Origin of the sequence: Halorubrum laminariae, from assembly GCF_024494655.1 — an archaeon.
Classification (GTDB): Archaea; Halobacteriota; Halobacteria; order Halobacteriales; family Haloferacaceae; genus Halorubrum; species Halorubrum laminariae.
This window is the reverse complement of the sequence record NZ_JANHDL010000013.1, coordinates 1-90634: the sequence shown is the minus strand read 5'-3', so window position 1 is coordinate 90634 and position 90634 is coordinate 1. Positions and strand designations below refer to the sequence as shown.

The 90634-nt window shown below is 66.7% G+C and carries 96 protein-coding genes and 2 tRNA genes; 56 read left to right on the top strand and 42 right to left on the bottom strand.

Annotated features, from left to right (window positions below):
- A partial coding sequence (sod, locus tag NO887_RS16110) for a superoxide dismutase [Mn] (RefSeq protein ID WP_256419229.1) occupies window positions 1-453 on the bottom strand: 453 nt, incomplete at its 3' end.
- A gap of 293 nt (window positions 454-746) precedes the next feature.
- Between sod and NO887_RS16105 the strand changes: the two genes are divergently transcribed.
- Window positions 747-1976, top strand: a complete 1230-nt coding sequence (locus NO887_RS16105) for a type I restriction enzyme HsdR N-terminal domain-containing protein (RefSeq protein ID WP_256419228.1) — start codon at window positions 747-749, stop codon at window positions 1974-1976.
- 39 nt (window positions 1977-2015) lie between these two features.
- Here NO887_RS16105 and NO887_RS16100 read toward each other — a convergent pair.
- A tRNA-Ser gene (locus tag NO887_RS16100) sits at window positions 2016-2099 on the bottom strand.
- A gap of 309 nt (window positions 2100-2408) precedes the next feature.
- Between NO887_RS16100 and NO887_RS16095 the strand changes: the two genes are divergently transcribed.
- On the top strand, window positions 2409-3362 hold the full coding sequence (locus tag NO887_RS16095) for a D-2-hydroxyacid dehydrogenase (protein WP_256419227.1): 954 nt from the start codon (window positions 2409-2411) through the stop codon (window positions 3360-3362).
- A 98-nt stretch (window positions 3363-3460) separates the two neighbouring features.
- Here the strand turns inward: NO887_RS16095 and katG are convergent, their stop codons facing one another.
- The gene (katG, locus tag NO887_RS16090) at window positions 3461-5605 is read right to left on the bottom strand and encodes a catalase/peroxidase HPI (RefSeq protein WP_256419226.1); all 2145 of its coding nucleotides are present in this window, start codon (window positions 5603-5605) and stop codon (window positions 3461-3463) included.
- A 261-nt stretch (window positions 5606-5866) separates the two neighbouring features.
- On the bottom strand, window positions 5867-6253 hold the full coding sequence (locus NO887_RS16085) for a cupin domain-containing protein (RefSeq protein ID WP_256419233.1): 387 nt from the start codon (window positions 6251-6253) through the stop codon (window positions 5867-5869).
- 166 nt (window positions 6254-6419) lie between these two features.
- Here NO887_RS16085 and NO887_RS16080 point away from each other — a divergent pair, with 166 nt between their 5' ends.
- The 3 genes from NO887_RS16080 (at window position 6420) to NO887_RS16070 (ending at window position 8752) form a co-directional block, all read left to right on the top strand.
- The gene (locus NO887_RS16080) at window positions 6420-6653 is read left to right on the top strand and encodes a DUF2249 domain-containing protein (protein WP_256419225.1); all 234 of its coding nucleotides are present in this window, start codon (window positions 6420-6422) and stop codon (window positions 6651-6653) included.
- 76 nt (window positions 6654-6729) lie between these two features.
- Window positions 6730-8049, top strand: coding sequence for a phosphoribosylamine--glycine ligase (locus NO887_RS16075; protein ID WP_256419224.1), 1320 nt, complete (start codon window positions 6730-6732; stop codon window positions 8047-8049).
- A 142-nt stretch (window positions 8050-8191) separates the two neighbouring features.
- Window positions 8192-8752 (top strand): helix-turn-helix domain-containing protein, encoded by a 561-nt coding sequence (locus tag NO887_RS16070; RefSeq protein WP_256419223.1) that lies wholly within the window; start codon window positions 8192-8194, stop codon window positions 8750-8752.
- Window positions 8753-8900: 148 nt separating this feature from the next.
- Here the strand turns inward: NO887_RS16070 and NO887_RS16065 are convergent, their stop codons facing one another.
- Complete coding sequence (locus NO887_RS16065; protein ID WP_256419222.1) at window positions 8901-9305, bottom strand: universal stress protein; 405 nt, start codon at window positions 9303-9305, stop codon at window positions 8901-8903.
- Between the two features lie 105 nt (window positions 9306-9410).
- On the opposite strand from NO887_RS16065, the gene NO887_RS16060 reads away from it, so the two are divergent.
- Both NO887_RS16060 and NO887_RS16055 read left to right on the top strand, forming a co-directional pair.
- Window positions 9411-10703 carry an HD domain-containing protein gene (locus NO887_RS16060; protein WP_256419221.1) on the top strand — a complete coding sequence of 431 codons (1293 nt, stop codon included), beginning with the start codon at window positions 9411-9413 and terminating at the stop codon, window positions 10701-10703.
- Window positions 10704-10782: 79 nt separating this feature from the next.
- Window positions 10783-11847: an amidohydrolase family protein gene (locus tag NO887_RS16055; RefSeq protein WP_256419220.1), complete on the top strand. Its 1065-nt coding sequence runs from the start codon at window positions 10783-10785 to the stop codon at window positions 11845-11847.
- 27 nt (window positions 11848-11874) lie between these two features.
- Here the strand turns inward: NO887_RS16055 and NO887_RS16050 are convergent, their stop codons facing one another.
- Entirely contained in the window at window positions 11875-13068 is a 1194-nt protein-coding gene (locus NO887_RS16050) for a PAS domain-containing response regulator (protein WP_256419219.1), read from the bottom strand.
- Between the two features lie 104 nt (window positions 13069-13172).
- On the opposite strand from NO887_RS16050, the gene NO887_RS16045 reads away from it, so the two are divergent.
- From NO887_RS16045 to NO887_RS16005, 9 genes are all read left to right on the top strand, one after another.
- Window positions 13173-14276 (top strand): pyridoxal phosphate-dependent aminotransferase, encoded by a 1104-nt coding sequence (locus NO887_RS16045; protein WP_256419218.1) that lies wholly within the window; start codon window positions 13173-13175, stop codon window positions 14274-14276.
- Between the two features lie 315 nt (window positions 14277-14591).
- Window positions 14592-15776: a LeuA family protein gene (locus NO887_RS16040; protein ID WP_425601550.1), complete on the top strand. Its 1185-nt coding sequence runs from the start codon at window positions 14592-14594 to the stop codon at window positions 15774-15776.
- Window positions 15777-16143: 367 nt separating this feature from the next.
- The gene (gene ilvB, locus NO887_RS16035) at window positions 16144-17949 is read left to right on the top strand and encodes a biosynthetic-type acetolactate synthase large subunit (protein ID WP_256419217.1); all 1806 of its coding nucleotides are present in this window, start codon (window positions 16144-16146) and stop codon (window positions 17947-17949) included.
- Window positions 17946-18638 carry an acetolactate synthase small subunit gene (gene ilvN / locus NO887_RS16030; RefSeq protein ID WP_256419216.1) on the top strand — a complete coding sequence of 231 codons (693 nt, stop codon included), beginning with the start codon at window positions 17946-17948 and terminating at the stop codon, window positions 18636-18638. The genes ilvB and ilvN overlap by 4 nt, the downstream gene beginning before the upstream one ends.
- Before the next feature lie 23 nt (window positions 18639-18661).
- Window positions 18662-19717: a ketol-acid reductoisomerase gene (gene ilvC / locus NO887_RS16025; protein WP_256419215.1), complete on the top strand. Its 1056-nt coding sequence runs from the start codon at window positions 18662-18664 to the stop codon at window positions 19715-19717.
- Window positions 19718-19778: 61 nt separating this feature from the next.
- The gene (gene leuC, locus NO887_RS16020; RefSeq protein WP_256419214.1) at window positions 19779-21245 is read left to right on the top strand and encodes a 3-isopropylmalate dehydratase large subunit; all 1467 of its coding nucleotides are present in this window, start codon (window positions 19779-19781) and stop codon (window positions 21243-21245) included.
- Entirely contained in the window at window positions 21242-21907 is a 666-nt protein-coding gene (gene leuD, locus NO887_RS16015; protein ID WP_256419213.1) for a 3-isopropylmalate dehydratase small subunit, read from the top strand. The genes leuC and leuD overlap by 4 nt, the downstream gene beginning before the upstream one ends.
- On the top strand, window positions 21904-22902 hold the full coding sequence (locus tag NO887_RS16010; protein WP_256419212.1) for an isocitrate/isopropylmalate family dehydrogenase: 999 nt from the start codon (window positions 21904-21906) through the stop codon (window positions 22900-22902). The genes leuD and NO887_RS16010 overlap by 4 nt, the downstream gene beginning before the upstream one ends.
- 62 nt (window positions 22903-22964) lie before the next feature.
- Complete coding sequence (locus NO887_RS16005) at window positions 22965-23336, top strand: DUF555 domain-containing protein (RefSeq protein WP_256419211.1); 372 nt, start codon at window positions 22965-22967, stop codon at window positions 23334-23336.
- An 84-nt stretch (window positions 23337-23420) separates the two neighbouring features.
- On the opposite strand, the gene NO887_RS16000 is transcribed toward NO887_RS16005, so the two are convergent.
- A complete protein-coding gene (locus tag NO887_RS16000) occupies window positions 23421-25346 on the bottom strand; it encodes a beta-CASP ribonuclease aCPSF1 (protein ID WP_256419210.1) in 1926 nt (641 codons plus the stop codon).
- Window positions 25347-25567: 221 nt separating this feature from the next.
- Between NO887_RS16000 and NO887_RS15995 the strand changes: the two genes are divergently transcribed.
- On the top strand, window positions 25568-26125 hold the full coding sequence (locus tag NO887_RS15995) for a DUF7984 family protein (RefSeq protein ID WP_256419209.1): 558 nt from the start codon (window positions 25568-25570) through the stop codon (window positions 26123-26125).
- A gap of 27 nt (window positions 26126-26152) precedes the next feature.
- On the opposite strand, the gene NO887_RS15990 is transcribed toward NO887_RS15995, so the two are convergent.
- From NO887_RS15990 to NO887_RS15970, 5 genes are all read right to left on the bottom strand, one after another.
- Complete coding sequence (locus NO887_RS15990; protein WP_256419208.1) at window positions 26153-27061, bottom strand: SDR family oxidoreductase; 909 nt, start codon at window positions 27059-27061, stop codon at window positions 26153-26155.
- A 68-nt stretch (window positions 27062-27129) separates the two neighbouring features.
- Window positions 27130-27942, bottom strand: a complete 813-nt coding sequence (psmA, locus tag NO887_RS15985) for an archaeal proteasome endopeptidase complex subunit alpha (RefSeq protein WP_256419207.1) — start codon at window positions 27940-27942, stop codon at window positions 27130-27132.
- Window positions 27943-27946: 4 nt separating this feature from the next.
- Window positions 27947-28426 (bottom strand): Rpp14/Pop5 family protein, encoded by a 480-nt coding sequence (locus tag NO887_RS15980; RefSeq protein ID WP_256419206.1) that lies wholly within the window; start codon window positions 28424-28426, stop codon window positions 27947-27949.
- Complete coding sequence (locus tag NO887_RS15975; protein ID WP_256419205.1) at window positions 28423-29181, bottom strand: RNase P subunit p30 family protein; 759 nt, start codon at window positions 29179-29181, stop codon at window positions 28423-28425. Before NO887_RS15975 ends, NO887_RS15980 begins: the two co-directional genes overlap by 4 nt.
- Window positions 29182-29288: 107 nt before the next feature.
- Window positions 29289-30173: a DUF6498-containing protein gene (locus NO887_RS15970; RefSeq protein ID WP_256419204.1), complete on the bottom strand. Its 885-nt coding sequence runs from the start codon at window positions 30171-30173 to the stop codon at window positions 29289-29291.
- A 116-nt stretch (window positions 30174-30289) separates the two neighbouring features.
- Between NO887_RS15970 and NO887_RS15965 the strand changes: the two genes are divergently transcribed.
- Window positions 30290-30574 carry a DUF357 domain-containing protein gene (locus NO887_RS15965; RefSeq protein WP_256419203.1) on the top strand — a complete coding sequence of 95 codons (285 nt, stop codon included), beginning with the start codon at window positions 30290-30292 and terminating at the stop codon, window positions 30572-30574.
- Window positions 30575-30650: 76 nt separating this feature from the next.
- On the opposite strand, the gene NO887_RS15960 is transcribed toward NO887_RS15965, so the two are convergent.
- The 5 genes from NO887_RS15960 to glpK all read right to left on the bottom strand — a co-directional run bounded on the left by NO887_RS15960 (window position 30651) and on the right by glpK (window position 36211).
- A complete protein-coding gene (locus tag NO887_RS15960; RefSeq protein WP_256419202.1) occupies window positions 30651-31160 on the bottom strand; it encodes an MOSC domain-containing protein in 510 nt (169 codons plus the stop codon).
- A gap of 175 nt (window positions 31161-31335) precedes the next feature.
- Entirely contained in the window at window positions 31336-32019 is a 684-nt protein-coding gene (locus NO887_RS15955; RefSeq protein ID WP_256419201.1) for an HAD hydrolase family protein, read from the bottom strand.
- Between the two features lie 104 nt (window positions 32020-32123).
- Window positions 32124-33287: a Cdc6/Cdc18 family protein gene (locus NO887_RS15950; RefSeq protein ID WP_256419200.1), complete on the bottom strand. Its 1164-nt coding sequence runs from the start codon at window positions 33285-33287 to the stop codon at window positions 32124-32126.
- 302 nt (window positions 33288-33589) lie between these two features.
- On the bottom strand, window positions 33590-34678 hold the full coding sequence (locus tag NO887_RS15945) for a DUF7973 family transport facilitator (protein WP_256419199.1): 1089 nt from the start codon (window positions 34676-34678) through the stop codon (window positions 33590-33592).
- Window positions 34679-34681: 3 nt separating this feature from the next.
- Window positions 34682-36211, bottom strand: coding sequence for a glycerol kinase GlpK (glpK, locus tag NO887_RS15940; protein ID WP_256419198.1), 1530 nt, complete (start codon window positions 36209-36211; stop codon window positions 34682-34684).
- Between the two features lie 419 nt (window positions 36212-36630).
- On the opposite strand from glpK, the gene glpA reads away from it, so the two are divergent.
- The 6 genes from glpA to NO887_RS15910 all read left to right on the top strand — a co-directional run bounded on the left by glpA (window position 36631) and on the right by NO887_RS15910 (window position 45523).
- Window positions 36631-38463 (top strand): anaerobic glycerol-3-phosphate dehydrogenase subunit GlpA, encoded by a 1833-nt coding sequence (gene glpA, locus NO887_RS15935; protein WP_256419197.1) that lies wholly within the window; start codon window positions 36631-36633, stop codon window positions 38461-38463.
- Window positions 38450-39829: a glycerol-3-phosphate dehydrogenase subunit GlpB gene (glpB, locus tag NO887_RS15930; RefSeq protein ID WP_256419196.1), complete on the top strand. Its 1380-nt coding sequence runs from the start codon at window positions 38450-38452 to the stop codon at window positions 39827-39829. Before glpA ends, glpB begins: the two co-directional genes overlap by 14 nt.
- On the top strand, window positions 39826-41328 hold the full coding sequence (locus tag NO887_RS15925; RefSeq protein WP_256419195.1) for an anaerobic glycerol-3-phosphate dehydrogenase subunit C: 1503 nt from the start codon (window positions 39826-39828) through the stop codon (window positions 41326-41328). The genes glpB and NO887_RS15925 overlap by 4 nt, the downstream gene beginning before the upstream one ends.
- 187 nt (window positions 41329-41515) lie before the next feature.
- Window positions 41516-42553 carry a hypothetical protein gene (locus NO887_RS15920; RefSeq protein ID WP_256419194.1) on the top strand — a complete coding sequence of 346 codons (1038 nt, stop codon included), beginning with the start codon at window positions 41516-41518 and terminating at the stop codon, window positions 42551-42553.
- A gap of 117 nt (window positions 42554-42670) precedes the next feature.
- Window positions 42671-44131, top strand: coding sequence for a CRTAC1 family protein (locus NO887_RS15915; RefSeq protein ID WP_256419193.1), 1461 nt, complete (start codon window positions 42671-42673; stop codon window positions 44129-44131).
- Between the two features lie 72 nt (window positions 44132-44203).
- The gene (locus NO887_RS15910; RefSeq protein ID WP_256419192.1) at window positions 44204-45523 is read left to right on the top strand and encodes an NAD(P)/FAD-dependent oxidoreductase; all 1320 of its coding nucleotides are present in this window, start codon (window positions 44204-44206) and stop codon (window positions 45521-45523) included.
- A 245-nt stretch (window positions 45524-45768) separates the two neighbouring features.
- Here the strand turns inward: NO887_RS15910 and NO887_RS15905 are convergent, their stop codons facing one another.
- Window positions 45769-46965: a thiamine pyrophosphate-dependent dehydrogenase E1 component subunit alpha gene (locus NO887_RS15905; protein ID WP_256419191.1), complete on the bottom strand. Its 1197-nt coding sequence runs from the start codon at window positions 46963-46965 to the stop codon at window positions 45769-45771.
- 113 nt (window positions 46966-47078) lie between these two features.
- Between NO887_RS15905 and dcd the strand changes: the two genes are divergently transcribed.
- The 3 genes from dcd (at window position 47079) to metG (ending at window position 50918) form a co-directional block, all read left to right on the top strand.
- Window positions 47079-47708: a dCTP deaminase gene (dcd, locus tag NO887_RS15900; protein WP_256419190.1), complete on the top strand. Its 630-nt coding sequence runs from the start codon at window positions 47079-47081 to the stop codon at window positions 47706-47708.
- Window positions 47705-48622: a thiamine-phosphate synthase family protein gene (locus NO887_RS15895; protein ID WP_256419189.1), complete on the top strand. Its 918-nt coding sequence runs from the start codon at window positions 47705-47707 to the stop codon at window positions 48620-48622. Before dcd ends, NO887_RS15895 begins: the two co-directional genes overlap by 4 nt.
- 124 nt (window positions 48623-48746) lie before the next feature.
- Window positions 48747-50918, top strand: a complete 2172-nt coding sequence (gene metG / locus NO887_RS15890; RefSeq protein WP_256419188.1) for a methionine--tRNA ligase — start codon at window positions 48747-48749, stop codon at window positions 50916-50918.
- A gap of 31 nt (window positions 50919-50949) precedes the next feature.
- Here metG and NO887_RS15885 read toward each other — a convergent pair whose 3' ends face one another.
- The 3 genes from NO887_RS15885 to NO887_RS15875 all read right to left on the bottom strand — a co-directional run bounded on the left by NO887_RS15885 (window position 50950) and on the right by NO887_RS15875 (window position 52346).
- A complete protein-coding gene (locus NO887_RS15885; protein WP_256419187.1) occupies window positions 50950-51387 on the bottom strand; it encodes a VOC family protein in 438 nt (145 codons plus the stop codon).
- Between the two features lie 44 nt (window positions 51388-51431).
- Window positions 51432-51710, bottom strand: coding sequence for a DUF7111 family protein (locus tag NO887_RS15880; RefSeq protein ID WP_256419231.1), 279 nt, complete (start codon window positions 51708-51710; stop codon window positions 51432-51434).
- 93 nt (window positions 51711-51803) lie between these two features.
- Window positions 51804-52346 (bottom strand): carboxymuconolactone decarboxylase family protein, encoded by a 543-nt coding sequence (locus NO887_RS15875; RefSeq protein ID WP_256419186.1) that lies wholly within the window; start codon window positions 52344-52346, stop codon window positions 51804-51806.
- 136 nt (window positions 52347-52482) lie between these two features.
- Here NO887_RS15875 and NO887_RS15870 point away from each other — a divergent pair, with 136 nt between their 5' ends.
- The 3 genes from NO887_RS15870 (at window position 52483) to NO887_RS15860 (ending at window position 55089) form a co-directional block, all read left to right on the top strand.
- Window positions 52483-53412 carry a 1,4-dihydroxy-2-naphthoate polyprenyltransferase gene (locus NO887_RS15870; RefSeq protein WP_256419185.1) on the top strand — a complete coding sequence of 310 codons (930 nt, stop codon included), beginning with the start codon at window positions 52483-52485 and terminating at the stop codon, window positions 53410-53412.
- Complete coding sequence (locus NO887_RS15865) at window positions 53409-54548, top strand: mandelate racemase/muconate lactonizing enzyme family protein (RefSeq protein ID WP_256419184.1); 1140 nt, start codon at window positions 53409-53411, stop codon at window positions 54546-54548. The genes NO887_RS15870 and NO887_RS15865 overlap by 4 nt, the downstream gene beginning before the upstream one ends.
- Before the next feature lie 85 nt (window positions 54549-54633).
- Complete coding sequence (locus tag NO887_RS15860) at window positions 54634-55089, top strand: DUF5799 family protein (RefSeq protein WP_256419183.1); 456 nt, start codon at window positions 54634-54636, stop codon at window positions 55087-55089.
- A 46-nt stretch (window positions 55090-55135) separates the two neighbouring features.
- On the opposite strand, the gene NO887_RS15855 is transcribed toward NO887_RS15860, so the two are convergent.
- Window positions 55136-55414, bottom strand: coding sequence for a ribonuclease P protein component 4 (locus NO887_RS15855; RefSeq protein WP_256419182.1), 279 nt, complete (start codon window positions 55412-55414; stop codon window positions 55136-55138).
- Window positions 55415-55542: 128 nt separating this feature from the next.
- Between NO887_RS15855 and NO887_RS15850 the strand changes: the two genes are divergently transcribed.
- The 5 genes from NO887_RS15850 to NO887_RS15830 all read left to right on the top strand — a co-directional run bounded on the left by NO887_RS15850 (window position 55543) and on the right by NO887_RS15830 (window position 58735).
- A complete protein-coding gene (locus tag NO887_RS15850) occupies window positions 55543-55737 on the top strand; it encodes a methytransferase partner Trm112 (RefSeq protein WP_256419181.1) in 195 nt (64 codons plus the stop codon).
- A gap of 85 nt (window positions 55738-55822) precedes the next feature.
- Window positions 55823-56410, top strand: coding sequence for a DUF7524 family protein (locus NO887_RS15845; RefSeq protein ID WP_256419180.1), 588 nt, complete (start codon window positions 55823-55825; stop codon window positions 56408-56410).
- 105 nt (window positions 56411-56515) lie between these two features.
- Complete coding sequence (locus tag NO887_RS15840) at window positions 56516-56704, top strand: DUF1918 domain-containing protein (RefSeq protein ID WP_256419179.1); 189 nt, start codon at window positions 56516-56518, stop codon at window positions 56702-56704.
- A gap of 21 nt (window positions 56705-56725) precedes the next feature.
- Window positions 56726-57226 (top strand): RNA-binding protein, encoded by a 501-nt coding sequence (locus tag NO887_RS15835; protein ID WP_256419178.1) that lies wholly within the window; start codon window positions 56726-56728, stop codon window positions 57224-57226.
- 60 nt (window positions 57227-57286) lie between these two features.
- Entirely contained in the window at window positions 57287-58735 is a 1449-nt protein-coding gene (locus NO887_RS15830) for an FAD-dependent oxidoreductase (protein WP_256419177.1), read from the top strand.
- Here NO887_RS15830 and NO887_RS15825 read toward each other — a convergent pair.
- From NO887_RS15825 to nth, 6 genes are all read right to left on the bottom strand, one after another.
- Window positions 58713-59207, bottom strand: coding sequence for a hypothetical protein (locus tag NO887_RS15825; RefSeq protein ID WP_256419176.1), 495 nt, complete (start codon window positions 59205-59207; stop codon window positions 58713-58715). The genes NO887_RS15830 and NO887_RS15825 overlap by 23 nt on opposite strands.
- The gene (locus NO887_RS15820; RefSeq protein WP_256419175.1) at window positions 59204-59698 is read right to left on the bottom strand and encodes a phosphopantetheine adenylyltransferase; all 495 of its coding nucleotides are present in this window, start codon (window positions 59696-59698) and stop codon (window positions 59204-59206) included. The genes NO887_RS15825 and NO887_RS15820 overlap by 4 nt, the downstream gene beginning before the upstream one ends.
- Window positions 59699-59747: 49 nt before the next feature.
- Window positions 59748-60362, bottom strand: a complete 615-nt coding sequence (locus NO887_RS15815; RefSeq protein WP_256419174.1) for a winged helix-turn-helix domain-containing protein — start codon at window positions 60360-60362, stop codon at window positions 59748-59750.
- Between the two features lie 81 nt (window positions 60363-60443).
- Entirely contained in the window at window positions 60444-61526 is a 1083-nt protein-coding gene (locus NO887_RS15810) for a glutamate--cysteine ligase (RefSeq protein WP_256419173.1), read from the bottom strand.
- A 95-nt stretch (window positions 61527-61621) separates the two neighbouring features.
- Window positions 61622-62176, bottom strand: coding sequence for a DoxX family protein (locus NO887_RS15805; RefSeq protein WP_256419172.1), 555 nt, complete (start codon window positions 62174-62176; stop codon window positions 61622-61624).
- 199 nt (window positions 62177-62375) lie between these two features.
- Entirely contained in the window at window positions 62376-63059 is a 684-nt protein-coding gene (gene nth, locus NO887_RS15800; RefSeq protein ID WP_256419171.1) for an endonuclease III, read from the bottom strand.
- 197 nt (window positions 63060-63256) lie between these two features.
- On the opposite strand from nth, the gene NO887_RS15795 reads away from it, so the two are divergent.
- The gene (locus tag NO887_RS15795; protein WP_256419170.1) at window positions 63257-63550 is read left to right on the top strand and encodes a transcriptional regulator; all 294 of its coding nucleotides are present in this window, start codon (window positions 63257-63259) and stop codon (window positions 63548-63550) included.
- A gap of 74 nt (window positions 63551-63624) precedes the next feature.
- Here NO887_RS15795 and NO887_RS15790 read toward each other — a convergent pair whose 3' ends face one another.
- The 3 genes from NO887_RS15790 to NO887_RS15780 form a co-directional block, all read right to left on the bottom strand.
- Window positions 63625-64302 carry a type 1 glutamine amidotransferase domain-containing protein gene (locus NO887_RS15790; RefSeq protein ID WP_256419169.1) on the bottom strand — a complete coding sequence of 226 codons (678 nt, stop codon included), beginning with the start codon at window positions 64300-64302 and terminating at the stop codon, window positions 63625-63627.
- Window positions 64303-64423: 121 nt separating this feature from the next.
- Window positions 64424-64777 carry a helix-turn-helix transcriptional regulator gene (locus NO887_RS15785; RefSeq protein ID WP_256419168.1) on the bottom strand — a complete coding sequence of 118 codons (354 nt, stop codon included), beginning with the start codon at window positions 64775-64777 and terminating at the stop codon, window positions 64424-64426.
- A gap of 25 nt (window positions 64778-64802) precedes the next feature.
- Window positions 64803-65780: an NRDE family protein gene (locus NO887_RS15780; RefSeq protein ID WP_256419167.1), complete on the bottom strand. Its 978-nt coding sequence runs from the start codon at window positions 65778-65780 to the stop codon at window positions 64803-64805.
- Between the two features lie 105 nt (window positions 65781-65885).
- Here NO887_RS15780 and NO887_RS15775 point away from each other — a divergent pair, with 105 nt between their 5' ends.
- The 4 genes from NO887_RS15775 to NO887_RS15760 all read left to right on the top strand — a co-directional run bounded on the left by NO887_RS15775 (window position 65886) and on the right by NO887_RS15760 (window position 68821).
- Window positions 65886-66956 carry a glucose 1-dehydrogenase gene (locus NO887_RS15775; protein WP_256419166.1) on the top strand — a complete coding sequence of 357 codons (1071 nt, stop codon included), beginning with the start codon at window positions 65886-65888 and terminating at the stop codon, window positions 66954-66956.
- Window positions 66943-67575, top strand: coding sequence for a transcriptional regulator GfcR (gfcR, locus tag NO887_RS15770; RefSeq protein WP_256419165.1), 633 nt, complete (start codon window positions 66943-66945; stop codon window positions 67573-67575). Before NO887_RS15775 ends, gfcR begins: the two co-directional genes overlap by 14 nt.
- A gap of 122 nt (window positions 67576-67697) precedes the next feature.
- On the top strand, window positions 67698-68042 hold the full coding sequence (locus tag NO887_RS15765) for a glutaredoxin family protein (RefSeq protein ID WP_256419164.1): 345 nt from the start codon (window positions 67698-67700) through the stop codon (window positions 68040-68042).
- A gap of 209 nt (window positions 68043-68251) precedes the next feature.
- Window positions 68252-68821, top strand: a complete 570-nt coding sequence (locus tag NO887_RS15760) for a DUF7110 family protein (protein ID WP_256419163.1) — start codon at window positions 68252-68254, stop codon at window positions 68819-68821.
- Window positions 68822-68913: 92 nt separating this feature from the next.
- On the opposite strand, the gene tbsP is transcribed toward NO887_RS15760, so the two are convergent.
- Window positions 68914-69726 carry a transcriptional regulator TbsP gene (gene tbsP, locus NO887_RS15755; protein ID WP_256419162.1) on the bottom strand — a complete coding sequence of 271 codons (813 nt, stop codon included), beginning with the start codon at window positions 69724-69726 and terminating at the stop codon, window positions 68914-68916.
- 266 nt (window positions 69727-69992) lie between these two features.
- On the opposite strand from tbsP, the gene glyA reads away from it, so the two are divergent.
- The 4 genes from glyA (at window position 69993) to NO887_RS15735 (ending at window position 73336) form a co-directional block, all read left to right on the top strand.
- On the top strand, window positions 69993-71240 hold the full coding sequence (gene glyA, locus NO887_RS15750) for a serine hydroxymethyltransferase (RefSeq protein WP_256419161.1): 1248 nt from the start codon (window positions 69993-69995) through the stop codon (window positions 71238-71240).
- A gap of 137 nt (window positions 71241-71377) precedes the next feature.
- Complete coding sequence (locus NO887_RS15745; RefSeq protein ID WP_256419160.1) at window positions 71378-71788, top strand: DUF3054 domain-containing protein; 411 nt, start codon at window positions 71378-71380, stop codon at window positions 71786-71788.
- A gap of 180 nt (window positions 71789-71968) precedes the next feature.
- Window positions 71969-72247, top strand: coding sequence for a DUF8015 family protein (locus tag NO887_RS15740; protein ID WP_256419159.1), 279 nt, complete (start codon window positions 71969-71971; stop codon window positions 72245-72247).
- A 90-nt stretch (window positions 72248-72337) separates the two neighbouring features.
- Window positions 72338-73336, top strand: coding sequence for an ornithine cyclodeaminase family protein (locus tag NO887_RS15735; RefSeq protein WP_256419158.1), 999 nt, complete (start codon window positions 72338-72340; stop codon window positions 73334-73336).
- A 135-nt stretch (window positions 73337-73471) separates the two neighbouring features.
- Here NO887_RS15735 and NO887_RS15730 read toward each other — a convergent pair whose 3' ends face one another.
- On the bottom strand, window positions 73472-73789 hold the full coding sequence (locus NO887_RS15730) for an RPA12/RPB9/RPC11 RNA polymerase family protein (RefSeq protein WP_256419157.1): 318 nt from the start codon (window positions 73787-73789) through the stop codon (window positions 73472-73474).
- 134 nt (window positions 73790-73923) lie between these two features.
- Between NO887_RS15730 and NO887_RS15725 the strand changes: the two genes are divergently transcribed.
- Complete coding sequence (locus NO887_RS15725) at window positions 73924-74427, top strand: DUF367 family protein (RefSeq protein WP_256419156.1); 504 nt, start codon at window positions 73924-73926, stop codon at window positions 74425-74427.
- 105 nt (window positions 74428-74532) lie between these two features.
- Window positions 74533-75006 (top strand): redoxin domain-containing protein, encoded by a 474-nt coding sequence (locus NO887_RS15720; protein ID WP_256419155.1) that lies wholly within the window; start codon window positions 74533-74535, stop codon window positions 75004-75006.
- Between the two features lie 144 nt (window positions 75007-75150).
- Here NO887_RS15720 and NO887_RS15715 read toward each other — a convergent pair.
- Both NO887_RS15715 and NO887_RS15710 read right to left on the bottom strand, forming a co-directional pair.
- Window positions 75151-75221, bottom strand: a tRNA-Gly gene (locus NO887_RS15715).
- Between the two features lie 114 nt (window positions 75222-75335).
- Window positions 75336-76280 (bottom strand): NAD+ synthase, encoded by a 945-nt coding sequence (locus NO887_RS15710; protein ID WP_256419154.1) that lies wholly within the window; start codon window positions 76278-76280, stop codon window positions 75336-75338.
- Window positions 76281-76623: 343 nt separating this feature from the next.
- Between NO887_RS15710 and NO887_RS15705 the strand changes: the two genes are divergently transcribed.
- The 3 genes from NO887_RS15705 to NO887_RS15695 all read left to right on the top strand — a co-directional run bounded on the left by NO887_RS15705 (window position 76624) and on the right by NO887_RS15695 (window position 80420).
- The gene (locus tag NO887_RS15705; protein ID WP_256419153.1) at window positions 76624-77916 is read left to right on the top strand and encodes an MFS transporter; all 1293 of its coding nucleotides are present in this window, start codon (window positions 76624-76626) and stop codon (window positions 77914-77916) included.
- A 189-nt stretch (window positions 77917-78105) separates the two neighbouring features.
- Window positions 78106-78879, top strand: coding sequence for an NAD(P)-binding domain-containing protein (locus tag NO887_RS15700; RefSeq protein WP_256419152.1), 774 nt, complete (start codon window positions 78106-78108; stop codon window positions 78877-78879).
- A gap of 83 nt (window positions 78880-78962) precedes the next feature.
- Window positions 78963-80420, top strand: coding sequence for a small ribosomal subunit Rsm22 family protein (locus tag NO887_RS15695; RefSeq protein WP_256419151.1), 1458 nt, complete (start codon window positions 78963-78965; stop codon window positions 80418-80420).
- A gap of 52 nt (window positions 80421-80472) precedes the next feature.
- On the opposite strand, the gene NO887_RS15690 is transcribed toward NO887_RS15695, so the two are convergent.
- Window positions 80473-80718, bottom strand: a complete 246-nt coding sequence (locus NO887_RS15690; RefSeq protein WP_256419150.1) for a hypothetical protein — start codon at window positions 80716-80718, stop codon at window positions 80473-80475.
- A gap of 39 nt (window positions 80719-80757) precedes the next feature.
- On the bottom strand, window positions 80758-81510 hold the full coding sequence (locus NO887_RS15685; RefSeq protein WP_256419149.1) for an SOS response-associated peptidase: 753 nt from the start codon (window positions 81508-81510) through the stop codon (window positions 80758-80760).
- Between the two features lie 295 nt (window positions 81511-81805).
- Here NO887_RS15685 and NO887_RS15680 point away from each other — a divergent pair, with 295 nt between their 5' ends.
- The gene (locus tag NO887_RS15680) at window positions 81806-82570 is read left to right on the top strand and encodes a ribonuclease H-like domain-containing protein (RefSeq protein ID WP_256419148.1); all 765 of its coding nucleotides are present in this window, start codon (window positions 81806-81808) and stop codon (window positions 82568-82570) included.
- A gap of 30 nt (window positions 82571-82600) precedes the next feature.
- Here NO887_RS15680 and NO887_RS15675 read toward each other — a convergent pair whose 3' ends face one another.
- The 3 genes from NO887_RS15675 to NO887_RS15665 all read right to left on the bottom strand — a co-directional run bounded on the left by NO887_RS15675 (window position 82601) and on the right by NO887_RS15665 (window position 85063).
- Window positions 82601-82912, bottom strand: coding sequence for a DUF6360 family protein (locus NO887_RS15675; RefSeq protein ID WP_256419147.1), 312 nt, complete (start codon window positions 82910-82912; stop codon window positions 82601-82603).
- A gap of 2 nt (window positions 82913-82914) precedes the next feature.
- Window positions 82915-84663: a nitrite/sulfite reductase gene (locus tag NO887_RS15670; protein ID WP_256419146.1), complete on the bottom strand. Its 1749-nt coding sequence runs from the start codon at window positions 84661-84663 to the stop codon at window positions 82915-82917.
- Between the two features lie 82 nt (window positions 84664-84745).
- Window positions 84746-85063, bottom strand: a complete 318-nt coding sequence (locus NO887_RS15665; RefSeq protein WP_256419145.1) for a DUF8134 family protein — start codon at window positions 85061-85063, stop codon at window positions 84746-84748.
- Between the two features lie 341 nt (window positions 85064-85404).
- Between NO887_RS15665 and NO887_RS15660 the strand changes: the two genes are divergently transcribed.
- Window positions 85405-85551 (top strand): hypothetical protein, encoded by a 147-nt coding sequence (locus NO887_RS15660; RefSeq protein ID WP_256419144.1) that lies wholly within the window; start codon window positions 85405-85407, stop codon window positions 85549-85551.
- A 78-nt stretch (window positions 85552-85629) separates the two neighbouring features.
- On the opposite strand, the gene NO887_RS15655 is transcribed toward NO887_RS15660, so the two are convergent.
- On the bottom strand, window positions 85630-86169 hold the full coding sequence (locus NO887_RS15655; protein ID WP_256419143.1) for a CBS domain-containing protein: 540 nt from the start codon (window positions 86167-86169) through the stop codon (window positions 85630-85632).
- Window positions 86170-86313: 144 nt separating this feature from the next.
- Here NO887_RS15655 and NO887_RS15650 point away from each other — a divergent pair, with 144 nt between their 5' ends.
- The 5 genes from NO887_RS15650 to NO887_RS15630 all read left to right on the top strand — a co-directional run bounded on the left by NO887_RS15650 (window position 86314) and on the right by NO887_RS15630 (window position 89827).
- On the top strand, window positions 86314-87360 hold the full coding sequence (locus NO887_RS15650) for a thiamine pyrophosphate-dependent dehydrogenase E1 component subunit alpha (RefSeq protein ID WP_256419142.1): 1047 nt from the start codon (window positions 86314-86316) through the stop codon (window positions 87358-87360).
- Window positions 87353-88381, top strand: coding sequence for an alpha-ketoacid dehydrogenase subunit beta (locus tag NO887_RS15645; RefSeq protein ID WP_256419141.1), 1029 nt, complete (start codon window positions 87353-87355; stop codon window positions 88379-88381). Before NO887_RS15650 ends, NO887_RS15645 begins: the two co-directional genes overlap by 8 nt.
- Entirely contained in the window at window positions 88378-88662 is a 285-nt protein-coding gene (locus tag NO887_RS15640) for a lipoyl domain-containing protein (RefSeq protein ID WP_256419140.1), read from the top strand. The genes NO887_RS15645 and NO887_RS15640 overlap by 4 nt, the downstream gene beginning before the upstream one ends.
- Window positions 88663-88765: 103 nt before the next feature.
- Window positions 88766-89137 (top strand): methylglyoxal synthase, encoded by a 372-nt coding sequence (locus tag NO887_RS15635; RefSeq protein WP_256419139.1) that lies wholly within the window; start codon window positions 88766-88768, stop codon window positions 89135-89137.
- A gap of 90 nt (window positions 89138-89227) precedes the next feature.
- On the top strand, window positions 89228-89827 hold the full coding sequence (locus NO887_RS15630) for a DUF7332 family protein (RefSeq protein WP_256419138.1): 600 nt from the start codon (window positions 89228-89230) through the stop codon (window positions 89825-89827).
- Window positions 89828-89867: 40 nt separating this feature from the next.
- Here the strand turns inward: NO887_RS15630 and NO887_RS15625 are convergent, their stop codons facing one another.
- Window positions 89868-90443 carry a DUF6517 family protein gene (locus tag NO887_RS15625; protein ID WP_256419230.1) on the bottom strand — a complete coding sequence of 192 codons (576 nt, stop codon included), beginning with the start codon at window positions 90441-90443 and terminating at the stop codon, window positions 89868-89870.
- Between the last annotated feature and the right edge of the window lie 191 nt (window positions 90444-90634).

Sequence of the window (90634 nt, the reverse complement as noted above, 5' to 3'; positions counted from 1 at the left end):
GTGGCCGCCCCAGATCGCGCCCTGGTCGTGTTTGTCCACCACGACGTTGCGCAGTTGGTTCGAGAACGTGTCGTACACGAGCAGCGCCCAGCCGCCCGCGCCGGAGGCCGCGGCCTCAAACTCGCCTTTCCACGCCTCGTACGAGCCGAAATCCTCGGCGATGCGGTCGGCCAGCGCGCCCGAGGGTTCGTCGCCGCCCTCGGGACTCATGTTCTGCCAGAACAGGTCGTGCAGAATGTGGCCCGACGAGTTGTGCGTCACGTTCCGAATCGCGCCCGCGGACGACGAGAAATCGCCCGCCTCACGGTTTTCTTCGAGCGTCTCCTCGGCCGCGTTCCACCCGTTTACGTACCCCTGATGATGGGTGTCGTGATGCCATTCTAGCACCTGCTCGGAAATATGCGGCTCCAACGCGTCGTACTCGTACGGTAACGGATCGAGTTCGTAGCTCATCGTTGTATCACCTGTTAGGGACATGCGCCGGAAACCTGTTAAAGATAATGCGGCACGTGATACCACACGTCACTGGACGTGGGTTCTCTCAAATATTTCGGGGGAGGAGTGATGTACTCGCGGTTCGAGGAGACTGATTCGCGCTGAATAGTAACTGATCTCAGTTATTTCTCTTGGTAAATCAGCGGTGTATCGATGCTACCAAATTTCACGTCGAAGTTTTTCGACTCGACAGACGAAAGCGTATCTGCTTGGCCGATCGTTTAAAATGATTCGACGTAGACCTCTCGATAATGGATCAAGAGGAGATCAGCAAGTACGTCGATAGGTGTCGGGGATTGATCGAAGCCTCACCACAGATGGACGAGGAAAACACGAAGGTGAAACTCATTCAGCCGTTCCTCGAACTTCTCGGGTGGGATCTGTACTCCACTGAGGTCGCGCTGGAGTACGAAATTCCGATGGCATCGGGGAGCACGTACGTTGACTACGCCTTGCTCGTCGGTGATTCTCCGGTCGTCTTCGTCGAGGCAAAACCGGCTCGATCGACGCTCTCAGACGCTGAAGTACGCCAACTTCGGAGCTACATGCGACAGGAGTTGGATGTCGACTGGGGAATTTTAACGAACGGAAAGTCATTCGAAGTCCTCACGAAAGACCGCAGCCAAAATGGTGGGGAGGAGATGTCCGTCGTGCAGTTCGATCTTGATGATCTCTCCGAACGACCCGGCGTGCTCCAACTCTTAACCAAAGAGTCGATACGGTCAGGTAAATCGGCAGAGATAGCCGAACAGGTCGCAGAGACAAACCGAGCGATCCGCTATTTATCTGAACACGAAACGTCGATCAGCGCTTCGATCGCGAATGCAGTTACAGACGAAGTGGGTGAGCTTCCGATCGATATCGACGCCCAAACGCGAGAGTTCGTGCAGAATCTCGTGACGATACTTCGCGAACAGCGGCAATTTGTCGGAGAGACAGCTGACACTGATACTGAGAGCGATCCTTCAGAGAGCTATGTCGAAAGCATCGGCGATTCGGAAGTGATCGAATCTGCCGATGGACCCGATAATCCTGACGAGCTTGAACCGCTCCGGAATCAGATCGCGGGGACGATCCGGCGTGAAAATATCGTAGGGGATCCAGACTCGACGGTTGCCGTATTTCCGACACGAGAATCTGGGCTCCCGTTCTTGAAAGAGAACAACGCGTGGGGGTTTGTTCGGGTCGGTCGAAAGTTTGATTACGTCGCGATGTACGTCACTGGCGACGTTCGAGAGGTGAAATACATTGCCGAGGTAGATGATGTGGTTGCGCCGGATCAAGCAGAACTCGTTCGGGAGCCTCTGGAGTATAAGGACCGCGCAAAAATAGCGAGCAACAAACGGGTGATAACATTCAAGCCCGGATCGCTGTACGAGCTTGAAGACCCTGTTCCCTTTGAGACGCGCTACCCCCAAGGGCTCCGTTATACGACTTTAGGAGCGCTCCGTACTGCCGACACGACTGACGATATGATCTGAATTGAGTATATGTATCACAAAGGTACGCTGCACGCGCTACGGTGGGACTGGGATTTGAACCCAGGAAGCCGTGAGGCTACCTGCTTTCAAGGCAGGCGCAATGGGCCGCTCTGCCATCCCACCGCGATGCGGTAGTTCACCCCTTCCTTCAGCGATTTCGTCACCAGCTCCGGAGCCGAAACGACCGATGAAATTTCAGCCATTCCACGCACGATTGAACCGTGCCGGAATCACCGAAACCCACCGTCGTGGGGTGTGTCTCGATGACTACTCCCGACAAAGTTGAAGCTATCGCTATGAGTGTACCCGCGTGCGGTTCGACGACTGCGGCGGATCCCGTCAACGGATCCGCTCGGGCCATCGAGACGCCAGAAAACCGGCACCCCTCGCCGAACGGACACGCTTTTTATACACTGCGGCGAGTCCACAGCCATGAGCGAGAGCGACCCAGATGTCGTCGTGTTGCGACAGACGATCCACGGTTCGGACGCGCGCGACCTGACCGAGGCGGTCCGCGAGCGACTCCCGAACAAGACGGTCGCGATAGCGCGGACGCCGGACGAAGAGCGCGAGCTACTCAAGACGGCTCGGATAGCTGTCGGCCTCCACATCGACGAGTCCCAGCTGTCGGTCGCCGAGAACCTCGAACTGTTCGCCTGCGTGTTCGCGGGGACGGGTCATCTCCCGCAGGACGCCCTCGCGAACCACGGCGTCGCCGTGACGAACGCCTCTGGCGTCCACGGCCCGAACATCTCCGAGTACGTCATCGGCGCGATGGTGACCCACGCCCGGCAGTGGCAGCGGGCGCACCGCCAACAGGCCCGCCGCGAGTGGCGGAATTACGAGACGACAGAGGTGTACGGCTCCACCGTGGCCGTTGTCGGGCTCGGTGCGATCGGTCGCACCGTCGTCGACAGGCTCGACGCCTTCGACACCGAGACGATCGGGGTCCGCTACTCTCCCGAAAAGGGCGGTCCGACCGACGAGGTGTACGGCTTCGACGAGTTCCACGACGCGATAGCCGACGCCGAGTACGTCGTGCTCGCGTGTCCGCTCACGGAGGCGACCCGCGGGCTCGTCGACGCCGATGCGCTCCGCACGATGCGCTCCGACGCGGTGCTCATCAACATCGCACGCGGCCCGGTCGTGGACACCGACGCGCTCGTCTCCGACCTCCGGAACAGCCGGATCCGCGGAGCGGCCCTCGACGTCACCGACCCCGAGCCGCTGCCGGAGGACCACCCGCTGTGGGGCCTGAGTAACGTTACGATCACGCCGCACAACGCCGGACACACCCCTCATTACTATGGCCGCGTCGCGGAGATTCTCGCGGAGAACGTCGGCCGGCTTGACGCCGGCGACGACCTCAAAAATCGGGTCGTGTGATCGGGCGGTCGCAGGCACTTCGGCCGCTGTGAACACAGACCGAGATCGGTGAGAAAAGATAGTACTGCAGCCGAAAAAAACCGCACTGTCTCGACCGTCTAGAGGTCGAAGCGGTCGAGCGTCATGACCTTGCTCCACGCCTCGGCGAAGTCCTGAACGAACTTCTCTTCGCCGTCTGCAGCGCCGTAGACCTCGGAAACGGCGCGGAGACGGGAGTTCGAACCGAAGATCAGGTCGAAGCGGGTCGCCGTCGAGTCGACCTCGCCGGTCTCGCGGTCCCGGAGTTCGAAGACCTCCTCGTCGTCGTCGACAGGCTCCCAGTCGCGGTCGAAGTCGAGCAGGTTGACGAAGAAGTCGTTCGTCAGCGTCTCCGGCTCGTCGGTGAAGACGCCGTGCTCTGAGTCATCGCAGTTCGCGTCGAGGACGCGCATACCGCCGACGAGCACCGTCATCTCGGGGACGGACAGCCGCAGCAGTTCGGCCTTGTCGACCATCTCGTGTTCCGGCTCGTGCGGGAGGTCTTCACCGAGGTAGTTGCGGAAGGGGTCGACATCCGGTTCGAGCACCTCGAAGGACTCCTCGTCGGTCTGCTCCTGCGTCGCGTCGACGCGCCCCGGCTCGAACGGCACGTCGATGTCGTGGCCGGCGGCCGCGGCGGCCTCCTCGACAGCGAGGTTGCCGCCGAGGACGATGAGGTCGGCGAGCGACACCCGCGTGTCGTCGTCGCGCGACTCGTTGAACTCGGCCTGAATCTCCTCGTAGGTCTCCAGGACAGATTCGAGCTGGTCGGGATCGTTGACCTCCCAGCTCCGCTGGGGTTCGAGGCGAATTCGCGCGCCGTTCGCGCCGCCGCGCTTGTCGCTGTGGCGGAACGTCGACGCCGACGCCCATGCAGTCTTGACGCGCTCGGAGATCGAGAGGTCCGAGTCGGCGATGAGCTCTTCGAGCTCGGCGACCTCCGCGTCGCCGACGACCTCGTAGTCGGCCTCGGGGAGCGGGTCCTGCCAGATCATCGTCTCCTCGGGGACCTCGGGGCCGAGGAACCGCTCCGGCGGACCCATATCGCGATGGATGAGCTTGTACCACGCCTTCGCGAACGTCTCTTGGAACTCGTCGGGGTCGTCGCGGAACTCCTCTAAGACCGCCCGGAAGTCGTCGTCGTGTTTCAGCGCCACGTCCGTCGTGAGCATCATCACGTCCTCCTTGTCCGAGGGGTCCTGCACGCCGGGAGCGGCGTCGTCGAGTTCGTCGTTCTTCGTGGTCCACTGCCACGCGCCGCCGGGGCCCTTCTCCGGCTCCCACTCGTAGCTGAGCAGGTTGTTGACGTAGCTCATGTCCCAGACGGTCGGCGTGGCGTTCCACGGCCCTTCGATCCCGCTGGTGATCGTGTCGGGGCCCTTCCCCTCGCCGAACTCGTTGTCCCATCCGAGACCCTGCAGGTCGATCGGGGCGTCCTCGGGCTCCGGGCCGAGGTTGTCGCCGGAGTCGGCTCCGTGAACCTTTCCGAAGGTGTGCCCGCCGGCGATGAGCGCGACCGTCTCCTTGTCGTCCATCGCCATGTGGCTGAAGGTGTCACGGATGTTGTCTGCCGACCCTTCCAGATCCGGCTCGCCGTTCGGCCCTTCCGGGTTCACGTAGATGAGGCCCATGACAGTGTTCCCGAGGGCCTCTTCGAGGCGTCCGTCCTCGTCGAAGCGCTCCGCCGAGGTCGACTCCCACTCGTCTTCGGGTCCCCAGTCGACGGAGTCGTCGGGCTTGAAGTCGTCCTCGCGGCCGCCGGCGAAGCCGAACGTCTCGAAGCCCATTGATTCGAGAGCGACGTTGCCGGTCAAGACGATGAGATCGCCCCACGAGAGCTTGCGGCCGTACTTCTGTTTGACCGGCCACAGCAGCCGTCGCGCCTTGTCGAGGTTGACGTTGTCCGGCCAGCTGTTGAGCGGCGGGAGCCGCTGTCGACCGCCGGACGCGCCGCCGCGGCCGTCGTGCGTCCGGTAGGTACCGGCACTGTGCCACGCCATCCGGATGAAGAGCGGCCCGTAGTGGCCGTAGTCCGCCGGCCACCAGTCTTGAGACGACGTCATTACCTCCTCGATGTCAGCTTTCACCTCGTCGAGATCGAGTTCTTCGAACGCTTCGGCGTAATCGAACTCCTCCTCAAGCGGGCCGGGATTGCCGGCGTGCTCGTCGAGGAGATCTAGGTTCAACTGGTTCGGCCACCAGTCTTGAGTCGTTTTCTGAGACATCTAGGTTCGTCATGAGTTTCCGTCACCTCGAATAAAAAGGTGACTACTTCGGAGCCAAAGAACAAGCAATAACAACCATCATTTTCATAGTATAAACTTATATTTCTAAACTGCGAAATCCGTGTGTATTCATCACGTGTGCTGGCCTCAGAGCGGATGGCTCGACGATGACAGCGATGAGGAAGATCGGTAGCGATGACCGCGGAAACGGTGACGAGTCCTCGATCTCCGGTCGCGGATCGGCCGGGCGAGCCGAAACCCTCATTCCGATCTGTTCTGCGAGTCGAACTCGCCGCGCCGAATTCCCTCTCGGACCGGTTCGTGTTCCGCGTCGGTCGGCGGCGGGGCGGTGACGAGCGTCGCCTCCAGTCGCTCTCCGTCGCTCGCCTTCACGCCGCGTGCGGTTCCGGCGGACACGACGACGACGTCGCCGGGTCCCACCCGTCGATCCGTCTCGCCCTCTCGGACGACGCCGGACCCGGAGCGAACCGTGATCACTACGTCGCTGTCGGGGGCGTGAACAGGGATGAACTGCCCCGGTTCGAAGTAGCCGAAGACGACTTTCATCCGGTCGCTTTGAAACACCTCGCTGGTCGAGAACCGCTCGTCGTCGAAGCTCCGCTCGGCGTCAAAGTCGGTCGCCGGCACGTCACTCACCCCTCCCAGACGACGTGCGGTAGTCTCTCTCGATGCCGGTCGGCGGCGCGGCAGTGATCTCTGTCACGATTGGGGGTTCGGGACCCGCCAGCGAGTGTGTGACCCCGAACAAGTTCGGCTCAACACGGAATCGGTCGGGACCCGAGACTCCGATCGCATGCCCAGACTCGACGTTCGCGAGATTACGCCGGTGAACCGTCACGACACGATCCACGAGGAGTTCGACAGGATGGGCCCGGGAGAAACGCTCACCATCGTCAACGACCACGAGCCGACGCCGCTATACTACGAGATGGCGGCCGAAGTCCCCGCGTTCGACGAGGGAGCGTACGAGGTGCGACAGACCGCGTCCGACGAGTTCGTCGCGGAGTTCCCGAAGACCGAGCAGTGAGTCCTCGGTGAGACGACGATTTTCTACCTGCCGGACCGACACACACACTCAAGTTATCGCCGCGAGACGTGTCGCTATGGACACCGAACGGTTTCTGTTCGTCTCTGCGGACGCTGCGCTGATCACGGACCTCGCGTGGCAGGTCCACCGCGAAGGCCACGACGTGAAGTACTACATCGAGGCCGAAAGCGATCGGGAGATCGGTGACGGGTTCGTCCCGAAGACCGACGACTGGCGCGCAGACGTCGAGTGGGCGGATGTCATCATTTTCGACGATATCTGGGTCGGCTCCGATATCGGGACTGGCGCGCTCGCAGAGAAACTCCGTGAGGATGGGAAAGCCGTCGTCGGCGGGACACCAAACACCGATCACCTCGAAGAAGACCGAGGCTATGCTATGGAAATCCTCGAAGACCACGGTGTGAATACCGTCGAACACCACATCTTCGACGACTTCGATGCCGGTATCCAGCACGTCCAGGAGAATCCAGCCCCGTACGTGATCAAACCACTCGGCGAAGTTCAGAACGTCAAGCGACTCCTCTACGTCGGGAACGAGGACGACGGGAGCGACGTCGTCGATGTCCTCCGGGCGTACAAGAAAGCGTGGGGCCACCGGATGAAGGGGTTTCAACTCCAGCGGAAAGTCGAAGGTGTTGAAGTCGCTATCTGCGGGTTCTTCAACGGCAACGAGTTCATTGACCAAGTCAACTTTAATTTTGAGCATAAGAAATTATTCCCAGGAAACATCGGTCCACAGACCGGTGAGATGGGGACATCCATGTTCTGGGCAGGCCAGAACAAACTGTTCAAAGAGACCTTCGGGAAACTCGAAGACTGGCTCGCCAATGAGGGCTATGTTGGAAGTATCGACATCAACTGCATCGTGAACGAGAACGGTATCTACCCACTAGAGTTCACGCCGCGGTTTGGATACCCGACGATTGCGCTGCAGGAAGAGTCAATCGAGTCGTCCACTGGTGAGTTCTTCTATGATCTCGCTCACGGAAACGATCCTGAACTGGAGGTGCACAACGGCTATCAAATCGGTGTTCGGATTGTCCTGCCGCCGTTCCCGTTCGACGATGAGAAGACGTACGATGAGAATTCTCGAAACGCTGCTGTCGTCTTCCAAACCGAGAGCCGCGAAGGGATCCACTTGGAGGACGCGAAGAAGGTCGATGGACAGTGGCGGTCCGCGGGCGAGAACGGGATGCCCGTCGTCGTGACGGGCAAGGGCGAGACGATGGGTGCCGCCCGCGAGCAGGCGTACGACCGCATCGACGACATCGTGGTGCCCAACATGTACTACCGCGACGATATCGGCGAGCGCTGGATCGACGGCGACGGCGACCGGCTGCAGGCGTGGGGGTATCTCGGCCCCGCAGACGCCTGACCGGTCGAGGAAGGACACAACGAGCGGCCGAGGGGGGCGCGTCAACGAGCGGTCGAGGAGGGCACGTGGTTGTCATGCGGGCAGCCGTGACCGCCACGCGACCTCCACGACTTTTTAACGGTCGGGGACTACTACTCGCGGTATGGCGAAGTACTCGACGGGCAGCGGCGGCGGCGGCGACGACGGAGACGCCTGTGAGCTCTGCGGGCGCGAGACCACCGGCCTCGAGCGGGCGACGGTCGCCGGCGCGAAGCTGCTCGTGTGTTCCGACTGCCGCCCCCACGACGATGCCGGGAATGCGCCGGCCGGCCGCGGCGGCGGGTCAGCGGATAACGGGGGCGCGGGCGGAAGCTCCGGCGGCGCGAGTGACGGGGCGGGCGGGACTGAGAGCCGGACGAAGAAGCTGGCCCGCAAGCAGGCGAAGATGTACGACTCCGCGACGGGCGACTCCAAACACTGGGAGGAGGGTGGCACCAACTACGAGTCGGACCGCCTCCCGTACCTCGTCTCCGGATACGGTGACTTGGTGGCGACGGCCCGCCAAGACGCCGGTCTGACGGTCGAGGAACTCGCGGCGGAACTCGAAGTTGACGAAGACGATATCTTCGCCGTCGAGGACGGTCGCGCCGCGACCGCCGGCGTCGGCGGCTCCGTGGTCCGCGCGCTCGAAGACCGCCTCGGCGTCGAAATCGTCGACGAGTGATCCTTGGCATCGAGATCGTCGACGAGTGAACTCCGATGCCACAAGGCAAGGACTGACGCCGACCGCGGACCGCTGGCGGCGGTGAACAGTGTTACAGACGCGACTCGATCACAGGTATGACCGATCACAGACGGCGACTACGGCCCGCTCAGGAGTCGTTCGGTGCTGGAACCGTGAGGACGGGCACGTCGGCCCCGAGTATCACGTCTTGGGCCACGCTCCCGAAGACGGCCTTCCCCGAGGGGCGGCGCTTTCGCCCGGAGACACAGATCGCGTCCGCATCGATGTCGGTGGCCGCCGCGAGCAGTTCGTCTGCGGGGTCCCCGCTCGCCTCGTAGTAGACGCAGTCGACGCCGGCGTCGGCCAGCGTTTCGCGCGTCCGGCGGACGGCACCGATTTGATGCACCGAGCCTCCCTCCGGATTGTCTCGAAACACGTGGCAGAGGTGCGCGGTCACCTCGTCTGTCCGCGTCGGGAGTGTGGCGATGGCGTCTCCCTGTGCGACTGCGCGACCATCGTCGGCGTTATCGATCCCGACGAGTACGTCGTACATACGCGGCTGTTCGGCAGGCGGACTGATAAATGGTACCGGCTGTCTGACGCGTCTAGCGACTGAACACTCCGGCGGTTTTTATCCCGTGCCGCCGAAGCTGGATCCATGGTCACGGTCAAAGACACCGTCCACGATCACATCGAGATCGACGGTGTCGCCGCCGATCTCTTGGATACGCCTGCAGTCCAGCGACTTCGGCACGTCAAACAGCTCGGGACGGTCCAGCTCGTGTATCCGTCCGCGAACCACACGCGGTTCGAGCACAGCCTCGGCGTCTGTCACCTCGCAAGCCGGGCGCTCGATCATCTCGGCATCGACGGCGTACAGGCGGACCGGATCGAGGCGGCAGCGATGCTCCACGACGTGGGCCACGGCCCGTTCAGTCATAACCTCGAATCCCTCACGCACCGTCTGACGGGGAAGTACCACGACGATGTCGACGAACTCCTCGCGAGCGGAGCGGTCGGATCGGTTCTCCGCGATCACGACCTCGACCCTCAGCGGATCGCCGGCCTCGTCGCCGGCGACGGGACGTACGGGCAGCTCGTCTCGGGCGAACTCGACGTGGACCGCATGGATTACCTCGTCCGCGACGCCTACCACACGGGCGTTCCGTACGGCACCATCGACACCGAGCGGTTCGTTCGCGAACTGACGTTCACGACGCTCGCGGACGGAGCGGCAGGCGAAGCCAGCGAGGCCGCACCTAGTGCCGGCTTCGACGACCGGATCGAGGCGGGCCCGACGCTCGTGTTGGACGAGGGGAACGTCCAGACTGCGGAGAGCCTGCTCCTCGCTCGCGCGCTGATGAATCCGGTGGTGTATACCCATCCCGTCGCGCGCATCTCGAAGGCGATGTTGCGCCGCGCCGCGAGCGACCTGCTCGCCGCGACGGCGACGACAGCGTCCGAGCTTCGGCGGATGGACGACCACGACTTCCTCGCCGCGATCCGGGACTGCCCGGCCACCGCGGACCTCTCCCGGCGCTACGACGAGCGCGACCTGTACAAGCGCGCGGTGTGGGCCGAGTACGGTGACGTTCCCGATCGGGTACACGACGCCAACCACGAGGAACGCGTCGCGCTCGAACGCGAGATCGCCGCGGCCGCCGGCGTCGACCGCGAGCACGTGATCCTCGACGTGCCGGCCGAGCCGACGATGCGCGAGTCGACGGCGCGCGTCACGGTCAACGGGCAGGTCAGGCGGCTGGAGCGGCAGTCACCGCTCGTCTCGGCGCTCCGGACCGCCCAGCGCAACCAGTGGCGGCTCGGCGTGTATGCACCCGAGCCCGCCACGGACCGCGTCGGACGCGCCGCGGCTGACGTGCTCGGGCTCGACCCCGACGCGCTCGTGACCGAGGTCCGAAGGGCGATGCCGACGACGCTCGACGAGTTCTGACGCCGGCCGTCGCGGCGATCTCGCGTTCGGTCGCGGTCCGTCCCGTGACGTTTTAATCCCGCGCTGGCGACGCTCGGGTATGCACCTCGAAGGGACGATCCTCCGCGGTCCCGACTTCGAGCCCGTCGAGGGACGGGTCGTCGTCGCCGACGGTGAGATCGTCCGGATCGACACGACGCCGGTCGACTCAGACGACGTGATCCTCCCGACGTTCGTCAACGCCCACACGCACATCGGCGATTCCATCGCGAAGGAGGCGGGCGAGGGGCTCTCCCTCGACGAACTCGTCGCGCCGCCGGACGGGCTGAAACACCGCCTACTGCGCTCCGCGACCCACGACGAGAAGGTCGCCGCGATGGCCCGCACCCTCCGATACATGGAGTCGACGGGGACCGGCACCTTCCTCGAATTCCGCGAGGGTGGCGTCGCGGGCGTCGCCGCCCTCCGAGACGCGCTCGCTGGCGACGGCGTCGCGTTCGACGAGCGCGCGATCGACCCTGTCGTCTTCGGGCGCGACGATCCGGACGTGCTTGACGCGGCCGACGGCTACGGCGCGTCCGGTGCCCGCGACGCCGACTTCGACGCCGTCCGATCGGAGACGCGGGAAGCGGACAAACTGTTCGGCATCCACGCGGGCGAGCGCGACGCGGACGACATCAACCCGGCGATGGACTTGGACCCCGACTTCCTCGTGCACATGGTTCACGCGGAGCCGATCCACCTCGATCGGCTCACCGACCGCGACACGCCAGTCGCCGTCTGTCCGCGGTCGAACCTCGTAACGAACGTCGGCGTCCCGCCGATCCGCGACCTCGTCGACCGGACGACCGTCGCCCTCGGGACCGACAACGTCATGTTGGACTCGCCGTCGATGTTCCGGGAGATGGAGTTCGCGGCCAAGTTGGCGGATCTTCCCGCCCGCGAGGTGCTCCGGATGGCGACCGTCAACGGCGCGGAGATTGCGGGGCTGAATCGCGGCGTGATAGCAGAGGGGAAAGACGCCGACTTGCTCGTGCTCGACGGCGACTCGGACAACCTCGCGGGCGCACACGACCTCGTTCGGGCGATCGTCCGGCGGGCGGGCGAGGCTGACGTCTCCCGGGTTGTGATCGGCGGCGAGGAGATCGTTCCGCGAGGCGACTGACCAGAGGGTGCGGTTCGGTCGGGCGTCTCACTGATCGCGCTGGTCGGTCACGTCCCGATACGCCCACAGGTGCCCCTGCCCGTCCGGCAGGTCTATCGGTCTGTAGGTCCGACCGAGCGTCCGGCCGTCGGCCAGATCGATCGGTTCGCCCTCGACCGGTTCGCGGTCAGCGAGGATCGCGTCGACCCGCTCGACGAAGCCGTCGGGATCGGCGCAGAGATCACTTATTTCGACTGCGAACCGCTCGCAGTCGCGCCCGCTGGCGTCGCTCGGGTCGCCCGGAAGTCCGAAGATGTCGTAGAGCCGCTCGTTCACGCGGATGACTCGCCTGTCTGCGTCTTCGACGAGCATTCCGACTGGAAGGGTGTCGAGAACTGTCGAAAGCACCGCGTTCGTCCGCTCTATCTCCCGTTTTCGCTCCGTTTTCTCCGTCACGTCTTCGAACTGCGAGAACACTCTGATCACGTCGCCGTCGTCGTCGGTCACCACTTGATTGTGCCACACACAGCGGATGCGTTCGCCGTGGCGTCTGACGTTCTCGTTGACGCTGCTGTAGCCGCCCTTGTCGGAGAGCAGGTCGCGTTCGAGCGCCGCGACGTGGCGGTGAAGCTCTCGCGGGACGAACGGGAGCCACGTCCCACCGACGAGTTCCTCCGCGTCGTATCCGAGTATCTCCTCGGTGGCGGGGTTCACGCGCTCGATTCGGAACGTCTCGTCGTACTCGATCGTGCCGAGCGGCGACTGCTCGATGTACCGCGAGAGCCGCTCTTGGCTCGCGGCGAGCGCGCGCCTCGCCCGGTGTTGGTCCACCGCGTTCCGGATTCGATTGGCGAGGACGGCGTACTGATCGCTTCCCGTCTGTTTCTGAATGTAGTCGGTCGCGCCCGCCGAGATGGCCTCGCTCGCGATCTCCTCCGAGCCCTTCCCGGTGAACAGCACGAACGGTACGTCCGAGCCGGCCTCGCGGACGCGTTTGAGGAACCCCAGCCCGTCGCCCCCCGGCATCTCGTAGTCGCTAACGACGCAGTCGATCCGCTCCGCGTCGTTTGTGAGGATTCCGAGGGCCGTCTCCACGTCGGTCTCGGAGCGAACGCTGAACGCCTCGTCGAGCCGTTCGAGATACGTTGCGGCGAGGTCGAGGAATCTCGGCTCGTCGTCGACGTGAAGGACACGAATACCCGCTTCGCGACCGCCGTCTGGTCGGCTGGGCGTCCCCGTCATTGTCACACAGTATCACAACACCAGACATATACGTTCGGGTCGGAGGGTGTTCCGGGACGACCGCCGGTCGAAAGAGCCACGGACCTCGCCGTCGAGGCGTCGGCATGGAGTACGAGGAGCCGAAGTTCTTCCACGTGATGCAGTACGCGGCCGCCGCCGACGGCGACGTCATCGACATGGTGAGCGGCAATCCCGACTGGGAGCCACCGGCCGCGCTCAGGGAGGCGCTCCGCGACTACGCCGATCTCTCGCCAGACGCCTTCCAGTATCCGCCGAGTGAGGGGCTCAGGGAACTCCGCGAGGCGATCGCAACGCGCCGCGGAGTCGATCTCGACAGCGTCATCGTCACGAACGGCACGGGCGAGGCGAACTACCTCGCGATGGCGCGGGCGTTCGATCGCGACGCCGGCGACGAGGCGCTGCTCACGGACCCCGTCTACCCGTACTACCCCGGCAAGGTGTCTATGCTCGGCGGGACCTCGACGTTGGTCCCGACCGAGCGCGACGGCGGCCTCGACGTGGACGCGATCGCGGCGGCCGCGAGCGACGAGACAGCGCTGATCGCGCTCAACACGCCGAACAACCCGACCGGTGCCGTGTACGACCTAGACGCGATCCGGGCAGTCGTCTCGGTCGCGGAGCGCGTCGACGCGCTCGTGCTCGTCGACGAGGTGTACGACCACTTCGATCTGTCCGGGGAGTTCGAGTCCGCACTGACGCTGGATTCAGATCGGGTGATCGTCACGAGCGGCTTCTCGAAGTCGATGGCTATCACCGGTTTCCGCGTCGGCTACGGGGTGTTTCCGGACGGTCACGTCTCGGCGGCGAAGACCCGACACATGCTCGTGAACGTCGCCGGTGCGCGGCCCTCGCAGTACGCCGTGACCCACGCGCTCGCGGAGACCGATCCCGAGTACTACGCGGACGCACGGGACCTCCTCGCCGATCGGGTCGACGCGTTCACCGACGCGCTCGACGCCGCCGGGGCCGAGTACAGCCGTCCCGAGGGGGCGTTCTACGTGCTCGCGCGCTTCGACGACTTCCCCGGGACGATGGCGAACGTGAAGCGACTGATCGACGAGGTTGGCGTCGCGGGGATGCCCGGCGAGGCGTTCGGGCACGCACGTGGCGACTGGATTCGGTTCGCGCTGGTGACGCCGCGCGCCACCGAGGCCGCGGAGCGACTCGCCGACCACTTCGGTGGGTGACTCGCGTGTTGGGCGTAGCGGCGCTTCGGGGGCGACACCGTTTCTCTGCGGGCGAGACCGCGGAAAGCGCACATTCGTCGAACTCGCATATGAACCCTGTTGTGAATCAACACCGTGCCGTCCGCCGGAGAGGTATACAGTGCCTGTGGTTCTCTCACACAGCACCGCTTGCTATCGATTTCGTCCGGGAGACGATGCGAGCCGACGCCGACCGTGTCGGGTCGAATTTGCGATCGCCACAAACGTTAAGTTCCTGACCCTCCTGTCGTCAGTCGATGACAGACATCACGGAGGCTTCGTCGGACACCCCGGCGGATCGAGTTCTTCCAGGGCACGATAGCTTCTAACGTCGAAATCGGTCCTGTCAGGATCTTCGACACGACCCTGCGAGACGGAGAACAGTCACCACGTACTTCGTTCAGCTACGACGAGAAACGCCGCATAGCGGCGACGCTGGACGACATGAACACCCACGTCATCGAGGCGGGGTTCCCGGTAAACTCGGACGCGGAGTTCGAGGCCGTGAGCGATATCGCCGCCGCGACGGACACCACCGTCTGCGGGCTGGCTCGGGTCGTCGACGGTGACATCGACGCCGCCATCGATGCGGGCGTCGAGATGGTCCACGTGTTCGTGTCCACCAGCGACGTGCAGCTGGAGGACTCGATGCACGCGACCCGAGAAGAGGCGAAAGAGCGCGCCGTCGACGCCGTCGAGCACGTGAAAGACGCCGGCGTCGAGTGCATGTTCTCGCCGATGGACGCAACCCGGACGGACCCGGACTACCTGATCGACATCGTCGAGGCGGTCTCCGACGCGGGCACCGACTGGATCAACATCCCCGACACCTGCGGCGTCGGGATGCCCACGAGCTTCGGCGAGACGGTGAAGGCTGTCGTCGAGGCGACTGACGCACGCGTCGATGTCCACACCCACGACGACTTCGGGATGGCGGCGGCGAACGCGATCATGGGCTTCGAGAACGGCGCGCATCAGGCGCAGGTGTCGGTCAACGGTATCGGTGAACGCGCCGGAAACGCGGCGTACGAGGAGGTCGTGATGGCCGTCGAGTCGGTGTACGGCGTCGATACCGGAATCGACACGACGCAGATCACGAAGCTGGCCCGGATCGTCGAGGACGCCTCGGACATCCCGGTCCCGGCGAACAAGCCCGTCACGGGGCGGAACGCGTTCGCTCACGAGTCCGGCATCCACGCGGCGGGCGTCATCGAGAACGCCGACACCTTCGAGACCGGCGTGATGACCCCCGAGATGGTCGGGGCCGAACGCGAGTTCGTGCTGGGTAAACACACCGGTACCCACAGCGTGCGCAAGCACATGGTGGAGGCCGGATTCGACCCGACGGACAGCGAGGTCCGGCACGTCACGAAGCGCGTCAAGGAGTACGGCGCGGGCAAGCGGCAGGTCACCGCCGGCGACGTCGAGCGCTTCGCCGAGGAGGCCAACGTCGACCGCACGGAAGAGGAGGTCAGGATCTGATGCCCGCGTCCCTGGCGGGCGCGTCCGTCGAGCGGCGGCGGACCGACCGACGGCGGCCCGATAGTCTGCGGATCGTCGGCGGATATCCGGTCCGATCCGCAGGTCACCGTTCCACCCGACAGGGATTTATACTACAAACGCGTTGGTGCGAGCGAGATGCGACGGAACACCGACGCCCCGACGATAGCCGCCGTCGAGGGAGCCGTCGCCCCGCGTATCGTAGGGGTCTGACCCCCTACACTACCCCTTTTCCACCGACGCGAGGAACCGACGAACGCCAGCGGGCGGGCCGCCGTGCTCGTACCGTTCCGGCGTTCGGACCGACCGAATCTCACACGCGCGAGATGTTACATCGAACACCAAGACAATGAGCGATACAGCAGCACAGCCACGAGAGGACGACCCGGACGGGTCAGAGGAACCGACCGATCGGGGGTCCGCCGACGCCACCGACGCCGACGACGCCGTCAAGACGGTGTCGACCGGTGCCGACTCGGTGGTCGCCGCGCTGGAGGCGGCCGGAGCCGAGACCGCGTTCGGCGTCCAGGGCGGAGCGATCATGCCCGTCTACGACGCGCTGTATACGTCGTCTATCACGCACGTGACGATGGCCCACGAGCAGGGCGCGGCCCACGCGGCCGACGCCTACGGTGTCGTCACCGGCGATCCCGGGCTCTGCTTGGCAACCTCGGGGCCGGGTGCGACGAATCTCGTCACGGGGATCGCCGACGCCGACATGGACTCCGACGCGGTGCTCGCGTTGACCGGACAGGTGACGACGGAGTTCGTTGGCAACGACGCGTTCCAAGAGACGGACACGATCGGCGTCACTCGTCCGATCACGAAGCACAACTACTTCGCCGGCGGGGCCGACACCGTCGGTGACACCGTCGGTGAGGCGTTCGAGCTGTCGCAGTCGGGTCGTCCCGGACCGACGCTCGTCGACCTCCCGAAAGATGTCACGCAAGGCGAAACCAATCGGACACCCGGGACGGCGACACCGCCGCCGGGGAGCGCCCCGGAACCGAACGCCGATCCCGACGCGGTCGAGGAGGCCGCACGCGCCATCGAGAACGCGGAGCGCCCGTTGTGTCTCTTTGGTGGCGGCGTGATCAAGGCCGACGCGAGCGACGCTGCGCGCACGTTCGCACGGACGTACGAGATTCCGGTGACGACGACGATGCCGGGAATCGGGTCGTTCCCCGAAGACGAGGACCTCTGTCTCTCGTGGGCGGGGATGCACGGCACCGGCTACGCCAACATGGCGATCACGCACACGGACTGTCTGATCGCGGTCGGCACCCGCTTCGACGACCGGCTGACGGGTGGGATAGACACGTTCGCACCGGAGGCCGAGGTCGTCCACGTCGACATCGATCCGGCCGAGATATCGAAGAACGTCCACGCCGATTACCCGCTCATCGGCGACGCCGGACACGTCCTCGATCAACTGACTGCAACAGTCCGCGACGCACCCGACGCGGCGGCGTGGCGAGAACAGTGTGAGGAGTGGAAAGAGACGTATCCGCTCACGTACTCGACGCCCGAAGACGAGCCGCTGAAACCGCAGTTCGTCGTCGAGGCGTTCGACGAGGCGACCGACGACGATACCATCGTGACAACGGGGGTCGGCCAACACCAGATGTGGGCCTCGCAGTTCTGGACGTACTCGGAGCCCCGGACGTGGGTCTCCTCGCACGGACTGGGGACGATGGGGTACGGCGTCCCCGCCGCCGTCGGCGCGCGCGTCGCGGCCGACGCGATGGGCGAACCGGACCGCGACGTGGTCTGTTTCGACGGCGACGGCTCCTTTTTGATGACGATGCAGGAGCTGTCCGTCGCCGTCCGCGAGGAGCTCGACATCGCCATCGCCGTGCTCAACAACGAGTACATCGGGATGGTCCGGCAGTGGCAGGACGCCTTCTACGAGGGGCGACACATGGCGTCCGACTACACGTGGATGCCCGAGTTCGACAAGCTCGCCGAGGCGTTCGGCGCGCTCGGACTCCGCGTCGACGACTACGACGAGGTCGCGCCCGCGGTCGAAGAGGCGCTCGAATACGACGGTCCCGCCGTGATCGACTTCCACGTCGATCCGGAGGAGAACGTCCTGCCGATGGTGCCGAGCGGCGGCGCGAACGGCCAGTTCGCCACCGCGGAGGACCAGCTATGAGCGGTGACTCCGCAGCGTCCGAGTCTGAGGCACGCCCCGACGTGGACGCGAGACCGACACCCGACGAACAGCCCGCCCCCGAGGAGCGACCGCATCCCGAAGGACGGCGAAACCTCGAAGGAATCCGGATCGACCCGGTCGTCGAGGCCGAACACGAGTCTCGTCGGGCGGTCATCTCGACGCTCGTGGAGGACGAGCCCGGCGTGCTCGCGCGGGTCTCCGGACTCGTTTCACGCCGACAGTTCAACATCGAGAGCCTCACGGTCGGGCCGACGACCGTTGACGGGCACTCGCGGATCACGATGGTTGTCGAGGAGACGGACCCTGGTATCGACCAGATCGAAAAGCAGATAGCGAAGCTGAAACCGGTTATCTCCGTCGGCGAGGTGGCCGGGAACGCCGTCACCGCCGAACTGGTCCTGTTGAAGGTTCAGGCCGACGATCCGGCCGCGGTCCACGCGGTCACGGAGATGTACGACGGCCGGACGCTGGACGCGGGACCGCGAACGATCACCGTCCAGCTCACCGGCAACGAGGGACGGATCGACGACGCGCTCGACGCGTTCAAGCAGTTTGGCATCATCGAGATCGCCCGGACAGGACAGACCGCGCTCGCGCGCGGTGACACCCCGACGGCACCAGGAGAGAAACCCGGAACGGCCGGCGAACCGACCACACACGACGACTGACACAGTCAACACATACCATACACATGAGCGACAACGACATGCAGACGGTCGAATCCAACGTATATTACGACGAAGACGCGGACGGCGAAGCGATCGCCCAGAAGACCGTGGCCGTCCTCGGCTACGGTTCGCAGGGACACGCCCACGCCCAGAACCTCCAAGACAGCGGGATCGACGTCGTCGTCGGTCTCCGCGAGGGCAGTTCCTCGCGGGCAGTCGCCGAGAGCGACGGGCTCGACGTGGCGACTCCGGCAGAGGCGGCCGCAGAGGCAGACATCGTGAGCATCCTGCTGCCCGACACGGTGCAGGCGGACGTCTACGAGAACGCCATCGAGCCGAACCTAGAGGCCGGCGACACCCTCCAGTTCGCGCACGGGTTCAACATCCACTACAATCAGATCCAGCCGCCGGAAGACGTTGACGTGACGATGATCGCGCCGAAATCTCCCGGTCACATCGTCCGCCGGAACTACGAGGAGGATCAGGGGACGCCGGGGCTGCTCGCGGTGTATCAGAACGCCACGGGTGAGGCCCACGACGAGGCGCTCGCGTACGCGGCTGCGATCGGCTGTACCCGAGCTGGCGTCGTCGAGACGACGTTCCGAGAGGAGACCGAGACCGACCTGTTCGGCGAGCAGGCCGTCCTCTGTGGTGGTATCGCCTCGCTGATCAAGCAGGGCTACGAGACGCTCGTCGAGGCGGGTTACTCCCCCGAGATGGCGTACTTCGAGTGCATGAACGAGATGAAGCTCATCGTCGACCTGATGTACGAGGACGGACTCGGTGCGATGTGGGACTCGGTCTCACACACAGCGGAGTACGGCGGTCTCACGCGCGGCGATGAGATCATCGACGACCAAGTCCGAGCGAACATGGAGGAAGTCTTGGAGGGCGTGCAGGACGGCACCTTCGCTCGCGAGTGGATCTCGGAGAATCAGGCGGGACGGCCGTCGTACACGCAGCTCCGCAACGCGGAGAAGAACCACGAGATCGAAGCCGTCGGCGAGGAGCTTCGCGGCCTGTTCGCGTGGCAAGAAGACGAAGAGGAGAGCGAAGAGTCGGCAGAGGTGACCGCGTGATGGGCGTAGGCGGATTCATGGATCGAACGCACGAGGGTTCGACCGTCGCGGGTGATTCCCGATGAGCGAGGGGACGCTGTACGACAAGGTCTGGGACCAACACAAGGTGACGCAGCTACCGACCGGACAGGACCAGCTGTTCGTCGGTCTCCACCTCGTCCACGAGGTCACGAGTCCGCAGGCGTTCGGCATGCTGAAAGAGCGCGATCAGGAGGTCGCGTTCCCCGAGCGGACGCACGCGACGGTCGACCACATCGTCCCGACCGGAAACCGCGACCGCCCGTACCGCGACGAGGCCGCAGAGAATATGATGGCCGAGTTGGAGGCGAACGTCCGCGGCTCCGGCATCGAGTTTTCGGACCCCGACTCCGGGAACCAAGGAATCGTCCACGTCATCGGTCCGGAGCAGGGACTCACCCAGCCGGGTATGACCATCGTCTGCGGCGATTCACACACCTCGACGCACGGCGCGTTCGGCGCGCTGGCGTTCGGGATCGGCACCTCGCAGATCCGGGACGTGCTCGCGACAGGCTGTGTCGCCATGGAGAAACAGAAGGTCCGCAAGATCGAAGTCACCGGTGAACTCGGTGACGGCGTCACCGCGAAGGACATCATCCTGACGATCATCGGAAAGCTCGGAACCGACGGCGGCGTCGGCTACGTCTACGAGTACGCCGGCGAGGCCATCGAGAAACTGGGGATGGAGGGACGGATGTCCATCTGTAACATGTCCATCGAGGGCGGCGCTCGCGCGGGGTACGTCAACCCCGACGAGACCACCTACGAGTGGCTGAAAGAGACGGACGCGTTCGAGGACAGCGAGGCGCAAAGCGCCTCTGGCAGCCGGACGGAGTCCGGCGACGACCCCGAAAAGTTCGAGCGGCTGAAGCCGTACTGGGAGTCGATCGCCACGGACGACGACGCGGAGTACGACGACGTGGTCACCATCGACGGCTCGGCGATCGAGCCGACCGTGACGTGGGGGACGACGCCCGGACAGACCGCGGGCATCACCGAACCGATCCCGGATCCCGACGATCTGTCGGAGGAGGACCGCGACACCGCTCGTCGCGCGCAGAAACACATGCGCGTCGAGCCGGGCGACACGATGGAGGGCTACGACATCGACGTGGCCTTCCTCGGATCGTGTACGAACGCGCGACTGAAGGACCTCCGCGAGGCCGCGGCGTTCGTCGAGGGCCGGGAGGTCGCGGACGACGTGCGAGCGATGGTCGTCCCGGGAAGCCAGCGCGTCCGCGACGCCGCCGAGGCCGAAGGACTCGACGAAATATTCAAAACGGCCGGCTTCGACTGGCGCGAGCCGGGCTGCTCGATGTGTCTTGGAATGAACGACGACCAGTTGGAGGGCGACGAGGCGAGCGCCTCGTCTTCGAACCGGAACTTCGTTGGGCGACAGGGCTCGAAGGACGGGCGGACCGTGCTGATGAGTCCGATCATGGTCGCGGCCGCAGCGGTGACCGGCAAGGTCACTGATGTCCGCGAGATGGAGGAGGTGGCGACCGTATGAGTTCCCCCGAGTTCAGCGACGGTGAGGCACCGGCCGAGAAGGTGACAGAGGTCACCGGCACCGGTATCCCGGTCCGAGGGAACGACATCGACACCGACCAAGTCATCCCCGCGCGCTTCATGAAGGTCGTGACCTTCGACGGCCTAGGCCAGTTCGCGTTCTTCGACCAGCGGTTCGACGACGAGGACAACGAGAAGGATCACCCGTTCAACGAGGAACAGTATCGGGGGGCGAACATTTTGGTCGTCAACGCCAACTTCGGCTGCGGCTCCTCCCGCGAGCACGCGCCGCAGGCGTTGATGCGGTGGGGGATCGACGCGGTCGTCGGTGAGTCCTTCGCGGAGATTTTCGCGGGCAACTGCCTCGCGCTCGGCGTCCCTACGGTCACGGCTGATCAGGAGAGCATCGAGGCGCTACAGGACTACGTCGAGGCGAACCCGGACGCCGAGGTCGACATCGACGTGGCCGCGGAGACGATCACCTACGACGACATCGTCGTCGACGCGACGGTCCACGACGCCCAGCGGAAGGCGCTCGTCGAGGGCGTCTGGGACACGACGGCGCTGATGGGTGCGAACGCGGACGCCGTCCGTGAGACCGCGCGCTCGCTGCCGTACGTTCCGGACGAACACGTTGAACCCGCTGCGGGGGACGGCGCGTGAGTTACGAGATAGCCGTCATCGAGGGCGACGGTATCGGCCACGAGGTCGTGCCCGCCGCCATCGACGTGCTCGACGCGCTCGACGTGGCGTTCGAGTTCGTCGAGGCGGAGGCGGGCGACGCGACGAAAGAAGAGACGGGCGAGGCGCTGCCGCGAGCGACCTACAACCTTGCCGCTGACGCCGACGCGACGCTGTTCGGCGCGGCCGGCGAGACCGCGGCCGACGTCATCCTCCCGCTGCGGGAGGCCGTCGGCTCGTTCGTCAACGTCCGCCCGGCGAAGGCGTATCCGGGCGTCGACGCGGTTCGCCCGGAAACGGACGTGGTCTTCCTCCGCGAGAATACCGAGGGTGTGTACGCGGGCCACGAGGACCGGCTGAGCGACGACCTCTCGACGCTGACGCGCGTGGTCACCTCCTCCGCATCGCGCGAACTCGCCGAATTCGCCTGCGAGTTCGTCGAGGACGGTCGCGGCCCGACCGACGACGCCGAGGAGGGGTTCACGGTCGCGCACAAGGCGAACGTGATGCGCGAGACGGACGGGCGGTTCCGCGAGGAGATGTTCGCGGTCGCCGAGGAGCGCGGCGTCGACGCCGACGAGGAACTGATGGACGCGTTCGCGACGAAACTCCCGCTCGATCCGACGCAGTACGGCGTCGTCGTCTGTCCGAACCTCGCCGGCGACGTGCTCTCGGATCTGGCTGCCGGACTCGTCGGCGGTCTCGGTCTGCTACCCTCCGCGAACATCGGTCACGACAACGCGCTGTTCGAACCGGTTCACGGGACCGCACCGGACATCGCAGGCGAGGGTGTCGCGAACCCGACCGCAGCGATCCTCTCCGCCGCCATGTTGGTGGAGTTCCTCGGTCACGTCGAGGAGGGTAAACAGGTTCGCGACGCGGTAGAGAGCGTGCTTTCTGATGGCCCGCGAACCGGAGATCTGGGCGGAGACGCGACCACCGACGAGGTTACCGCGGCCGTCGTCGATCGCCTGTAAGCGCCCGATCTTCCCCGCTTCGAACCACAAGACAGGAAACCCTGGGGCCCGTCAGGTTGGGTATGAGCAACTACGAAGTCGCGATGGAAGCAGCCTGGTTGGTTCGTGACGTCGAGGAGACCGACGACGCCATCGGCGTCGCGGTCAGCGAAGCCGGCAAGCGACTCAACGAGACGGACAAGCAGTACGTCGAGGTCGAACCCGGCGTCACCGGCTGTCCCGCCTGCGGCGAGCCGTTCGACGCCGCTTTTCTCGCCGCGAACACGGCCTTGGTCGGACTCCTCTTGGAGATCGACATCTTCAACGCTGACAGCGAAGAGCACGCGGAACGGATCGCGAAAAGCGAAGTCGGCGGCGCACTGCGCGACGTGCCCCTAAAAGTCATCGAGATCGTCGAAACGGAGGCGGACGAAGACGGCGACGCGGACGAATAATCAGATCAACGCGTACTCCAGAAACCGACGCGCGGTCTAGAACTGACACACGGTCGGTCTCCGTGCAGTCTGTCTACAGGCCGTTCACTTGAACCGGAACGTTTCCAGGTTTTTCGGCGCGAACGTCCGCATATTGTAGTCGTGATACAGCGCCGACGAGAGGTCCTGAACGGACTGCTCGTCTCCGTGGACGCAGAGCACCTTCTCTGGGCGAGGGTTCATCGTCTTCACGAAGTTCTCTAGGCCCTGTCTGTCCGCGTGGCCGGAGAAGCCGTCGACGACTTCGGTACCCATTTCGAGGGTGAGCGTGTCACCGCGACCGCCGCCGCCCCAGCCGTCAACCGGAATCTCGTCCCAGCCGTTCTGGATCCGGCGACCGAGCGTCCCCTGTGCCTGGTAGCCGACGAACACGAGGTTCGAGTCCGGATCGGGACCGATGTGGCGGAGCCACGACATGATCGGTCCGCCCTCGATCATCCCCGAGGTGGAGATGATGATACACTGGTCGCCGTCGGTGACCTCTTGGCGCTCGTCCTCGCCGGCGTCGATGTGGTTGAACTGGTCGGCGAGGAACGGGTTCTCGTCTTCATGGAAGATGCGGTCGCGAAGGTCGTCGCGGAGGTACTCGGGGTAGGTCGTGTGGATCGCCGTTGCCTCCCAGATCATCCCGTCGAGATGGACAGGCATCTCCGGAATCTCTCCCTCGCGCATCGCCTCCTCTAAGACGAGCATGATCTCTTGGGAGCGGCCCACCGCGAACGCCGGAATGACGACCTTTCCGCCTTGGTCGTACGTCTCGTTGATGACCTCTTTGAGTGCCTCTTCGGAGTCGGCTTGGTCGGTCTGGTAATCGTTGCGGCCGCCGTAGGTGGACTCCAAGACGAGCGTCTCGACGCGCGGGAAGTCGTTGACCGCGCCGTTGAACAGGCGGGTGTCCTCGTAGTGGATGTCGCCGGAGAACGCGACGTTGTAGAGGCCGTCGCCGATGTGGAAGTGGGTGACTGCGCTACCGAGGATGTGGCCCGCGTTGTGGAACGTGAGCTTCACGTCGGGTGCGATGTCGGTGACATCACCGTACTCCAGCGGGATGGTGTGTTTGATCGCCTCGCGGACCTGCGCGGACTCGTACGGCGGCGTCCGACCGTCCTTGGCGGCGACGTCGAGGTAGTCGAGCGTGAGTAGCCCCATGAGGTCTCGGGTCGGTTCCGTGGTGTAAATGGGGCCGTCGTAGCCGTACTTGAACAACAGCGGGAGCAGCGCCGAGTGGTCGAGGTGGGCGTGCGTCAGGACGACGGCGTCGAGGGTTGCCGCGCCCGCACCGAGCGCCTCTGGCACCTGCAAGTACGGGACCTCACCTTCAGCGCCGGGCTTGTCGCCGCAGTCGATGAGGATTCGCGTCTCGGGCGTCGAGAGGATGAACGCGGCGCGGCCGACCTCGCGACAACAGCCGAGCGTCGTGATCCGGACCCACTCGTCGTCAGACATTTCCTCGCGGTGGATCTGGCGGCCGACGCGTTCAAGGATGTCGCGGCGCTCTTCGCGCTCGTTTTTTAGGAATCCGCGCACGTTCGAGACGGTGGACGACTCGATGGGCGGAGTTCGCACGACTTCGGGGGTCCAGCCAACCTCTTGGGTGATCTCGCGGAGCGTCGAGCCGCGTCGGCCGATCACCACGCCCGGTTTCTCGGCTTCGATAACGACCTCACCGGTGTCTTCGTGGAAGTCGAGGGACGTGACGCCGGCCTCTTCGGGGATCACCTCGCGGACTTCCTCTTCGGCGCGCCGCGGGGGCGACAACGAACTCGGGTCCGGCCGGATCGTGATCCGCTTGCGGAGCTTAGACGCGAGCCGCCGGATTAGGTCGCCGTCGCCGGCGAACCGCTTCGGGTCGCGCGTGTACACGACCAGTTCCGGCCCCTCGTATTTGACGTCGGTGACCGTGATGTCGTTCGGAATTTCCTGTTCGATCTCTGATTTCAGTGTATCGAGTTGCTTATCGACTTGACTCATATCTTACCGCGGGTCGTCTGTGTCACCGCCGCCATCGAGCCGCACGTTGGTACGGTGCTCGTCGCGAACGGTCGACCGTGACGGGGTAGGCATAATGGGAGTACTGTCCGTAGGTGGTACCGTGCGGGAACAGCCAGTGAAAACCCGCTTGGCTCAAAGTTACCCTGCCCGTTATAAAACCCTTCGCAAATGGCAAGCCGTCGGCGCACGAACCGAGTCGCATGCGTGTCACTCCCGAGACGGTCCGCGCCGAGCGCGAGTGGGTCCGTGACCGCGCACCGGTCGTCGTCCCGCTCGTCAACGACGCCCGCGATCGATTGGGTCGACTCTTCGAGACGGACGTGGACTCGATCACGGGCGAGACGTACCGCAGGGAGGTCGATGCCGTGTTCGCCGACGGTGAGGCCGCGGTCAACGTCGCTGGCCTCGTGGGACTCCTCCGCGAGCTCGACGTCGACGACGACTATCCCGGGTTCGTCGTCGACGAGGTGCTCGGCCGGGAGCTGGCGGCGACGATCGCCGGCGGGAGACCGCTCTCGCTGCTCGCACAGGCGACGTTTCACTTCGTGGACGTACACGTCGACGGCGACGCGCATGTCGACGGCGACGCCCCGAATCCCGGGGATGACCGTGACGGTGAGCGCGGCGTCGACGCCCGCGATCCGGGCCCCGCCGGCGCAGACGATCTCGACGCCGCGCTCGCGGCCGGCTTCCAGACGCGACTTCCGGGATGGAACTGGCGAGAGGGAGAGAGTCCGTTCGGGGTCGACCCCGACTGATCTGAGCGTCTCGGTCGCCTGCGGCGGTCAGGAGACGAGCTTCCGGACGAAGTCGTATCCGGCGTCGAGAATCGCGTCGGGGAGGAATCGAGCGAGGACGCCGACGCGGGCGGCGGTTCCGGGTTGGACGCGCGCAGGCGGCTGCGTCGCGCTCGCGGCGTTCACGATGGCGTCTGCGACCAGTTCGGGCTCGACCGAACCCGGCCCGTCACCTCCAACGAGCTTCGCGTCCTCGAACAGCGCGTACACGTCCTCGTACGCGCCGGTTCGGTCGTTTTCGGTGTCGTTCGAGCCGCGATCGGTCGTGTCGCTCTCGGCGTCTCCCGCGCTCCGGTCGCCCGCCTCCCGTTCGGCGCGGGCCGCGAAGTTGGTCCGCACCGGCCCGGGCTCGACGACCACCACGTCGATCCCGTGGTCTGCGACCTCGTTCCGGAGGGCGTCGGACATCGCCTCGACCGCGAACTTCGAGCCGCTGTAGACGCCGCCGCCGGGGAACGACACGCGACCGGCGACCGACGAGACGGTGAGTATCGTCCCGTCGCGCTCGCGGCGCATGCTTGGCAACACGGCCCTGATAAGTCGATGCGGACCGTACACGTTCACGTCGAACTGCTCGTGGACCTTCTCGGTCGGCACGTCTTCGATCGGTCCGAACTGCCCGTAGCCGGCGTTGTTGACCAGCGCGTCTATCGCCCCCGCCTCGTCGAGGACGCGGTCGACGACGCGGTCGACATCGGACTGGTCAGTCACGTCGAGGGTCGCGATCTCACAGCCCGCCTCGCCGAGCGTCTGAATGTCCGCCGGGTTCCGCGCGGTCGCGTACACGGTCCACCCCTCGTCGGCGAATGCGTGCGCCGCGGCGCGGCCGATACCCGATGAACAGCCGGTGATGAGTGCCGTCTTCTGCACGCCTCGGTGGTCGGTCTCCGGTGGCATAACTCTCCCGACCGGCGACGATAGAAGAACCAGCAAAAACGGCGGTGACGAGGTGCGGCCGACCGGAGTTACGACTCGTCGTCGGACTCGTCCGTGTCGTCGCCCGCGTCCGCATCCTCACCGGTGTCTGCGTCGTCGCCCTCGTCGCCCTCGGTCGCGAGTAGGTCGTGGTCGTCGAGGATCGATTCAATTTCGTCGTTCGACCGCTCGGTGTACCCCTCCTCGGCCGTGATCGTCGCGACGCCGACACCCTCCGGCGACAGCTCGCCGTCATTCGACTGCGCGAGCGTGTCGAGCGCGAGTCCGAGCGCTTCATCTGTGGAGATACCCTCTTCATACTCCGCTTCGAGGTAGTCGCGGAGGTCGCTGCGGTCGGAGCCGATCGAGAGCGCCTGCCACTCGTAGGGCGTCCCCGAGGGGTCGGTCTCGAACAGGCGCGGCTCGCCGTTCTCGATCCCGCCGACGATCAGCGCGACGCCGAAGGGACGCGCACCGCCGACCTGCGTGTACTGCTGGATGTGGTCGGTGATGTTCTTCGTCAGCGTCTCGATTCCGACGGCCTCGCCATAGCGGAGGCGGTTCACCTGCGCCTGCCGGCGCGCGAAGTCGATGAGTTGGCGGGCGTCGGCGACGTGGCCCGCGCTGGCGACGCCGACGTGGTCATCGGCCTTGTGGAGCTTCTCGATGCTCGCCGGTTCCATCAACCGAGAGCGGGCGCGCTTGTCCGCCGCGAGGACGACGCCGTCCTCAGCGCGGACGCCGACGCTCGCGGTCCCGCGTTTCACCGCCTCCCGGGCGTACTCGACCTGATAGAGTCTGCCGTCGGGAGAGAAGATGGTAATGCCTCGGTCGTACGCCTGCTGTTGGGATTGTCCCTGCATGATATCACTCGGTGTCGAACGTCGTCGCGCCGACGTACCCCGATTCGGTCCGCACGTCGACCGCGTCTCCGCGCACGACGGCGGTTCGCTCGGCGTCCTCGAACGCGACGTCTCGCTGTGTCGAAGGTCCGCCCGCGCGACCCATATATCTTTCCTCACAGGCACGTACCGTCCCCGAGATACCGCGGACGCGAACTCCGACCCGGTCGCCGTCGACCTTGCTCACGCACGCAATCGACGCCCGCGCCTCGTCGACGTGACCGTGTCGGACGCGGACGACCGCCTCGCCGCGACCGTTCGCGTACGCGAACGAGAGCAGCGAGAGGTCAGCGTCGGCGCTGCCGGCGTCGCCGACGAGGTTGCCGGCGGCGTACCACAGCGCGCGCTGGAACGCCCGCCGCTCGATGTCGCCGTCCGGCCACGCCTCGATACCGACGGCGACGTACCGCCACCGCGGCCTGAGGTGTTTCGGGAGGTGTTTCATTCGGGATTCACTCCGTCCTCCTCATACCGTCCACGTTGGACCCCGGGCGCTATGAAGGCCTCGGAGCGACGCTCCCGGGTCCGGGCCGCGATCTCGTCCCACGCGTCGAGCCCGTCACGGACCCACTCGGGGTCGAACCCGACCGCCTCCGCGGCGGCGACGACCTCCCGCGGAGCCCGCAGTTCGAGGTGGGAGGTGGCGTTCGCGCTCACGACGTGTGGGGCGTCGTAGTTGGTCACGATCTCTCGGAGCTTCCGGAGGTCGGCGAGCGCGCGAACGCGCTTGCCACCGGTCTCTCGGAACAGCGGACCGAGGTCGAACTCCACGTGGACTCCGTTGTCGCGGGCGGCCTTCGCAAGCACGTGATTGAACTCTCCCGAGCCCGCCATCGGCCGGACGAGCACGTCGACTCGGGGTTCCTCGACGGCGAACCGATTCAGCGCGTCGTCGCCGCCGACGAGGCAGACGACCGTGCGCTCCGGCCGGTAGTTTCCGACCGACCCGGACGCGCTCGTGGGGTCGTCGGCGTCGATCTCGACCGCGTCGACGACGTCGATCCCGTACTCCTCGCCGAGCGCGACCGGGTCGCTGGCGGGGGCGTCGGCCGAGGCCGACAAGCCGTCAGCCGCGGTCGCCACGTCGAGCGCCTCCCGGGTTCGGACGACGATCCCGTCGTAGCCGTACCGCGCGGCGGTGGCGGCGTGGCGCGCGACGGTCGCGTCGCCGTCGGGGTGGGCGTGGACGGCCTCGTACATGGCCGTCCCTTTCGGCCCCGCCGGTATCGTCGTTGCGCTTTCCGAGCGGTGTTGTCGGTTCGCTTTCCACTGCCATCGAGACGCGTCTCCGGTGGCGATCCGCGGCCTCACCGCGCTGGGTCGCGCTCCCGCTGCCACTCTGGCCGCGGGTCCTCCGGTGCGAACCAGCCGGCGAGCCCGCTCGGGGTGGCCTCGTCGAACGCGATCCGCCGCGATCGGTCGGCCGCGGCCTTCGCGAGCGCGAACGGGACCACGTACGCGAGCGCGAACGGATCGAGCCCCTCGGCCGGCGCGAGCGGCCCGAGCGCGGCGGGGTCGACGGCGAGTGACCGGAAGAGGCCGGCGACGACGACGAGCCCGAGGAACGATATCGGCACCGCCACCATTCCGATACAGAGGTAGAAGACGACGACGCGCTGGGCGGCCTCCAATATCATGTACGCCGACCACTCCTCGTAACGGGGCGTGACGGCGAACTCTCGCCGAATCTCGGCCGCCTGTGAGACGCAGACCGCGAGCGACGCGGCCAGAACCGTCGGCGACGCGGCCGCGGCGACCGGATCGGTGACGACCGTCTCGGCGAGCACCAGCGCGCCGAACGCCAGGAAGCCGGCGACCCCGAGTGACCGAACGACGACTGGGACGTTGCGCCGGTAGATCGGTGGGACGTGGGCCGCGAGCGTCGCCGGGAGGACGCGGGAGACGATCCCGACCGGCTCGGGGTCGTCGCTCCAGCGGTCGGCGTCGAGCTCGGAACTCTCGGAGAAGCCGACGATGTAGAACTCCCGGTCGTCGAGATCGATCGGTCGCTCCGCGAACAGCGCGGCGACGCTGTACGCGGCGACCATCACGACCACTTCGATCCAGTAGACGACGAGGATCTGGGCCGCGCGCCAGCCGAGGAAGACGACCCCGGCCACCGGCAGGAGGTTGGCGGCGAGCACGACCGCGAGCCCTCCGCGGTCGCCCGCGGCGGAATGGAGGGCGGTCATCACCAGACGAGGCGGGCGCGGCGAACATAAATCCCGGAGAGACTACGGCGATTACGGAGCAGTTCCGACGCCCGTCCGGTCGCGTCCTTTTTATTTGACCCCCGTGATTCCGCCGCATGGCCGCCGATCTAGAAGAGAAGACGGACCGCTACGAGCGGATGCTCGCAGACGCGCTCGCGGTCGCGGATCCCCGCCCGCCGGCCGACACGCCGCTCGGTGCGGTCGCGAACGACGTGACCGAGATGGCCGAGTCCTACCTTGAAGACGGTCGCCACTTCCGCGAGGCCGGCGACCCGGTCAACGCACTCGCGTCGTACTCGTACGGCTACGGCTGGCTCGACGCCGGCGTTCGGATGGGCCTGTTCGCGGTTCCGGACGACACCGAGCTGTTCACGACGTAGCTCGCGCGTCGATCCTGCGACGGCTTCGCGACGACTACGCGTCGGTCACCCCCGGTCACGCGTCGGTCACCCCCGGTCACGCGTCGTCGAGCCGCGCCCGAGCCGCGTCCGGCGCGTCTCCTTCGATCGAGATCGACGCCCCCGTCTCGATGGTTCCGTCCGAGACGATCCGCGCGCGCAGTCCGCCACGGTGGACGAGCGCGTCTCGAACTCCCTCGCGTTCGAGGTGACGTTCAAGGTACGAGCATGGCTCACACAGTTCGACGCCCTCACAGACCGCCTCGCCGACGCGAAATCGCACGCCGACGAGACGGTTGAGCCCGATGCCGGCGGTCGTGAGATTCCGCCGGTGTTCGTTCGCGCCGACGGAGATTCCGTAGTCGCGCTCGACGGCCTCCAGCGTCTCTCGTTCGATCAGCGAGAGTTCGCGACTCACGTCGCGGGCCGACTGCGAGTAGGTCCCGCGGTCCAGAAAGTACCGATCACCGCGTACTCCCCTGCCCGAGACCGCTTCGACCCGGTCTCGCGCCTCCATCGGCTCGCCCGAGTCGGGCGCGACGTGGATCGCCTCGATCCGCCCGGTCATAATCCGATCACGAACTGACTCACGATAACGGGAAACAAAGCGGTTACGCCGGAATTCGTCTGCGTCTCCATGTCTACTTGCCCCCCGATAGCGTCTCGTCCGCACGCCTATCGACTAGCCGCCCGGCCGTGGGCCCGTACGCGCCGCGGAGACCGACCGCCCGGCCGTGTCTGTCTCACTCACTCCGCTCACGGAGGGTTTCCAACAGGCCGGCCGTCGCGTCCATGTACGACTCGTCGAGAACGGTGTCTGCGGCGTCGCGGGCGAACGCGTCCGCGTTGGCGACGGCGTACGACTCACCGGCGACGGCGAATGTGGAGGCGTCGTTCTCGCTGTCGCCGACGGCGACGAAGTCGGCTGGGACGAGTCCGAGCGCGCTCGCGACGCGACGGAGCGCCCGGCCCTTGCTCACGTCCGGCGACTTGACGTGGTACGCGTAGCCGGTGTCGACGATTTCGACCTCGCCACCGGCCTCGGCTGTGACCTCTCGTAACAGGGTCTCGTCGGCGTCGAGAGACAGCGCGACCTCTGACTCGCGCCAGCGGTTCACGGTGTCGCCGTCGCCCCAGCCGACCTCGCCGCCGCGCGCCTCGAACGCCTCGACGACGGCGCGGGGCGCGGCCGGATCGCCGAGAACGGAAGTTTTGCCGTCGACGTACGCCACCCCGCCGTTCTCGGCGATCACGGTCTCCGCACGCCCGAGGAAGTGCGCCAGCGCAACCGGGTACGGAAACGCCTTGCCCGTCGCGAACACGACCGGCGCGTCCCAGTCGGGCAGCAGCTCGAAGACGCGCGAGTCGATCCGACCGCTCGCCGTCGTCAACGTCCCGTCGATGTCCAGTGCGAGGGGCGGAACCATACCTCGGATCGGGACGACCGAGGCAACTGTCTTGCGTTCGTCGGCAGCTAGGTGAGTGCCATCGTGGATGGCGGCGAGAACGCCATCGTGGGCGGCCGAGAGCGCTACCGTGGGCGGTCGAACAGTTCGCGGAAGACGAGCGTGGGGAACCGCGGAACGAGCCGACTCGGTGGGCGTCCCTTCCCGTCGCTGTGCGCGACCGTTACCCGATCGAGGAGGCCGGCGTCCGCCAGCTCGTAGAGGACGCGTCGCACCGTCGAGGCCGACAGATCGACCGCCGGCCGCGAGGCGATCGTCTCCGTCGCGGCGCTCACCGACGCCCGGTCCGACTCGGGGAGGCTCACGAGTTCGTAGAGGAGACGCTGTCGGCTCTCCGACAGCGAGAGGACGCGCCCGAGCGCGACACCGGGCTTCGTGATCCCCTCGATGCCCGCGTCGAGGTCGCGCGGTCGCACCGTCGACGCCCCCTCGCGCTCGGCGGTGACTGCCGCCCCCGTGATCGCCGCGAGCGCGTCGTGCGCGTCGCCCTCCGCCCACTCGCTGATCTCTCGGATCTGATCGTGGCTGACCGCGTCGCGGCCGAGCCCGGTCGAACACCGACTGGTCAGCAGTTCGACGAGGACGTGTCGGCGGTACGGCTCGAATCCGACCTCCTCCGCGGGCTCCCACTCAAGCTCGTCGGGCGAGTGTCGACCCAGACACACCGGGATGATGCCGCCGTCGACGTTGTCCAGCCACTCGACGACCGTCGTCGCGGCGGGAGTCTCCGGTTCGTTGACGTGGTCGATCGCGACGACGAGATCCGGTCCGGATCGCATCGCGCTGCTGAGCGTCTCGGCGAGTTCGTCCGTGCTGACTCCGTGTTCCGGGACCGAGTCGTCGCTCACCGCGTCAAGCGCGGCGTGATACAGCCGAAACCGCGTGGTGGCCCGACGCGCGTCCACGTAGACGAACCCGGGGAGCGTCGGCTCGACCGCGCGCGTGGAGGTCTGGATCGCACGCCGCGGACCGCTGTGGGCTGCAAGCCGCGCGAACAGCGCCGAGACGATCGCCGACTTCCCGCTGCCCTTCGGGCCGTGAACGTATGTGCTCGGCGGGAGCCTCCCGGAGAAGGCCGGCTCAAAGACGTCGAGCAGCCGCTCGAAGGCCGGTCCGCGGCCGACCGGTGAGTCAACGTGTGAGACCGGCGAAACGGCGTCGAGGTCGACGAGCACGCCCGCCCCGATGTCATATCCGAGCCGACGCTCGATCCGGTCGTCGATGTTCACGGGTCACCGTCCACCGGCCGAGAATAAAACCGGACCGGAGCGCTGTTGGCGTCTGCCGAGGCGTCACCTGCGACTCTCGCTGCCGTCTCGGCGGGTGATTCTCGCTGTCGGCGTGTCGGTAGATCCTGTGACGTAATCATGTGTGTCTCATTGGATGCGAGCGGTTCGCGGCGTGACACCCGCGAGACGCGACGAACGGTCGCGGTCGCGGGCGCAGGCCCGTGACACTCCTGCGGGCGCAGGCCCGTGACACTCGCCGCGGCGGTCTCGCTTTCGGCCGCGGTACATTCTCTCAATCGTCCTCAGATGTAGCCCGCGTTGGGCAGGATTCCAAGGAGTGAGAGGATCGCCACGGCGACCATCGCGATGGCGATTGCCATCGCGGGCGGGTCGACGTGTGTGCCGGAGTGCGAGTAGAACACCCGTTGGGTGACCTCGCCGAGGAGACCACTCACGGCACCGAACGCGCCGGCCGCGAGCAGCGCGACGACGCTCCCAGCGATGGGATCGACCACGACCGCACCGACGGCCCCGATCAGGGTGATGTGATGGGTCACCGGGAAGTTCTCGACACCGAGCTGCAAGAACAGCAGGCTCATCGCCGAGATGGCGTAACCGAGGAAGATACTTCCCGTCTGAATCCAGATGTAGCCGCCGAGCAGGCCTCCCACGATTCCGATGACGGCGACGTTCAGCCACTTGTACTGCTGGGGAAGCCACGGCTCGGTCGCGAGCCGTCCCGCGTGCTCTTCGGCTCCGCTATCGGCCTGCGGGTGCATCTCCTCGTTCTCGAACGGAGACATGTCAAGGTAGCCGGAGCCGGACGGTTTCCCGACGATCGGGTAGCCGAAGGCAGCCCGAGCGATGAACGCGCTCAACACGACCGTGAGTGCGATGGAGTCCGTGATACCGGTACCGCTCACGACGAGCAGGCTCGCCGAGAGTTGATTGATGACGACGCCGAGCACGCCGAATATCGCGCCGACGGCGAGGATGTCGGGCTTCGTGCCGAACGCGTACAGGATGTTCTTCCCGAAGTGGTAGTCCCAGCCGGCGGGCTCCATTTCGGGGTACTTCTTGCCCGCGTACGCCGACGCTGCCACGCCGCCCGCGAACGCGATATGCGGGCCGGTGATCGCGCCGAATCCGAGGACACCGGTGATCCCGGCCGCGAGCTGTCCCGGTTCGATCGCCGGGACGCCCGTGGCGAGTTCCCGCTGCAGGATGGCGATTCCCTCACCGAGGAACACGACGAATCCCGTGAAGACGAACGCCGGAAGCGCGCCGATCGCGGCCCCGAACGCCCCGCCCGCGAGCGCGGTGATAACGAGCAGCAGGAACTGCTCGACCGGCATTCCGATGACCGGGACCGTCAAGAGGAGTCCGTTCATGAATCACTCCTCCTGTGCCCAGTCGAGCGACTTCTCGACGGCGTCGCCCCAGCGATCGTACAGCGCGTCGACCTCGTCCTGGCTCTTCTCGGGCGTGAACTCCCGGTCGACCTGCCAGTTGTCGCGAAGCTCGTCGACGGTGTCCCAGTAGCCGACGGCGAGTCCGGCCGCGTACGCGGAGCCGAGCGCGGTCGTCTCGTCGACTTCTGGTCGGGCGATGTCCGTCTGGATGATGTCCGACTGGAGCTGACAGAGGAAGTTGTTCTTCACCGCGCCGCCGTCGACGCGGAGGCTCGTCGTCTCCACGCCGGAGTCAGCCTCCATCGCCTCCGCCACGTCGCGCGTCTGGTAGGCGATCGATTCGAGCGTCGCGCGGACGATGTGTTCCTTGCCGGTGCCGCGGGTCATCCCGACGATAGTGCCGCGGGCGCGACCGTCCCAGTGGGGTGCACCGAGGCCCGTGAACGCCGGAACCATATAGACGCCGTCGGTCGAGTCGACCGATCGGGCGAGCTCGGCGGTCTGGGCGGCGTTATTGATCAGGTCGACGTCTTCGAGCCACTCGATGGCGGCACCCGTGATGAAGATGGACCCTTCGAGCGCGTACTGAACCGGCTCGCCGGACATCTGGAACCCGATGGTCGTCAGGAGTCCGTGGTCGGACTCGACTGCCTCGGTGCCCGTATTCATCAGGTAGAAGGAGCCGGTGCCGTACGTGTTCTTCGCGTCGCCCTCGTCGAAGCAGGTCTGGCCGAACAGTGCGGCCTGCTGATCGCCGAGCGCGCCGGCAACGGGAATCTCCTCGTCGAGGAAGCCGTCCGCATCGGTGTGGCCGTAGTACTCCTCGTCGGAGGAGGGCCGCACCTCGGGGACCATCTCTTTCGGCACGTCGAACTCGTCTAAGAGCTCGTCGTCCCACTCAAGATCCCGGATATTGTACAGCATCGTCCGGGACGCGTTCGTCACGTCCGTGATGTGGTTGCCCGTGAGGTTGTAGATGAGCCACGCGTCGATCGTACCCATCACCAGTTCCCCGTCTCGGGCGCGGTCGCGGAGGTCGCCGCCGCGGGAACTCTGCATCTTGAGCGGCTCCGCGTTGTCGAGGATCCACTCCGTCTTGGTCGCAGAGAAGTACGCATCGGCCTCCAGTCCCGTCTTCTCACGGATCTCTTCGACCATGCCGTCCTCCTGAAGCTCTTCGACGCGGTCGGTCGTCCGGCGGTCCTGCCAGACTAAGGCGTTGTGGACCGGCTTGCCGGAGTCTTTGTCCCAGACGATCGTCGTCTCGCGCTGGTTCGTGATCCCGATCGCGTCCAGTTGGTCCGCCTCCAGTCCCGCGTCAGCGAGACCGTCGAGGACGACCTGCTGAGTGTTCTCCCATATCTCGATCGGGTCGTGTTCGACCCAGCCGGGATTGGGATAGATCTGTTCGTGTTGTTCGTAAGCGTTCGCGACGACCTGCCCACCGTGGTCGAACACCATAAAGCGGGTGCCAGTCGTCCCCTGGTCTATCGCACCGACGTACTGTGTCATGTGTTTGATCCCTCCTGTGGCGCTGGTCCGGCCTCGACAACAACGGCGGTTACCACGGAATTGGACGGCGTCGCGGTGGTCGTTTTGATCACCGTCACCGACCGAAATCCGCCGCGGCGTCTCCCCTGCGGCATCACTGTAGACGCCGTGTTCGACCGTTATACCGATTCCACCGGCCGAACGCGAGCATGTCACCGTCGCCGACGCGACATATCTTCACGGAAGCTACCACGCCATACGTGAACATAACGTACTACCATAATAAACTTCCCGTTGAATCCTCTGTAACCGAGGTGTGAAAAAGATAGTATATAAGTAACTCGGCGGGAGTCGGGATTGTAGATTATGAATCTGCCATATTATTACCTGAACTGGTAGATGGGAGGTAAAGTAAAGTAGGCAGGGTCCAAGCGGCACATATGGACAGACAGGTGGACGTCGTCGTCGTCGGTGGGGGATCGACGGGATGCGGCGTCGTCAGGGATCTGGCGCGACGGGGGGTAGAGACGGTCCTCGTCGAAAAGGGGAATCTGACGCACGGGACGACCGGGCGCATGCACGGACTCTTACACAGCGGGGGTCGGTACGCCGTGTCGGACCGGAAGAGCGCGCGCGAGTGTATCGAAGAGAACAGGGTACTCCGCGACATCGCCGCCCATTGCGTCGAAGAGACCGGCGGGCTGTTCGTGAAGCGACCGGAGGACTCGGAGGAGTACTTTCAGGAGAAGTTAGAAGGGTGTCGCACGTGCGACATCTCCGTTGAGGTGATCGACGGCGAGGAGGCGCGCCGCCGTGAACCGTATCTCGCTCGCGACGTAGAGAAGGCGATCGCGCTTCCGGACGGCGCGATCGACCCGTTCCGCCTGTGCGTGTCGAACGCGGCCGACGCCCGCGAGCACGGCGCGCGGATCGAGACCCACGCTCCGGTCACCGACGTGCTCGTCGAGGACGGCGAGGTCGTCGGCGTCGAGATCGAACACGAGACCGGTCCCGGAAAGCGGGTCCACCGCGAGCCCGGCACGACCGAGGAGATACGCGCGCGACACGTCGTCAACGCGACCGGCGCGTGGGCGGGGAACGTCGGCGAGATGGCCGGCGTCGACGTGGAGGTGCGCCCCTCGAAGGGCGTGATGACCGTGATGAACACCCGGCAGGTCGACACCGTGATCAACCGCTGTCGACCGAAGGGCGACGCCGACATCATCGTCCCCCACGAGACCGCCTGCATCCTCGGGACGACGGACGAGGAGGTCGACGACCCCGAGGACTACCCCGAGGAGGAGTGGGAGGTCGACCTGATGATCGAGACGCTCTCGGAGCTCGTGCCCGCCCTGAGGGACGCCCGGACGCTCCGGTCGTTCTGGGGCGTCCGCCCGCTGTACGAGCCGCCGGGAACCGGCACCGAAGATCCGACCGACATCACGCGCGACTACTTCCTGTTGGACCACGGCGACCGGGACGATCTGCCCGGAATGACGACGATCGTCGGCGGAAAGCTCACTACCTACCGGATGATGGCCGAGTCCATCTCCGATCACGTCTGCGACGCGATCGACCACGAGGCGGCCTGCGACACCGCCGACGCCCCGCTTCCGGGCTCCGAGGACCCCGCCCGAATGAACGAGCTGATGGACGAGTTCGGCCTCCGGTCGCCGGTCGCGCGCCGGTCGGGCCAGCGGCTCGGCTCGCGCGCCGACGACGTGTTGGAGGGGATCGACCCGAACCCCGTCGTCTGCGAGTGCGAGGGCGTCACGCGCGCCGAGATCCGAGACGCGATCGACGAGGCCGGCAGCGACCTCAACGCGGTCCGCCTGCGCACGCGCGCCTCGATGGGCAACTGTCAGGGCGGCTTCTGCTCGCATCGGATCGCCGCCGAACTCGCGCAGGAGTACCCAGAACCGGTCGTTCGAGACGCCGAAGACGAACTGTACCAAGAGCGCTGGAAGGGGCAGCGACACGCGCTGTGGGGCAGACAGCTCTCGCAGGCGATGTTGAACCACCTGCTCCACGCGACGACGATGAACCGCGACGGCGACCCGGCGGGCCTCGATAACGAAGTCGACTTCGGCGCGTTCGACTCGGGCACCGAGACGGGACCGGAGGGAACCGGAGACGGGGGCGGCGAGGCCGGAACGGCTGCGACCGATGGCGGTCGCGCAGCGGACGACGCGACCGCAGACGGCGGTCGCGCAGCGGACAACGCGATCGCAGATAGTGGTCGCGCGGACGGAGGGACCGATGGCGATCGATAGCGACGTGCTCGTCGTCGGCGGGGGGCTCGCGGCGGTCACGGCCGCGGTCGCCGCGGCCCGCGAGGACGCGGACGTGCGGCTCGTCTCGCACAAGTCGAGCACGCTCCGGCAGGCGTCCGGACTGATAGACGCGCTCGGGTACGTCCCCGCGACGGAGCCGGCGACGCCGCTGCGCGAGGGGCCGCCGACGGCGGGGCGCGAGCTCGACCGCGACGAGTGGCCCGACCCCGAGGGACCGCTGGCCGATCCCTTCGCGGGGATCGACCGGCTCACCGAGTCACACCCGTACCGGATTCTCGGTGCCGACGCGCTCCGAGAGGGGCTCGACCTGTTCGACGACCTCGCGGGTGACGCCTACCGCGGAGACCACACGGACCGAAACGCCCTCCTCCCGACGTTCGGCGGGAGCGTGAAGCCGACCGCACGATACCCCGCGGCTGCGGAGGCGGGGATCGCGAGCGACGATCGACCGATGCTCGTCGTCGGGTTCCGGTCGCTCACGGAGTACGACGCGCGCGCCTTCGCCGGGCGGCTGGAGGCGGCCGGCGTCCCGTTCGACGTTGCCGGCGCGGAAGTCGCGTTCGCCGAGGCGTTCCGCGCCGACACGAAGATCACCCGGGTCGCGAAGGCGCTCGACCGCGACGAGCCGATCGAGGGGACGCCCGCCCGAGAAGCGCTCGCGAAGGCCGTCGCGCCGCACCTCCACGACGCCGTCGACGAATCCGGCGGCGTCGACCGGGTCGAGCGGGTGGGATTCCCGGCGTTCCTCGGCGACGAGGAGGGAACCGAGGTCCGCGCGGAGCTCGCCGACCGGCTCGGGGCCGACGTCTTCGAGATTCCGATGGGACCACCGAGCCTCCCCGGACTCCGGCTTGAGGACCGACTGTACGACGCGCTCGACGCCGAGGGCGTCCGGTTCGAGACCGGCAACCCGGTCGTGGGGATCGACGCGGCCGCGGACGGTCAGATCGAGACCGTCTCGGTCGACCGGAAGGGCCGCGAGACGCCGTACGGCGCGGATGCGTTCGTGCTGGCGACGGGCGGGCTCGTCGGCAAGGGTCTCGACTCCGATCGAGAGGGCGTCCGCGAGCCGGTGTTCGGTCTGCACGTCGATCAGCCCGACGACCGCTACGAGTGGTTCGTCGACGACGCGTTCGGCGACCAGCCGTACGCCCGGTTCGGCGTGGGGATCGACGCGGACGGACACCCGCTCGACGCGGACGGGGAAGCGGCCTACGACAACGTCTTCGCGGCCGGCGGCGTCGTCAGCGGCGCGGACGTGGCGAGAGAGAAATCCGCGAGCGGGGTGTCGCTCGCGACCGGAATCGTGGCGGGACGACAGGCGGCGACGGAGGCAACCCAATGACACGACACACGGACGACGGAGAGACGGACGAGGCGACCGAAACCGACACCGAGGATGTCGACGGCAGCAAATCGAAGACGCCCGTCCCCGGCGTCCCGGAGGCGGGACGCGACGAGCAGCCGTCGATATTCGTTCCCGACGACGGGGAGGTGTCGGACGAGACCACGTCCCCCGAACGCCCGGCCACCGACGGCGGGGTCGAGAGCGCGACGGGCGGGAGCGACTCCGCAGAACTCGATCCGGACGCCTACGACCCGGTCGACGTGTTCCCCGGCGGCGACCTCGACCTCCGCGAGGGCGCGGACTCCTGTTACAAGTGCACGAGCTGTGACACCTCCTGTCCGGTCGCCGAGGTCGACGAGGAGTTCCCCGGGCCGAAGTTCCAGGGCCCCGAGCAGTGGCGGCTCAAGCGGAAAGAAGACCACGACATCGACGAGTCGATCACGTCGTGTTCGAACTGCATGCGCTGTGACGACGCCTGTCCCTCCTCGGTGCCGCTCTCGCAAATGCACAACGAGGCCCGCGGGCAGTTCGTCGAAGAGCAGATGGAGAAGCTCTCGCGGGAGTATATCCGCAACCGAATTCTCTCGAACTACCGCTTTTTCGCCTCCATCGCGAGCAGGGTCCCGCGGCTGGCGAACGCGGTGGCGAAGATTCCGGGAGCGATGACGCTCGGCGAGAAGGTGCTCGGTATCGCGGGCGAGCGCGAGTTCCCCGAGTTCGCGACCCAGACGTTCCGTGAGTGGTGGCGCGAGCGCGGCGGGGCACAGGTTGATAACCCCGACAAACGCGTGGCGTACTTCCACGGCTGTTACTCGAACTACAACACTCCCGAGGTCGGCAAGGCCATGGTTCGGGTGTACGAGCACTTCGGCTACGAGGTCATGGTGCCGCCCCAGAAGTGCTCGGGGACGCCGATGTTCGCCAACGGCATGTTGAAAGACGCCCGACGCCACGCCGAGACGAACGTCGAGAACCTCGTCGCGGCGATCGGCGAAGGCGCGGACGTGATCGCCTCCTGTACCTCCTGTTCGCTCTCGCTGCGGCAGGAGTACCCCGAGCTGTTCGACATCCACGGGATCGAGGACGTGTCCGAGCACACCTTCGAGGCGCTGGAGTACCTCCGGATCCACGAGGACTTGGAGACCGAACTGGCGGGAACCGAACTCGCGGACGAACAGTCGTTCGCGTACCACGCGCCGTGTCACGCTCGCAATCAAGGACTCTCTCGGCAGGCCGTCGAGACGTTCCGAGACGTGGAGGGCGTCGAGATGGAAGACGTCGGCGACTCCTGTTCTGGCATCTCGGGGACCTACGGCTGGAAGGAAGAGAAGTACGAGAAGTCGATGGAGATCGGCGCGGAGATGTTCGAGCACATGGAAGACGCCGAGGGCGACGTGGGGATGACCGAATGTCCGACCTGCGCCATGCAGATGGAACACGGCACGGGCTACGAGATCAAACACCCGCTTCAACTGCTCGAAGACACCGTCGCCTGAACGAGCGACGATCGGCTGAGACGGCGATGGCCGCCTGAACCGCCGGTGGCCGTCTGAGTCAGATCGCGGTGCGGTGTCCCCGCTGGAACGCGACGAATCCGAGCGAATTGACGGGTGGCACGCTCCGTTTTTCAACCCGGATAACCGCGAGCCAATACTTATACGGGACTCAGTCGGACCGTTTGTCATGACGCTTGAGCAGATCCTCGACCGCTTCGACGGCGTCGAGCGATCTCTCGTCGTGGTCAACCGGACCGCGCCGGACCCCGTGTTAAACATGCTCGTCGACACGTTCGGGGACGACGCGGTGACCGTGATCGACGGACGAGCGGTGGGAGAGACAGCGGATTCCGCGTCCACAGAGAGAGGTTCGTTGCGGCAGGCAGACGGGGGAGAGACGGGGACCAGAGAGGGTACCATCCCTTCGGAGGCGGCTCGCAGTCGAGGGGTCACGGCGGGTGAGTTTACCGCAGAACAGTCCACCGGAAGCGACCCGGACGCCACACGCGAGCTCGTGATTGACGCGGAGGCGCTACGTCAAAATGACGCGGTCTCGTTCGACGGCGACAGCCTATCCGATGTCGAAAATCTCGCGCTCCTCATCGAGGGCGGCGCGGTGGTCGCCGGCTCGACACTCGATGAACTCGGGGAAGCCGTGCTCTTCGTAAACTCTGATTTATATATCACGGGCAGTCGATCGGTCGACGAACTTGACCTTCCGTCCGTCATCTCCGGGCTCGACGACGCGATGTTCACATTGCGAGGGTATCCCGAGTCGAACAGACAGAAGCTGCTTCTCATCACCATCTCTCGGTTCATCGAACGCATCGCGTGGATCGCCGGCGACGGGATGCTCCGCTCGTCGTTCCAGCGGCTCTCTCGGCTCGACGACGAGGTCGGAACGCGGGAGGTGTACGAACGCGTGTCCGCCGCCGGAGTCGACACGCACCTCTACGGCGTTCCGGACGATGTGCCGAACGACCTCGACGCGACCATCCACAGCGGCTACACGTCGGATTTTACCGATAGCTGGTTCGTCGTGTATCGTCCTTCAGACGGGACGCAGCCGGTCGGTCCGGATGTGAGTACCGATATCGAACGCGGTCTCGAAGGCGGAGTCGCCCTCCTCGCGGTCGAGTCGGAACCCCGCGTCTGGAGCGGGATCTGGACGTTCGAACCGGACCGCATCGCCGCGATTCACCAGTACATCAAGCGGACCCTGTAGGGCGGTCGATATCGCTCGATCGAGAAGGGCCTCCCTCTCGACTTGTCTTAATCCCATGCTGCTCGCACGTCGAATCCAACCCGTGAGTTCATATTCCCCGAGCGGTGACGGACGGCCATGTTCACGGAGCGGTCGGACCTCCTCTTGGACGACGACCCCATACGCGGCTACGGTATCGCGGTGACGCCGGGCCGGGAGGGACCGCTCCTGTTCGTCGCCGGCTACGGCGAGCCGAACCGCCTGTACGCCCGCGACGGCGATCGGTTCGCCGACACGGCCTGTGGCATCGTCGCTGACGGAACCCGCCACGGAATGGGCGTCTGCGCCGCCGACCTCGACGCCGACGGCTGCGAGGAGGTGTACGTCCACAACTGCGCGAAGGGCGTCGACGGCGGTGACCCCGACCTTCTCTTGAGCCGACTCGAATCGGACCGATTCCGCTGGACGGACGTGTTCGCGCTCGACGTGAACGCGGACCGACTCGACGTTCGGGCGGGCCGGTCGGTGGCCGCGCTCGACCGGCTTGGCACGGGACGGTACGGTGTGGCCGTCTCCGGGTACGCCGCGCCGCTCGCGTTCTACGAACTCGGCGACGACGGCGAGATAACGGACATGGCCGAGGCCGTCGGGCTCACCGTCGACGGCGGCTGTCGCTCGCTGCTCGCGGTCCCCGACTGCTCCGGCGAGGGCGACCTGTTCGCCGGCGTCGAACGCGGCCCGAACCGACTGTTCCAAAACGAGGACGGCCACTACGACGGCTCCGGAGACGTCCCAGCGCTCGCGGATCCCGCGGGCGATACCCGCGGTGCCGCGCTCGTCGACGAGGGCGGCGCGTTCGCGTTCGCGATCGGAAACGAAGGCGGGCCGAACCGGCTCCTCCGACGGACGGCGTCCGGATCGTTTGCCGACGTGGCGTCGGCCTCGCTTCGGGGCCCTCGACGCGTCCGAACGGTCGTCGCCGCAGACTTCGACAACGACGGCCGCGAAGAGCTGTTTTACAACGCCGCCGGCGAGCCGAACCGGCTCTACGAACGGGTCGGCGAGGGGATTGCTGTGGGAGATGTCGAGACGCCCGACACCGCGGGCGACGCCTGCTGGCGGCGCGTCGACCCAGGACCCGCCGCCGAGCCGGACGGATTCGGGACGGGCGCGGTCGCCGCGGACATCGACGGCGACGGCGTCCTCGAACTCGTCGTCATACACGGCGAGGTCGCCGCACAGCCGATCACCGTGTATCAACACCCGAACGCGGCCGACGCCGGCTGGCTTCGGATCCGGCCGTCGACCCGGTACGGGGCCCCCGCCCGCGGCGCGGTCGTCACCCTCGACACGACGGACGGGACCCAGCGCCGCGCCGTCGACGCCGGCGGGGGGTGTCTCTGTCAGACCGAACCGGTGGCGCACTTCGGCCTCGGCGACGCGACGCCGGTCAGCGCCGCCATCCGCTGGCCCGACGGCCGCGAACTGACACTGACAGATCTCCCGTCGAATGCGTCGGTCACGGTCGAACACCCCTCGAACCGGGGCGTGACGCGACGGCGCGGCGGGTGGGTCGGCGGGACGTCGACCGGCCGGTGACTCGCGAGCGGCGGCCGCACCATTCGCATGCGATCGGCTGTCGCTTATACGCTCGCGTCCCGATGAACTCGTATGGACGGAGACGCCACCGTCGTCGGCGGCGGGCTGAGCGGGCTCGTCGCGGCGGTCCGACTCGCGGACGCTGGCGCGGACGTGACGCTTCTCGAACGCCACTCGGCCGTCGGGGGACGCGTGCGCACCGAGACGGTCGACGGCTTCACTCTCGACCGGGGGTTTCAGGTCCTGTTCACCGGCTACCCGGCCGTCGAGCGCGAACTCGGCTCCGACGCGCTCGACGATCTCGACATCCAGCGGTTCGATCCGGGCGCAACGATCTGTCGACCGGGGTCGCGGTCGGTGCTCTCGGATCCGATGCGCGACCCGCGGCATGCGCTCGCCTCGCTGCGAAACGACGAAATATCGTTCTCTGACAAGCTCCGGACGCTTGCGCTTCGATACGACCTCGACCGGCGAGACGAGGCCGACTTCTTTTCGGGGCCCGACGCTTCCATCCGCGAGTATCTCCGGAGTTGGGGGTTCACCGACGAGTACCTCGCGAATTTCGTCGAGCCCTTCTACGGCGGGATCACCCTCGATCGGACGCTGTCGACCTCGAAGCACGTCTTCGAGTACACGTTCCGCGCGATGAGCCGCGGCGCGATCGGCGTGCCGGCCGCGGGGATGGCCGCGCTCCCGGACGCGCTCGCCGACCGCGCCCGCGCCGCCGGCGTCGACATACGGACCGGCACGGCCGTCGAATCGGTGCGGCCCGCCAGCGGCGGGCGGCTCTCCTTCGGAGGGTCGTCGGACGCCGACCGTGCGGTCGTCGAACTCGCCGACGGCTCGACGCGCGAGACGGATGTCGTCGTGGTGGCCGCGTCGCCGCCGGAGTCCCGCAGGCTCACGGGCATCGACGCGATCCCCACAGAGGGTGTCCCGAACGTCACCGGTTGGTACGCGCTGCCCGCCGACGCGGCTCCCGATTCCGGACGACGAATCCTGCTCAACGCCGCCGGCGAGTCGCCGAACGCGGTCGTGCCGATGTCGACAATCGCGCCGGAGTACGCGCCCGACGACCGGGCGCTGTTCGCGGCGACGTTCCTCGGCGACGAACCGTTACACCGTCCGGCGGACGCGCTCCGCGACGACGTTCGCGACGCGCTGCGCGCGTGGTTCCCCGACGGCGACTTCGCCGACTTGGAGACCGTCGACGTCCACCGTATTCGGTTCGCGCAGTTCGCGCAGCCGCCGGGCGTGCATGCGACGCTCCCGGACGTGGATGACCCTGAGGGTCCGGTCGTGCTCGCCGGCGACTACACCGAGTGGTCGTCGATCCAAGGAGCGTTGGAGAGCGGGAAGACGGCGTCTGCGGCGGCCCGAGCGTATCTCTAATCGTGCGGTGGCGCGCCTCCGAGCGGCCGACAGGCCGCAAGGAGCCCGCGAGGGATGCCGCGAGCGAAACGAGGTGTGAGCGAAGCGAACACCTCGATTGCGAGCGGTGAAACCGCGAGCAGCGAGCGGCGAGGCTGGGGAGGTGTGAGGTGCGGTTGCGGTCACCGCACCGGTAACGCCCTACTCTCAAGATGTCTGATAAATAGGATTTCAACAGGCCAGTAGAGTGCAAGATTCCTCGGCTCTTACTCCCGCGAGAACGCGTCCGCGCCGTGTTCGTCGACCGCGTCGAGCAGCTCGTCGCGCTGGCGACGGAGCTCCGGCGGGAGTTCGTCGTAGGCGTTGTCGAACATGTCTGCGGGGTCGGCCTCGACTGACTCCGCGGCGTCGATGGCGTCGGCGACGACCTCGTCCGCCTCCTCTCGGATCGCCGCGACGCCCTCGTCGTCGATCCGGCCCGTCTCGCGGAGGAACGTCTCCATGCGGTCGAGCGGGTCGAGCGCGCGCCACCGGTCGACCTCGTCGGGGTCGCGGTAGACGGTCGGGTCGTCGGCGGTCGTGTGCGCGCCGAACCGGTACTCGACGAACTCGATGAGGGCGGGGCGAGGGGGGGTGTCCCCATCCGATCCGCCTGACCCGTCACCACCCGCGCCGTCCTCACCAGAGCCGCTTCCATCCGACTCGTCTCCTCCCGAGCCGTCCCCGCCGCTCCGGGCTCGCTTCGCCGCCTCACGCGTGACTGCGTAGCTCGCCAGCGGGTCCATCCCGTCGACGCGAATCCCGTCGAAGCCGTACGCGTCAGCCTTCTGTGCGAACGTCTCGCTCGCTGTCTGGCCCGACTCGGGGATCGAGATGGCCCAGCCGTTGGCGTGACAGCAGAACAGGGTCGGCGTGTCGAACACGCCGGCGAAGTTCATCGCCTCGTGGAAGTCGCCCTCGCTCGTCGCGCCGCCCCCGAAGTGGCAGGCGGCGACGCGGTCCTCGTCGCGGTAGTCGAACGCCCACGCCGCGCCGACCGCGTGCGGGATGTGCGCTCCGATACCGATGTTCAGCGGGAAGACGTTGCCCGCGGCGATCGCCTCCGTCCCGACCTCGTGGCCCATCCAGTAGGGGAGATACTCGGTGAGGAGATCGCGGACGACGATCGCGCCGTGCTCGCGGTACTGGTAGCTAATGAGGTCGCGGTCCGCGAGGGCGTGCGTCGACCCGACGGCGGAGGCCTCTTGGCCCGCGCAGGGCGCGTACGTCCCGATCCGTCCCTGCCGCTGGAGGCTGACCGCGCGCTCGTCGAACCGTCGGGTGACAACCAAGTCGCGGTAGATCGCACGGAACCGGTCGTCAGAGAGGTCGGGAACGGTCGCGTCGGAAAGCGGTCGCCCGTTCGCGTCGAGTACCCGGACCACGTCCTCGTCGGCGAGCGGGTCGCCCCCGTATTCGTCCATGGGCGGACGGTGTGCGTCGAGTTTAAAGGAGTTAGCGGTCGACGGGGCGATCGGTTCGCGGGCTCGGACGAGCGTTTTGCAGGATTTATACCGACTGCGCACCCTCTCCCGGTATGATATTATCGGATGCGGACATCCTCGACCGGCTCGCAGACGGGGACCTCGCGATCGAACCGCTCGACGATGTCGACCAACAGGTCCAGCCCGCGAGCGTCGACCTCCGTCTCGGCGAGCGGTTCTTGGAGTTCCAGCGCACGAACATTCCCTGTATCCACCCGACCGAGGCCGACGAGGTGGGCGAGTACGTCACGGAGACGACCGTCGAGGAGGGAGAGGAGTTTATTCTCCATCCAGGTGACTTCGTGTTGGGGACGACCGCGGAGCGCGTCGAGATCCCGCCGGATCTGCTGGCGACCGTTCAGGGTCGGTCTTCGCTCGGTCGCCTCGCGATCGTCATCCACGCGACCGCGGGGATCGTCGACCCCGGCTACCGCGGACAGATCACGCTCGAACTGTCCAACCTCGGTGCCGCACCGGTCGCGTTGACGCCGGGGATGCGCGTCTCACAGCTCATCTTCACGGAACTCAAACGCCCCGCCGACCGACCGTACGGCACCGACCGCGGCTCGAAGTATCAGGATCAAGACGGTCCGCAGGCCTCGCGGATCGGCGACGATACCGAGTTCGCCGCCGCGAGCAACGAGTCGGACGCGTCCGTCGCCTCCGACGGTGACCCTCGATGAAGTTCATCGAGGAAGTCGTCGTCGACGAGTTTCTTCCGACCGTGCGGTCGATGCTGGCCGAGGATCTCCGCGATCGGGGGTTCACCCAGCTCGAAGTCGCCGACGCGCTCGGCATCTCGCAGTCGGCGGTCTCGAAGTACGCACACGGCGAGGTCGCCCGCCACGAGCGCGTCGTCACCGACGACCGCGTCCGTGAACTCGTCGACCGGGTCGGCGAGGGACTCGCTGCCGGCGACCTCACGCCCGTCGCCGCGCTCGTCGAGATCGAGGTGCTGATCCGCCGGCTGGAGGAGGGCGACCTCCTCGCTGACCTCCATGAGGAAGCAATGCCGGCGCTGTCGGACGCCGACGTCGAGTTCTCGGTCCATGACCCGGATAGCGGCCTCAGAGAGCGCGAGCGCGTCCTCGGATCAGTCCGACGCGGGCTCCGAACCCTGACGAACGCGTCGGGATTCGCCGGGCTGATCCCCAACGTCGGCGCGAACGTGGTCGAGTGTCTGGACGACGCGACGACCGTCGACGATGTCGCCGCCGTCCCCGGTCGGCTCGTCGACGTGAAGGGACAGGCGATGGTCCCGGGCGAGCCCGAGTTCGGCGTGAGCGAGCACGTCGCGAGCGTCCTCCTCGCAGCCCGCGAGGCCGGAGCGACGGCTCGCGGCGCGGTGAACCTCCGATACGATCCGGCGACTGTCGAAACGCTCGCCGCGTCGCATCCGACTGTCGAGTTCGACCCGGAGCGGCCGACGCGCGAGGCGGTCGCCGACGCTATCTCGGCCGCGAACGTGGCTGTCACCGAGGGCGACGCCGAGACGCTCGTGCTCTATCAGACCGGTGCGGTCGGCGTCGAACCGATCGTGTACGTGCTCGCGCCGACCGCGGCGGATGCGGCGCGGATCGTTCGCGGACTGTTGTGACCGCAGCGGGAGAGACGAGAGCGGATCGCCGGTGTCGAGCTCGCGAGAGAGACGAGACCGATCGCCGCCGACGAACCAGCGGGCTTTAGGCCCGATCGACCGATACACGATATACACACACCACATGAGCCACGACGATTTCCCTACCGACCGTCCGGCGGTGGTGACCTGTGGACTGCCGTACGCCAACGGCGACCTCCACATCGGTCACCTCCGAACCTACGTCGGCGGCGACGTGTACAGCCGCGCGCTCGAACGGCTCGGACAGGAGACCGCCTTCGTCTCCGGTTCAGACATGCACGGCACGCCCGTCGCGGTCAACGCCGATCAGGAGGGCGTCTCGCCCGAGGCATTCGCGCTCGACTGGCACGAGACGTACGCCGCGACGTTCCCGAAGTTCAACGTCGAGTTCGACAATTACGGCCACACCCACGACGAGACCAACACGGAGACGACCCAGCAGTTGGTTCGCGACCTCGACGAGGCCGGTCACCTCTACGAGAAAGAGATCATGGTCGCGTACGACCCCGTCGACGACCAGTACCTCCCCGACCGGTACGTCGAGGGGACCTGCCCGTACTGCGGCGCGCACGCACGCGGCGACGAGTGCGACGAGGGGTGCCAGCGCCACCTCGAACCCGGCGAGGTCGAAGACCCCGTCTCGACCATCTCGGGGAATCCCGCGGAGTACCGCGAGCGCACACACAAATTCTTCGAAGTCTCCGCGTTTTCGGAGTATCTCTCCGGCTTCCTCGACCGGCTTGAGGGCACCTCCAACGCCCGGAACCAGCCCCGCGAGTGGATCGAGCAGGGGCTCCAAGACTGGTGTATCACCCGCGACATGGACTGGGGTATCGACTACCCCGGCGGCGAGGCAACGGAGTCGCCTCGGGAAGGCGGCGAAGCCGCCGAGCAGGACCTCGTCCTGTACGTCTGGGTCGATGCCCCGATCGAATACATCTCCTCGACGAAACAGTACTCCGAACGCGTCGGCGCGGACGCCTTCGACTGGGAGGCGGCCTGGACGGAGAACGCGAGCGACGCGCACCCCGAGGGCGGCGAGATCGTCCACGTGATCGGCCGCGACATCATCCAGCACCACACGATCTTCTGGCCCGCGATGCTGGAGGCGACCGACCACACGGAGCCGCGGGCAGTGATGGCGAGCGGGTTCGTCACCCTCGGCGGCAAGGGGTTCTCGACCAGCCGCGACCGCGCCGTGTGGGCCGACGAGTACTTGGACGAGGGATTTCATCCGGATCCGCTGCGATACTACCTCGCGACCAACGGCGGATTCCAGCAGGACGTGGACTTCTCGTGGGAGAAGTTTGCCGACCGCGTGAACACCGAACTCGTCGGAACCGTCGGCAACTTCCTCTACCGCTCGTTGCTTTTCGCCCACCGCAACTACGACGAGGCCCCGATTGCGGATGCGACGAGCGAGGAGGTCGCAGAGCGGATCGACGAGGCGATCGCCGACGTCGAGGCGGCCGTCAACGACTACTCCGTACGCGCGCTCGGTGACGCCGTCACCGGACTGGCGCGCTTCGGAAACGAGTACATCCAGCGGAGCGAGCCGTGGAACCTCGTCGACGACGACCCCGACGAGGCCGCGCAGGTCATCCACGACTGCGTCGCGATCGCGAAGGCGATCGCTGTCCTCTTCGAACCGATTGCCCCCGAGAAGTGCGAGCGGCTCTGGGAGCAGCTCGGCGAGGACGGCTCCGTCCACGAGGTCACCGTCGAGGCCGCTCGCGAGGGGCCCGCGGGCGACCTCGCGGAGCCGACGGAGCTGTTCGAACAGATCGAAGACGAGCGCGTCGAGGCGCTCAACGAGAAGCTCGAATCGCGCATCGCCGAGGCGGAGGATGACGACGCCGACGAAGACGCCGACGACAGCGACGAAACCGACGGCGACGAAACCGACGGCGACGAAACCGACGGCGACGACATGACCGACATCGAACCTCTCAGCGACGACCGCATCAGCTTCGACCAGTTCCAAGACCTCGACATCCGGGTGGGGAAAATCGAGGAAGCCGAGGGCATCGAGGGCGCGGACGACCTCCTCCGACTCCGCGTCGACCTCGGCGCGGAGACCCGGACGATCGTCGCGGGGCTGAAACAGCTCCATGACGTGGAGAACCTGCCAGACACGAAGGTCATCGTCCTCGCGAACATGGAGAAGGCGGAGCTGTTCGGCGTCGAGTCGAACGGGATGGTCCTCGCGGCGGGCGAGGAGGCCGACCTCCTGACGACCTACGAGGACGCCGTCCCGGGAACGAAAGTGAAGTGAGCCGAGATCCGTAGTCCGTGGGTGTCTCCGGTCAAGCGTCGAGAATCTCGATCAGGTTTCCCTCGGGGTCGGCGACGAACAGGATTGTCGTCCCGCTCGACGTGGTCCGTGGCGGCGAGAGCGTGGTGACAGCGTCGTCGAGGTCGGCGTAGAACGCCTCCACGTCGTCGACGGAGAGTCCGAGGTGGATCGCTCCCGGACGGTTCAACTCGGGGTCGGGCGCTGGCTCGCCTTCCGGATCGTACTCGACGAGTTCGACGATCGCGCCGTCGGCGTCGAGGTGCGCGAACGCCGCGGATGCGCCGTCGACGTCGACCGCCTCCGCGAAGGCCTCGCCGCCAACCGAGAACTCGGCGACGAGGTCGAGTCCGAACGTATCGGTGTAAAAGCCGATCGCGCGGTCGAGGTCGGAGACGGTGACGCCGACGTGGTGTGCAGTCGGGTCGGACGCGGCTGGTGAGTCTGACACGAGTAGGGGATCGGCGACCGCAGAGAAAACGGTGACGACCCGCGCTACATCCCCATGTCCGCGGCGGCCTCCGGGACCGGAAGATCGCCGACCGCGACGCCGAGCAGTTCCGCGGCGTGGTCAAGGGCCATGTCGAACCCGTAGTAGCGCTCCAGTTCGTCTCCCGTCGGTCCCGACCGAACCTTCAACATCGCGTAGCCGTCGACGTTCTGGGCGACCGTCGCCGTCGCGCCGTCGACTGAAAACGTAAGTAGCCGCTCGCCGCCCGACTCCTCGTACCGCGCGGTTACGCCGTTCTCCTCCGCCGCCGTGGTGTCGATCATATCCATGAAAGGGGTCGAACGCTGTCGTATCTATCGGTTTTCTCGGGTCTGTCCGCCATCGAGCGGCCGCAACGAGGCACCTCCGCGCGCTCGCTACCGCGGATCCCAGCCGTGAAACGACGTTCCGTCCTCTAACTCGAGGTCGAACGCGTCGATCATCTGTCCGAGCGCGCCGTAGGCACCCGCGATCGCAGCGATTCCGACGATCGCGTCGTCGTCGTAGCGCGCGGCGATCTCGTCGTGTGCGACTCCGTCGACCTCATCACGGGCCACCGCCAGCGCGTAGTCGAGGAGGGCTGCCTCGTCGTCGTCGAGCGACGCGTGGTCGCTCCGCCCGACCGCGGCGATGTCGGCGTCGTCGATGCCCACGTCGCGGGCGATGTTGACGTGCTGGTGCCACTCGTACCGGTTTCGGACCTCGGCGGCGACCGCGAGGATCACGAGTTCCCGTTCCCGATCGGTGAGTCCGCTGTCCGTCCACAGCGACCCGAAGAACGACCGCAGTCCGGCGAGCACCTCGGGGTTGTTGCCGATCGACTCGTAGACGTGCATCGGCTTGCCCTGCAGCGACGACTGCAGAAGATCCTCGTACTCGTCCGGAACATCCGACTCGTCGGCGTAAGGTACGCGAGCCATGGTGCGTTCTCACGGTACACGGTAATAGGTGTGTGCCTCGGTGCGGTTGATCGGGGCTGCTCCCGCCAAGCCCTGTGCGACTCCGTCGATGTCGGCGATGGTAAGCTTAAGAAGCGAGACGACCCAACCACGCGTAATGAGCATCGAGGTGTCTCGGCGACGGGCATGGGTGATCGCCGCGCGGCCGCAGACGCTGCCCGCGGCGGCCGCGCCCGTGATCGTCGGCGTCGGGCTCGCAGTCGACACCGGCGTGTTCGCCCCGCTTCCCGCGCTGGCGGCGCTCGTCGGGGCGGCGCTGATCCAAGTCGGCACGAACTTCGCGAACGACTACTACGATGCGATCCAGGGCGCTGACACCGACGACCGCGAGGGGTTCACCCGCGTCGTCGCGAGCGGACTCATCGAGCCCCACGAGGTGAAACGGGCGATGTGGCTCACGTTCGCGGCCGCGATCGGCGTCGGGACGTACCTCGTCGCCGTCGGCGGCGTCCCGATCCTCGTGATCGGGCTCGCGTCCGTAGCCGCCGGAATCGCGTACACCGGCGGCCCGTACCCGCTGGGATATCACGGGCTCGGCGACGTGTTCGTGTTCCTGTTTTTCGGCGTGATCGCCGTCACCGGCACCTACTACGTGCAGGCGGCCGCGCTCGCCGCCGGCGCGTTCCCGCTGTGGATACCGCCCGGAACCGTCACGCAGGCCGCGATCGTCGCGAGCCTCCCTATCGCCGCGCTCTCGACGAACATCCTCGTCGTCAACAACGTCCGCGACCTCGAAGAAGACGCCGAGACGGGGAAGCGAACCCTCGCGGTGCGGTTCGGCTACCGGTTCTCTCGCGCGCAGTTCTGCGCGCTCCTCGGGCTCCCGTATCTCGTCCCGTTCTGGTTCCTCGCGAACGGGTACGGACTCACCGCACTCTTGCCGCTCGTCACCCTCCCGCTCGCCGTCGCAGTCGCTCGGACCGTGCTGACGGAGACGGCAGGCGACGCCCTCAATCCGGCGCTCGAATCGACCGGCAAACTGCTCGCGGCGTACGCCGTCGCGTTCGCCGTCGGAATCGCGCTGTGACCCGGGCGTCGCTGCGTCCCTTCGCGCTCAAACTGGTGAGCCCGCTCGACACCGCCCGCGGGCCGATTCGCGACCGCGAGGGGTTCGTGGTTTCCGTCGACACCGCCGATTCGGACTCGTCGCGCGCGACGGGAGTCGGCGAGGCGACGCCGTTGCCCGGCTGGACCGAGTCGCTGTCGGCATGCGAGTCCGCGCTCCTCGACGCTGGGGTCTCTACCGTGGCGGCTGACGACGAGACACCCGTCTCCGATCAGCGTCAATCCGATCCGATCTCCTCGGGTCCGACTTCCACCGATCCGCTCACCCGCCTCGATCCGGCGGAGACCCCCGCGGCCCGCCACGGTCTCGCGCTCGCGCTCGCTGACGCCGCGGCCCGCGACGCTGAGCGATCGCTGTCGGCGGAACTCGTCGCGGACTGCGACCTCCCACCGCCCGCCGAGACCGTGCCGGTCAACGCGACGATCGGCGACGCCGATCCGGACGCGACCGCCGCGGCCGCGGCCAGCGCCGTCGACGAGGGGTTCGACTGTCTCAAGGTGAAGGTCGGCGCGCGGTCGGTCGACGCGGATGCGGCGCGGTTCCGCGCTGTCCGGGACGCCGTCGGCGACGCGGTCGCGCTGCGGGCGGACGCGAACGGCGCGTGGGACCTCCCGACGGCGCGGGCGACGCTCGACCGGTTCGCGCCGTTCGATCTGGAGTACGTCGAGCAGCCGCTCCCCGCAGCCGACCTCGATGCCGCGGCGCGGCTCCGGGCCGACGCGCCGGTGCCGATCGCCCTCGACGAGTCGCTTTCGGAACACGACCTCGACGCGGTTCTCGACGCCCGAGCGGCCGACGTGATCGTGGTGAAGCCGATGGCGCTCGGCGGCCCCGACCGCGCGCTGTCGGCGGCGCTGCGGGCGCGTGCGGCCGGCGTCGACCCGGTCGTTACCACGACGATCGACGCGGTCGTCGCGCGGACCGCCGCGGTCCACGTCGCGGCCGCGATACCCGACGTGCGTCCGTGCGGACTCGCGACCCGGTCGCTCCTCAAAGACGACCTCGCCGCCGATCCGTGTCAGGTCGTCGACGGCGCGATAGAGGTGCCGAACGGTCCGGGTCTGGCGGGCGAGGCGTTCGACGCACTCAGGTGCTGACGGAGCGCACGTCGGGCCGCCGAGCGTGTCGGACGCGTCGATTCGCGGGGACGGGCTTTTACTCGCGACCGACGAACGCCCGGGTATGAGCGATTGGACGGACGCGATCGTCGGCGAGCGAATGACCGTCGACTCGCAGTTCAACGACCGCGTGGCGGCCTCCCGATTCTCCAGTCAAGAGTGGGGACTCATCATGACCGCAATCGAATTCGAGATCGAAAATCCCGGTGATCCGGACGCTGCCCGGCTGGTCGCCGACACGTCGAGTCTCCCGACGATCATGCCGGAGTTGGAGAACGTCAGGTCACAGGTCGCGGCGATGGGCGGTGCGCCGGGGGGATCCGACGGCGGCGGGTCCGGCGGCGGTCTCGTCGACTCGATCAAGGGCGCGCTCGGCCTCGGCGGGAGCGGTGACGACGGCGTTTCGGACGAGGAGTTCGAAGCGGCCGAACGGCTCGTTCAGGAGTACGCCGACGAACTGCAGGCGGAGTTGGAGGACGTGGGCAAGTGGGAGCAAGTCTGCGTCGCCTACGCAGAGTGAGACTCAGCAGAGCCGGTCTCGGGACGGGTCGAGTTGGATCTCCGACCTACTCGTACGGATATCGCGCGGTCGACCCGCACTCGCGACAGCGGACGACGACGCGCCCCGGCCCGAGCCTGACTCTGCTGGTCTTCCCCGGTCGCAGATACACGTCGCAGTCGTCGCAGGTGCGCCGGGAGAAGTTGGCTGGGACGCCACAGCGGTTCCGCTCCGCGATCCGGCGCGCGAGCGCGACATACTCCCGGGAGCGGTCGTACTCGCCGTCGACGACGGCCTCGCGTGCCAGCGTGAACAGCCGATCGATCCGTTCCGACGGGATCCCCATACGTCGGTCGGCGGCACGGACCGGCAAAGTCGTTGCCATCGACCGCGGCACTGGACCGACCGGTGAGGGCGGGCTATCGGGCCGTCCGACCCGCACGGTTTTTTACTGGCGCACGCGAACCAGCGCGTATGAAAGACTCTCTGATGGACGTGGTCTGCTGTCCGCTTGACAAGGCCGACCTCGAACTCGACGCCGACGAGCGAAACGAAACGGAGGTTCTCAGCGGGACGCTCACGTGCACCGAATGTGGAGAGACGTACCCGATCGAAGACGGGATTCCGAACCTCCTGCCGCCGGACATGCGAGACGAGGCGGCCGCCTGAAACAGGGAGCCGCCCGAGATGGATCGTCTCGTATCCGACCGAATCGTACTGCATCTTTTTTTAGTGTGAGTCCGTCGGGCCACACGTGCCGACACTCGTCGTCGAACTGAACGGAAATTCGGTCCACGAGATACGGGCTCCGGACCGTTTCACGGCGAGCGGTCCGTTCCCGATCTCGTTCGAGAACCACGGGCGGTCGACCCACGTTCACGTTCACTTCGACGACGACCTCGATCGGGTCGCGTCGGTCGACGAGACGAACCACTTCGTCGACGACGAGGCCACGAGACACGTTCACGTCTCCGTCTCGGCCGACGATCTCGCAGAGTCGGTTCGCGGAAAGCTGAAGATCGTCACGGGGTACGGCTCGGAGACGCGGTACGTGAACGTGCAGATCGACCCGTCGACTGAGACCGACGGCGACGGCGTCACCGTTGACGAGACGTTCACGAAGCCACCGGAACGCCCGCCGGAGGTGCCGTTGCGACAGCGCGTCGCAAACTCGCTCGACCGCCTCGTCGAACGCGGCAGCGTACCCGCGGCCGTACTCGCACTTGTCGCCGTCGTGGCTGGCGTCGCAGTCGCGCTCGCTATCGACAGCACCATCGTCTCGCTCGCGGTCGGCGTCGTCATCGCGGTGTCTGTGATCGCCGCCCTGCTTGCGGTGTGGTGACGCCGTTCGCTGCGCCACGTGGGGTGTGGTGACGACCCTCGTATATCTGCCGTACGACCGGCCGGGATCCGCGCGCTTTTAACCGTTCCAGCGGAACGGGGACGCATGAGCTTCGAGAAGGAAGACGAGGTCGTTCTCCACGACAAACACAGCGAGTACGACGGCGAGACGGGCACGATCACGCAGGTCATGGAGACGATGTTCGGCGAAGCGACCTACACCGTCAGCTTCGAGGACGGCCAAGAGACCGGCGTTCCGGAAGACGCCCTCGACGCCGTCGAGAGCGACGAGTAACGCGTCCCATCGTTTTACCGAATGCCCACAGTCCCGTTTCACTACGTTGATCTCCGCGCGTTCGCGTACGCCACCGAGGACGAAAAACGGGTCGCTGACGCCCTCCGAACGTTCCTCCCGGACGACGCCGAGATCGACCGCGTCGAAAACGTCGGCCACCACGGTGACCGCATCGTCGTGCTCTCCGCGCGCATCGAGAACGCCGACGGTATGCGTCACGTGCTCGACGCCCTCGCCGACCTCGACGACGTCGAGCGCGTCATCGACGAGCTCGACGACCGCGTCGACGACAACTGCGCGCTCTTCTTGCGCGTCGACAAGCAGGCCGCCTTCCGCGGCGACGTTCGCCTCGGCCCCGGCATTACGGTTCGAGCGAAGGTGGAGGCGTACCCGGCGAAACAGCCGGCCGCCGTCGAGAACGCCCGCGAGACGCTGACGCGGCTATCCGACAGCCACGGAGACGGCTCCACACCCGAAAACGGCTCCACGCTCGAAAACGGTTCCACGCCCGAAGACGCCTGATCGGGCGACTGGGAGTCAGACCGGCGTGGATTTTTCAGTACACCCGTCGTTCGCCGTTACATGAGCGATCCGTTCGTCGTCGTCGGTGCGGACGCGGCCGGGCTGAGCGCCGCGAGCAAGTTCCGTCGGACGGCCCCCGACCGCGAGGTCGTCGTCTTCGAGAAAGGACGATGGATCTCGTACGCCTACTGCGGCATGCCGTACTTCATCGAGGGGCTCGTCGAGCGCATGTCGGACCTCCTCTCGCTGTCCCCGAGCGAGGTCGACGAGCGGGGAATCGACCTCCGGCGGGGCTACGAGGTGGTCGCCGTCGATCCCGATGTGAAGCGCGTCACGGTCGAGACCGCTGACGGCGACCGGTTCGAGCAACCGTACGGCGATCTGCTCGTGGCCACAGGCGGGCGCGCGACGACGGGACCGTTCGACGTACGCGGGCTCGACGGCGCGTTCACTCTCCACGACATGGACACCGCGGCCGCGATCGACGCGTACGTCGCGGAGCCGGACGAGTACGATCCCGAGCGCGCCGACGTGAGCGCCGTCGACCGCGATCGCGTCGAGCGCAACGCCGCGATGGCTGCACCGGAGACTGCCGCGATCATCGGCGGCGGCTACGTCGGCGTCGAAACCGCCGAGGCGCTCGCGGAGCGCGGACTCGACGTGCACCTGTTTCACCGCTCCGGACACCTCCTCTCGGATTTCGGTGCGGCCGTCGGCGAACGCGTCGAGGCCGAACTCACGGAGCGGGGCGTGACGATCCACACGAACGCCCCAGTCGACTCCATCGACGGCAACGATCGGATCGAGGCGGTCGCGTTCGGTATCGGGGACGACGGGACCGACGCGGAGAGCCTCGCGGTCGACATGGCTGTCGTCGGTGTCGGTATCCGACCGAACACGGAGCTCCTCGACGACACCGGCGTCGCTCTCGGCGAGGGCGGCGCAATCTCCACCGACGAGCACGGACGGACGAATCTGCCGGACGTGTACGCCGCCGGCGACTGCGCGACCGCGCGCCACGCGGTCACGGGCGAGGAGGCGTGGATGCCGCTCGGACTCACCGCGAACCGGGCGGGGCGGGCGATCGGGGCGACGATCGCGGGGGATCCCACGCCGGTCGGCGACATCGCCGCCACCGCCGTGGTGAAGGCGTTCGACATGGAGGCCGGCCGCGCGGGGCTCCTCGACGAGGACGAAGCGCTGGAGGCCGGCTTCGACCCGGTCCGCGAGACGGTGACCGCGGGTTCGCGGTCGGGGTACTACCCCGGTGCGGCCGAGACTGACGTGACGCTCGTCGCCGACCGCGACACCGGACGCCTGCTCGGCGGGAGCATCGCCGGGCCCGATCGCGCCGCCGTCCGGATCGACACGGTCGCGACTGCCCTCGAAGCGGACATGACGGTCGGCGAGGTGGAGCGGCTGGATCTGGCGTACGCCCCGCCGTTCAGTCCCGTGTGGGACCCGATACTCGTCGCCGCGAAGGTGCTCAACGGGAAGATCGACGGCTGAATCGGCCACGATCGACGAGGTATCCGACGACCGCCGAAACGGATCCGACCGCGACCGCCGCCGCGGCCGCGAGACCGAACGGTTCGGCGAGCGCGAGCGCGGACGGGCCGTCGGCCGCGAACGGCGTGACGTACGGCTCCGGCCCGATCCACCGGAGCAGCGTTCCGGCGAGCGGTCCGTAGGCGAGGATCGCCGTCGGGAGCGCCCCGCCGCCGGTCGTCGCGAACGTGATCGCGGCGAGCGCCGTCACCGCAGCGAGGACGACGGCGGTCTGACTCGTGGTGAATCCGACGAGCGCGGCCGCGTCGAAGGCGGCGTACGACAGCGCCAGTCCGACCGCGCTCCACACCGTCGCGCGCTCGAACCCGGACTCACCGAGGGCGATCCGCCGCAGGAGAGTGAGTTCGCCGCCCGTCGACTCCCCGTTCCCCGCGTCGCCGCCCGCCACTCCGGACGTGTCGGCTTCAGTCATTTCGGGCGCGTCGCCCCTCTCCCCTCTCGGTCGGGCGTCGGGGTCCCGTGTTCGTCGATCTCGCCGGAGACGATCCGGGTCGAGGAGATGCGCTCGCCGTCGTCGGCCATGACGTGGTCGACGACGACGATCTCTAGGGGATTGTGGCCGTTCTCGGCGCGGATCTCGTTTATCCGCTCTCCGCCGTCTCTCGTCTCCGGAGAGACGATGAGCGCGTCGAACTCGGGTTCGACAGCGATACCGGTCGGTTCGGAGAGTTCGCGGATCGCGTAGTCGCGGTCGTACTTCTCCGCGCGTGGCGCGAGTTCGGCTTCGAGGTCGCGCTTTCGGCGGTCGTACGGGCGGACGTACCGCTCGACGTGTCGGGTCTTCGGTGCGAGCGAGTCTGACGTGAGCCCGACGGTGACGTCACCCAGCTCGAACGCCCGTTCGAACAGCTTCCGGTGGCCGTCGTGAACGGGATCGAACGTACCCCCCAGCGCGACGTTCATGCCCGTTCGTTGCGCGGACAGAACTTAAATGGTCACGAATGCGGTCGACTCAGTCGTCGGTCTCGGCATCGTCCGTCTCGGCATCGTCCGTCTCGGCATCGTCCGTCTCGGCGTCGTCAGGCACCGTCCCGGTGTCACCTTCCACGCCGGCGTCGGTGTCGCCCTCTCCGCTGCCGGCGTTGCCGACCGAGATTCGGACGGGGTCCGCGTCGCCCTCGGGAGACTCCCCGCCGAGCCGTCGATCGAGATTGAACACGGCGTTCAGCTCTCGCTGTACGTCGCCGACGACGCCGCGAACCAGCTCGCTCGGCGCGATCGCTTCGTACTCGTAGGGGTTGTTTCCGGCCCCGCTCGCCTCGCGCTTGTCGCGCTCGACGGTCCCCTCGTCGTGGAGTTCGGCGAGCGCCTCGCGAACCGTGCTCGGGTAGAGTCCGGTCCCGTCTGCGACCTCGTCGCTCGTGCTCTGCGGGTTGTCGCGGAGGAAGACGTAGATCCGCGCACGCGTCTCCGTGTCCAGCAGCCACGCGAGGAGGTCAACGACGTTGTCGTCGAACTCCCGTACCGCCTTGTCCGCGCCCTCACCGAGACGCGCTTTCGTCTTTCGCAACTCCTCGCGGGTGCGCTCCGTAGGGGACTCCTCACCGTCGGCGTCGTCCGTGGTCATGCCCGAATCTGGGGTCCGCTCGGGCAAAAGGGTTTCTCGTCGTTTCTGCGGCGACGGAACTCGGCAGATCGGTGACGCAGGCTACGGCGAGAGGATCAGGTCCGCACACAGCGCGTCGACGCCCGCCTCGTCGCGGAGGCGTCGCTGGCGTGTCGCGCCGCTTTCCGACTCGTACACGTCGCGGATGCCGGAGACACCGAGTCGGTCGCACTCGGCGTCGACCACCTCACCGAGCGACGGAGTCGACTCGCCGTCGCGGGCGACGAACGAGGCGTCGTGGCCGTGTCGGATCGCTCGCCACTTGTTCTCGTCGAGAAGTTCGCGTCGGAGCGGGTCGGCCGCGCGCTCGCCGTCCTCGTAGCGCTCCGCGTAGTCGACGACGAGCGCGTGGACGTACTCGACCAGCGCGAGGGTGATCTGGGGGTCGCGCTGGGCGTCCGGCGCACGCACCTCGACGGTCCCGTGGCCGGTGTGCGGCCGCACGTCGAACCAGAGTTCACCCCGGTCGGCGATGGAGTCGGTCTCGACCATCCGGCGCTCGTACCGCTGGAACGCGTCGAAGTCCGCGAACGCCGAGGGAATCCCGGTGTTCGGGAGATTCTCGAACACCTTCGCGCGGGCCGACGCGAGCCCGGTATCGAAGTCATTCCAGTACGGTGAGTTCGCTGACAGCGCGAGCAGGATTGGACAGTGCCAGCGGAGGCGGTTGGCTACCCATACCGCCTTGTCGGCGTCGTCGACGCCGACGTGGACATGCAGCCCGGTGGCGAGATTGCGGTGTTGCGGGTACTGAATCCGGTCGAGTTGGGCCTGATAGCGAGGTTTTGTGACGTGTTCCAACTCCTGCCACTTCGCAGTCGGGTGGAGGCCCGCCGCGGCGATCCGGTAGTCGTCGACGGCCGCGTGGTCGACGAGCGCCTCCCGGACCGTGGCGAGTGCGTCCCCCGCGTTCGACGGATCCTCGATCAGTTCCGTCTGCGCCTCGATAGTACATTTAAACAGCTCGTGATCGAAGCCGTCAGGGATCTCCGGCGGCGGGTCCCGTCCGTAGACGAGGTCGTCGGTCCCGGACGTGGGGCGGCCTTCGGCATCCACGATGTAGAACTCCTCTTCGATGCCGAGCGTCCCCATCCGAGCGAACGCGTCCCGCGAACCGAGGTCCATTACCCGCCCGTTCCGCCCCCGCGCTCTTATATCGATTGGAAGCCGAAACCCAGCGCCGGGACCGCAGTCGAACCGGAAACGGCTCCGCCTCCCCCCTACCCGAGGATGTATCGGAGTTTCGGGAACCGCTCCGTCAGCGCCAGTCCGCCGACCTCGATTCGCTCGATACGGGCGTCGAGCCCGAGGACTCGACCCGCGCCGAACGCCGCGACCGTGAGGAACACGACCGCGTAGACGAGCGTCGAGTCAAACAGCGCGAGGATGTCGCCGCTCCAGCCGCCGAGGTAGAACAGCAGCATCTGGGCGGCCCCGCCGAGCGCGGCCAGCCGGACGAACGCGCCGGCGATGAGCGCCGCGCCGATGAGCACCTGCGTGGCCGGAACGAACACGTTCGCGAATTCGACGAACCATGGCATCGCGGCCATCGCGCCGTAGAGGCCGCTGACCGGGCTCGCGGGGTCGACGTTTGCGAGGTAGCCGCTCGCGTCGAAGGGCCACTCCGCGAGCTTTCCGAATCCCGCGAACAGGATCATCCCGCCGATCGTCGCCCGAAGCAGGACGATGAACAGCGCCGACAGCGAGTGCGCCTTCCCGAGCAGGGTGACGCCGCCGAACTCTCCGCCAAACTCGTTTGTCGTGTTGGTTGACATAGTGTCTCTCCTCAGTTGGGAGTACGGCGGATGTGTATTTAAACCGAGAAGCGAGTTCCCTTTCGTCGGGACAGATTCGGCCGTCTCCCCCGATCTGGTGGGCCTTTATATACAGACGCCTGATGACGGTCGATTCGAATCGCGTCCACGCCGGCTTCCGGCGTCGGCGACGACGGGCCGCCGATGTTACCGGCTCGCTCTACCACACCTCGCCGCTGGCGAGGTCCACGCCGGCGTCGGGCTTCGCGGAGGGACAGATGTCGGCCAGCACGCACTCCGCGCAGTCGGGGTTCCGCGCGGTGCACGTCGCCCGCCCGTGGTCGATCATGAGATGAGTAAACTGCTGCCAGTCGCTTTGGGGGACGATATCGAGGAGATCCTGCTCGATCTTCGTCGGGCTCTCCTCGTCCGTTATCGCGAGCCGGCGGGTGAGCCGCTGAACGTGGGTGTCGACGACGATCCCCTCGACCACGTCGTGGCCGTGCTGTAACACGACGTTGGCGGTCTTGCGACCGACACCCATCAGGTCGGTGAGTTCGGACATCGTGTCCGGCACCTTGCCGTCGTGTTTCTCGGCGATGTCCGCGCACGCCGACCGGATGTACTCCGCCTTGTTGTTGTAGTAGGTGATGGAGTTTATCGCCTCCGCGAGTTCCTCTTGCGGGGCGTTCGCGTACTCTTCGGCCGTCTCGTACGTCTCGAACAGGTCGGCACACACGCTGTTCACGCGCTCGTCGGTACACTGCGCCGAGAGGATCACGGCGATGAGAAGCTCAAGCCGGTTCGAGTAGTTGAGCGAGATGGTCGAATCGGGATACTCCTCGTAGAGCCGGTCGAGAACCTCCGTGACCTGCTCCTCACGCGAGTCGAGTGGCGTGCCCATGCCGATCCCTCCGCCCGGGCGACATTGAACGATCCGGATCGGTGAACGGTTCAGATGCGAGACGTGCGCGCTCTCCGCTCGCGGCAGCGTGACTACTCCGCTCGCGCTGGCGTGACTACTCCGCTCGCGGCAGCGTGACTGCACCGCCGGTGTGGCCCCGCCGTCGGCGTTTTACCCGTCGGCGACGAACGACCGGCATGGAGACGGAGACGACCCGACAGCGAATCGCCGAGACCCTCCGCGAGGGAGCGGCGAGCGCGAGCGACCTCGGCGCGTCGCTGTCGCTGCCGACGCCCGTCGTGTACGAGCACCTCGACCACGTCGCCCGGTCGGTCGCCGAGAGCGATGACGACTCCGACGAGTTCCTCGTCGCGCCGCCGGAGTGCCACGACTGCGGATTCGACGGCTTCGACGACCCGATCAACGAGCCGTCGCGGTGTCCGGAGTGCAAAAGCGAGCGGATCGCGGAGCCGCAGTTCGTGATCCGGTGACCCACGCGCGATCGACCTCATCACGCCGCCGTACACCGCAAAAAACGCGGCAAACCGCAACCGCAGTCGACCGTCTACAGCTCCTCTAGGAGCGTCTGTGCGGCCGCGGACGACGATTCCGGGCCGCGGGCGGTGATCAGGTCGCCGTCGACGGTGACGCTCGTGTCGGCGTCGAGTTCGGCGTCCCAGTTGCCCCCGGCGAGGACGACCTCGTCTTCGACCCAGTAGGGGAGCTTCCGACCGTCCGGGAGCACGTCGCTGTCGTCGACGATGCCCTCCTCCCACTCATTCGGGAATCCGGTGACGGACCGACCCTCGACGAGCGGCGTCCCGTCGGCCTCGCGGGTGAACGCGAGGATACCGACCGCGTGACAGACGACGAGGGCGACGCCGTCGTCGCCGGCGACCGCGTCGAGCAGCAGCTGGCGGGCGTGACGGTCCTGATTCACGTCCCAGACGGTCCCGTGACCGCCGGGGAACACCACCGCGTCGTATCCGTCGGCGTCAACGCCCGCGATAGGTTCGGGGTCGTTCAGCACGGGGTGGGTCTCGTCGACTTCGCGGAACTCGTCGGCCACCTCCTCGCCGCCGGCGGCGTCGGGCTCCAGCGACCGCTCGTCGACGACCGGCGGCGACCCGGAGGGCGTCGCGATCGTCACGTCGACGCCCTCGGATTCGAGCGTCGAAAGCGGCTCGATACACTCTTCGGCCCAGTAGCCTTCCTCGCTCACAACGAACAGCGCGCTTGTCATGTACCCCGTTGTTCACGCGCTCGGCATATAAGGGACCCGCGACCGGCAGCAGCGTGGGCGGCCGTGAAGCGTATGTTTCGGTACGCGACCGACGCGGCGCTCGGTCCGCGCCGCAGTCGAACTAGTACTCTTCGTACGCGAGGTTCATCATCCACTGCGAGAAGGCGTCGGCCTGCGGGTCGACTTCCTCCTCGCCGATAAACGGCGACAACATGTCGTCGGCCATCAACAGTGAGAAGTCCAGATCGCGGGGCGCGGGCTCCAGATAGTAGGTGTTGTGGCCGTCGTAGACGGTCTCTTCGCGCTGGATGAGTCCCGAGTCCGCCAACGCCTCCGCGATCCGGCTCCCCTTCCGCGAGGAGACGTCGAGTTCCTTCCAGAAGTCGCTCTGATGGATACCACCGGTCTCGCGGATGAGATCGAGGCCGTCCCGCTCGTCGGCGGACAGGTCGGCCTCGAGTTCGGACACGCTCATACCGTTACAGCCGCCCGCGAGTCGCTTAAAACTGACTTTCCGCGTCGTCGGGAACGGTATCGACGCCACCGCCGCCGTCGGCCTCGCTGTCACCATCGTCCTCATCCCCCGTATCGATCGCATCGCCGCTATCGCCCTCGCCGCCGGTGTCGAATCCCGGCGGTAGCGACACGGAAACGGGATCGGTCTCGCAGGGCGGACCGTCCGCGTACGCGAACGCCGGGTCGGGACCGGTCCGGATTCGCGTGAACGACACCGTCCCGAAGTCGTCGCCGTGGAGGCACGCCCCGTACTCATGGTCCGCGAGAACCGCGCTCGCGCGGTCGAGCCACGCGTCGACCGACTCCTCCGAGTCCGGGGCGAGCGCGTCGGCGACCGCCCGCGCGCTCGCCGCACGTTCGTCGCCGAACGCGCGGCGGCGCTCGGGGATCGAGAACCGCTCTGCGCCGCCGACCACGCCGCCGACGTTGCCGACGACGTGCACGCCGGCGTCGAGCCGCGTCACCGCGAGCGCGCCGTCGTACGCGAGCAGAAACGCCGACCGCGCGTCGGCGATCACGAGGTTGAACCCGTCGTACGCGCGTGTCGCAACCGATCGTTCGACGGTCTGACGGGCGTCTTCGGCGGAGTCGGCTTCGAGGCAGTCGCGGACAAGCAGCCCGCGGGAGCGCTCCCCGTCGCGGTCGGCGTCAAGCCAGCGGTTGGTGACGGCGACGACGAGACCGTCGTCGGTAAGTCCGATCCACGTGCCGCCGGCCTGCGCGTCACGCGGGGCGACGTACCGAACCGTGCCGTCGCCGGTGTCGTCGTCGTCAGTGGCGTCGCCGTCGCCGGTGTCGTCGTCAGTGGCGTCGCCGTTGCCGGCGTCGTCGTCAGTGCCGTCACCCGTGCCGTCACGAATCGCGGGCGGCTCGGCTGCCCGGTCCAGCGCCTCGTCGCGATTGGCGGCGAGCGCGACCGGCGCATCCGCGAACACCTGCCATGCGAGCGTCAGAGTACACACGGTGAACGCTACGGGAGAGCGAGGGAAAATCCCGTGGTCATCGGGAATTCAGTCTTTACTCACAACAAAAGAAATCTTTTGGTGGCTGACCGCATACGCCAGTGTATGAACGCGATCGCTGTGTACGAAGGAGCCGACGAGCCGGTCGTGACGGAGAAACCGCGACCGGAGCCCGCACCCGGGGAGGCGCTCATTCGCACGCTTCGCGTCGGGGTCGACGGGACGGACCACGAGGTGATCGCCGGGGGACACGGCGGCGCGCCGGCGGGCGAAGACCACCTCGTGTTGGGTCACGAGGCGGTCGGCGTCGTCGAAGACCCGAACGACACGCCGTTCGAGGTCGGCGATGTCGTCGTTCCGACGGTCCGCCGCCCGCCCAACGGCGCGAACGAGTACTTCGCTCGGGGCGAACCGGACATGGCACCGGACGGCCGGTACCACGAGCGCGGCATCGTCGGCGCGCACGGATTCATGGCCGAGTTTTTCACCAGTCCCGCGGAGTTCCTCGTTCAGATTCCGCCGGCGCTCGCCGAGTGGGGATTCCTCATCGAGCCGCTCTCCATCGCCGAGAAGGCGATTGAACACGCTCGCGCCAGCCGGTCCGCGTTTCACTGGGATCCCGAGTCGGCGCTGGTGCTCGGGAACGGGTCGCTGGGGTTGCTCACCGTCGCGACGCTCGACGAGTCGTTCGATCGGATCTACTGTCTCGGACGGCGCGAGCGACCGGATCCGACGATCGATATCATCGAATCGCTCGGCGCAACGTACGTAAACTCGAACGAGACGGCGGTTCCCGACGTTCCGGACGCCCACGAACCGATGGATTTCGTCTTCGAAGCGACCGGGTACGCCCCGCACGCCTTCGAGACGATCGAGGCGCTCGCGCCGAACGGCGTCGGCGCGCTGCTCGGCGTACCCGGCGACTGGGAGTTCGAGATCGACGGCGGGCGGCTCCACCGCGAATTCGTCCTCCACAACAAGGCGCTCGTCGGCAGCGTCAACTCCGGCTATGAGCACTTCGAGGCCGCGGTCGACTCACTGTCCCGCTTCTCCGAGGGGTTCCTCGGCGATCTCGTCACCGGCGTCTACGGACTGGACGAGTTTGAGGCCGCGTTCGCGGATGACGACACGACTATTAAAACGGCGGTCGAATTCGACATATATGAAGAACGTTGACGACCTGATAGACAGTGCAGCAGAGCTCGCGGAGCGAGGGCTCTCGAAGGGGGAGATCGCAGACGAACTGAACGTCTCCCGCGAGACGGCCAGCTGGCTCGTCGAGCGCGGCGGAGGAAACGACGCCGCAGAGACGGCGGCGTCGACATCGACCGCCGACATCCACGTCGACTGGTCGGCGCTCGGCCGAGACTCGACGCGGCTCCGATACGCCGCGAGCGCGATGGCGGATCTGTTGGCCAAGGAGGGCGAGGAGGTCGACCTCACCGTCGGGATCGAGAAGGCGGGCGCGCCGCTCGCGACCGCGGTCGCCAACCGACTTGACACGGATCTGGGCACGTACGCGCCCGCGAAACACCAGTGGGAGGAGGGTGACATCGACGAGCACGGCGGCGGCTTCTCGCGGAACTTCGCGGGAATCCGCGACCGCGACTGCTACGTCGTCGACGACATCATCACTTCGGGGACGACGATGCGCGAATCGATCCACGCGATCCGCGAACAGGGTGGCGAGCCGGCCGCCTGCGTCGTACTGGTCGACAAGATGGGCTACGACGAGATCGACGACGTGCCCGTGTACTCGCTCGTCGACGTGGTGCGTGTCGATCGCGAGGAGTAGCGACCGCAACGCGGAGGGGGCCGCGGGACGCAACGCTGGCCGCGATCCTTGTCGCAAACCGATCGAAAATGTCTTCGTGCATGTGCGGAACCCATTTGCCTCGTCGGCTCGTATCGCGTCACATGACGTTCCAGCCCGAATCCGATGTCGGAGCCGACGAGATCGAACAGCGCGTCGAAGAGACGATCGCCGACAACGACGTGGTGCTGTTCATGAAGGGGAACCGCCTGATGCCCCAGTGCGGCTACTCGCAGCGGGCTGTCGAACTCATCTCACAGCACGTCGAGGAGTTCGATACGGTCGACGTACTCCCCGCGCTCCCGGCGTACCGAGAGGCGCTCGAATCCCACAGCGGCTGGGAGACCATCCCGCAGACATTCGTCGATGGCGAGTTTGTCGGCGGCAGCGACGTGCTCGGCGAACTCGACGAGCGCGGCGAGCTCGCCGCCGAACTTGGAGCCGAGTGAGCGTCACGCGGACCGGTTTTCGATCCGTCTGATCGGTCGCACGCTCGGCCGACGGCGCGGTGTCTAACGGTCGCCATCGCGTCTGCGCCTCGCCACTACTGCCGATCGGTGATGCTCGAAGGGTAGGCCCTATAAACCTACGGCACCTACATGAAGCAAGTGCAGCCGCTGTCGGTGCGACAACCGGATCCCACTTCACCCACCCAACAATGACAGGCCGCGTGTTTAGACTTCATTCGACGCTCGAACTGCCCCTCGAAGACGTTGAGACATTCTTCGAAGAAGATCCCGATCTACCACCGGAGATCGACGATATCGACATCACGCGTCGAAACAACACCCTCATCATCAAGGCCCTGTCCGACGACGAATCGATCAGCAAGTACACGCCGACCGCACAGCTGAAAGCGTCGGTCACAGAGACCCGCGTGTGGGAAGAAGAGCCGCCGCGCGCCGGCGGCCCGCAGTGGATGGACGACGAAGAAGAGGAGATACCCTCGGAACTGGTCGAGTTCGCGTGTTTCAAGGGCGACCGCGAGACCGTCCTCCAGAACTCCGCGCTCCAGTATCCGATGTTCCTCGTGCTCCGCGAACTGGCGATGCTCTCTGAGAAAGGGACGTTGACCGCGATCACCGAAGCCGACGAGGAACTGGAGGCGACTCGCATCGTCGAGGGAGAGGCACGGCCGGCGAGCATCGAAGTCGTCGAGAGTCCCCAAGGAGCGGGCGACGGCGACGGCGGCGTCAACTGGCGCGACAACGAGTTCATTTCGGACTGATCGACCGACTGGCTGATCGGCCGATCGCGAGACGACGGGACTGAGGTCGACGAACACGGAACGGCGCGTTCGACTGCCCTTCTACGACAGACTCACGAGAGCAGATCGCTCGCGACGCCGGCGAGTTCGGCGGCGTCGACGCCGCGGAGTCGCTCGTCGCCGAGTTTGAGTCGGAGCCGCGGCCGACCGACATCGATCGGAACTTTCTCCGTGTCGATGAGTCCTGCATCTTCGAGTCGCGTCTTCGTGCGTGAGAACGTCGCCTTCGAGGCGATGCCGACGTCTTCGCCCCACTTCGAGATGTCGTAAAGGAGCACGTCGTTTTTCGCGGCCACAAGCAGCGAGGCGGTCACCTCGTCGATGGTATCGGAACCGCCCGCAGCGTCGACCGAGGAGAGGAGTGCGTCGAAGTCGTCACGGGTCGCCTCACCTATCTCGGCGGCCATCGTCTCGCGAACGCGGCTGATAGCCGGCGTTCGGAGATTGTACTCCGCGGCGTCGTCGAAGGCCGCGCGGTTGGTCTCGAACACGTCGGCGACGAACTCGCCGTCGTCGGTCGAGAGCGCTGCGACGCGGTCGTCGGCGCTCACGAGCACGACGACCTTTGAGGGCGACACGAACAGGGCGTTGTCGACCTCGTCGGGGAGCAGGCGGATTCTGAGCACCCCGCCCGCGACGAGATCGGCGGCCGTGGACGCGGCAAGGAAGTCGTCCATCACGTCCGCGAGCGTCCGGTCGTCGGCCAGCATCGACATCGGCGGCAGGTCGTCGCGAGCGGTTGCCGCCTCGATCAGCGATGCGACCGTCTCCGCCGACGGGTCGACGACGATCACCTCCTCGTCGCCCCCGGCGAAGGCGGCGTCGAGGACGTGTTCCACGTCGGCTTCCAATAAATTCGATACCATGAGTGTCTTCTAATAAATGGCACATATATATTTAATATTAACGGGATCGGGGGAGTGAACAACCGGATATAGCGGCTGAACCCAACGAACGTAGCAGATCGACGATGTACACATCGGTTCGGTCGGGTGCGAGTCGTTCGCGGACCGCGCGTGGGTCTCCGGCGGCACGTCGATCCCGAATCGCGTGCGGCCAGATGACATCCAAAGCCGATCTCGTTCGGCGGCGTTACGCAAGGATTAATGCGCGATCGGACCGCCGTTCGTGCATGGACACGGAACACGTCCGGGACGTCGATCCGGCGGTCGCCGACGCGCTGGCCGGCGAGCGCGACAGGCAAGAACAGACCCTCGCGATGATTGCGAGCGAGAACCACGTCAGCGAGGCGGTACTAGAGGCGCAGGGGAGCGTCCTCACCAACAAGTACGCTGAGGGATATCCCGGGTCGCGGTACTACGCCGGCTGCGAGTACGCCGACGATGTCGAGGAGCTAGCGATTGAGCGCGCGACGGAACTCTGGGGGGCCGACCACGTCAACGTTCAGCCGCACTCCGGGACGCAGGCGAATCAGGCCGTCTACTACGCGGTGTTGGAGCCGGGCGACAAGATCCTCTCGCTGGACCTCACCCACGGCGGCCACCTCTCGCACGGCCACCCGGCGAATTTCACCGGGCAGATCTACGACGTCGAGCAGTACGAGGTCGACCCGGAGACCGGGTATATCGACTACGAGGGACTACGCGCCGCCGCGGAGTCATTCAACCCCGACATCATCGTCTCCGGGTACTCCGCGTATCCGCGGACGGTAGAGTGGGACCGCATCCAGACCGCCGCCGACGCAGTCGACGCCTATCACCTCGCCGACATCGCCCATATCACCGGGCTCGTCGCCGCGGGAGTCCACCCGTCGCCGGTCGGGATCGCCGACTTCGTCACCGGATCGACGCACAAGACGATCCGCGCCGGCCGCGGCGGGATCGTGATGTGCGACGAGGAGTTCGCCGACGACATCGACAAGGCCGTCTTCCCCGGCGGGCAGGGCGGGCCGCTCATGCACAACATCGCCGGAAAGGCGGTCGGGTTCAAAGAGGCGCTAGAGCCCGAGTTCGAGACGTACGCGGAGCGAGTCGTCGAGAACGCGACGGTGCTCGCCGAGACGCTGCAAGACCACGGGCTCTCGCTCGTCTCCGGTGGTACCGACAACCACCTCGTGCTCGCCGATCTCCGGGATTCGCACCCGGACCTGCCGGGCGGAGACGCGGAGGACGCGCTTGCCGCTGCGAACATCGTCCTCAACGGGAACACCGTACCGGGGGAGACGCGGTCGCCGTTCAATCCCTCGGGGATCCGCGCCGGAACCGCCGGACTCACCACCCGCGGATTCGACGAGGAAGCGATAGCGGAGGTCGGCGACCTCATCTACCGCGTCGTCGACAACGTCGAGAGCGACGACGTGATCTACGAGGTCGGCGAGCGCGTCGCCGAACTCTGCGAGGAGTACCCGCTGTACGAGTGATCGGCGCATGATCGCCGCGGCGGTACGACCGCTCGCTGCGTAGGCACGGCCGATCGCCGAGTCCCGGGCGAACGCTGTTTCGTCGCCGCCGAGACGGATCCGTACGTACAAAGTAGGGGCAACTCCGACGGAGGCGTATGGACGACCAGTCGTTTCTGGCTCGGCGTCTCGACCGCGCGGCCGCGCCGCTCGCGGTCGGCGACGTCCTCGTGTTGATGGCGATGTTGACCGCCGGAACCCTCAGTCACCGGCCGACCGAGTTCCTCGCGAACGAGCCGACGTACCTGCTCGGCGTCTGGGCACCCTTCCTGATCGGATGGTTCCTCGTTGCACCGCTCGTGGGCGCGTACGCCGCCGGCGCGGTCGAGACGGCGAAGTCGTCGGTGCCGCTCGTCGTGCGCTCGTGGATCCCGGCGGCCGCGGTCGGATTTGTGCTGCGCGCGGTCGTGTTCCGCGGAGGCGTCGCCCCGACGTTCGTGGCGGTGATCCTCGCGATCGGGGCAATCGCGCTCGGCGGCTGGCGCGCGTTGTACTTCCGGGTCCGGTGAGGACGAGAGAGCAAGACTGATTCTGTTCCGTTTTGCGAGGGCTGTCCGATACCGTTCGCTGACCCGTGTCAGCTCTATCGGAGTTCATAAGTTATACATAATATTGATATGAACACGACCAGCGTAATTAGAAACCACGAAAAAGATTTATTAGTCGTTTTCCCGTAGATTGGCGTGAGTATGAGTGGGTACTACGACTACGTCCTCGGATTCATTCCGGCTGCACTGATCGGAGTGACTACCGGCCTCTACCTAGCCGGACTGTCACCGACGGTCGCACTCCCCGGAGGCGCGCTGGCCGCGGGGGCGATCATGGCCCACGCGATGTTCATCCGGACCCCGGTTCCGGGTGCGGGCATCGGCGAGACCGGATCGAAGGGGAACGAGTCGCCGACCGGCGACTCGGACAGCGTGTCGCGTCTTTCCGACGGTACCTCTCCCGGTACGCGACGAGCCTGATAGTTCTCTCCGCACGTACTTCGCGACCACCCAGTGTGTCGAATCGATCCATCCTGTGGGATTTAGTTCTCGGAGGCAGACGGATCGGTCATGACCGACACGCTGTTTCTCACGAGCGACGACGTCGACGACCTCGCGGATCCGGCCGACTACGTCACCGCCGTCCGCGACGGCTATCGGCAGGTCGGCGAGGGAGCGCCCGCGGAGCCGCGAACGCTGCTCGCCAACCGCGACCCGGCCGGCATGTTGACAACGTACGCCGCGATCCTCCCGGAGACGGGCGCGATGGGCGGGTACACCTACTCGGCCGGGTTCGGTGCGCGCGACGCGTGGTTCGTGACGCCGCTTTTCGACGCCGAATCGGGCGAGCCGCTGGCGCTGCTCGACGGGGCGTCGATGAACCCGTTCAAGACCGGCGCGGCCGGTGCCGTCGCCGTCGACGCGCTCGCTCGCGACGACGCGACGGAGATCGCCGTGATCGGCAGCGGCGCGCAGGCCCGGGGCCAGCTCGCGACGACAGCGACGATTCGGGCGTTCGACGCGGTCCGGGTCTTCTCGCCGACGGCCGAAAATCGCGAGGCGTTCGCCGCCGATTTCGACGAGCGCCTCGACGCGTCCGTCTCGGCGGTTGACAGCGCCGCGGAGGCGGTCGCCGGGGCCGACGTGATCGTCACCGCGACGACGGCGAGCGAACCGGTGATCGACGACGCCGACGTGGCCCCCGGCGCGCACGTCACCGCGATGGGCCAGTACGACCCCGAAAAGAACGAGCTCCCGCCGGAGCTCGTCGCCCGCGCCACGTACGTCCCGGACATCCGCGAGCGGGCGACGCAGGACGCCGGCTCCTTCCTCGCGGCGCGGTCGGCCGGATTGATCGACGACGACCACGTCGCGGCCGATCTCGGCGAGGTGATAGCCGACCGACACCCGGGGCGGACGAGCGACGAGGAGGTCACGGTGTTCGATTCGGGCGGGACCGGTATCGAGACCGTCGCGGCCGCACACATGCTCTACGAGCGGGCGAACGAGGCAAGTCGAGGGAAGCAGATCGACTTCGCGCCCGCGAGCGAGGCGCTCACGGGCGAATAGGAACGACCCGATGCGGGGCCCCACGAATCCCCGTATAATGAATAGCCCGAGCCGGATGTAGAGGCACCACGCAGCACGGCGGCCGCTTTTTCGTGCCGAGAACGGTTTCAATCGGCGGGTTCGCAGGGTGCGCCGTCAGGACTCGCGCCACTTGTGGCCGCACTCGACGCAGGTGAACAGCCGGACCTCGTAGGAGCCGCCGGGCTTCGGCATCATCTCGTAGCGGGCTTGGTCGCTGTCGCAGTCGTCCACCGGACAGAGCTCCTCCATCGTCTCGGTGGAGCCTTGGGTCGCGTCGGCCACGGCGGGTGCCCCGTCGTCCCGCTGTCCGTCCTGAGTCGCCATCGCCGCTTCCGCCTGCGAGTCCCGCGGCTCCTCGTTCTCACAGGAGCGACACACCCACGTGTCGCCCTCCGTGTGCATCATCGAACCATACTCGTCACAGAATTTCATGTAGCGTACGAGTACACAGTTGTCAGATATATGTGTTAACTCCCGATCCGACGTGGATGTCAGGAAGAATATGTCCGAAGGGGGAGGTTTCAACGGAGCCGTTCGTTTATGTTGGTGACCGACCAACACCGCCTGTGGATCTGCACGTCCGGTACGAGGGTGACGACGACCCCGACAAGTGCACGGCACGGAAGCTCGCGCGGTTCGACCTCGCGACGCTTCACCGGTCAGACCGCGCGACCCCGTACGGTGTCGTTCTCAACCCGCACGCCGAGCGCGCCCTGTCGCCGGCGGACGCCGAGACTGCCCGTGAGAACGCGCTCGTCGCGCTGGACTGCTCGTGGGAGTCGGCGGGCGAAAAACAGTTCACGATACCGGGCGAGCACCGCGCGCTCCCGTACCTCGTCGCCGGCAATCCCGTGAACTTCGGGCGGCCGATGCGGCTCACCACCGTGGAGGCGTTCGCCGCTGCGCTCGCGATCCTCGGCGAGTACGACCACGCCGAACGGGTCATGGCGAAGTTCACGTGGGGAGAGACGTTTCTCGACCTCAACGAGGAGCCGCTCCGGCGATACGCCGCCTGCGAGGACTCGAACGAAGTCGTCGCGGTCCAACAGGAGTACCTCGACCGCGAGTGACGGTGGTCTCCGACACGACCGTCGGGATCAGCCGATTACAGCCGATACCGGAGAGTATCCGGTGCGAGACAAACCTTTTGCGTCGAATGCCCGTACTAATGGGCGATGGTATCAGAGGGAGACACCGCGCCCGCGTTCACCGCCACAGTGGGGACAAGCGACCACGAACCGTTCGACTTGACCGACCAGCTCGGCGACGGTCCGGTCGTGCTGGCGTTTTTCCCGGGGGCGTTCACGCCGCCGTGTACGAACGAGATGATCGCATTCCAAGAGCGCGCCGACGAGTTCGAGGCCGCCGGCGCGACGCTGTTCGGGATCAGCGCCGACTCGCCGTTCTCGCTCGGGGCGTTCCGCGACGAGCACGGGATCGAGTTCGACCTCGTGAGCGACATGGCTGGCGACGCGATTCGGGCCTACGACCTCGAGATCGACATCGCCGACCTCGGGCTTCACGGCATCGCGAACCGCGCCGTGTTCGTCCTCGATGACGACGGCGAGGTCGTCTATAGTTGGGTCGCCGACGATCCGACAAACGAGCCGGACTACGAGGCCGTCCTCGACGCCGTCAAGTCGGCCTGACGCCGCGATCTGTTCGAGAAGTGTGCAATTTGGGAGTTCCGTGAGCGGAGTAGACGTTGACTGACGGAGTCAGTCAGAAATGCACCGTCCGGGAGTCCCGTGAACGGAGCGAACGGGACAACGGTCGGGGCACGACCGTAGGAGTGCACCGTCCGGGAATTGAACCCGGGCTATTAGCTTGGGAAGCTAATGTCCTACCACTGGACCAACGGTGCGCACTCTGCGATATCCGACCGCGCCACTTCAACGTAGCGTTTCCGACGGCCGGACGGGGTCCTCCGGACAGGCGATCGCTGGTGCACCCGCAGACGGCTCACCGGCTCACACGCTCACTCGTCGGCGGCCGTCGGCATCGACGGCGGTCGACGCTTGTGCGCGGTCGCACGGTGTTGCGCGAGCAGGTCTGCGACTGTCGCCACGTCCACGTCGTCCGTCGACGCGAGGCGGTCGACGATCGCGTCGGGATCGAGGCCGCGGTCGACGCCGAGCCGGAGGACGCGGTCGATCGTCTCGTACGGTGCACCTAAGTCCTCCTCGTCTCGCTGGCCGGGCAGAAAGCCCGCCGTCGGCGGCTTCTCGACGACGAACTGCGGCACGTCGATCTCCGCGGCGAGCGCCCGAACGTCCGTCTTGTACAGGTGTCCGAGCGGAAGGAGATCTGCCCCGCCGTCGCCGTACTTCGTGAGGTATCCGAGCAGCCGCTCGCTCCGGTTGCTCGTCCCGCAGACGAGCCGACCAGTCGCGTTCGCGGCGAGATAGGTCATCGTCATCCGAAGCCGCGCGACTGCGTTGCCTGATCGAACCGGTTCGTCGTGGAGGTCGAACCGCTCCGGTGCGACCGAACCGAACTGCGCGAACAGCGGCTGGAGGTGGACCGTGTCGTGCTGGATTCCGAGTGCGTCCGCGAGCGCCTCGGCGTCTCTCGCGTGCGGTGCGCCGAGCTTGTTGCACGGGAGGGTCAGCCCGTACACCCGATCGGAGCCGAGCGCTTCGACGGAAAGCGCTGCCGTCACGGTGGAGTCGAGCCCGCCGCTCATGGCGACGACGACGCCGTCGGCGTCCGCGTCCTCCACCGTCCGCTCGATGAACGCACACGCGCGCTCCCGCTCGGCCCCCGGATCGAGCGCGTCGAGAGACGCGTCCGCGTCGGCGGACCGTCGCTCCGTCTGCGATTCGTCGTCGTCCGTGTCCGGTGTCGTCGAGACGCGCGTCCCGATCGCCGCTCGGTCGGCGAGCGCGTCCGATTCGAACACCGACGACCCGCGATCATCCATCGGTTCGATCTCCTGAAGAGTTCGCGATCCGATCGGTCGACGCGATCCGGCGACGACGCGGTTCCGGACAGACAGTGATTCGATCGGTCATAGTCGTGTCGCGGTTTTCGGTGAACGAATAAATATCCATTCCCCATAGTATTTAAGGAATACTTCGACTACTGTAGTGTTTGTTCAGTAATATCGGAATAATACTTATGTTCTCATTTGAAAATATATGAACGTGGACGGTTGAAGTACACTATTCTCGCGGACGAACGACGTGGTGTGCGAGTCCGAGACGGATTCGCGCGGCCATCACGGAGCGTCGGCCTTTTGAGCGCCCGACCCGTTTTATAGGTCAATGACGGAAGCGGACCGCGGTACGCGTCGCCGGCTCGGGGCGATCGTGCTCGCGGTGCTGGTCTCGCAGGTGCTGTTGTATCCGGGCGTCCCCGACCTCGTGGTCGCGCTAGGCGCTCCCGCCGGGATCGACGCCGGAATGTGGTTCCTCGTCGCGGAGTTCGGTGCATTCGTGTCGTTCGCGGTCGTGTGGGGGGCCGCGAGCGACGCCCTCGGCCGTCGACTCCCGCTCGTCGTCGTCGGAGCGCTGGGGGGTGCAGCCGCCTACGTGGCGCTCGCGGTGCTCCCCGTACTCGGGTTCGGATTCAACGCGGTCCTCGTCATCCGCGTGGTCGGCGGGGCGCTCACCATCGGCGCGTTCTCGCTCGCGATCACCGCGCTGATGGACCTGCGCGGCGGGAACGGTCGTAACATGGGGACCGCGGGGCTCGCGATCGGGCTCGGCGCGGCGATCGGCTCCGTCGTCGGCGGCGCACTCGCCGACGTGAACACGTTCTATCCGGTGTACGCCGGTGCGGCGGTGCTGGCGGCCGCAGCGGCCATCGCGACGACCGTGAACGACCGGACGGTCGAAATCAGCAGCGAGGGGGGCGGCAGCGGAGGCGCAGGCGACGGCACGGGTGGAGAGGGCGGAAACGAGGGCGAGACGACCGTCGGTTTCCGCGACGTGCTCGATCGGACGCGCGCGACGCCCGGGCTTCTGGTCCCGCTCGCGTTCGGCTTCGTCGACCGGCTCACCGCGGGCTTCTTCGCGCTGGTTGGAGTGTACTACTTCCAAGACCCGACGACGTTCGGCCTCTCGGCCGCGGGTGCCGGCGCGACGCTCGCCCTGTTTTTCGTCCCGTTCGCGCTGCTTCAGGCTCCGTTCGGCTCGCTGTCCGATCGGATCGGCCGGTTCCTCCCGGTCGTCGTGGGGTCGCTCGCGTACGGCGTCGTCACGATCGGCGTCGGCGTCGCACCGACTTATCCGGTGGCAGCCGCGTTGATGGTGCTCGTTGGCGTCTGTGGCGCGTTCATGGCACCAGCCACGATGGCGCTCGTCACCGACCTCGTCGAACCCGAGGCCCGAGGGGCGGCGATGGGGCTGTTCAACGTGTTCGGGTCGTTCGGCTTTCTCACGGGCTTTCTCGTCGGTGGCACCACTACGGACCTGTTCGGCTACACCCCCGCGTTCCTCGCCGTCGGCGGACTCGAACTCGCCATCGCGATCGCCCTGCTTCCAGCGGTGAAAGCGATCGCGCCGGGCGAGGGGATCGGCGGACTCTCAGTGACCGACCGATCGCTCTCGGAGTGAACGAGGCGGACGATGCGAACGAGGCGGACGATGCGGACGAGGCGGACGATGCGGCGGCGCTGGCGACGCGACGGCGTCATCGACATCGGGACGCGGGTAGTCGGTCAGTCGAGCCCCGTGCGGCCTACCGAGTGCGGACCGCCAATTCGAGCCTTTTTACCGCACCCGCGCCATCGGTACGGACGACAGATGGACCTCTTGGTCGTCGGCGCGGGCGAGATCGGTCGCTGGATCGCCGACACGCTCGCGGCCGACGAATCGCCCGTCGACGCGACCGTCGCGTTCGCCGACCGCGATCCCGACGTGGCCGCCGACGCGGCAGCCGCGCGCGACGCCGAGGTGGTTCCGGTCGACGGCGACACGACCCACGACGCGGTGTGCCTCGCGGTGCCGATGTCAGTGGTTCCCGCTGCTGTCGAAGCGTACGCGCCGCGCGCGGAGCGGGCGATAGTGGACGTGTCCGGTGAAATGATCGACGCGGTCGCGGCGATGCGCGAGCACGCGCCGACGCTGGAACGCGCGAGCTACCACCCGCTTTTCGCCCCGCCGCGCGTCCCCGGAAACGTCGCGGTCGTGACCGACGCTGGCGGCCCCGACGTCGACGGGATCTCGGCCGCGATCGAGGCGGGCGGCAACGAGGTGTTCGAGACGACGCCCGCGGAACACGACGAGGCGATGGAGACGGTGCAGGCCGGAGCGCACGCGGCCGTGCTGGCGTGGCGGCTCGCGGGAGACGACGTACGGGAGGAGTTCCACACGCCCGTCTCGGCCGCGCTCGACGAGGTCGCAGACACGGTAACCGAGGGCGCGCCCGAGGTGTACGCCGAGATCCAGCGCGCGTTCGACGGGGCCGACGACGTGGCCGCGGCAGCCCGCGAGATTGCCGACGCAGACGAGGAGGAGTTCGCGTCGCTGTACGAGGCCGCCCGCGGCGACCGCGACGGCCGACAGCGACACGAGTGAGGTCGCGGGAGCGCGAGAGGGAAAAACTGGAGGACCGACAGAAGTGACGCGACCGAGGTGACTGCGGAACGGAGACGACACACATGATATACCGAGAGGCAGTCCGGAACAACGCGAACTACCTGCGAAACGTCAGACCGATCGACCCCGAGGAGATCGCGGAGTACATCGAGGGGACACCGCACCCGGCAGTCGTTCGCGAGACGCTCCGCGAAGAGGCGTTCGACCTCCGGCTGCGCGAGCGCGACGACGGGGCCTTCGAGCCCGTGGAGGCGGGACCGATTCCGGAACGGGGCTGGTCGCCGACCGAGCTTCCGGACGCGTACTCGTTCGCGCTCGAAGACCTCCTCGTCGACGAGTTCGGCGCGAATTGGCACCGCGGCGAGTCCGGCGACCAACTCCGTGAGACCGTCCGGCGGCTGAAGGCGGATTACCTCTACGAGAACGACGTGGCCTACGACCGGGTCGCGGCGCTCGGCTACGCGGCGTATCACCTGCCGGCGTACTACGCGACGGTCGGCTACGTGCTCGACGACCTCGTGGAGAACGGGCTGCTAGACCGGACGCTTCGCGTCCTCGACGTGGGAGCCGGAGTCGGTGGCCCGGCGCTCGGACTCCACGAGTACCTGCCCGACGACGCCGTCGTGGACTATCACGCGGTGGAGCCGAGCGCGGCCGCAGACGTGCTCGACCGCCTCCTCGCGGAGACCGACCAGAACTTCCGAACGACGATCCACCGGACGACCGCAGAGGCGTTCCTCGGGCTAAAAGCCTCCGAGCCCGCCGGTGATCCGGACGACAGCTCCACCGGCGGGGACTACGACATCGTGTTGTTCGGCAACGTCCTCTCGGAGCTCGACGACGCGGTCGCCGTCGTCGAGGGCGCGCTCGACCGACTCACAGCCGCCGGGAGCGTCGTCGCGTTCGCGCCCGCCGACCGCAACACGGCGATGGGGCTCCGGGAGGTCGAACGCGCGGTCGCCACGCCCGAACGCGGCGTCGAGACGTACTCGCCGACGATCCGGCTGTGGCCCGACCGGACACCCACAGACGGGGGATGGTCGTTCGACGTCGCGCCCGACCTCGACGTGCCACCATTTCAGCGTCGGCTCGACGAGGCGGCGTCGCGCGAGGCGGGCGACGAGCCCGGCGAGTTCGTCAACACCGACGTGCAGTTCGCGTACGCGATCCTCCGGCCCGACGGCACCCGCCGGGTCGACGTGCGCGCGAGCGGGGAGCGGTGCGCGCCCATGGGCGACTCGGAATCGCACGTCACGGACCGCGTGAACCTGCTGGCGGTGAAGCTCAGCCACGACCTCAGCGACGGCGGTAACGCGCTCTATCTCGTCGGCGACGGCTCGCAGACGGTCGACCACTACCTCGTGTGCACCCGAGAGACAACCTTGAACCGCGACCTCCGTGAGGCCGACTACGGCGCGGTCGTCTTCGTCGAGAACGGACTGGTCCTCTGGAACGACGACGAGGGCGCGTACAACGTCGTCGTCGACGACGAGACGGTCGTCGATCTGGTCGCGCCGTAGGCGGCGTCGCGAACTGCGGCCGGACTGCCGTGGTGCAAGTCCGCGATTCCGGTCACAGTCCCCCTGTCGCCGAACCGCCCGGACCGACCTCGTCTCGGACGACGAAGTAGAGGATCCAGACGATCAGGCCGCCGAAGAACGCGCCGACCGCCCACGCGAGTGCGTGGCTGCTGTCACGGCGCTTCGCGTCCCGATAGATGAGCGCGGACACGGCTATCGCCGCGAGGGCCAGAAGTACGGGGAACACAAGCAGGATGAACAGTTCCGGACCGACGGGAAGTTGGAGGGGAACGGACATAACGCGTCGTCCTACCGTAACGAGACTGAAAAAGATATCTCACTTCGCACCGACCGGTTCGATCAGTTCCGGCGCGTCGACAGCGGGCGAATTCACCCGCGTCGACACCGGATGCGCAGTCAGATCGTCGTCGGGATACGGAGCTAACAGGTCGGCGGCCTCGTCGGCGGTGCCGTGAAGCCATGTCTCCTCGTCGCTCGGATCGAGGATCACCGCCATTCGGTGGTGGAGATCGGCGACGAGGTCGTTCGGATCGGTCGTGACGATCGTGAAGGTCTCGACGGTGTCTGATTCACCGCCGTCTGCGGGGGTGTCGTCGGTCTCGCCGCCGCCGAACGCGTCGAGTCCGGTCTGCGTCGTCTCCGGCTCGGGCGGTTCCCACCGCTCGTAGAGTCCGGCCATCGCGAACGGCCGGCCGTCGTCGAAGGCGACGCGATACGGCGTCGACTCGGAGCCGGAGCCGCCGGAATTCCCGGCCGTACCGGAGCTGTCGGCCCACTCGTAGAACCCGTCGGCGGGGATGAGACACCGCCGGCGCTCGAAGGCGTCGGCGAAGCTCCGCTTCTCGCGGACGGTCTCCCCGCGGGCGTTTATCAGGTCGAACGACTCGTTGGCCCAGTGCGGGGTGAGCCCCCACTCCATCCGAGTCGCGGTCGTCGGGTCCGTGTCAGTGATCACTGGGAGCGACTGACCGGGCGCACAGTTGTAGCTCGGCTCGTAGCCGCCGAAACCGGCGTCGAACCGCGCTTCGAGGTCGGCGGCGGGCGCGAAGAGGGTGTAGCGGCCGCACATGTTGTCTTGGCGTTCGCGCGGCGGCTATGTAAATTGCGAAGCGGCCGAAGCGGTCGAAGCGGTCGAAGCGGCCGAAGCGGTGCGGCCAGCCGGACGGCACGGGGTAGTCGGCTCAAGGCAGTCGGCCGAGCGTCGACCTCGGACCTCCCCAGCCTCGGCGACCCCTCGCGTCCGCGTGTGCGCGGACGCTCGGCGGCGCGCCGACTGGTGACGGCCGAGTTCCGTCGCTCTCGGTTATCCGTCGCCGTCGCGCTCTCGCCGTCGGCTTTTTACCGGCGCATCGCCGCGGTCGAGTATGCGCATCGAGAACAGTTTCATCCCGGTCGAGGGGGTCGGCGAGACGACGGAGCGCCGGCTCTGGCGGTCGGGCGTCACGACGTGGGGGGACTTCGAACCCGGCGTTGACGTTTCCGGGGTCGGAACCGCGACTGCGGACCGGATCGGGTCGTTCATCGCCGAGGCGCTGGAGCGGCTCGACGACGGCGACGCCGCCTACTTCGACCGGGCGTTTCCGAGCCAAGAGCGCTGGCGTCTCTACGAGAACTTCCGCTCGAAGACGTGTTTCTTCGACATCGAGACGACGGGGCTCGACGAGCACCGCGATCGGGTGACGACGGTGAGCTTCCACCGCGACGGCGAGACGACGACCCTCGTCGCCGGCGAGGACCTCACCGCCGAGGCGGTCGCGGCGCAGTTCCGCGACGCCAGCCTGCTCGCGACGTTCAACGGTGCCCGCTTCGACGTACCGTTCTTGGAGACCTCCCTCGACATCGAAGTCGACACGCCGCATCTCGACCTCATGTATCCGGCGAAGCGGATCGGCCTCTCTGGGGGGCTGAAACCGATCGAGAAGCAGTTGGGTATCGAGCGAGACCGCCCGGATATCTCCGGTCGCGACGCGGTCCGACTGTGGCGCGAGTACGAGCGCGGCGACGCGGACGCGCTCGACACGCTCGTGTCGTACAACCGCGAGGACGCCGAGAACCTGCGCGCGCTCGCCGACGTGGTCTGTGCGTCGCTCCACGAGGACGTCTTCGTCGACGAGCCCGCGGAGCGGTGAGGACGTGAACGGTCGACGGAGCAGTCCGCGTCAGGCGTCGTCGGCGTCGCCGTCGCCGGACGATTCCTGCGCCGCCTCGACGCGGTCGGCCGTCGACTCCAGCGCGTCGGCGAGCGTCCGCGCCTGCGCCGGCGAGAGGTCGAACTCGTCGGCGTGCGGGGCGAGCGCGTCGACTTCCGTCCCGTCCAACTCGATCTGGAGCGTCACGTGCTCCGGGTCCTCGCGCGGGGCCGTGACGTTCACGACGCCGAGCGCGTCCGTCTCGAACTCGTGGCCGCGGGCCCGGCCGTCGACCAGGTCGAGGGTGGTGTACGCGTTCACCCGGAGCAGCCGGTTCGACATCGTCAGTCGTCCGCCGGCGCGGGCGGCGAGGCGTCGAACGAGTCGTCCTCGGCGTACGGGTACCACGTCCGCTTCGTGTTGTGCATCATCGGGTCCTCGTAGTCGGTCTCTTCGGGTTCGACGAACGCGTCGAGTTCGTCCTCGTCGTGGCGGGCGACGAATGCCCGGAACGACTCGCCCTCGTCGCGCTCGGCGGCGAAGTTCTCGATCAGGTTCGCGATCGCACCCGGGACCTCGTCGGCCGGGACGCGCTGGGTCACCCACCGGGCGAACTGCGGCTCCGCGCCGAGGCCGCCGCCGAGTCCGACGTCGAGCGCCTCCACGGGCTCGCCGTCCTTGCGCGTCTTCATGCCGCGCAGGCTCACGTCGGCGATCTGCGGCTGCGCGCAGGAGGCCGTACAGCCCGACAGGTGGATGTGGAACTGGTCGACGCCGTCGGGCAGGTCGACGTTCTCCTTGAGCCACCGGGCGTACCGGACCTGACGATTCTTCGTCTCGACGATCGACAGCGAACAGAACTCGGTGCCGGTACACGCGACGGAGCCGCGCATGAACGGCGACGGCGACGGCGAGTAGTGCTCTAAGATGGGCTCGTCGCGCAGGTCGTCGAGTTTGTCGTCCGGCACGTCGGTCACGATCACGTTCTGGCGCTGAGAGAGGCGCACCTCTCCGGAGCCGTACTCCTCGGCGACATCGGCGAGTTCGAGGACGTCTTCGGCACCCATCCGCCCGACCAAGACGTTCAGGCCGACGAAGTTGGTGCCGTCCTTCTGGTCGTGGACGCCGATGAGGTCGTTGCGTTCGCCCCCGCCCGTGTTGTACGTGTACTCCTCGCGAACGTCGCGACCGGCGGTGTGGAGGTCGAAGTCGACGTACTCCTCTCGGAGGGTCTCTCGGACCTTGTCGGCACCCCACTCGTCAACGAGGAACTTGATCCGGGCGTTGTAGCGGTCCTCTCGGTCGCCGTTGTCACGGAACAGCGCGGAGAGCCCGCCGGCCACGTCGGAGACGCGCTCCGGGGACACCCAGACGTCGATGTCTCGCGCGAGCCGCGGCTCGTTGCGCGAGAGCCCGCCGCCGACGCGGACGTTGAAGCCGACGACATCCTCGCCGTCGACCTCCTTGTACGCGGGCTCGAAGGCGAGGTCGTTGATGTCGCCCTGTCCCGAGCCGTCGGCGGAGCCCGTCACCGACACCTTCCACTTGCGCGGGAGGTTCGAGTGATCGTCGTTCCCCTTGAACGTCTCGTTGAGTTCGCGGATCACCGGCCACGCGTCGATAACTTCCTGGGCGTCTTTCCCGGCAACGGGGTTACCGACGATGTTTCGCCACGAGTCGCCACAGGCCTGCTGGGTCGAGAGTCCGTTTTCTTCCATCTTCTCGAAGATGGCGGGCACGTCGGAGAGTTCGATCCAGTGCAGCTGGATCGATTGCCGGGTGGTGAAGTCGGCGTACGCGTCGCCGAAGATCGGGTTCGTTCCCGGGCCGCGAGCGTACTCGTCGGCGATCTCGCCCACGACGCGGAGCTGACCCGGTTCGAGCACGCCGTTCGGCGTCCCGATCCGCATCATGAAGTACCCCTCCTGTCCGTTTCGCTGGTGGTACAGACCCCACCACTTGAACCGCTCGAACCACGCGTCCTTCTCGTCGTCCGGGATCGAGTCGAACCCCTGCTCGGCAAACTCAAATAGGTGGTCTCGGATCTCGTTCCCGTAGACCTCTGATTTCCAGTTCTCGACGTCCGTTGGCATCGTGAACCTTCATATACACTCCCATCACATAGGCTGCGGCGTCGAGTCAACCTTCCCCGGTACTGGTTTGAAGCGGCAAATATTACGAGTTCGTCTCGGGGCGCGGGTGTCTGACCACCGAACGGTCGATCTCGGTGAAGGAGCCGTCGAGAATCCGTCCGACGGGTATCCAGCCCGTCGTGCCGGACGCACCGCAGGCGATACACTGTCCGTAGACGCGGACCTCGACCGTCGACCCGTCGACACCGACGGTCTGGAAGTTCTCGACGATCAGATCGGTGAGATCGCAGGCACAGAATTCGTCGGAATCGAGCCGCCACAGCTCGCTGACGCGCACTTCTCGGTAGTTGTCGACGGAGATCCACGCCCCGTCATCGAGGACTCGCAGGCGGGTTGTCACAGTCGGTAGTAGGGCCGGAACCCCCAATGCGTGTCGATGCGTGCAAACCGACGGCGTTTCGGTGACGCTCCCGAGTGCACGAACCACCGGACTGAGTGGCGATCGATCGTCATGGCATCGTCACGAGTACCGGACACTGGTTCCGGTATCCCCGAGTAAAGGTGTGAATTACTCCTGAAGAGGCCCTTATGACCCCGTATCCCATAGGATATGTTGATGACCGATCCGATCAGCGGACCAGAAGCACCCTCCGCCGTTCCGAATGGAGCGGAGCACAGAGAACACGTGTCTGCGGACGTCGCGCCGGAACTGTTCGAACGCGGAGTGACGGGAGATAACCAATGACGGCCCACACCGAACCGCCGACGGCCGACGACGCCTCCGACGAATCGAAGTCGTCTGAGGGCGACGCGAGTCACCTCGACGATCTGGAAGACGGCGCGGGCTGCACGGAGATCTGGGAGAAGCTCTCGGAAGGACGCGAGTAGACCCGCCTCGGGGTCACGCCCCGAGGCACTCGCCTTGCTCATCTGTAGACGCACCCCAGACTGCGGACCCGAAGTACGCTACGACAGATGCGCCGCGATGTCCGCCTCCGTGATGATCCCGACCGTCTCGCCGCCATCTGTGACCATCACGGCCTTGTAGTGATCTAGCAGGTTCCGAACCTCGTCGACCGTCGCACCCAGCGCGACGGTGGGAAACGACTCGCTCATCACCTCGCTGACCGGGTGATCGCCGACGTTGTCGCCGGCGTGGATCACGTCGCCCTGACTGATCGAGCCGACAGGCACTCCATTCTGGAGAACCGGCAGCTGTGAGTACGCCTCCGCCTCCATCAGTTCGACCGCTTCGCGCACCGCGTCGTCGGGCGCGACGCTGATGACCGTTTCGTTCATGAGGTCGCTGGCGCGGACGACCTCGCCCTCGGCCGCGTGCAGCGCGTTGACGATCCGGCGCAGCGTCGAGAGCCGCGGATCGACGTCGCCGCCCTCGATCCGTGCGATGAGGGGCTGTGAGACCTCGGCCGCGTCGGCGAGTTCGCTCTGGGTCAACTCAAGTTCCGTTCGGCGCTCGCGGAGGTCCTGTGGCGTCGGGAGTTCCATACCAGTAGATTACTACGGGTTATTAGAAAAGGTTTCGGCGGCGTCTGATATCGCAACGAGACGACGAAAGTCGTCGTTCGGTGAGGGGAGAATCGCTGTTCGTCCGGTAGAACTACTACTATCGATCGTGTACGATACCATGTCATGGTATCACTAGACAGGCTACGAGCGTTGTACGCCGACATGGTCACGGCGCGTCACTACGAGGAGCGCCTCCAAGAGGAGTACCTAGAGGGGAAACAGCCGGCATTCGACATTTCGGCGGGCCCGATCCCCGGCGAACTCCACCTCGCGGCGGGTCAGGAGGCGGCGGCCGTCGGCGTCTGTCACCACCTCCGAGCCGACGACACCGTGACCGCGCCGCACCGACCGCACCACGTCGCCATCGCGAAGGGGGTCGATCTGAATCGGATGACCGCCGAGATATTCGGTCGGAAGACAGGTCTCGGCAAAGGGAAGGGCGGACACATGCACCTGTTCGATCCCGACGTGAACTTCGCCTGTAGCGGGATCATCGCCGAGGGGTGTCCGCCGGCGGCGGGGGCGGCGCTGGCTGCGAAAAAGCGCAACACCGACTCCGTCGCCGTCGCGTTCCTCGGTGAGGGCGCGATCGATCAGGGGGCGTTCCTCGAATCGCTGAACTTCGCGAGCGTGCACGACCTGCCGGTCGTGTTCGTCGTCGAGGACAACGACTGGGCGATCAGTATGCCGAAAGAGCGCGTCACCGACGTGGAGAACGGCTCGGACAGGGCGGCCGGGTTCGACATGCCCGGCGTTCGCGTCGACAACGACGACGCCGTCGCCGTCTACGAGGCGGCCGGCGAGGCGATCGGTCGCGCGCGCGACCAGAACGGGCCGACGCTCTTGGAGGTGCAAGTCCACCGCCGAATGGGACACTTCATGGGCGATCCGCAGACGTACCGCCCCGACGACGACGAGGAGGCGGCGCTCGCGCGCGACTCGATCGATAGGCTGGAATCACGGCTCGCCGACCACGGCCTCGGCGACGACGACCTCGCGGCGCTCCGCGACGACGCGGAGGCGCGGGTCGAGGAGGCGATCGCGTGGGCGAAAGAGCAGCCGAAGCCCGACCCCGAGGACGCCTACGACGACGTGTTCGTCAACCCGCCCTCGGGCGTGACGGCGGAAGAGCCCGACTTCGAACTCGCCGAGGTGACGACCGATGAGTGACGCGGACGACGTGATCGATCGGGAACTGACGATGAGCCGGGCGATGGTGGAGTCGATCGCTCACGAGATGCGCGAAAACGACGAGGTGTTCTACATGGGCGAAGACGTCGCCGACTACGGCGGTATCTTCGACAGCACGCAGGGGCTCCTCGAGGAGTTCGGTCGCGACCGGATCATGGACGTGCCGATCAGCGAGACGGCGTATCTGGGGGCTGCCGTGGGTGCCGCTCAAGAGGGGATGCGGCCCATCGCGGAGCTGATGTTTGTCGACTTCTTCGGCGTCGCGATGGATCAGATCTACAACCAACTCGCGAAAAACACCTACATGAGCGGCGGGAACGTGAACGTCCCCCTCGTCCTCACGGCCGCCGTTGGCGGAACATACAATGACGCCGCACAGCACTCACAGACGCTGTACGGTACGTTCGCGCACATTCCCGGACTGAAGATCGTAGTTCCGTCCACCGCCTACGACGCGAAGGGGCTGATGCACAACGCGATCCGCGACGACGATCCGGTGATGTACCTCTTCCACAAGCGACTGATGGGTATCGGCTGGATGCCGGCACCAGACGGGCCGAAGACGCCGGTCCCGGAGACGGACTACACGATTCCGTTCGGGTCGGCGGATGTCAAACGCGAGGGGGCAGACGCCACGGTCGTCACGCTCGGCCTTCACGTCCACCGCGCGCTCGACGCGGCGGAGTCGCTCGCGGCCAACGGTATCGACGTGGAGGTCGTCGACCTTCGCACGCTCGTTCCGCTCGACACGGAGACGATCGTCGAGTCCGTCCGAAAGACCGGCCGGCTCGTCGTCGTCGACGAGGACTACCGATCGTTCGGCGTGACCGGCGAGATCATCGCGAGCGTCGCCGATAGCGACCTCGACGCGCTCGACGCCGTCGACCGAGTGGCCGTCCCCGACGTGCCGATCCCGTACGCCCGCCCGATGGAGAACGAAGTTATCCCGGACGCCGCGGACATCGAAGACAGCGTCCGCGAGGTCGTATCAGCAGAATGAGCGAGCGATACTTGGCCGATGGCGGGTCCGGAATGCGGGTCGCGATTCGCGCGACCGGCGACTGGGAGAACGACGTCGACGAAACCGAGGGGATCCTCATCGACTGGTTCGCCCGCGAAGGCCGGTCTGTCGCAGCTGGCGACACCGTCTGTGAGATACAAGTCGAGAAGGTGAGCGTCGACATCCACGCGCCCGTGGCGGGAACGCTCGACGAGGTCGTCGTGGGCGAAGACGAGGCGTTCGAGATCGGTGACACGCTGGGGTGGATCCGAACGGAGTGAGCACGGAACCCGCCCGAGCCTGTACGAACCCGGTTGGGTACGCCCTCGAATTCGATCGACGGGGCTGAGGGGTTATTTAACTCCGGACCGCACAGTCGCGGGTATGCGTATCGCGCTCATCGCCCACGACGAACTGAAAGACGACATGGTCGCGTTCGTCACCGCCCACGCCGACGCGCTCGGCGAGTGCAAACTGGTGACGACGGGGACGACGGGAAAGCGGATCGCAGACGAGACCGGGCTCGCGGTGAATCGACAGGCTTCGGGCCCCTACGGCGGGGATCTCCAGATCGGCGGACAGATCGCGGACGGCGCTATCGACGGCGTCGTCTTCCTCCGCGACCCGCTCACCGCACAGGCACACGAGCCGGACATCTCGGCGCTTCTGCGGGTGTGCGACGTGAAGGACGTCCCGCTGGCGACGAACGTCGCCTCCGCCGAACTCCTCGTTGACGGGCTCCTCGGCGACGACTGAGCGCCTTCGACAGATGATCATCTCAATCGAGTATCACAACTGATACGCTGCCCGGCGGTGTTTTACCGGCGGCCGTCGTATAATCCCGCAATGAAGCGCCGGAACCGGGTTCGCGTCGTGCTCGTGGTCGCGCTGCTCCTCATGGCAACGGTCGCCGCGAGCGGCGCGGCTCCCACGGAGTCGGCGTCGGAATCGGGTACATCGGCGGAGATGACGGGATCAGCCGCCGCTCCAGCGACCGCGGCCGCTCTCACCGACGACAGTCCGGCACAGGCGACTGACGGTGGAAGTGGCGGAAGCGGCGGAGTTCCCGACGAACCCGGCGGTAGCTCGGTCGAGCCGATGACGGCGTGTTTCACCGGTGACGGCTACCCCATCTCGATCGGCGAGACGGGTGCGGCGCTGGACGCGCTCGTTCACCTCTCCGTGCTGACGGATCCCGAGGTCGGCAACGAGTTCGGCATCGAAGCGGCCGGCACGCTGGCGGACGACTCCATCGTGACGCTCGCGGCCGGTGTTAGACTTACGGCGCGGGAGGCGATCACGGGCGGGGTCGATCCGTTCGCGGCGTTCGATATCCTGTACGCCTACGAGCTCCGGTTGCCGATGTTCGGCGGATCGATCGACGAGACGGAGTACAGCGACAGCGGCTCCCCCTTCCGGTCGAGCGCGGGCGTCGTTCCGTGCTGACGCGCGTCGCCGCCGCGATCGGTCGCGTGTGGCGACCCGATCACTCGGCGGGATCGCGAGGCGTCGCTCCGCGAATGATTCGAAGCAGATCCCGGCGAGCGTCCGCCGCGTCGCGATCGGGCGGATACGCACCGTCGTCGAGCGGGTATGCACCGCCCGCGAGAAGATATCCGTCCGCGGACCACACGGCGAGGAGCGCCTCGACGGGGACCGGATCGGCTAGACCGCTGTCAGTCGAAGCGTCTGCCCCGTCGGGATTCGCACACTGTCCCCGGAACGTCGAGAGCGTGGCCCGCGAGGCGGTCGGATCGTCGAGCGCGATCTCGCGGTCGCCGCGGTGCTCGACCGCGCCGATATCGCGCTCGGCGAGGCGGTCGCGAAAGCCGCGTTTCGCCTGCCGTTGCACGAGTCGCGTGAGCGCCGCGTTCGGAGCCGTCTCCGGACGAATGTGGAGGCGACTGGTGAAGACGAAGGGGCGTGGTTCCGGTCCGTTGCGCTCGTACCGGACTGTGTGCGCCTCGACTGAGACCGGTCCGGAATCGAACGGTCGCTCCGTCGTCTCGTCGACGCGTCGCCAGCTGTCGAGGTGTGCGCGAGGCAGCGACGGCGGACGCATACCTGCTCGTTGCGGTGCGTACACGTAAAACGACGTGTCGAATCGACGGCGGTCGGTGTGGCTCATACTATCGGACAAAAATATTTATACATAGAGCTATTATCGTCGGTATGGTCACGCCGACCACGGTTTCGCCAGAAGATCTCCGCGATGTCCTCGCAGAAATCGAGGGGAAGAAGCCGACACAGCGG

What these genes read in the sequence shown, in the direction of transcription:
- NO887_RS16105 (WP_256419228.1), top strand. Translation starts at nt 747, where the DNA reads ATGGATCAAGAGGAGATCAGCAAGTACGTCGATAGGTGTCGGGGATTG.
- NO887_RS16095 (WP_256419227.1), top strand. Translation starts at nt 2,409, where the DNA reads ATGAGCGAGAGCGACCCAGATGTCGTCGTGTTGCGACAGACGATCCAC.
- katG (WP_256419226.1), bottom strand. Translation starts at nt 5,605, where the DNA reads ATGTCTCAGAAAACGACTCAAGACTGGTGGCCGAACCAGTTGAACCTA.
- NO887_RS16080 (WP_256419225.1), top strand. Translation starts at nt 6,420, where the DNA reads ATGCCCAGACTCGACGTTCGCGAGATTACGCCGGTGAACCGTCACGAC.
- NO887_RS16075 (WP_256419224.1), top strand. Translation starts at nt 6,730, where the DNA reads ATGGACACCGAACGGTTTCTGTTCGTCTCTGCGGACGCTGCGCTGATC.
- NO887_RS16070 (WP_256419223.1), top strand. Translation starts at nt 8,192, where the DNA reads ATGGCGAAGTACTCGACGGGCAGCGGCGGCGGCGGCGACGACGGAGAC.
- NO887_RS16065 (WP_256419222.1), bottom strand. Translation starts at nt 9,305, where the DNA reads ATGTACGACGTACTCGTCGGGATCGATAACGCCGACGATGGTCGCGCA.
- NO887_RS16060 (WP_256419221.1), top strand. Translation starts at nt 9,411, where the DNA reads ATGGTCACGGTCAAAGACACCGTCCACGATCACATCGAGATCGACGGT.
- NO887_RS16055 (WP_256419220.1), top strand. Translation starts at nt 10,783, where the DNA reads ATGCACCTCGAAGGGACGATCCTCCGCGGTCCCGACTTCGAGCCCGTC.
- NO887_RS16050 (WP_256419219.1), bottom strand. Translation starts at nt 13,068, where the DNA reads ATGACGGGGACGCCCAGCCGACCAGACGGCGGTCGCGAAGCGGGTATT.
- NO887_RS16045 (WP_256419218.1), top strand. Translation starts at nt 13,173, where the DNA reads ATGGAGTACGAGGAGCCGAAGTTCTTCCACGTGATGCAGTACGCGGCC.
- ilvB (WP_256419217.1), top strand. Translation starts at nt 16,144, where the DNA reads ATGAGCGATACAGCAGCACAGCCACGAGAGGACGACCCGGACGGGTCA.
- ilvN (WP_256419216.1), top strand. Translation starts at nt 17,946, where the DNA reads ATGAGCGGTGACTCCGCAGCGTCCGAGTCTGAGGCACGCCCCGACGTG.
- ilvC (WP_256419215.1), top strand. Translation starts at nt 18,662, where the DNA reads ATGAGCGACAACGACATGCAGACGGTCGAATCCAACGTATATTACGAC.
- leuC (WP_256419214.1), top strand. Translation starts at nt 19,779, where the DNA reads ATGAGCGAGGGGACGCTGTACGACAAGGTCTGGGACCAACACAAGGTG.
- leuD (WP_256419213.1), top strand. Translation starts at nt 21,242, where the DNA reads ATGAGTTCCCCCGAGTTCAGCGACGGTGAGGCACCGGCCGAGAAGGTG.
- NO887_RS16005 (WP_256419211.1), top strand. Translation starts at nt 22,965, where the DNA reads ATGAGCAACTACGAAGTCGCGATGGAAGCAGCCTGGTTGGTTCGTGAC.
- NO887_RS16000 (WP_256419210.1), bottom strand. Translation starts at nt 25,346, where the DNA reads ATGAGTCAAGTCGATAAGCAACTCGATACACTGAAATCAGAGATCGAA.
- NO887_RS15995 (WP_256419209.1), top strand. Translation starts at nt 25,568, where the DNA reads ATGCGTGTCACTCCCGAGACGGTCCGCGCCGAGCGCGAGTGGGTCCGT.
- NO887_RS15990 (WP_256419208.1), bottom strand. Translation starts at nt 27,061, where the DNA reads ATGCCACCGGAGACCGACCACCGAGGCGTGCAGAAGACGGCACTCATC.
- psmA (WP_256419207.1), bottom strand. Translation starts at nt 27,942, where the DNA reads ATGCAGGGACAATCCCAACAGCAGGCGTACGACCGAGGCATTACCATC.
- NO887_RS15980 (WP_256419206.1), bottom strand. Translation starts at nt 28,426, where the DNA reads ATGAAACACCTCCCGAAACACCTCAGGCCGCGGTGGCGGTACGTCGCC.
- NO887_RS15975 (WP_256419205.1), bottom strand. Translation starts at nt 29,181, where the DNA reads ATGTACGAGGCCGTCCACGCCCACCCCGACGGCGACGCGACCGTCGCG.
- NO887_RS15970 (WP_256419204.1), bottom strand. Translation starts at nt 30,173, where the DNA reads ATGACCGCCCTCCATTCCGCCGCGGGCGACCGCGGAGGGCTCGCGGTC.
- NO887_RS15965 (WP_256419203.1), top strand. Translation starts at nt 30,290, where the DNA reads ATGGCCGCCGATCTAGAAGAGAAGACGGACCGCTACGAGCGGATGCTC.
- NO887_RS15960 (WP_256419202.1), bottom strand. Translation starts at nt 31,160, where the DNA reads ATGACCGGGCGGATCGAGGCGATCCACGTCGCGCCCGACTCGGGCGAG.
- NO887_RS15955 (WP_256419201.1), bottom strand. Translation starts at nt 32,019, where the DNA reads ATGGTTCCGCCCCTCGCACTGGACATCGACGGGACGTTGACGACGGCG.
- NO887_RS15945 (WP_256419199.1), bottom strand. Translation starts at nt 34,678, where the DNA reads ATGAACGGACTCCTCTTGACGGTCCCGGTCATCGGAATGCCGGTCGAG.
- glpK (WP_256419198.1), bottom strand. Translation starts at nt 36,211, where the DNA reads ATGACACAGTACGTCGGTGCGATAGACCAGGGGACGACTGGCACCCGC.
- glpA (WP_256419197.1), top strand. Translation starts at nt 36,631, where the DNA reads ATGGACAGACAGGTGGACGTCGTCGTCGTCGGTGGGGGATCGACGGGA.
- glpB (WP_256419196.1), top strand. Translation starts at nt 38,450, where the DNA reads ATGGCGATCGATAGCGACGTGCTCGTCGTCGGCGGGGGGCTCGCGGCG.
- NO887_RS15925 (WP_256419195.1), top strand. Translation starts at nt 39,826, where the DNA reads ATGACACGACACACGGACGACGGAGAGACGGACGAGGCGACCGAAACC.
- NO887_RS15920 (WP_256419194.1), top strand. Translation starts at nt 41,516, where the DNA reads ATGACGCTTGAGCAGATCCTCGACCGCTTCGACGGCGTCGAGCGATCT.
- NO887_RS15915 (WP_256419193.1), top strand. Translation starts at nt 42,671, where the DNA reads ATGTTCACGGAGCGGTCGGACCTCCTCTTGGACGACGACCCCATACGC.
- NO887_RS15910 (WP_256419192.1), top strand. Translation starts at nt 44,204, where the DNA reads ATGGACGGAGACGCCACCGTCGTCGGCGGCGGGCTGAGCGGGCTCGTC.
- NO887_RS15905 (WP_256419191.1), bottom strand. Translation starts at nt 46,965, where the DNA reads ATGGACGAATACGGGGGCGACCCGCTCGCCGACGAGGACGTGGTCCGG.
- dcd (WP_256419190.1), top strand. Translation starts at nt 47,079, where the DNA reads ATGATATTATCGGATGCGGACATCCTCGACCGGCTCGCAGACGGGGAC.
- NO887_RS15895 (WP_256419189.1), top strand. Translation starts at nt 47,705, where the DNA reads ATGAAGTTCATCGAGGAAGTCGTCGTCGACGAGTTTCTTCCGACCGTG.
- metG (WP_256419188.1), top strand. Translation starts at nt 48,747, where the DNA reads ATGAGCCACGACGATTTCCCTACCGACCGTCCGGCGGTGGTGACCTGT.
- NO887_RS15880 (WP_256419231.1), bottom strand. Translation starts at nt 51,710, where the DNA reads ATGATCGACACCACGGCGGCGGAGGAGAACGGCGTAACCGCGCGGTAC.
- NO887_RS15875 (WP_256419186.1), bottom strand. Translation starts at nt 52,346, where the DNA reads ATGGCTCGCGTACCTTACGCCGACGAGTCGGATGTTCCGGACGAGTAC.
- NO887_RS15870 (WP_256419185.1), top strand. Translation starts at nt 52,483, where the DNA reads ATGAGCATCGAGGTGTCTCGGCGACGGGCATGGGTGATCGCCGCGCGG.
- NO887_RS15860 (WP_256419183.1), top strand. Translation starts at nt 54,634, where the DNA reads ATGAGCGATTGGACGGACGCGATCGTCGGCGAGCGAATGACCGTCGAC.
- NO887_RS15855 (WP_256419182.1), bottom strand. Translation starts at nt 55,414, where the DNA reads ATGGGGATCCCGTCGGAACGGATCGATCGGCTGTTCACGCTGGCACGC.
- NO887_RS15850 (WP_256419181.1), top strand. Translation starts at nt 55,543, where the DNA reads ATGAAAGACTCTCTGATGGACGTGGTCTGCTGTCCGCTTGACAAGGCC.
- NO887_RS15840 (WP_256419179.1), top strand. Translation starts at nt 56,516, where the DNA reads ATGAGCTTCGAGAAGGAAGACGAGGTCGTTCTCCACGACAAACACAGC.
- NO887_RS15835 (WP_256419178.1), top strand. Translation starts at nt 56,726, where the DNA reads ATGCCCACAGTCCCGTTTCACTACGTTGATCTCCGCGCGTTCGCGTAC.
- NO887_RS15830 (WP_256419177.1), top strand. Translation starts at nt 57,287, where the DNA reads ATGAGCGATCCGTTCGTCGTCGTCGGTGCGGACGCGGCCGGGCTGAGC.
- NO887_RS15825 (WP_256419176.1), bottom strand. Translation starts at nt 59,207, where the DNA reads ATGACTGAAGCCGACACGTCCGGAGTGGCGGGCGGCGACGCGGGGAAC.
- NO887_RS15820 (WP_256419175.1), bottom strand. Translation starts at nt 59,698, where the DNA reads ATGAACGTCGCGCTGGGGGGTACGTTCGATCCCGTTCACGACGGCCAC.
- NO887_RS15815 (WP_256419174.1), bottom strand. Translation starts at nt 60,362, where the DNA reads ATGACCACGGACGACGCCGACGGTGAGGAGTCCCCTACGGAGCGCACC.
- NO887_RS15810 (WP_256419173.1), bottom strand. Translation starts at nt 61,526, where the DNA reads ATGGACCTCGGTTCGCGGGACGCGTTCGCTCGGATGGGGACGCTCGGC.
- NO887_RS15805 (WP_256419172.1), bottom strand. Translation starts at nt 62,176, where the DNA reads ATGTCAACCAACACGACAAACGAGTTTGGCGGAGAGTTCGGCGGCGTC.
- nth (WP_256419171.1), bottom strand. Translation starts at nt 63,059, where the DNA reads ATGGGCACGCCACTCGACTCGCGTGAGGAGCAGGTCACGGAGGTTCTC.
- NO887_RS15795 (WP_256419170.1), top strand. Translation starts at nt 63,257, where the DNA reads ATGGAGACGGAGACGACCCGACAGCGAATCGCCGAGACCCTCCGCGAG.
- NO887_RS15790 (WP_256419169.1), bottom strand. Translation starts at nt 64,302, where the DNA reads ATGACAAGCGCGCTGTTCGTTGTGAGCGAGGAAGGCTACTGGGCCGAA.
- NO887_RS15785 (WP_256419168.1), bottom strand. Translation starts at nt 64,777, where the DNA reads ATGAGCGTGTCCGAACTCGAGGCCGACCTGTCCGCCGACGAGCGGGAC.
- NO887_RS15775 (WP_256419166.1), top strand. Translation starts at nt 65,886, where the DNA reads ATGAACGCGATCGCTGTGTACGAAGGAGCCGACGAGCCGGTCGTGACG.
- gfcR (WP_256419165.1), top strand. Translation starts at nt 66,943, where the DNA reads ATGAAGAACGTTGACGACCTGATAGACAGTGCAGCAGAGCTCGCGGAG.
- NO887_RS15765 (WP_256419164.1), top strand. Translation starts at nt 67,698, where the DNA reads ATGACGTTCCAGCCCGAATCCGATGTCGGAGCCGACGAGATCGAACAG.
- NO887_RS15760 (WP_256419163.1), top strand. Translation starts at nt 68,252, where the DNA reads ATGACAGGCCGCGTGTTTAGACTTCATTCGACGCTCGAACTGCCCCTC.
- tbsP (WP_256419162.1), bottom strand. Translation starts at nt 69,726, where the DNA reads ATGGTATCGAATTTATTGGAAGCCGACGTGGAACACGTCCTCGACGCC.
- glyA (WP_256419161.1), top strand. Translation starts at nt 69,993, where the DNA reads ATGGACACGGAACACGTCCGGGACGTCGATCCGGCGGTCGCCGACGCG.
- NO887_RS15745 (WP_256419160.1), top strand. Translation starts at nt 71,378, where the DNA reads ATGGACGACCAGTCGTTTCTGGCTCGGCGTCTCGACCGCGCGGCCGCG.
- NO887_RS15740 (WP_256419159.1), top strand. Translation starts at nt 71,969, where the DNA reads ATGAGTGGGTACTACGACTACGTCCTCGGATTCATTCCGGCTGCACTG.
- NO887_RS15735 (WP_256419158.1), top strand. Translation starts at nt 72,338, where the DNA reads ATGACCGACACGCTGTTTCTCACGAGCGACGACGTCGACGACCTCGCG.
- NO887_RS15730 (WP_256419157.1), bottom strand. Translation starts at nt 73,789, where the DNA reads ATGAAATTCTGTGACGAGTATGGTTCGATGATGCACACGGAGGGCGAC.
- NO887_RS15720 (WP_256419155.1), top strand. Translation starts at nt 74,533, where the DNA reads ATGGTATCAGAGGGAGACACCGCGCCCGCGTTCACCGCCACAGTGGGG.
- NO887_RS15710 (WP_256419154.1), bottom strand. Translation starts at nt 76,280, where the DNA reads ATGGATGATCGCGGGTCGTCGGTGTTCGAATCGGACGCGCTCGCCGAC.
- NO887_RS15705 (WP_256419153.1), top strand. Translation starts at nt 76,624, where the DNA reads ATGACGGAAGCGGACCGCGGTACGCGTCGCCGGCTCGGGGCGATCGTG.
- NO887_RS15700 (WP_256419152.1), top strand. Translation starts at nt 78,106, where the DNA reads ATGGACCTCTTGGTCGTCGGCGCGGGCGAGATCGGTCGCTGGATCGCC.
- NO887_RS15695 (WP_256419151.1), top strand. Translation starts at nt 78,963, where the DNA reads ATGATATACCGAGAGGCAGTCCGGAACAACGCGAACTACCTGCGAAAC.
- NO887_RS15690 (WP_256419150.1), bottom strand. Translation starts at nt 80,718, where the DNA reads ATGTCCGTTCCCCTCCAACTTCCCGTCGGTCCGGAACTGTTCATCCTG.
- NO887_RS15685 (WP_256419149.1), bottom strand. Translation starts at nt 81,510, where the DNA reads ATGTGCGGCCGCTACACCCTCTTCGCGCCCGCCGCCGACCTCGAAGCG.
- NO887_RS15680 (WP_256419148.1), top strand. Translation starts at nt 81,806, where the DNA reads ATGCGCATCGAGAACAGTTTCATCCCGGTCGAGGGGGTCGGCGAGACG.
- NO887_RS15675 (WP_256419147.1), bottom strand. Translation starts at nt 82,912, where the DNA reads ATGTCGAACCGGCTGCTCCGGGTGAACGCGTACACCACCCTCGACCTG.
- NO887_RS15670 (WP_256419146.1), bottom strand. Translation starts at nt 84,663, where the DNA reads ATGCCAACGGACGTCGAGAACTGGAAATCAGAGGTCTACGGGAACGAG.
- NO887_RS15660 (WP_256419144.1), top strand. Translation starts at nt 85,405, where the DNA reads ATGACGGCCCACACCGAACCGCCGACGGCCGACGACGCCTCCGACGAA.
- NO887_RS15655 (WP_256419143.1), bottom strand. Translation starts at nt 86,169, where the DNA reads ATGGAACTCCCGACGCCACAGGACCTCCGCGAGCGCCGAACGGAACTT.
- NO887_RS15650 (WP_256419142.1), top strand. Translation starts at nt 86,314, where the DNA reads ATGGTATCACTAGACAGGCTACGAGCGTTGTACGCCGACATGGTCACG.
- NO887_RS15645 (WP_256419141.1), top strand. Translation starts at nt 87,353, where the DNA reads ATGAGTGACGCGGACGACGTGATCGATCGGGAACTGACGATGAGCCGG.
- NO887_RS15640 (WP_256419140.1), top strand. Translation starts at nt 88,378, where the DNA reads ATGAGCGAGCGATACTTGGCCGATGGCGGGTCCGGAATGCGGGTCGCG.
- NO887_RS15635 (WP_256419139.1), top strand. Translation starts at nt 88,766, where the DNA reads ATGCGTATCGCGCTCATCGCCCACGACGAACTGAAAGACGACATGGTC.
- NO887_RS15630 (WP_256419138.1), top strand. Translation starts at nt 89,228, where the DNA reads ATGAAGCGCCGGAACCGGGTTCGCGTCGTGCTCGTGGTCGCGCTGCTC.
- NO887_RS15625 (WP_256419230.1), bottom strand. Translation starts at nt 90,443, where the DNA reads ATGCGTCCGCCGTCGCTGCCTCGCGCACACCTCGACAGCTGGCGACGC.